Origin of the sequence: Amycolatopsis sp. NBC_01480 (genome assembly GCF_036227205.1) — a bacterium.
In the GTDB taxonomy this organism is placed as follows: domain Bacteria; phylum Actinomycetota; class Actinomycetes; order Mycobacteriales; family Pseudonocardiaceae; genus Amycolatopsis.
Genome location: NZ_CP109442.1, coordinates 1,023,912 through 1,135,476 on the forward strand (window position 1 = coordinate 1,023,912; position 111,565 = coordinate 1,135,476).

The 111,565-nt window shown below is 70.8% G+C and carries 107 protein-coding genes and 2 pseudogenes (2 of these 109 only partly in view); 51 read left to right on the forward strand and 58 right to left on the reverse strand.

The annotated features are described in order from the left end of the window. On the reverse strand, positions 1–485 hold the 5' portion of the coding sequence (locus OG371_RS04795; protein WP_329065926.1) for an NAD(P)-binding domain-containing protein. The gene continues 298 nt to the left of window position 1, outside the view; 485 of the gene's 783 nt are visible here — the first part of the coding sequence; its start codon is at positions 483–485; its stop codon lies off the left edge, out of view. 34 nt (positions 486–519) lie between these two features. Continuing rightward, positions 520–1,350 carry a hypothetical protein gene (locus OG371_RS04800; protein WP_329065928.1) on the reverse strand — a complete coding sequence of 277 codons (831 nt, stop codon included), beginning with the start codon at positions 1,348–1,350 and terminating at the stop codon, positions 520–522. 376 nt (positions 1,351–1,726) lie between these two features. Between OG371_RS04800 and dnaE the strand changes: the two genes are divergently transcribed. Beyond that, positions 1,727–5,257, forward strand: coding sequence for a DNA polymerase III subunit alpha (dnaE, locus tag OG371_RS04805; protein WP_442876145.1), 3,531 nt, complete (start codon positions 1,727–1,729; stop codon positions 5,255–5,257). A gap of 5 nt (positions 5,258–5,262) precedes the next feature. Here the strand turns inward: dnaE and OG371_RS04810 are convergent, their stop codons facing one another. Together OG371_RS04810 and OG371_RS04815 are read right to left on the reverse strand one after the other, a co-directional pair. Further along, a complete protein-coding gene (locus OG371_RS04810) occupies positions 5,263–5,766 on the reverse strand; it encodes a GNAT family N-acetyltransferase (protein ID WP_329065932.1) in 504 nt (167 codons plus the stop codon). 18 nt (positions 5,767–5,784) lie between these two features. Next, entirely contained in the window at positions 5,785–6,867 is a 1,083-nt protein-coding gene (locus tag OG371_RS04815; protein ID WP_329065933.1) for an aldo/keto reductase, read from the reverse strand. Between the two features lie 153 nt (positions 6,868–7,020). Between OG371_RS04815 and OG371_RS04820 the strand changes: the two genes are divergently transcribed. The 3 genes from OG371_RS04820 (at position 7,021) to OG371_RS04830 (ending at position 10,290) form a co-directional block, all read left to right on the forward strand. Next, positions 7,021–7,932 (forward strand): AraC family transcriptional regulator, encoded by a 912-nt coding sequence (locus OG371_RS04820; protein ID WP_329065935.1) that lies wholly within the window; start codon positions 7,021–7,023, stop codon positions 7,930–7,932. 77 nt (positions 7,933–8,009) lie between these two features. Then, positions 8,010–9,476 (forward strand): carboxylesterase/lipase family protein, encoded by a 1,467-nt coding sequence (locus OG371_RS04825; protein ID WP_329065937.1) that lies wholly within the window; start codon positions 8,010–8,012, stop codon positions 9,474–9,476. Positions 9,477–9,627: 151 nt separating this feature from the next. Then, entirely contained in the window at positions 9,628–10,290 is a 663-nt protein-coding gene (locus OG371_RS04830; protein ID WP_329065939.1) for a hypothetical protein, read from the forward strand. A 49-nt stretch (positions 10,291–10,339) separates the two neighbouring features. On the opposite strand, the gene OG371_RS04835 is transcribed toward OG371_RS04830, so the two are convergent. Next, positions 10,340–11,089 carry an alpha/beta fold hydrolase gene (locus tag OG371_RS04835; protein WP_329065941.1) on the reverse strand — a complete coding sequence of 250 codons (750 nt, stop codon included), beginning with the start codon at positions 11,087–11,089 and terminating at the stop codon, positions 10,340–10,342. A 316-nt stretch (positions 11,090–11,405) separates the two neighbouring features. On the opposite strand from OG371_RS04835, the gene OG371_RS04840 reads away from it, so the two are divergent. Further along, positions 11,406–12,488 (forward strand): sensor histidine kinase, encoded by a 1,083-nt coding sequence (locus tag OG371_RS04840; RefSeq protein WP_329065943.1) that lies wholly within the window; start codon positions 11,406–11,408, stop codon positions 12,486–12,488. A gap of 7 nt (positions 12,489–12,495) precedes the next feature. Here OG371_RS04840 and OG371_RS04845 read toward each other — a convergent pair whose 3' ends face one another. Then, complete coding sequence (locus OG371_RS04845) at positions 12,496–12,945, reverse strand: MarR family winged helix-turn-helix transcriptional regulator (protein ID WP_329065945.1); 450 nt, start codon at positions 12,943–12,945, stop codon at positions 12,496–12,498. Positions 12,946–13,017: 72 nt separating this feature from the next. Between OG371_RS04845 and OG371_RS04850 the strand changes: the two genes are divergently transcribed. Both OG371_RS04850 and OG371_RS04855 read left to right on the forward strand, forming a co-directional pair. Continuing rightward, a complete protein-coding gene (locus tag OG371_RS04850; protein ID WP_329065948.1) occupies positions 13,018–13,914 on the forward strand; it encodes an alpha/beta hydrolase in 897 nt (298 codons plus the stop codon). Positions 13,915–14,052: 138 nt separating this feature from the next. Beyond that, positions 14,053–14,691 (forward strand): hypothetical protein, encoded by a 639-nt coding sequence (locus OG371_RS04855; protein WP_329065949.1) that lies wholly within the window; start codon positions 14,053–14,055, stop codon positions 14,689–14,691. Here OG371_RS04855 and OG371_RS04860 read toward each other — a convergent pair whose 3' ends face one another. The 4 genes from OG371_RS04860 to OG371_RS04875 all read right to left on the reverse strand — a co-directional run bounded on the left by OG371_RS04860 (position 14,692) and on the right by OG371_RS04875 (position 18,570). Further along, entirely contained in the window at positions 14,692–15,876 is a 1,185-nt protein-coding gene (locus OG371_RS04860) for a cation:proton antiporter domain-containing protein (RefSeq protein WP_329065951.1), read from the reverse strand. Positions 15,877–16,002: 126 nt separating this feature from the next. Next, positions 16,003–16,689 (reverse strand): hypothetical protein, encoded by a 687-nt coding sequence (locus OG371_RS04865; RefSeq protein WP_329065953.1) that lies wholly within the window; start codon positions 16,687–16,689, stop codon positions 16,003–16,005. Positions 16,690–16,813: 124 nt separating this feature from the next. Beyond that, positions 16,814–17,917 (reverse strand): sensor histidine kinase, encoded by a 1,104-nt coding sequence (locus OG371_RS04870; RefSeq protein ID WP_329065956.1) that lies wholly within the window; start codon positions 17,915–17,917, stop codon positions 16,814–16,816. Next, positions 17,914–18,570 carry a response regulator transcription factor gene (locus tag OG371_RS04875; RefSeq protein WP_329065958.1) on the reverse strand — a complete coding sequence of 219 codons (657 nt, stop codon included), beginning with the start codon at positions 18,568–18,570 and terminating at the stop codon, positions 17,914–17,916. Before OG371_RS04875 ends, OG371_RS04870 begins: the two co-directional genes overlap by 4 nt. Before the next feature lie 247 nt (positions 18,571–18,817). Between OG371_RS04875 and OG371_RS04880 the strand changes: the two genes are divergently transcribed. Both OG371_RS04880 and lysX read left to right on the forward strand, forming a co-directional pair. Beyond that, positions 18,818–19,999 carry a hypothetical protein gene (locus OG371_RS04880; RefSeq protein WP_329065960.1) on the forward strand — a complete coding sequence of 394 codons (1,182 nt, stop codon included), beginning with the start codon at positions 18,818–18,820 and terminating at the stop codon, positions 19,997–19,999. Between the two features lie 17 nt (positions 20,000–20,016). Continuing rightward, a complete protein-coding gene (gene lysX, locus OG371_RS04885; protein WP_329065963.1) occupies positions 20,017–23,301 on the forward strand; it encodes a bifunctional lysylphosphatidylglycerol synthetase/lysine--tRNA ligase LysX in 3,285 nt (1,094 codons plus the stop codon). Between the two features lie 6 nt (positions 23,302–23,307). Here lysX and OG371_RS04890 read toward each other — a convergent pair whose 3' ends face one another. The 9 genes and pseudogenes from OG371_RS04890 to OG371_RS04930 form a co-directional block, all read right to left on the reverse strand. Next, positions 23,308–23,601 carry a hypothetical protein gene (locus OG371_RS04890; protein ID WP_329065965.1) on the reverse strand — a complete coding sequence of 98 codons (294 nt, stop codon included), beginning with the start codon at positions 23,599–23,601 and terminating at the stop codon, positions 23,308–23,310. Between the two features lie 350 nt (positions 23,602–23,951). Further along, positions 23,952–24,377 carry a pyridoxamine 5'-phosphate oxidase family protein gene (locus OG371_RS04895; protein ID WP_329065967.1) on the reverse strand — a complete coding sequence of 142 codons (426 nt, stop codon included), beginning with the start codon at positions 24,375–24,377 and terminating at the stop codon, positions 23,952–23,954. A 291-nt stretch (positions 24,378–24,668) separates the two neighbouring features. After that, positions 24,669–25,418: an isocitrate lyase/PEP mutase family protein gene (locus OG371_RS04900; protein WP_329065969.1), complete on the reverse strand. Its 750-nt coding sequence runs from the start codon at positions 25,416–25,418 to the stop codon at positions 24,669–24,671. A 27-nt stretch (positions 25,419–25,445) separates the two neighbouring features. Beyond that, a complete protein-coding gene (locus OG371_RS04905; RefSeq protein WP_329065971.1) occupies positions 25,446–26,225 on the reverse strand; it encodes an SDR family NAD(P)-dependent oxidoreductase in 780 nt (259 codons plus the stop codon). Between the two features lie 3 nt (positions 26,226–26,228). After that, entirely contained in the window at positions 26,229–26,954 is a 726-nt protein-coding gene (locus OG371_RS04910) for an SDR family NAD(P)-dependent oxidoreductase (protein WP_329065972.1), read from the reverse strand. Positions 26,955–27,024: 70 nt separating this feature from the next. Further along, entirely contained in the window at positions 27,025–27,531 is a 507-nt protein-coding gene (locus OG371_RS04915; RefSeq protein WP_329065974.1) for a TIGR03086 family metal-binding protein, read from the reverse strand. A gap of 7 nt (positions 27,532–27,538) precedes the next feature. Then, positions 27,539–28,528: a sigma-70 family RNA polymerase sigma factor gene (locus OG371_RS04920; RefSeq protein WP_442876079.1), complete on the reverse strand. Its 990-nt coding sequence runs from the start codon at positions 28,526–28,528 to the stop codon at positions 27,539–27,541. A gap of 295 nt (positions 28,529–28,823) precedes the next feature. Further along, positions 28,824–29,279 (reverse strand): annotated as a pseudogene (locus OG371_RS04925) (SDR family NAD(P)-dependent oxidoreductase); the annotation flags it as partial. Continuing rightward, entirely contained in the window at positions 29,180–30,430 is a 1,251-nt protein-coding gene (locus OG371_RS04930; protein ID WP_329065977.1) for a hypothetical protein, read from the reverse strand. The pseudogene OG371_RS04925 and the gene OG371_RS04930, both read right to left, overlap by 100 nt. A gap of 186 nt (positions 30,431–30,616) precedes the next feature. Between OG371_RS04930 and OG371_RS04935 the strand changes: the two genes are divergently transcribed. After that, on the forward strand, positions 30,617–31,441 hold the full coding sequence (locus OG371_RS04935) for a helix-turn-helix domain-containing protein (RefSeq protein WP_329065979.1): 825 nt from the start codon (positions 30,617–30,619) through the stop codon (positions 31,439–31,441). A 38-nt stretch (positions 31,442–31,479) separates the two neighbouring features. Then, on the forward strand, positions 31,480–32,244 hold the full coding sequence (locus OG371_RS04940) for an alpha/beta fold hydrolase (protein WP_329065981.1): 765 nt from the start codon (positions 31,480–31,482) through the stop codon (positions 32,242–32,244). A 24-nt stretch (positions 32,245–32,268) separates the two neighbouring features. Here the strand turns inward: OG371_RS04940 and OG371_RS04945 are convergent, their stop codons facing one another. Together OG371_RS04945 and OG371_RS04950 are read right to left on the reverse strand one after the other, a co-directional pair. Further along, entirely contained in the window at positions 32,269–32,466 is a 198-nt protein-coding gene (locus OG371_RS04945; protein ID WP_329065983.1) for a hypothetical protein, read from the reverse strand. Between the two features lie 82 nt (positions 32,467–32,548). Beyond that, positions 32,549–35,545: an AfsR/SARP family transcriptional regulator gene (locus tag OG371_RS04950; RefSeq protein ID WP_329065985.1), complete on the reverse strand. Its 2,997-nt coding sequence runs from the start codon at positions 35,543–35,545 to the stop codon at positions 32,549–32,551. A 250-nt stretch (positions 35,546–35,795) separates the two neighbouring features. Here OG371_RS04950 and OG371_RS04955 point away from each other — a divergent pair, with 250 nt between their 5' ends. After that, positions 35,796–36,362: a GNAT family N-acetyltransferase gene (locus OG371_RS04955; protein ID WP_329065987.1), complete on the forward strand. Its 567-nt coding sequence runs from the start codon at positions 35,796–35,798 to the stop codon at positions 36,360–36,362. A 46-nt stretch (positions 36,363–36,408) separates the two neighbouring features. Here OG371_RS04955 and OG371_RS04960 read toward each other — a convergent pair whose 3' ends face one another. Next, complete coding sequence (locus OG371_RS04960) at positions 36,409–37,008, reverse strand: response regulator transcription factor (protein ID WP_329065989.1); 600 nt, start codon at positions 37,006–37,008, stop codon at positions 36,409–36,411. A 793-nt stretch (positions 37,009–37,801) separates the two neighbouring features. On the opposite strand from OG371_RS04960, the gene OG371_RS04965 reads away from it, so the two are divergent. Genes OG371_RS04965 through OG371_RS04975 form a run of 3 tightly spaced genes read left to right on the forward strand, consistent with a single transcriptional unit; the run spans position 37,802 to position 40,046 of the window. Beyond that, complete coding sequence (locus OG371_RS04965) at positions 37,802–38,467, forward strand: YbaB/EbfC family nucleoid-associated protein (RefSeq protein ID WP_329065990.1); 666 nt, start codon at positions 37,802–37,804, stop codon at positions 38,465–38,467. Next, a complete protein-coding gene (locus OG371_RS04970; RefSeq protein WP_329065992.1) occupies positions 38,461–38,799 on the forward strand; it encodes a type VII secretion target in 339 nt (112 codons plus the stop codon). The genes OG371_RS04965 and OG371_RS04970 overlap by 7 nt, the downstream gene beginning before the upstream one ends. Next, the gene (locus OG371_RS04975; protein ID WP_329065994.1) at positions 38,796–40,046 is read left to right on the forward strand and encodes a methyl-accepting chemotaxis protein; all 1,251 of its coding nucleotides are present in this window, start codon (positions 38,796–38,798) and stop codon (positions 40,044–40,046) included. Before OG371_RS04970 ends, OG371_RS04975 begins: the two co-directional genes overlap by 4 nt. A gap of 123 nt (positions 40,047–40,169) precedes the next feature. Here the strand turns inward: OG371_RS04975 and OG371_RS04980 are convergent, their stop codons facing one another. Then, the gene (locus tag OG371_RS04980) at positions 40,170–41,075 is read right to left on the reverse strand and encodes an alpha/beta fold hydrolase (protein ID WP_329065996.1); all 906 of its coding nucleotides are present in this window, start codon (positions 41,073–41,075) and stop codon (positions 40,170–40,172) included. 121 nt (positions 41,076–41,196) lie between these two features. Next, on the reverse strand, positions 41,197–41,604 hold the full coding sequence (locus OG371_RS04985) for a RidA family protein (RefSeq protein WP_329065998.1): 408 nt from the start codon (positions 41,602–41,604) through the stop codon (positions 41,197–41,199). A 66-nt stretch (positions 41,605–41,670) separates the two neighbouring features. On the opposite strand from OG371_RS04985, the gene OG371_RS04990 reads away from it, so the two are divergent. The 3 genes from OG371_RS04990 to OG371_RS05000 all read left to right on the forward strand — a co-directional run bounded on the left by OG371_RS04990 (position 41,671) and on the right by OG371_RS05000 (position 43,818). Beyond that, positions 41,671–42,303 carry a TetR/AcrR family transcriptional regulator gene (locus tag OG371_RS04990; protein WP_329066000.1) on the forward strand — a complete coding sequence of 211 codons (633 nt, stop codon included), beginning with the start codon at positions 41,671–41,673 and terminating at the stop codon, positions 42,301–42,303. A gap of 190 nt (positions 42,304–42,493) precedes the next feature. Beyond that, the gene (locus OG371_RS04995) at positions 42,494–43,228 is read left to right on the forward strand and encodes a helix-turn-helix domain-containing protein (protein WP_329066002.1); all 735 of its coding nucleotides are present in this window, start codon (positions 42,494–42,496) and stop codon (positions 43,226–43,228) included. A gap of 110 nt (positions 43,229–43,338) precedes the next feature. After that, complete coding sequence (locus OG371_RS05000) at positions 43,339–43,818, forward strand: hypothetical protein (protein ID WP_329066004.1); 480 nt, start codon at positions 43,339–43,341, stop codon at positions 43,816–43,818. Between the two features lie 9 nt (positions 43,819–43,827). On the opposite strand, the gene OG371_RS05005 is transcribed toward OG371_RS05000, so the two are convergent. Both OG371_RS05005 and OG371_RS05010 read right to left on the reverse strand, forming a co-directional pair. Next, positions 43,828–44,433 (reverse strand): methylated-DNA--[protein]-cysteine S-methyltransferase, encoded by a 606-nt coding sequence (locus tag OG371_RS05005; protein WP_329066006.1) that lies wholly within the window; start codon positions 44,431–44,433, stop codon positions 43,828–43,830. Next, positions 44,430–44,891, reverse strand: coding sequence for a very short patch repair endonuclease (locus OG371_RS05010; RefSeq protein WP_329066009.1), 462 nt, complete (start codon positions 44,889–44,891; stop codon positions 44,430–44,432). Before OG371_RS05010 ends, OG371_RS05005 begins: the two co-directional genes overlap by 4 nt. A 107-nt stretch (positions 44,892–44,998) precedes the next feature. On the opposite strand from OG371_RS05010, the gene OG371_RS05015 reads away from it, so the two are divergent. The 3 genes from OG371_RS05015 (at position 44,999) to OG371_RS05025 (ending at position 47,392) form a co-directional block, all read left to right on the forward strand. Further along, positions 44,999–46,051 carry an isocitrate lyase/phosphoenolpyruvate mutase family protein gene (locus OG371_RS05015; protein ID WP_329066012.1) on the forward strand — a complete coding sequence of 351 codons (1,053 nt, stop codon included), beginning with the start codon at positions 44,999–45,001 and terminating at the stop codon, positions 46,049–46,051. Between the two features lie 63 nt (positions 46,052–46,114). Then, the gene (locus OG371_RS05020) at positions 46,115–46,846 is read left to right on the forward strand and encodes a 2OG-Fe(II) oxygenase (RefSeq protein ID WP_329066015.1); all 732 of its coding nucleotides are present in this window, start codon (positions 46,115–46,117) and stop codon (positions 46,844–46,846) included. Between the two features lie 15 nt (positions 46,847–46,861). Then, a complete protein-coding gene (locus tag OG371_RS05025; protein ID WP_329066017.1) occupies positions 46,862–47,392 on the forward strand; it encodes a hypothetical protein in 531 nt (176 codons plus the stop codon). Positions 47,393–47,400: 8 nt separating this feature from the next. On the opposite strand, the gene OG371_RS05030 is transcribed toward OG371_RS05025, so the two are convergent. Beyond that, positions 47,401–47,781: an ArsR/SmtB family transcription factor gene (locus OG371_RS05030; protein ID WP_329066019.1), complete on the reverse strand. Its 381-nt coding sequence runs from the start codon at positions 47,779–47,781 to the stop codon at positions 47,401–47,403. 281 nt (positions 47,782–48,062) lie between these two features. Between OG371_RS05030 and mgtA the strand changes: the two genes are divergently transcribed. From mgtA to OG371_RS05060, 6 genes are all read left to right on the forward strand, one after another. Next, positions 48,063–50,675, forward strand: coding sequence for a magnesium-translocating P-type ATPase (mgtA, locus tag OG371_RS05035; RefSeq protein ID WP_329066021.1), 2,613 nt, complete (start codon positions 48,063–48,065; stop codon positions 50,673–50,675). A gap of 65 nt (positions 50,676–50,740) precedes the next feature. After that, a complete protein-coding gene (locus OG371_RS05040) occupies positions 50,741–51,463 on the forward strand; it encodes an MgtC/SapB family protein (RefSeq protein ID WP_329066023.1) in 723 nt (240 codons plus the stop codon). 5 nt (positions 51,464–51,468) lie between these two features. Continuing rightward, positions 51,469–53,208: an ABC transporter permease gene (locus OG371_RS05045; protein ID WP_329066025.1), complete on the forward strand. Its 1,740-nt coding sequence runs from the start codon at positions 51,469–51,471 to the stop codon at positions 53,206–53,208. 17 nt (positions 53,209–53,225) lie between these two features. Further along, on the forward strand, positions 53,226–54,560 hold the full coding sequence (locus tag OG371_RS05050) for an ABC transporter ATP-binding protein (RefSeq protein WP_329066027.1): 1,335 nt from the start codon (positions 53,226–53,228) through the stop codon (positions 54,558–54,560). 47 nt (positions 54,561–54,607) lie between these two features. Beyond that, positions 54,608–55,420, forward strand: coding sequence for an Fpg/Nei family DNA glycosylase (locus OG371_RS05055; protein ID WP_329066028.1), 813 nt, complete (start codon positions 54,608–54,610; stop codon positions 55,418–55,420). 45 nt (positions 55,421–55,465) lie between these two features. After that, positions 55,466–55,978, forward strand: coding sequence for an HtaA domain-containing protein (locus tag OG371_RS05060; RefSeq protein WP_329066030.1), 513 nt, complete (start codon positions 55,466–55,468; stop codon positions 55,976–55,978). 19 nt (positions 55,979–55,997) lie between these two features. Here OG371_RS05060 and OG371_RS05065 read toward each other — a convergent pair whose 3' ends face one another. Beyond that, positions 55,998–56,927 (reverse strand): LysR family transcriptional regulator, encoded by a 930-nt coding sequence (locus tag OG371_RS05065; protein ID WP_442876080.1) that lies wholly within the window; start codon positions 56,925–56,927, stop codon positions 55,998–56,000. 109 nt (positions 56,928–57,036) lie between these two features. Here OG371_RS05065 and OG371_RS05070 point away from each other — a divergent pair, with 109 nt between their 5' ends. After that, the gene (locus OG371_RS05070) at positions 57,037–58,086 is read left to right on the forward strand and encodes a YncE family protein (protein ID WP_329066034.1); all 1,050 of its coding nucleotides are present in this window, start codon (positions 57,037–57,039) and stop codon (positions 58,084–58,086) included. A gap of 30 nt (positions 58,087–58,116) precedes the next feature. Here OG371_RS05070 and OG371_RS05075 read toward each other — a convergent pair whose 3' ends face one another. Continuing rightward, a complete protein-coding gene (locus OG371_RS05075) occupies positions 58,117–58,620 on the reverse strand; it encodes a hypothetical protein (RefSeq protein ID WP_329066036.1) in 504 nt (167 codons plus the stop codon). Positions 58,621–58,698: 78 nt separating this feature from the next. Beyond that, positions 58,699–59,397, reverse strand: a pseudogene (locus OG371_RS05080) (TioE family transcriptional regulator); the annotation flags it as partial. A gap of 88 nt (positions 59,398–59,485) precedes the next feature. Here OG371_RS05080 and OG371_RS05085 point away from each other — a divergent pair. Then, positions 59,486–60,622 carry an erythromycin esterase family protein gene (locus OG371_RS05085; RefSeq protein ID WP_329066038.1) on the forward strand — a complete coding sequence of 379 codons (1,137 nt, stop codon included), beginning with the start codon at positions 59,486–59,488 and terminating at the stop codon, positions 60,620–60,622. Between the two features lie 53 nt (positions 60,623–60,675). Here the strand turns inward: OG371_RS05085 and OG371_RS05090 are convergent, their stop codons facing one another. Genes OG371_RS05090 through OG371_RS05100 form a run of 3 tightly spaced genes read right to left on the reverse strand, consistent with a single transcriptional unit; the run spans position 60,676 to position 63,148 of the window. Then, positions 60,676–61,392 (reverse strand): SDR family oxidoreductase, encoded by a 717-nt coding sequence (locus OG371_RS05090; RefSeq protein ID WP_329066040.1) that lies wholly within the window; start codon positions 61,390–61,392, stop codon positions 60,676–60,678. 12 nt (positions 61,393–61,404) lie between these two features. Next, positions 61,405–62,220, reverse strand: coding sequence for a DUF427 domain-containing protein (locus OG371_RS05095; RefSeq protein ID WP_329066042.1), 816 nt, complete (start codon positions 62,218–62,220; stop codon positions 61,405–61,407). A 55-nt stretch (positions 62,221–62,275) separates the two neighbouring features. Continuing rightward, positions 62,276–63,148, reverse strand: a complete 873-nt coding sequence (locus tag OG371_RS05100) for an alpha/beta fold hydrolase (RefSeq protein ID WP_329066044.1) — start codon at positions 63,146–63,148, stop codon at positions 62,276–62,278. A gap of 84 nt (positions 63,149–63,232) precedes the next feature. Here OG371_RS05100 and OG371_RS05105 point away from each other — a divergent pair, with 84 nt between their 5' ends. Next, positions 63,233–63,376, forward strand: a complete 144-nt coding sequence (locus OG371_RS05105; protein ID WP_329066046.1) for a hypothetical protein — start codon at positions 63,233–63,235, stop codon at positions 63,374–63,376. Positions 63,377–63,504: 128 nt separating this feature from the next. Here OG371_RS05105 and OG371_RS05110 read toward each other — a convergent pair whose 3' ends face one another. Next, on the reverse strand, positions 63,505–64,395 hold the full coding sequence (locus OG371_RS05110; protein WP_329066048.1) for a TIGR03560 family F420-dependent LLM class oxidoreductase: 891 nt from the start codon (positions 64,393–64,395) through the stop codon (positions 63,505–63,507). A gap of 344 nt (positions 64,396–64,739) precedes the next feature. Between OG371_RS05110 and abc-f the strand changes: the two genes are divergently transcribed. Then, complete coding sequence (abc-f, locus tag OG371_RS05115; protein WP_329066050.1) at positions 64,740–66,371, forward strand: ribosomal protection-like ABC-F family protein; 1,632 nt, start codon at positions 64,740–64,742, stop codon at positions 66,369–66,371. 24 nt (positions 66,372–66,395) lie between these two features. Here the strand turns inward: abc-f and OG371_RS05120 are convergent, their stop codons facing one another. Continuing rightward, positions 66,396–67,346, reverse strand: a complete 951-nt coding sequence (locus OG371_RS05120) for a quinone oxidoreductase family protein (protein WP_329066052.1) — start codon at positions 67,344–67,346, stop codon at positions 66,396–66,398. 90 nt (positions 67,347–67,436) lie between these two features. On the opposite strand from OG371_RS05120, the gene OG371_RS05125 reads away from it, so the two are divergent. Further along, on the forward strand, positions 67,437–67,874 hold the full coding sequence (locus OG371_RS05125; protein ID WP_329066054.1) for a MarR family winged helix-turn-helix transcriptional regulator: 438 nt from the start codon (positions 67,437–67,439) through the stop codon (positions 67,872–67,874). A 171-nt stretch (positions 67,875–68,045) separates the two neighbouring features. Further along, positions 68,046–68,441: a histone-like nucleoid-structuring protein Lsr2 gene (locus OG371_RS05130; RefSeq protein WP_091610753.1), complete on the forward strand. Its 396-nt coding sequence runs from the start codon at positions 68,046–68,048 to the stop codon at positions 68,439–68,441. 269 nt (positions 68,442–68,710) lie between these two features. Here the strand turns inward: OG371_RS05130 and OG371_RS05135 are convergent, their stop codons facing one another. Next, positions 68,711–69,100 carry a DUF5997 family protein gene (locus OG371_RS05135; protein WP_329066056.1) on the reverse strand — a complete coding sequence of 130 codons (390 nt, stop codon included), beginning with the start codon at positions 69,098–69,100 and terminating at the stop codon, positions 68,711–68,713. Positions 69,101–69,158: 58 nt separating this feature from the next. On the opposite strand from OG371_RS05135, the gene OG371_RS05140 reads away from it, so the two are divergent. Then, a complete protein-coding gene (locus OG371_RS05140; protein WP_329066058.1) occupies positions 69,159–69,905 on the forward strand; it encodes a LysR family transcriptional regulator substrate-binding protein in 747 nt (248 codons plus the stop codon). A gap of 304 nt (positions 69,906–70,209) precedes the next feature. Here the strand turns inward: OG371_RS05140 and OG371_RS05145 are convergent, their stop codons facing one another. After that, positions 70,210–70,380 (reverse strand): hypothetical protein, encoded by a 171-nt coding sequence (locus tag OG371_RS05145; RefSeq protein ID WP_329066059.1) that lies wholly within the window; start codon positions 70,378–70,380, stop codon positions 70,210–70,212. A 249-nt stretch (positions 70,381–70,629) separates the two neighbouring features. On the opposite strand from OG371_RS05145, the gene OG371_RS05150 reads away from it, so the two are divergent. The 3 genes from OG371_RS05150 to OG371_RS05160 are packed head-to-tail and all read left to right on the forward strand — an operon-like array spanning position 70,630 to position 73,127. Next, positions 70,630–71,493 carry a helix-turn-helix transcriptional regulator gene (locus tag OG371_RS05150; RefSeq protein ID WP_329066061.1) on the forward strand — a complete coding sequence of 288 codons (864 nt, stop codon included), beginning with the start codon at positions 70,630–70,632 and terminating at the stop codon, positions 71,491–71,493. 45 nt (positions 71,494–71,538) lie between these two features. Continuing rightward, positions 71,539–72,393: an oxidoreductase gene (locus OG371_RS05155; protein ID WP_329066063.1), complete on the forward strand. Its 855-nt coding sequence runs from the start codon at positions 71,539–71,541 to the stop codon at positions 72,391–72,393. Next, the gene (locus tag OG371_RS05160; protein WP_329066065.1) at positions 72,390–73,127 is read left to right on the forward strand and encodes an SDR family oxidoreductase; all 738 of its coding nucleotides are present in this window, start codon (positions 72,390–72,392) and stop codon (positions 73,125–73,127) included. The genes OG371_RS05155 and OG371_RS05160 overlap by 4 nt, the downstream gene beginning before the upstream one ends. A 227-nt stretch (positions 73,128–73,354) precedes the next feature. Here OG371_RS05160 and OG371_RS47340 read toward each other — a convergent pair whose 3' ends face one another. Beyond that, the gene (locus OG371_RS47340; RefSeq protein ID WP_442876081.1) at positions 73,355–73,771 is read right to left on the reverse strand and encodes a hypothetical protein; all 417 of its coding nucleotides are present in this window, start codon (positions 73,769–73,771) and stop codon (positions 73,355–73,357) included. Positions 73,772–74,028: 257 nt separating this feature from the next. Here OG371_RS47340 and OG371_RS05165 point away from each other — a divergent pair, with 257 nt between their 5' ends. Together OG371_RS05165 and OG371_RS05170 are read left to right on the forward strand one after the other, a co-directional pair. Continuing rightward, positions 74,029–74,322 carry a hypothetical protein gene (locus OG371_RS05165; protein ID WP_091610771.1) on the forward strand — a complete coding sequence of 98 codons (294 nt, stop codon included), beginning with the start codon at positions 74,029–74,031 and terminating at the stop codon, positions 74,320–74,322. Between the two features lie 1,183 nt (positions 74,323–75,505). After that, positions 75,506–75,910: an ATP-binding protein gene (locus OG371_RS05170; protein WP_329066067.1), complete on the forward strand. Its 405-nt coding sequence runs from the start codon at positions 75,506–75,508 to the stop codon at positions 75,908–75,910. 486 nt (positions 75,911–76,396) lie between these two features. Here OG371_RS05170 and OG371_RS05175 read toward each other — a convergent pair whose 3' ends face one another. After that, positions 76,397–77,245: an NAD(P)-dependent oxidoreductase gene (locus OG371_RS05175; protein WP_329066070.1), complete on the reverse strand. Its 849-nt coding sequence runs from the start codon at positions 77,243–77,245 to the stop codon at positions 76,397–76,399. A 263-nt stretch (positions 77,246–77,508) separates the two neighbouring features. Between OG371_RS05175 and OG371_RS05180 the strand changes: the two genes are divergently transcribed. After that, positions 77,509–78,564 (forward strand): integrase core domain-containing protein, encoded by a 1,056-nt coding sequence (locus tag OG371_RS05180; protein ID WP_329059058.1) that lies wholly within the window; start codon positions 77,509–77,511, stop codon positions 78,562–78,564. 67 nt (positions 78,565–78,631) lie between these two features. Here OG371_RS05180 and OG371_RS05185 read toward each other — a convergent pair whose 3' ends face one another. From OG371_RS05185 to OG371_RS05195, 3 genes are all read right to left on the reverse strand, one after another. Beyond that, on the reverse strand, positions 78,632–79,951 hold the full coding sequence (locus tag OG371_RS05185) for a M14 family zinc carboxypeptidase (protein ID WP_329066072.1): 1,320 nt from the start codon (positions 79,949–79,951) through the stop codon (positions 78,632–78,634). Between the two features lie 142 nt (positions 79,952–80,093). Further along, positions 80,094–81,221 carry a mandelate racemase/muconate lactonizing enzyme family protein gene (locus OG371_RS05190; RefSeq protein WP_329066074.1) on the reverse strand — a complete coding sequence of 376 codons (1,128 nt, stop codon included), beginning with the start codon at positions 81,219–81,221 and terminating at the stop codon, positions 80,094–80,096. Continuing rightward, a complete protein-coding gene (locus tag OG371_RS05195) occupies positions 81,218–81,916 on the reverse strand; it encodes a creatininase family protein (RefSeq protein WP_329072914.1) in 699 nt (232 codons plus the stop codon). Before OG371_RS05195 ends, OG371_RS05190 begins: the two co-directional genes overlap by 4 nt. Before the next feature lie 380 nt (positions 81,917–82,296). Here OG371_RS05195 and OG371_RS05200 point away from each other — a divergent pair, with 380 nt between their 5' ends. Continuing rightward, positions 82,297–83,229 (forward strand): ROK family protein, encoded by a 933-nt coding sequence (locus OG371_RS05200; RefSeq protein ID WP_329066076.1) that lies wholly within the window; start codon positions 82,297–82,299, stop codon positions 83,227–83,229. 65 nt (positions 83,230–83,294) lie between these two features. On the opposite strand, the gene OG371_RS05205 is transcribed toward OG371_RS05200, so the two are convergent. Genes OG371_RS05205 through OG371_RS05225 form a run of 5 tightly spaced genes read right to left on the reverse strand, consistent with a single transcriptional unit; the run spans position 83,295 to position 88,291 of the window. Next, positions 83,295–84,098 (reverse strand): ATP-binding cassette domain-containing protein, encoded by an 804-nt coding sequence (locus OG371_RS05205; RefSeq protein ID WP_329066078.1) that lies wholly within the window; start codon positions 84,096–84,098, stop codon positions 83,295–83,297. Next, on the reverse strand, positions 84,095–84,892 hold the full coding sequence (locus OG371_RS05210; protein WP_329066080.1) for an ABC transporter ATP-binding protein: 798 nt from the start codon (positions 84,890–84,892) through the stop codon (positions 84,095–84,097). Before OG371_RS05210 ends, OG371_RS05205 begins: the two co-directional genes overlap by 4 nt. Beyond that, positions 84,889–85,728, reverse strand: a complete 840-nt coding sequence (locus tag OG371_RS05215; protein WP_329066082.1) for an ABC transporter permease — start codon at positions 85,726–85,728, stop codon at positions 84,889–84,891. Before OG371_RS05215 ends, OG371_RS05210 begins: the two co-directional genes overlap by 4 nt. A 47-nt stretch (positions 85,729–85,775) precedes the next feature. Continuing rightward, on the reverse strand, positions 85,776–86,747 hold the full coding sequence (locus tag OG371_RS05220) for an ABC transporter permease (protein ID WP_329066084.1): 972 nt from the start codon (positions 86,745–86,747) through the stop codon (positions 85,776–85,778). After that, positions 86,744–88,291, reverse strand: a complete 1,548-nt coding sequence (locus tag OG371_RS05225; RefSeq protein ID WP_329066086.1) for an ABC transporter substrate-binding protein — start codon at positions 88,289–88,291, stop codon at positions 86,744–86,746. Before OG371_RS05225 ends, OG371_RS05220 begins: the two co-directional genes overlap by 4 nt. Before the next feature lie 76 nt (positions 88,292–88,367). On the opposite strand from OG371_RS05225, the gene OG371_RS05230 reads away from it, so the two are divergent. The 8 genes from OG371_RS05230 (at position 88,368) to OG371_RS05265 (ending at position 97,088) form a co-directional block, all read left to right on the forward strand. After that, complete coding sequence (locus tag OG371_RS05230; protein WP_329066088.1) at positions 88,368–89,180, forward strand: IclR family transcriptional regulator; 813 nt, start codon at positions 88,368–88,370, stop codon at positions 89,178–89,180. Further along, entirely contained in the window at positions 89,170–90,186 is a 1,017-nt protein-coding gene (locus OG371_RS05235; RefSeq protein ID WP_329066090.1) for a serine hydrolase domain-containing protein, read from the forward strand. Before OG371_RS05230 ends, OG371_RS05235 begins: the two co-directional genes overlap by 11 nt. A 120-nt stretch (positions 90,187–90,306) precedes the next feature. Continuing rightward, positions 90,307–92,973 (forward strand): FtsX-like permease family protein, encoded by a 2,667-nt coding sequence (locus OG371_RS05240; RefSeq protein ID WP_329066092.1) that lies wholly within the window; start codon positions 90,307–90,309, stop codon positions 92,971–92,973. Further along, on the forward strand, positions 92,960–93,631 hold the full coding sequence (locus OG371_RS05245; RefSeq protein ID WP_329066094.1) for an ABC transporter ATP-binding protein: 672 nt from the start codon (positions 92,960–92,962) through the stop codon (positions 93,629–93,631). The genes OG371_RS05240 and OG371_RS05245 overlap by 14 nt, the downstream gene beginning before the upstream one ends. Further along, positions 93,628–94,245, forward strand: a complete 618-nt coding sequence (locus OG371_RS05250; RefSeq protein WP_329066096.1) for an ABC transporter ATP-binding protein — start codon at positions 93,628–93,630, stop codon at positions 94,243–94,245. The genes OG371_RS05245 and OG371_RS05250 overlap by 4 nt, the downstream gene beginning before the upstream one ends. 324 nt (positions 94,246–94,569) lie before the next feature. Then, entirely contained in the window at positions 94,570–95,436 is an 867-nt protein-coding gene (locus tag OG371_RS05255) for an alpha/beta fold hydrolase (protein WP_329066098.1), read from the forward strand. Between the two features lie 4 nt (positions 95,437–95,440). Continuing rightward, positions 95,441–96,037, forward strand: a complete 597-nt coding sequence (locus tag OG371_RS05260) for a TetR/AcrR family transcriptional regulator (protein ID WP_329066100.1) — start codon at positions 95,441–95,443, stop codon at positions 96,035–96,037. A gap of 10 nt (positions 96,038–96,047) precedes the next feature. Further along, on the forward strand, positions 96,048–97,088 hold the full coding sequence (locus OG371_RS05265) for a zinc-binding dehydrogenase (protein ID WP_329066102.1): 1,041 nt from the start codon (positions 96,048–96,050) through the stop codon (positions 97,086–97,088). Here OG371_RS05265 and OG371_RS05270 read toward each other — a convergent pair. After that, positions 97,085–97,681, reverse strand: a complete 597-nt coding sequence (locus OG371_RS05270; protein ID WP_329066105.1) for a TetR/AcrR family transcriptional regulator — start codon at positions 97,679–97,681, stop codon at positions 97,085–97,087. The two genes, OG371_RS05265 and OG371_RS05270, sit on opposite strands and share 4 nt — an antisense overlap. 82 nt (positions 97,682–97,763) lie before the next feature. On the opposite strand from OG371_RS05270, the gene OG371_RS05275 reads away from it, so the two are divergent. Beyond that, on the forward strand, positions 97,764–98,435 hold the full coding sequence (locus tag OG371_RS05275; RefSeq protein ID WP_329066107.1) for an SDR family NAD(P)-dependent oxidoreductase: 672 nt from the start codon (positions 97,764–97,766) through the stop codon (positions 98,433–98,435). A 6-nt stretch (positions 98,436–98,441) separates the two neighbouring features. On the opposite strand, the gene OG371_RS05280 is transcribed toward OG371_RS05275, so the two are convergent. Then, the gene (locus tag OG371_RS05280; protein ID WP_329066109.1) at positions 98,442–99,803 is read right to left on the reverse strand and encodes an NAD-dependent succinate-semialdehyde dehydrogenase; all 1,362 of its coding nucleotides are present in this window, start codon (positions 99,801–99,803) and stop codon (positions 98,442–98,444) included. Between the two features lie 268 nt (positions 99,804–100,071). Here OG371_RS05280 and OG371_RS05285 point away from each other — a divergent pair, with 268 nt between their 5' ends. Continuing rightward, a complete protein-coding gene (locus OG371_RS05285; protein ID WP_329066111.1) occupies positions 100,072–100,590 on the forward strand; it encodes a lytic polysaccharide monooxygenase auxiliary activity family 9 protein in 519 nt (172 codons plus the stop codon). Between the two features lie 38 nt (positions 100,591–100,628). On the opposite strand, the gene OG371_RS05290 is transcribed toward OG371_RS05285, so the two are convergent. The 9 genes from OG371_RS05290 to OG371_RS05330 all read right to left on the reverse strand — a co-directional run. Then, positions 100,629–100,874: a PLD nuclease N-terminal domain-containing protein gene (locus tag OG371_RS05290; protein ID WP_329066113.1), complete on the reverse strand. Its 246-nt coding sequence runs from the start codon at positions 100,872–100,874 to the stop codon at positions 100,629–100,631. 113 nt (positions 100,875–100,987) lie between these two features. Next, complete coding sequence (locus OG371_RS05295; RefSeq protein ID WP_329066115.1) at positions 100,988–102,184, reverse strand: MFS transporter; 1,197 nt, start codon at positions 102,182–102,184, stop codon at positions 100,988–100,990. Positions 102,185–102,270: 86 nt separating this feature from the next. Continuing rightward, positions 102,271–103,395 carry an FAD-dependent oxidoreductase gene (locus tag OG371_RS05300; RefSeq protein WP_329066116.1) on the reverse strand — a complete coding sequence of 375 codons (1,125 nt, stop codon included), beginning with the start codon at positions 103,393–103,395 and terminating at the stop codon, positions 102,271–102,273. After that, a complete protein-coding gene (locus OG371_RS05305) occupies positions 103,392–104,054 on the reverse strand; it encodes a TetR/AcrR family transcriptional regulator (protein ID WP_329066118.1) in 663 nt (220 codons plus the stop codon). Before OG371_RS05305 ends, OG371_RS05300 begins: the two co-directional genes overlap by 4 nt. A gap of 316 nt (positions 104,055–104,370) precedes the next feature. Then, positions 104,371–104,946, reverse strand: coding sequence for an isochorismatase family protein (locus OG371_RS05310; RefSeq protein WP_329066120.1), 576 nt, complete (start codon positions 104,944–104,946; stop codon positions 104,371–104,373). 11 nt (positions 104,947–104,957) lie between these two features. Continuing rightward, positions 104,958–106,322, reverse strand: coding sequence for an MFS transporter (locus OG371_RS05315; protein ID WP_329066122.1), 1,365 nt, complete (start codon positions 106,320–106,322; stop codon positions 104,958–104,960). Positions 106,323–106,357: 35 nt separating this feature from the next. Further along, complete coding sequence (locus tag OG371_RS05320; protein ID WP_329066124.1) at positions 106,358–106,801, reverse strand: MarR family winged helix-turn-helix transcriptional regulator; 444 nt, start codon at positions 106,799–106,801, stop codon at positions 106,358–106,360. 972 nt (positions 106,802–107,773) lie between these two features. Then, positions 107,774–111,139, reverse strand: a complete 3,366-nt coding sequence (locus OG371_RS05325; RefSeq protein ID WP_329072916.1) for a TM0106 family RecB-like putative nuclease — start codon at positions 111,137–111,139, stop codon at positions 107,774–107,776. Between the two features lie 118 nt (positions 111,140–111,257). Beyond that, on the reverse strand, positions 111,258–111,565 hold the 3' portion of the coding sequence (locus tag OG371_RS05330) for a ribonuclease Z (protein WP_329066126.1). 601 nt of this gene lie beyond the right edge of the window; only the last 308 of its 909 coding nucleotides appear in the window; the start codon falls outside the window, past its right edge; the stop codon is at positions 111,258–111,260.

Here is a 111,565-nt window from a genome sequence, read left to right on the forward strand (position 1 = left end):
GCAGAAAACGCGTCGAGGATCTCCGGGCGCGGAGCCACCACGGTGCCGCCGAGCCGGTTGAACAGCTCCTCGACCACGGGGTGCCCGGGATACAGCGCAGTGATGCCCCGTCGTTGCCGCACGGCCGGCAGCGGAATCGCGCGGACGACCGTCACCTCGTTGTCCAGCAAGGCATTCAGCTCCTCGACGGACCAGGCCGCGACGGCGCTGACCAGGACCCGGTCACCGGGTACGTCGAGCGGCTCGAGCACGTCGCGGACCACGTCGGGGCGGACGGCCAGCAGCACCAGCTCCGCCTGGTCGACCACCGACTGGTTGTCCTCGCAGACCTGCACCGCGCGGTGCCGGGCCGCCAGCTCGTCCGCGGTTTTCGCGTTGCGCGGGGAAAGGAAGATCGCCGGGGTGTCCACGGCGACGTCGCGGAGCCCGTCCACCATGGCGGCGGCGATCTCCCCGGCCCCGATGATTCCGATGGATTCGACCATGCTCCGGACGTTACGGGCCGATCAGCCGCGCGGGCTACTTGCGGCTCGCCGTGTAGTTCCGGAACAGCAGGTAGGTGTCGACGATGTCGGACGCCGCGCTCTGCACCGACCGGTAGATCCCCCACTTCGGCCGCACGTAGTCGCCCTGGTCGGGAATGTTCACCTTGGTCAAACTGCCCTGCGCGGCGATCGGCGCGCCCGAGCCGGCGCCGTTGCGAATCAGGAACGCGGCGGTCCCCTTGGCGCCGATGGTCAGCGTCCACTGCACGCTGACCCACTTGTCCCGCAACGGCGCCAGCTCGGTCGACGCGATGCTGGGCGAACCGGCGTTGGCGTACGCCCGTGCCGAGATGAACTCCTTGCCACCACTGCGGGTCAGGTCCAGAGTCACCCAAGGCCCCGCGTTGGTCGAGGGGGTCTTGGTCTGGAAGATGTGCGTGAACTTGCTGGTGCCGTGCAGGGTCGACGGCATGTACATGTCGTACGCGATGGTCCAGGTCTCGCCGTCGTGCATCTTGAGCGCGGCGCCGTTCTGCACCATGCCCTTGACCTCGGTGCGCTGGCGGTCGCCGCCGCCGGTGGTGTCCCGGTCGTCGCGCCAGATGTTGAACCGGTAGTGGTCGCCGCCCTCGGCGTAGACGTACTTGCGGGCCGGGTGGAGGTGCCCCCGGTCGGCCTCGACGCCCTCGAAGGCGTTCAGGCCGTCGGTGGACGGCACGGGATGCCACAGCGGAGCCGCTTTCGGCGACCAGGGCGCGGCGTTGGCCGGAGACCCGAGTGCGACCGGCACGGCGACCGCGGCGACGGCCATCGTGCGGAGCGCGGTCCGGCGGGGGAACGCGCGGGAGAACGGGGAATCAGACATTTCGGTGTGTCCTTCCTGGCTGCGGTGCTCAGGGGGTACACATCGGCCGGCGGGTGGCACCGGCCTCGAACGGCCGGAACATCCGATGTCTTGCGCTACGACGGTAGGGGCGAGCGGCGGACCGTGTCAACGCGCCGGCCCGCTGACCGAGACCCGGCCGCGGGCCGGAAAGCGCGCCAGGAAGCCATTCTGAACAAGACGCCGGAGCGCTACCCAGGGCAGCGCCGGGTAACTTTGGGTGACAACCAGCGTGGTGTGAAGACAGCCGTCCGCGAGTCACTAACGTAGGGGTCCGCAGTGCCGGCGCCGCGAGTTCAGGGAGTAGTCAACCGTGTCCGATTCGTTCGTCCACCTGCATGTGCACACCGAATACTCCATGCTGGACGGCGCGGCCAAGGTCAAGCCCCTGCTCGCCGAGGCCGAGCGGCTGGAGATGCCGGCGATCGCGATGACCGACCACGGCACGATGTCCGCGGCGGCCGAGTTCTACCGGGTCGCGAAGAAGAGCCCGGTCAAGCCGATCATCGGGGTCGAGGCCTACCTGGCGCCGGAGAGCCGGTTCCACAAGAAGCCGGTGTTCTGGGGCCAGCGCAACCAGCGCGGGTCGGACGAGTTCGGTGAGGGCGGCGACGTCTCCGGTGCCGGCTCGTACACGCACATGACGATGTGGGCGCGCAATTCCCAGGGCTTGCGGAACCTGCTCCGGATGTCCTCGCTGGCGTCGTTCGAGGGCTACTACCGCAAGCCCCGGATGGACCGTGACCTGCTGGTCGAGCACCACGAGGGCATCATGGCCACCACCGGCTGCCCGTCCGGCGAGGTGCAGACGCGGCTGCGGCTGGGCCAGCGCGAGCAGGCGATCCAGGCCGCCTCGGACTACAAGGACCTGTTCGGCGCCGACAACTTCTTCCTCGAGCTGATGGACCACGGCCTGCCGATCGAGCGGTCGGTGCGCGACGGCCTGCTCGAGATCGGCCGGCTGCTGGATCTGAAGCCGGTGGCGACCAACGACTCGCACTACGTCACCCAGGACCAGGCCGAGGCGCACTCGGCGCTGCTGTGCGTGCAGGCGGGCAAGACCCTCAACGACCCCACCCGGTTCAAGTTCGACGGCGACGGCTACTACCTCAAGTCGGCCGAGGCGATGCGGGAGTACTGGGACAAGGAGGTCCCGGGCGCGGCGCAGAACACGCTGATGATCGCCGAGCGGGTCGAGTCCTACGCCGAGGTGTTCGACTTCAAAGATCGGATGCCCCGCTTCCCGGTGCCCGAGGGCAAGACCGAGGACGACCTGCTGCGCGACGAGGTGGAGAAGTTCGTCCCGAGCCGGTTCCCGGGCGGCCTGACCCAGGAGTACCAGGACCGGATCGACCGCGAGCTGGGCATCATGGCGAAGATGGGCTTCTCGGCCTACTTCCTCGTGGTCGGCGACCTGGTGCGGTGGGCGAAGAACGAGAAGATCCGGGTCGGCCCCGGCCGTGGCTCGGCCACCGGCTCGCTGGTCGCGTTCATCCTGCACATCACCGACCTGGACCCGATCGAGCACAGCCTGCTGTTCGAACGGTTCCTCAACCCCGAGCGCGTCAGCCCGCCCGACATCGACCTCGACTTCGACGACCGCCGCCGCGGCGAGGTCCTGCAGTACACGATCGAAAAGTGGGGCGCGGAGAACGTCGCCCAGGTGATCACCTTCGGCACGATCAAGACCAAGGCCGCGATCAAGGACTCGGCGCGGGTGCACTTCGGGCAGCCCGGCTTCTCCATCGCCGACCGGATCACCAAGGCCCTGCCCCCGCCCATCGCGGCGCAGGACATCCCGCTCTCGGGCATCTTCGACCCGCAGCACGAGCGGTACAAGGAAGCCACCGAAGTCCGCACGCTGACCGACACCGACCCCGAGGTCTCCCAGATCATGGGCACCGCGCGGGGCCTGGAAGGGCTGATCCGCAACGCCGGCGTGCACGCCTGCGCGGTCATCCTCTCGTCCGAGCCGCTGCTCGACGTGATCCCGCTGTGGCGGCGCGACGACGGCTCCACCATCACCGGCTTCGACTACCCCTCGTGTGAAGACATGGGGCTGCTGAAGATGGACTTCCTGGGCCTGTCGACCCTGACCATCATCGAGGACACCGTCCGCGCGGTGAAGGAGAACCACGGCCGGGACATCGACCTGGCCACCCTCGAGCTCGACGACAAGAAGACCTACGAGCTGCTGGCCCGCGGCGACACCCTCGGGGTGTTCCAGCTGGACGGCGCGGCCATGCGAAGCCTGCTGCGCGCGATGGCGCCCACGCACTTCGGTGACATCGCCGCGGTCCTCGCGCTGTACCGGCCAGGCCCGATGGCCGCGAACGCGCACACCGACTACGCCGAGCGCTCGAACGGACGGCAGCGGATCACCCCGATCCACCCCGAGCTGAAGGACGCGCTCGAGCCGATCCTCGGCGAGACCTACCACCTGCTGGTCTACCAAGAGCAGGTGATGGCGATCGCGCAGCAGCTCGCCGGCTACAGCCTCGGCGGCGCCGACCTGCTGCGCCGCGCGATGGGCAAGAAGAAGAAAGAGATCATCGAGAAGGAGTTCGAGCAGTTCCGCGCCGGCATGCTCGGCAAGGGCTTCTCCGAGCAGGCCTGCCAGACGCTCTGGGACGTCATGCTCCCGTTCGCCGGGTACGCGTTCAACAAGTCCCACACCGCCGGCTACGGGTTGGTGTCGTACTGGACCGCGTACCTCAAGGCCAACTACCCGGCCGAGTTCATGGCGGCCCAGCTGACCTCCAACGGTGACAACAAGGACAAGTCCGCGATCTACCTCGCGGAGTGCCGCCGGATGGGCATCAAGGTGCTCCCGCCGTGCGTCAACCAGTCGAACCTGCAGTTCCGCGCGATCGGCTCGGACATCCGCTTCGGCCTCGGCGCGGTCCGCAACGTCGGCGCGAACGTGGTCGACTCCATCGTCAAGACCCGCAAGGCCAAGGGCGAGTACACCTCGTTCAGCGACTTCCTGGACAAGTCGGAACTGGTGGCCTGCAACAAGCGGGTGCTGGAATCGCTGATCAAGGCCGGCGGCTTCGACTCCTTCGACACCACCCGGCTCTCGATGGTCAAGGTGCACGAGGACGCGGTCGAAGCGGTGGTGCCGCTCAAGCGCCAGGAAGCCATGGGGCAGTTCGACTTGTTCGGCTTCGGCGGCGAGGACGAGGGCGACGCGGAAGTCGCCGCCTCGTCGTCGCCGCTGGCCCACCTGAAGTTCGAGGACGAGGAGTACCCGCGCAAGCAGCTGCTCGCCTACGAGCGGGACATGCTCGGCCTGTACGTCTCGGCCCACCCGCTGGACGGCGCCGAGCGGATCCTGCGCCAGCACGCGCCGAAGCCGATCGCGCAGCTGATCGACGACGCGCCCAAGGAAGGCGAGGTCGTGCTGTCCGGCATGATCTCGGTGGTCGACCGCCGGGTGAACAAGAAGGGCGAGCCCTGGGCGATCGTCGCGGTCGAAGACCTCGACGCGTCCATGGAGGTGCTGTTCTTCGCCAAGTCCTACTCGATGTGGCAGGCCGAGCTGGTCCAGGACTCCGCCGTCGCGATCAAGGGCCGGGTGAACTGGCGCGACGACAAGATGTCGGTCTTCGGCGGCAACGTCATCACCCTGGACATCAGCGACGCCGAGCTGAACCCGTCCGACGGCCCGCCCCCGTTTGTCATCCGCGCGGACGCGGTCAAGCTCGACCGCGACGTCGTCGCCGAGCTGCGCGGCACCCTCACCGCCCACCGCGGTGACACGCCCGTCCACCTTGTCCTGGCGGGCAGCCGGGAAACCGTCTTCGTGCTGGACAACTACTCGGTGAACGCGACGGCCTCGCTGGCCGGCGAGCTGAAGGGGATCCGCGGCATCTCGATCGGCGCTTGAGCCGGTTACGAAGGGCTCCCCAGCCGTTTGACCAAGCGGAAACCGGCGTCGGCGAAGCCGGCGCGGGCGTAAAAACGCACCGCGCCGGCGTTGCGGTGATGGATGCCGGCGGCCAGGTACCGGATGCCCTGGCCGGTGGCCCATTGCTGCGCCGCGGCCAGTAGCGCCGCGCCCGCTCCGCCGCCGCGGGCGTCGCCCAGGACGACCGTGTGGATCTCCGCGGACGGCAACGGGCGCAGGATCTGGTGCTCCGGCGGGCTCGGGTGGCGCAGTACCTCGACCATGCCGAGGACCCGGCCGTCGGGGGTCTCGGCGACGAAAATGGCGTCCTGATTCGGGTTTTCGGCCAGGACCGCCGCGAAGTGCCGCGTCACCGCGTCCCGCGACGGCACGCGGTAGGTGTCCGGGTCGAGGGCCACGTGGGCCTCGGCGTTGGCGATGCGCAACTCCACCAGGGCAGCGACATCCGCCGCGTTCGCTTGCCGGACCGTCAGCTCTGTCGTCTCCACACCCCGATCTTAGGGGTGTCAGTAGCGGACGTCGCCGGCCAGCAGCGGCGGGTACACAGTGGATGACTCTCCGTCCACTGTGGATCCGGCGAACTGGAGCATCGCCTGTCCGGCGCCGTGCATCGAGGCCGGGTAGTTCAGGACCGGTGCGGAAACCTCGTCCAAAGCGCGGAGGTGGCCGGGGGTGAGGGTCGCCTCGAGACCGGCGAGGTTGCTCTCGAGGTGCTCGACGCGCCGGGCGCCGACGATGGGCACGACGGTCCCGGCCCGGGCACGCAGCCAGGCCAGCGATACCGCGGCCGAGGTGGTGCCGAGTTCGTCGGCGATGGCGGCGACGGCGTCGATGACGGTGAACTCGGCTTCGTCGGGGCCGCCGACGTAGGCGGCCCGGGCCGAGTCGGTGACCTCGATGCCCCGCCGGTATTTTCCGGACAGGAAGCCGTTTTTGAGCGGGCTCCACGGCACCAGTGCCATCCCCTGGTCCAGCGCGAGCGGGGCGATCTCGCCCTCGACGGTGCGGGCCAGCAGGGAGTACTCGACCTGCAGCGCGATCAGCGGGGTCCAGCCCTTGAGCAACGCGGTGGTCTGGGCCTGGGCGGTGACCCAGGCCGGGGTGTTGGAGAAGCCGATGTAGCGGATCTTGCCGGCGCGAACCAGGTCGTCGAGCGTGCGCAAGGTTTCCTCGATCGGGGTATGCCGGTCCCAATTGTGCAACCAGTACAGATCCAGGTGGTCGGTCCGCAGCCGGCGCAGGGACTCGTCGAGCTGGGCGATGATCGACCCCCGGCCCGCGCCGCCGCCGTTCGGGTCGCCGGGGAACAGGTTGAAGCAGAACTTCGACGCCAGCACCACGTGCTCACGCTGGCCGGGGCGGGCGGCGAAGTAGTCGCCGAGGATCTTCTCGGAGTGGCCGTTGGTGTAGAGGTTCGCGGTGTCGACGAAGTTCCCGCCGCGGTCGAGGTAGGTCGAGAGGATCTTTTCCGACTCCTCGACACTGCACCCGGCCCCGCCGGGCTCCTCGCCGAAGGTCATCGCGCCGAGGGCGAACGGGCTGACCCGCAGGCCGGACCGGCCGAGGGTGACGTAGTGGTCGAGCGACATGAGGAGCACTCCCAAGCTGGGCGAATCGGTCCTCTTCATCGAAGCGCGCGGGGCCCGGCCGCGGTAGGTCGATCCGCTTCGATCGTTGCCTGATCCGATCGCCTTCGCCCTGATCGGGCTTGTCAAGAACGCTTCAGGATGCTTCCGTGGGGCATGCCCGCCACCCACATCGAGGAGATCCGCGACCTCATCGCGGCCCATACCCGACCGGACGGCCGGACGCCGATCCCCGGGCTCCGGCTGTCCAGTGTGGACAACGAGGAGCCGCACCACTCGCTGACCGAGCCGCTGCTGGTGGTCATGGCCCAGGGCGGCAAACGGCTGCTGCTCGGCGAGCAGGTCTACGAGTACCGGGCCGGGCAGTGCCTGGTGGTCACCACCGATCTCCCGGTCTCCGGCCACTTCCTCGACGCCCGCCCGGAACACCCGTCGCTCGCGATGGGCCTGGAGCTGCGCCCGGCCACCATCGCGCCGTTGCTACTGCAGGCTCCCGCTGCACGATCCTCGCGCGCGGCGGCCGAACTGCCGGCGATGGCGACCGGCGACGCGAGCCCGGCCTTGCTCGATGCGGTCGCCCGGCTGCTGCGGCTGCTCGACCATCCCGAGGACGCGCCCGTGCTCGCCCCGCTGGTGGAGCGGGAGATCATCTGGCGGCTGCTCACCGGCCCGTACGGCGGCCTGGTCCGCCAGGCCGGACTGGCCGACAGCTACCTGTCGCACGTCGGCCGGGCCATCCAGTGGGTGCGCGAGAACTACGCCGAGCCGATCCGGATCGAGGATCTGGCCCGGCTGGCCGGGATGAGCGCTTCGGCGTTCCACCGGCACTTCCGCGCCGTCACCGCGATGAGCCCGCTGCAGTTCCAGAAGCGCATCCGGCTCCAGGAAGCCCGCTCGCTGCTGGTTTCCCACGCGGGTGACATCGCCGGCGTCGGGCACCTGGTCGGGTACGACAGCCCTTCGCAGTTCAACCGCGAATACCGCCGCCAGTTCGGCGCCCCGCCCGGCCAGGACGCCGCGCGGCTGCGCACCGAGAGCACCCCGCGCGAGGTCCGGCACCTGCCCTGACGCGGCCGCCTGGCGCAGTCCTTAAGCGGCCCCGGATACTGGTCCGCGACGTAGCCGAGCGACCTCACGGAGGACCGTTGACCACCGTCACCACCAAGCAGGGCGACGTTCGCGGGTACACCTCCGACGAGGGAATCCTGGTCTTCCAAGGCATTCCGTACGCCGCGCCGCCGGTCGGCCCGAACCGGTTCCGGCCGCCGCAGCCGCCCGAGCCGTGGACCACGCCGCGCGACGCCACCCGGTACGGCCCCACCGCGCCCCAGGAGGACAGCAGTGAGGAGGGAATGCTGCCCCGGCTGGTCATCCCGGGCGAGGACTACCTCAACCTCAACGTCTGGACCCCGGACACCACCGGCCGGCTCCCGGTGATGGTGTTCATCCACGGCGGCTCGTTCACCAGCGGCTCCGGCTCGCTTTCGGTGTACGACGGCGCCCGCTTCGCCCGTGACGGCGTGGTGCTGGTGACGATCAACTACCGGCTGGGCGTGGACGGTTTCCTCTGGTTCGGCGAGGGCGCGCCCAACCTCGGCCTGCTCGACCAGATCGCCGCGCTGGCCTGGGTCCGCGACAACATCGGCGGCTTCGGCGGCGACCCGGGCAACGTCACCATCTTCGGCGAGTCCGCCGGCGCGATGAGCGTGTGCACGCTGCTCGCCATGCCGGCCGCGGACGGGCTGTTCCACCGGGCCATCGCCGAATCCGGCGCCGGCCACAGCACCATCACCCCGGCCACGGCCCGGCTGATCGGCACCCGGCTGGCCGCCATCCTCGACGTCGAGCCGACCCGCGAAGCGATCGCGGAAGTCCCGATGGAACGGCTGCTCGCGGCGCAGGCGCAGGTCGGCCAGGAGGTCATCGCCAACCCCAGCACCAAACGGTGGGGTGAGGTCGCGCGCAACGTGATGCCCTTCGAACCGGTGGTGGACGGTGACCAGCTGCCGGGCACGCCGATCGAGTGCATCGCGGCGGGCGCGGGCAAGGACGTCGACGTGCTCATCGGCACCAACAGCGAGGAGGCGCGGCTCTTCCTGATTCCCACCGGCGCCGCCGCGAAGATCAGAGCTCCGGTCGTCCACGGGGCCGCGTTGCGCTTTAAGCTGCCGGCCTTCCGCGCGGTCCGCAGCTACCGCGCCAACCGCCCGGGCGCCACCCCGGCCGACCTGCTGGCCGCGATCGTGACCGACTGGTACTACCGGATTCCGGCGCTGCGCCTGGCGGAAGCGCACGAAGGCACCTATGTGTACGAATGCGCCTGGCGCTCGCCCGCGTTCGACAACACACTCGGTGCCTGCCACGTCGTCGAACTCCCCTTCGTCTTCGACAATCTGGACAATCCCGGATTCGCCGAGTTGCTCGGAGACCAGCCGCCGCAGCAGCTCGCCGACGCGATGCACAAGGCCTGGGTGGCCTTCGCCACCACCGGCGACCCCGGCTGGCCCGCCTACCGCCCGGATCACCGCGTCGCCATGCGTTTCGACACCGAATCGGCCACGACTGTCGATGACCACGGCGACGAACGCGTGCTCTGGGATGGTCGGCGCTGAGCGGTTCACAGCCTGCTCGCAGCCTCCGCACACCACCGGCTCAGGAGCCGGGCCGAGAGTCGTAAGGGTCAGCCCGGCTTTCACCACCGGTTCCGGAGCCGGGCCGACAGTTGTACGAGTCAGCCCGGCTTTCGGTCCTAGGAGGCTTCCGATGGGTTTGTTCTCCCTCCTCGTTGTTGTCGCGATCGTCGGCGGCCTGATCGCGGCTTTCCGCCGACGGCCCGCTGCCGGATCCCCCGCGGCCCCGGATGCCGCGGCTCAGGCCCGCCGCTGGGTCGACCGGCTCGGTGCCGGGATCACGAACCTCAGCGGCACCGGCAACACGGCCGCGACGCAGGCGCTGGCGGACGCGGCCGAACGGCACACCGCGGCGAGTGCGGAGCTGTCGCAGGCCCGTTCGTCCACCCAGTTCGCGCTCGCCGGCCAGACCGCGATCGAAGGCCTGCACTACATCCGCGCGGCCCGCATCGCGCTCGGCCTCGACCCGGGCCCGGAAGTCCCGTCCCTGGACCAAACCCAGGGCATCGCCGGACGGCAACGGGTCGTCGTCGGCAACCAGGAGCACTACGCCTCGTCGCAACCCGGCGACGCGACGCCGTACTACTACCCCGGCGGCCGGGTCGGCGGCCGATCGGTGCCGTCCGGCTGGTACAGCACACCGTGGTGGAAAACGGCCCTGGTCGCGGGCGCGGCGGGGCTCGGCGGCGCTTTACTCTTCGACACCTTGCTCGACGGCTTCGGCGGCCACCACGACATGTTCGGCCCGGGACCGGGCGGGCCGGGTGGGTTCGATGGTTTCGGCGGGCCGTTCTGAGCCCACCAGCTGCGACCGCCCAGGCAGGCAGGAACCTCCGGCCGCCCGGTCAGTCCTCCAAGCTGGCGTGGAAGTCCTGCAGGACCGCCGCACCCCGCTTCGGGTCCTGCATCATCCACCAGTGGCCGAGGCCGTCCAGCCGGGCTTCCTGCGCGCCGAAACGGACGGCCGAGCGGTGGGCGAGTTCGGGGCCGCCGACGTAGTGGTCCTCCGTGGCGGCGATGACCAGCCCCGGACGGCGTTCGGCCTGTTCGAGTTCGAGGCCCCAGTTCACCGGGGCCGGCGGCACGGCCGAGCGGTACAGCGGCAGGATGCAGGCGCCCATCTCCGGACCGTTGGCCCGGGCCGAAGCCTCGGCCGCCTCGGTGGTCATGCCCAGCCCGACGTACCCCGCGACCTGCTTGTCGAACGGAACGGCCGCGGTCTCCGCGACGACGGCCTCGCCGACTCCGGGCGTCTGCCAGCGTTGCGCGAGGTCGTGCCAGACGTAGTCCGGGTCGAAGCCACCGGCGACGTCACTGCACCAGGACCGGATCAGGTCGGGCCGGCGCGCCGCGAGGATCAGCACGTGGATGCCGCCCCAGTCGTGGCCGACCAGGTCGATCGGACCGTCGATGCGCTCCAGCTCGGCGACCAGCCAGCGGTGGTAGTCCTCCGCCGTCGCGCCGAATCCCTCCGGCACGGGAGCCCCGAACCCGGGCGGTGACAACGTGACGACGTCTTCGCGGCCGAGTTCGCGGAGCAGGGGCTGCCAGATCGCCGCGGTCTCGGGAACACCGTGGACGAAGACAAGAGACATCAGGAACCTCCCAGGATGACAGCCCTCGGCCGTCGCCCCGCCGAGCCTAGCGCCGCGCGACGCACCGTTGGGCAGGCAGTTCAGCTCGTGAGTGTTCATGACGGTTAGAACCGTCATGAACACTCACGAGCCCGTTTAAGTCCACTGTGGACCCAAGGGCCGGGCGAGCCCCCGCCGATCGGCGGGCATCCGACCCCGCCGGGTGGCTGGACTACCGTCGGCAGCCGACGCGAGGGAAGCGAGGCGGCCGGATGACCACTGTCGACACCGTGCCTCAGCCCACGGACTCCGGCGCGACAGGATGATCCACCGCCGGATGCTGCCGTCCTGGGTCTTCGACCTAGCGCCGGTCGGGCTCGCCGCGCTCGACACGTGGCTCAACGCCAAGCACGCCACCCCGGCCGAGCTGGGCGCCGCGGCGGTGGCGACGGTGGCGCTCCTGCTGCGCCGCTACTTTCCGCTCACGGTGCTGGCGATCGCGCTCCCGTCGCTGGTTGTCTCGGAGTCCGTCCTGCCCGCACTGATCGCGCTGTACACGGTCGGCGGGCGGTACCGGAACCGGTGGCTGCTCGCGGGCCTCACCGCGGTCGTCGCCCTCGGTTACGCCACGCCGTGGCCGTCCCTGCTGGCCGTCTCCCACAACGACACGCTGCTGGGCCTGATCTACGCCACCATGACCGCCGCGGCACCGGTGTTCCTCGGCCTGCTCACCCGGACCAGGCGCGAGCTTTCCCTGCGGCTGGAAGAAATCGAGCACGCCCGCGAACAGGAACGGGTCCTGATCGAGCAGACCACGCTGGCCCGCGAGCGGACGCAGCTGGCGCGGGAGATACACGACGTCGTCTCGCACCAGGTCAGCCTGATCGCGGTCAGCGCGGGCGCGTTGCAAGTCGGCGCGCCCGATCCGGGAACAAAAGAAGCCGCGTCGACGATCCGTGCCTTGAGCGTCGCGACCCTCGACGAGTTACGCCACATGGTGACGCTGCTGCGGGCCTCGGGCAGCCAGCCGACCGAGCTGACGCCCCAGCCCACCCTCGCCCAGCTGGAACCGCTCATCGCCACCAGCGGCGTCCCGGTGGACCTGCACGGCGAACTACCCGCCGACGTCGGCGCCGCCCAGCAGCGCGCCGTCTACCGCACGATTCAGGAGGCGCTGACCAACGTGCGCAAGCACGCACCGGGCGCGCGCGTCACCGTCCACATCGAACACACCTCCGCAGAAGTCAGTGTCACCATCGCGAACGGGCCACCGGCCTGCCCCGCGCTGAACCTGCCCAGCGCGCGTCACGGCCTCGTCGGCCTCCGCGAACGCGCCGAACTCCTCGACGGCTCCTTCGACTCAGGCCCAACACCAGGCGGCTACCGCGTCCACCTCCGGCTCCCCCGCACCGAAACCTGACCAGCGCTCACCCAGCCGGAAGCCCCAGCCGACGTTCCTCGAGATCCGAACGCAACCCAGCCAGAATCCGCGCCAACGCCTTCAGCCGATCAGCACTGACCGCGCCACCGAGGACCTCCTCGATCGCCGCCTGCCAGACGGGCTCGGCCTCGGCCACGACCGACTCGCCCGCGGGCGTCAGCGCGAGCAGGGACGAGCGACGGTTCGCCGGGTTCGCGCGGCGTTCCAGCCAGCCCTCCTTTTCCATCCGGTCGACGATCTTGCTGGTCGTCCCGACGCCGATCGCGAAGGCGGCGGCAATGTCCCCGACGCGGGCGTCCGGCTGATCGAGGACGTGGCGCAGCAGCTCGAAATGCCCGGCACCGAGACCGGTCTCGGCCTTCAACCGCTCGGCGACCGCGTTGTACAGCCGGGTCTCCACGCGGACCAGGTCGGTGAAGACTGTGTCGAAGGCCATGGAAACTTCCTTCGCATTATCTGCCATGGCATATACTGTAGTCGCAGGAACCGGGGAACGGAAGGGGAAACCATGTCCAACGTCCAGCGCGCGAAGCTCGACGAGCAGCTGCGCGGCACCGGGGTCGGACCGGAGCTGTCCGTCGAAGAGGCCCGCGAGGGCTTCGCGAAGATGATGTACACGATGCCAGTGCCGGAAGGCATCCACACCGAGGAGACGACCCTCGGCGGACGCCCCGCGCTGCGGGTCAACCCGGAAGCCGCAAAAGCAGCCGGAACCCTGCTCTACTTCCACGGCGGCTCCCACGTGGTCGGCTCACCCCGCACGGCGCTCGGCCTCACCGCCGGTCTGGTCGTCCGGACCGGCATTCCCGGAATCTCCCTCGACTACCGCCTGGCACCAGAGCACCCGTTCCCGGCGGACGTCGAGGACGTGGTCGCCGCCTACCGTGAGCTGCTCGACCAGGGGCACGCGCCCGAGTCGATCGCCTTTGCCGGGGACTCCGCCGGCGGCGGCCTGACGATCGCCGGTGCGCTCGCCGCCCGCGACGCCGGGCTTCCCCTGCCGGCCGCGCTCGTCGCGTTCTCACCGGGCGTCGACGCGACACGGGCCGGCGAAAGCATGAAGACCAAGGCGGACGCGGATCCCCTGCTCGACCGGGCGAGCATCGACCGCATGAGCAGCCTGTACGTCGTCGACCAGGACCGCCGCGATCCGCTGCTCAGCCCGGCCGTGACCGCCGACCTGACCGGACTGCCGCCCGTGCTGATCCAGGTCGGCACCAACGAGATGCTGCTCGACGACGCCCGCCGGCTCGCCCTGCGCGCGTCCGACGCGGAGGTCGACGTCATCCTCGACATCACCGCGAACGTGCCGCACGTGTTCCAGTCCTTCACCGACGCCCTCGACGAAGCCGGCGAAGCGCTGGACCGGGCCGCGCTCTTCCTGCGCCAGCGCGTCCGCGGCTGACCGGCGGAGCGGGTCCCCACCGACCGGCGGACCCGCTCCGGACAGTCAACGGATGGTGCCGGTCCGATACCTTCGCGAGGCTGACCGGGACGGCCGGGACGGCGACCGCTGCCCGGCCACCCGACCCGGGAGGCACCGATGGGTTTCACCCTCGCCCTGATCGTGCTCATGGCGATCACGGCCGTCGCGATCTTCGTCTCCCGCGCCAAGGCCGCGGACCGCCAGCGCCGGTTCGAGGACGCGCAAACCGAGGCGCGCCACTGGGTCGACCGGCTCGGCGGCCAGATCGTCCAGATCCTCGGCCGCAACGACGCTTCGAAGCAGGCGCTCGCCGAGGCCGCCGAGCGTTACGACACCGCCGGGCGCCGGTTCCACGAGGCCGATTCGCCGGAACAAGCCGAACTGGCAAGGGAAATAGCGCTCGAGGGACTGGCCTACGTCCGGGCCGCGCGGGTCGCGCTGGACCTGGACCGCGGCCTCACCCTGCCCGGCGGCGAGCCGCGCGCCGGGCACGTCACCGCGTACCGCAAGGTCGACGTCAACGGCCAGACCTACGAGATTTCCCCGCAGCCCGGCGAAAACACGCCGTACTACCACCCCGGCGGCGAGGTCGCGGGACGTCCGGTGCCGCAGGGCTGGTACAGCATTCCGTGGTGGAAGCCCGCGGTGATCCGCGGGACCTGGGCGCCTGGTTCGGCGGCCGTGTTCGCCGGGCTCTTCGACGGGATGGACGGCGTCCCGGAAACCGGGTCCTGGCCGGCGCCGAAAACCGGGTGACTACGGGCGTTTCCGGCTGGTCAGCAGCGACGTGCTGACACCGTGCACGAGCACACTGCCCAGCACCGTGAGCACCATGATCGCCAGCGCGAGGTCCGCGGCCTCGTTGTCCAGCGAGTTGAACGCCAGCAGACCGAACACAATGGACGCCGCGCCGCGCGGGGCGAGGAAGCTGATGGTCATCCGGTCCCGCCACCGCAGGTCCGAGCCGAGCAGCACGGCGAGGACCGGCCCGGCCCTGGCGACGGTGAGCGCGACCAGAGCGACCACGATCGCGCCCCAGGTCACGCTGAAGTCGAACAGCAGCAGCGCGGCGAGGCCGAAGACGAACCACATGGCCAGCCCGCACAACGCGCTGACGTCGTCGACCAGCACGAACTCGGCTTCACTGGCGTCCTTGCGCGCGGCCTTGTAGGCGATTCCACAAAGGAACGCCGCGACGAAGCCGTTTCCGCCCACCGCGATCGCGACGCCGTAGGTCAGCAGCGGGATGGCGACGGTCGCGACCCGCGTGGAGTGCTCCGTGGCCCAGTGGCGCGCGGTCGCCTTGTTCATCGCCAGCGCCGACAGCCCGCCGACCAGCACGCCGACGACCACGGCCAGCACGGCCGCCGGAACCGCCGTCTGCAGCGCTTCGACGGGGGTGTTCGCCTGCGTGTGGCTGCCGGCCAGAGTGAGCGCGAAGATGAACACCGGGGCGACGATGCCGTCGTTGTACCCGCTTTCGACGTTCAGGACGTGGCGGATGCGTTCCGGGATGCGGGCGTCGCGCACGACCGAGGTCGCGGGGGCGAAGTCGGTCGGCATGATGATGCAGGCGATCAGCAGCGTCGCCGCCCACCCCAGCCCCGGCAGCACCAGCAGGCCCACGCCCATGGTGATCAGGATCGACAGCGGCAGCGCGACGAGCAGCAGCCGCAGGACGGTCCGGCCGTCGTGCCCGAGGTAGCCGCCCTTCACCGCCGTGGCGTCGACGAACAGCAGCAGCGCGAGGATGAGTTCGGCGATGTGCTGGGCGATCTCGGTGTTCAGGCCGCTGCCGAGCACGTTGCGAGTGGTGAAGCCGATGGCCAGCCCGGCGGCCACCATCGCCATCGGCGCGCTGACCCGCCACTTCTCCAGCCGTCCGGCGGTCAGCGACCACAGCAGCACGACCACCGTCGCGGCGATCACGCTGGGGATCACCGGCACCCTCTTCCGTCACGCCTGCGCGGGAGTCCGCACGGGGAAGCGTAATGAAGGGTTCCGGCGGGCGCCGGGAAACGGCCGCGCGACCGCTGGATCGGGTGACCGGAGGGTCTGCGGCCGGGATCAGAAGATGGCGTCGTCGTCATCGAAGCCGACGTCGTGCTGCCCCGCTTCGTAGCCGTCCTGCCAGGTGCTCGCATCGGCGACGCCGGGCATGCCGGTGAACATGGCGCCGAACAGGACCGCCGCGCCGAGGCCCCACGCGCCGCCGATCAGCGCGGGCTTCCACCACGGTTCGCTGTACCAGCCCTGCGGCACGGGCCGTCCCGCGACTTCGCCGCCGGGGTAGTAGTGCGGAGTTCCCTGTCCCGGCTCGGGGGACGCCGCGTACGTCTGACCGTCCACATCGACCTCACGATGCTCGGTGACCTTGCCCGCCCGCTCCCGCTCGGCCTCGTCCGGCAGCGCGGGACCGGGGTCCATGTCCATGGCGACGCGCGCGGCGCGGATGTAGTAGAGGCCTTCCAGCGCGGTCTCGGTCGCCAGCCGGGCCTGCTCCGCGCTCTCGGCTTGCTCCACTTGGGACGCGGCCGCGTTGTACCGCTCGGCGGCGTCGGCCAGGGCCTGCTGCGAAGCGGTGTCCGTGCCGGTGAGGGTCAGGACTTGGCCGCCGAGCCGTTCGATCCACCGCCGCGCGTCGGCGGCCGCGTCGTCGAGCCGGCGTTGCTGGGCGGCTTGCCAGCGCAGCACGGCCGCGCGGACCACCAGGATCACGGCGGCGAGCACGACCAGGACGATCACGAGGGTCATCGGTTACTCCAGGATCAGCACGGCGGGCAAGGGAGAAGCTGTGCTCCAGCATCTCCGCGCGCCGCCCGCGCGACCATCCGTTGACGGTCGGGACCGCACCCGCCGGTCGACCGGAACCGCTCCGTCAGCCGGCGTCGGCGGGCACCCGCAGGCGTACCGCGAAGCCGCCTTCGGGGGCGGGCCCGGCGGTCAGCGTGCCGCCGAGCAGCTCCGCGCGCTCGCGCAGCCCGACCAGCCCGTGCTGCGCGCTCGGCAGCGGCACCGGGGTGTGGGTCGGCGGCCCGTTGGTGATCCCGACGGCCAGCTCGGCCCCGGTCTGTCCGATGTGGATGGTCACGGCCGCCCCGGGCGCGTGCTTGCGGACGTTCGTCAGCGATTCCTGGACGGTGCGGTAGATCGCGCGCTGCAAGGGCGCGCTGATGTCCTCGGGGAGGCCGCCCTGCAGCTCGGCGCCGACCCCGCTGGTGGCGATCAGCCGTTCCAGCTCGGCCAGGGTCGGCTGGGGCGTCAGCTCCGTCGGCTGGCTGCCGGACGCCCGCAGCAGCGTCACCATGTGCCGTAACTCGTCGAGCGTGGTGACGCTCAGCGAACGAATAGTCGACGCGGCTTCTTTTGTCCCCGGGTCCGACGCGCCGACCTGCAACGCGCCCGCGCTGACCGCGATCAGGCTCACCTGGTGCGAGACGACGTCGTGCATCTCCCGCGCCAGCTGCGTCCGCTCGCGGGCCAGCGTCGTCTGCTCGATCAGCACGCGCTCCTGCTCACGGGCCTGCTCGATCTCCACCAGCCGCTCGCGCAGCTCACGGTGCGTCCGGGTCAGGATCCCCAGCAACGCCGGCGCGGCGGCGGCCATCGTCGCGTAGAGCACGTCGAGCAGGACCGTGGCCCGGGTCTCGTCGCCGACGCCGGACGGCGGCCAGGGGAACGCGCAGCCGACGGCCACGAGCACCGCCAACCCGATCGCCACCCGGCGGTCCCGGGTGTGCACGGCGACCGTGTACAGGGCGATGAGCGCCGCGATGACCGTCGGCCCCAGGAACAGCGCGGGCATGGTCAGCGCGAACACCACGTACGGGAAGCGCCGGCGCAGGACCAGGACCACGGCCGCCACCAGGCCGCAGACCAGCTCGAGGTCGCCGGTGTAGTCGAGGTTGAGCCAGACGTCGAGCAGGGCCAGCGCGACGAGTGCGCCATCGGCCGCGAGCGCGGCCGGCAGGCGCCTGGTCATCGGTCGTCGCGCGGCGCCAGCAGCCCGGCCTGCTGGGCGAGCAGCGCGGCCTGCACCCGCGTGGACACCTTGAGCTTGGTGAAGATCGCGCTGACGTGGTCCTTGACCGTGCCGACGCTCAGGTGGACCCCGGCCGCGATGTCGTTGTTGGACAGTCCCTCGGCGAGCTGGATCAGGATCTCCCGCTCGCGGTTGCTGAGCTTGTCGATCCGCGCCGACGTCGGCGAGCCGGCGCCGCTGTCCAGGAACCGGTCCACCACCGATCGGGTGACCTTGGGCGAGAGGACCACACCGCCGCCGGCCAGCGTCCGCACCAGGTGGGCGAGCTGCTCGGGATCGGTGTCCTTGAGCAGGAATCCCGCGGCGCCCGAGCGCAACGCGGCCGCGATGTACTCGTCGGAGTCGAAGGTGGTCAGCATCGCCACGACCGGCGGATTCGGCTGCGCGCGGACCTCACGCAGGATGGTCAGCCCGTCCACGTCCGGCATCCGCACGTCCAGCAGCACGACGTCCGGCTTCTGCAGGCTGATCTCGCGCACCGCCTGCGCGCCGGTCGCGGTGGCCACCACCTCGATGTCGGCCGCGGCGTCGAGGATCAGCCGGAAGCCGGAACGGACCAGCGCCTCGTCATCGACCACGACTACCCTGATCACTTCGGTTCCCTCCCCCGCGCACCACAGTGGCCTGTCCCCGGCCGAGGCTAGGCCAGCCGGTCGGCGGGGTGTGCTCCCGCCGATCGGCGGGGGCCCGGACGCCGGTCAACGGATGGTAACCGCCGAGGTCCCCGATGACGCTATCGGAGGAACGGCGCCGCGCGGCGGCCCGCGATGAACGCTGTCCGCGGGGCCCGGCGCCCACTATGACCACACCCGGTGGGCCCGACCCCGCGATGGAGGACGAGTGAACGACGAGCTGGACGAGCACGCCGCCGAGCAGTGGTTCCGGCGCCGCGGGCTGCCGGCGGTGGTCCGGGGCCGGCCGGAACAGCTCCTCGTGCGCATCGTGCCCGCGCTGGTCCTGGTCGGGCTCGCGCAGCTGATCACCGCCGTGCTGGGCGGCATCGACGGCGGGACCGACGCCGACTTCGACCGGCGCATGGAGAACACCGGTTTCCTGTGGGCGTACAACAGCCTCCTGGTCGGCTGGGTGGTGATCCCGGCGCTGGCCGGCTGGCTGGCCGCGCGCTGGGTCCGGCGCCGGATCGTCGACCGCCGCGGCATCACCCTCGCGGCGATCGCCATCGCGCTGTTCGTGGTGGCCGTGCCCACCGCCGCGCGCCTGCTCGCGCCGGATGACTGGAGTCCCGCGGACCTGGTGGTCCAGGCCGTGCTCGTGGTCGCGCTGCTGGGCATGGCGTTCGTGGGCGGCGGCTCGATCCTGGGCTGGGCGCTGCGAGCGGCGTTCCGGCAGGCGCGGGCGCTGGGGGCGCTGGCGAGCCGGGCGCTGCCGCTACTGCTGCTGTTCACCATCTTCGGGTTCTTCACCACCGAGATCTGGCAGGTCTGCGCGTCGCTGCCGCGCTCGCAGATGTGGCTGGTGGTGGGCTTTTTCGTCGTGGTGGCCGTGGTGTTCCTGTCCTCGATGCTGTCCGACGAAGTCCGCACGCTGACCAAGTCCCACAGCGTGCCGTTCGCCGCGGATGCCTTGCGCGGCACGCCGTTCGGGCCGATCGCCGCGAGCCCGGGCGCCACCGACCTGCCGCGGGTCCCGCTGCGGAAGCTGGAGCGGGCGAACATGGTGCTGGTCCTGATGCTCACCCAGGTCCTGCAGACGGTGGTGTTCGCCACGCTGATGTTCGTGTTCTTCGTCGTCTTCGGCGCCGTGTCCATCCGCAGCGACGTGATCAAGGCGTGGATCGCGCGCCCGCCGAGCGGCGGCGTGCTGTTCGGGATCCAGATGCCGGTGCCCAACGAGCTGCTGCAGGTGTCGTTGTTCATCGCCGCGTTCTCCGGGCTCTACTTCGCGGCTTCGACGGTGACCGACGCCAAGTACCGCGAGTCGTTCTTCGACCCGCTGGCCGACCACATGGCGGCCAGCCTGTCCGCCCGCGACATCTACCTCACCCGGCTGGGACGCTCGTGAACCCCGGCTCGGCGCCCGTGGCCCGCTGGAAGGACCGGGCCGGCGGCGTGGTCGCGACGGTCGTGCAGATCGGCGCGCTCGCTTCGCTGTTCTTGCTGCTGACCAACGGAGGCGGCGATTTCGGCGACTTGCTGGTGACGCTGTTCGCGGTGCTCGGCCTGCCGGTCGAGAGCGCGCTGGTGATCGTGCTGGTGCTCGTCGCGCTGGGGGCGGCGCTGCGGGCCCGCAAACGCGCCGCGCTGCTCACGCTCGTCTGGTTCCAGGTCAGCTCCGCGCTGTTTTCGCTGCTGTGGATCACCGTGCTGCTGGCCGATCCCGGGGAAATCCTCGACCCGGACGACTATCCGGACGTGACCGGCCAGGTGATCTGGAACGCCGGCGCCACGGTGATCTCGGCCGTGCTGATCGCCCTCCTGCTGGCGCTGCGCCCGGCGTTCCCGGCCCGCCTCGCCCGCGGCGCCTGGTGGCGCGGCCTTTCCGCGCTGGCCGGCGGGCTGGCCGCGGTGATCGTCGTCGGCTTCCTGGTGACCGAGGTGGTCCCCGGAACCCTGCGCAGCACCGGCGACCAGCTCGCCTGGGTGGCCAACCACACCACCGGCGGGCTCTTCCAGCTGCGCTGGATCGGCGCCGGGCCGGGCTGGCTCGACGGGACGCTCGACGCGCTGGCGGCGTTCGCCGGGGTGGCCGCGCTGGTCGTCTTCTTCCGCGGCGTGCGCTCCAGTCGCATGAGGACGGACGCCGAGGAGCTGCACGTGCGCGAGTTGCTCGCCGAACACGGCGAAGACGACTCGCTCGGCTACTTCGCCACCCGCCGCGACAAGAGCGTGGTTTTCGCGCCGTCCGGCCGGGCCGCGGTGACCTACCGCGTGCTCGCGGGCACCACCGTCGCCAGCGCGGATCCCGTCGGCGACCCCGAAGCGTGGCCGGACGCCGTGCGCGCGTGGCTTGACGAAGCGCGGGTCTACGGCTGGACCCCGGGTGTGCTGGGGGCGAGCGAACGTGGCGCGAAGGTGTACGCCGCGGCCGAATTGAAGGCGTTGGAGATCGGCGACGAGGCGGTGCTCGACGTCCGCGACTTCAGCCTCGCCGGGCCGGACCGGCGATCCGTGCGCCAGGCCGTCAAACGGATCCAGCGCGCCGGCTACACCGCGCAGGTCCGCCGGCACAGCGAGATCCCCGCCGACGAGATGGCCGTGCTGCGGGCCCAGGCCCAGCGTTGGCGCGGCGACGAAACCGAGCGCGGCTTTTCGATGGCGCTGGGCCGGCTCGGCGATCCCAGCGACGGCCGTAGCGTCATGGTCGAGGCGTACGACACGCGGGGCGAGCTGCGCGGCCTCCTGTCGTTCGTGCCGTGGGGACGGCGTGGGCTTTCGCTCGACCTGATGCGCCGCGACCGTGATGCCGAAAACGGGCTCAACGAGTACCTGATCGCGGAGGTCGTCGCGGCCGGTCCTCAGCTTGGCGCGCAACGGATTTCGCTCAACTTCGCGATGTTCCGCGCGGTGTTCGCCGCGGGCGAGCGGATCGGCGCCGGGCCCGTGCTGAGGTTGTGGCGCGCGATCCTGAGCCGGGCTTCGCGGTTCTTCCAGCTGGAATCGCTGTACCGGTCGAACGCGAAGTACGGGCCGGACTGGGAGCCCCGGTTCCTCTGTTATTCCTCCGCGCGGAAACTGCCGCGGGTCAGCATCGTGGCCGGGGCGCTTGAAGGGTTCCTGCCCACCGGGACCTCTCGTCGCGCACTGCGGCTGGACACGGTGTCCGACGAGTTCGTCGCCCAGGCCAAGGAAATCGACGAATCAGCCGCCCGGCTCGTGCCGAAAGCAGCCCGTCGGCCGGAGCAGGTGCGAGTGCGGATCGCGAAGCTGGACAAGCTGCGGGCGGCCGGGATCGACCCGTACCCGGTCGGTTTCGAGCGAGCGGACGTGCTCGGCGACGTGGTGAAGAAGTTCGGCAGCCTGGCGCCGGATTCCCGTACCGGCCATCGCGTCCGGATCGCGGGCCGGGTGATCGCCCTGCGCAACCTCGGCGGGCTGTGTTTCGCCAGGGTGCGCGATTTCTCGGGTGAGCTGCAGCTGATGCTCGACGCACAGGTGCTCGACCTGTCCGGCTGGCGCAGCGGTGTCGACCTCGGTGATCACGTAGGCGTGAGCGGTCAGGTGGTGACGTCACGGCGGGGTGAGTTGTCGGTGTTGGTGGATGAGTGGACGGTGACGGCGAAGTGCCTGCATCCGTTGCCGGACAAGCGAAAGGGCTTGACGGATCCGGAGACGCGGGTGCGTCAGCGGTATCTGGATCTTGCGGTGAATCCGGAGTCGGCGCAGATGCTGCGGTTGCGGTCCACTGTGGTGCGGGCGGTGCGGGAGCGGTTGCACCAGGGTGATTATCTCGAGGTCGAGACGCCGATGTTGCAGACTGTCCACGGTGGAGCGAACGCGCGGCCGTTTGTCACGCACATCAACGCGTATGACATGCGGATGTATTTGCGGATCGCGCCGGAGCTGTATCTCAAGCGGCTGTGTGTGGCCGGGGTGGAGCGGGTTTTCGAGCTGAACCGGAACTTCCGCAACGAGGGCGTGGACGCCACCCACAACCCCGAGTTCACGATGCTCGAGGCGTATCAGGCGTACGCGGACTACAACTCGATGCGCGTGCTGACCCGCGAGCTGATCCAGCATGCCGCTGAAGCCGCGTACGGCGCGCAGGTGGTGCGAAGGCCTGGCGCGGACGGTCGTGTGGTCGAGATCGATATCTCGGGCGACTGGCCGGTGATCCCGGTGCATGAGGCCGTTTCCGCGGCACTGGGCGAAAAAGTCGACTCCTCGACGTCGGCGGAGGTGCTCCGGCGGCTGTGCGCCAGGGCGGGAATCGACGCCTCGGAGGAGGCCACCGCCGGCGACTTGGTCCTCAAAGCCCACGAGCACTTCGTCGAGCCGAGCACGGTCATGCCGACGTTCTACACCGACTACCCGACCGACGTGTCGCCGCTGACCCGCCAGCACCGCGTCGACCCGCGGCTGGCCGAGCGCTGGGACCTGATCGCGTTCGGCTCGGAGGTCGGCACCGCGTACACCGAGCTGACCGACCCGATCGAGCAGCGCCGCCGGCTCGAGGCGCAGTCGCTGCTGGCCGCGAGCGGCGACGTCGAGGCCATGGAACTGGACGAGGACTTCCTGCAGGCGCTGGAACACGGCATGCCGCCCACCGGCGGGCTCGGGATCGGCATCGACCGGCTGCTGATGATGCTCACCGGCACCTCGGTCCGGCAGACAGTGCTGTTCCCGTTCGTCCGCCCGCAGGCCTGAGCCCGGTCAGTCGGTGCTGAGCACGCTGGACTCGACGCCGTTGATCGTGGCCCCGGCCTGCTGGTAGTGCGGCGCGACGTCGCGAACCAGGTCGGCCGGGAAGTCGAGCTGCGGCCGGCTGACCTGGTCCAGTTCCGCGAGCTGCGCGTCCGGGATGGTCACCTCCAGCGAGGCGAGGTTCGCGTCGAGCTGCGCGACGGTGCGGGCGTCGTCCCGGGCGCGGACCAGCAGCACCGTGACGGCGGCGAGCACCGAGACCGCGGACAGGCCCAGAGCCCGCCGGTGGTCCGCTCTGGCCACACTGCTGCCGGTGATCGAGAAAATCGCCGGACGGCATGGTGAGCCAAGCTCGGACCGGCCCCGGTAGGGCATGGCCTGGTGCGGCTCGGTCTGGTGCTGCCTGGTCTGGCATTGTCCGGTCTGGCATTGTCCGGTCTGGCATTGTCCGGTCTGGCATTGTCCGGTCTGGCATTGTCCGGTCTGGCATTGTCCGGTCTGGCGTTGTCCGGTCTGGCGTTGTCCGGTCTGGCATTGTCCGGTCTGGCGTTGTCCGGTCTGGTGCGGCTCGGTCTGGTGCGGCTCGGTCTGGTGCGGCCTGAGCTGCGGACAACCTCCTTGCTGACGCAGCCAACTACCCTGGCGCAGTCAGCTCAACCCGAGCCTAAGTCCGCGGACAGCCAGTGTTCTGGGTGCAGGTGGAGGGCGATGTGTTCGCCGAGGTGGGTTCGTTCGTAGTCCACGAAAGCGGCGACCTTGTCCGGGGGGAGGTAGCGGGCGGCCATCTCCCAGGCCAGTTCGGGGCTGTCCGGCGACGTTCTGACCAACGGGCCTTCCACTGACACATAACGGACTGTCGGCGTGGTTCGCTGGACCATCAGGGTGAAACGACCGGATGTGGTGATCGCGCGGGCCTTTCGGGAGGCGGGAGGTGTGCGTACCCACAGGTCTCCTCCTGGGTTGTACTGGTACCAAATGGGAATCGCCAGCGGGGCGCGGTCGGGTCGCTCCAGGACTGACAGCGCGCCGATGTGGGGTTCAGCCAGGAATGCTTCGCGTTCTTCTTCGGAAAGTGCCATAGGTCGGAAGCTACCCGAGGGGTACGACAAAAACCGGGGACCGGCGCCCTGACCAGGGAATCAGGCGGGAATCGGAGACCGGTGCGGGGCCTGGGAAGCAGGGCGCGCAGGCAAGCGGCGACAGGCGCGCTGCGAAGGGGCGAACGGCAAGCGATGACCGAGTGTGGCCGCGCCCGGAGCAGGCAGGCCAAGCAGTCGGCAGCTGAAGCAGGCGGCACACCCGGAGCTGACAGTCCGGTGTGGACATTCAGCGCCGGGTGTGCCGCCACAGGACAAAGCAAAACAACAGAGTCAGGACCGCAGCTTCTCCACCGCAACCTTCAGCTCAGCCATAGCCGCACGGTAGAAACTCGGGCCGTACGAAACCCGGGCCACGCCCAAGTCCCGCAGCGTCCCCAGGTCCAAAGCGCCACCACTGTTCCCATTGACCGGACCAGGCAGTTCACTGACCAAGCTAGCGAGAACCTCCTTGTCCCGCACACCGATCGGGTACAGGCAATCGGCACCGGCAGCTCGGTAGAGGCGGCCGCGGCGGATTGCTTCCGACAGGCGGTCCGGTTCCGGGATTCCGTTGGCAGGCAAGAAAACGTCGATGCGGGCGTTGATCACGATCGGGACTCCGGCGTCGTCCGCGGCGGAGCGGACCGAGGACAGCCAGTCGGACTGGGCGGTGGCGTCGGACAGGCCGCCGGAGCGGTGGTCGGTGTCCTCCAGGTTGCAGCCGACCGCGCCGAGTTCCAGCAGGCGGTCCACCAGTTCACGCGGCCGCAAACCGTACCCCGCCTCGGCGTCCACCGTGACCGGGAGCTGGACCGCGCGGGCGATCCGGCCGGCGGCGGCGAACATTTCCCGCCAGGGCGCGCCTTCGCCGTCGGGATAGCCGAGCATGGCCGAGACGGCGGCGCTGGCGGTGGCGATCACGGGGAAACCGGCTTCGGCCACGACCGAGGCGCTGGCCGCGTCCCAGACATTGGGCAGTACCAGCATTTCTTCAGTGTGCAGCGCGCGGAGCCGGTCCGCGTGCGCCTTCAAATCAACCATCAAATCCTCCACATCATAGCCAAACACTCAGTCGACGATCACGCCGCCGGTCAGGTTCGCGACCGCGCCCGTCATCGCGGCTGCCCGGTCGGACGCGACAAAGGCGGCCGTTTCGGCGAATTCCGTCAGGGTGGTCGCGCGTTTGCGGTGGGTCGTTTCGGCGACGGTGGTGGTGAACTGCTCCCTCGTGACGCCCAGCGCGTCGGCGTGCAGGCCGAAGACGACATCGATCGTCGAGGTCTCGACCATTCCGGTGGTACGCAGGCAGACCGACCGCACGCCGTCACGCGCGTATTCCACCGAGAGCTCCCGGTTCAACGCCTCCATCGCCGCCCAGGCCGGCCCCATTCCGCCGAGCATCGGGACGCCCACCCGAGCCGGTTCCGCCGTGTGCATCAGGATCACCCCGGAACGCTGGACGCTCATCCGGCGCGCGGCGGCCCTGGCCGTCACGAAATGCGCCTGGGCATAAGTCGTGACCGGACGCAGGAAACTCGCCACCGGCAGGTCGGCGAGCGGGATTCCTTGCAGGCCCTGCTGCGGGATTCCGATGGCGTTGAACGAGATGTCGATCCGTCCCGCCGCGTCAAGGTGGGTTTCGACGGCTTCTTCGTCCAGCGCGTCGACCACCGCCGTCTCGGCCGTGCCACCAGCAGCAGAGATCTCCTTGGCCAGAGCATCGAGCGCGCCGAGGTCTCGGCCGGTCAGGAATACCCGCGCACCTTCACGGGCGAACGCGCGGGCCACCGCACTGCCAGCCGCGCCCGCAGCGCCGTAAATGACCGCGTTCTTGTTCTCCAGCAACATTTCCTACTCCCCTGAAGCCGAAGCAGCGACCTTCGCGTATTGACGCTCCAATTCCTTCGCCGCCCCCGCCCGCCAGCTTTCGGCCTGCGACTCAGCCATGGCGTCCGGGAAGATGTCCTCCTCGCCGCTCTCCACTCCGTCGAAGATGTTGCGCGCAACCGACTCCGGAGAAGCCTTCGGCAGGTCGACGCCCCGTGACATGTCGGTGTCCACGATGCCGGTCAACACCGCGTGCACGCTGATCCCATCGCCGGCGACGAGCGTGCGCAGCGATTGCGTCATCGAGAACGCAGCCGCCTTGGAGATCGAATAGGCCGGAATGAGCGGCAACGGCGCGAAAGCGTTGACCGACAGGTTGTTCACCACCGCTCCCCCGGAACGCCTCAGCGCGGGCAGGAAGGCCTGCGTCACGCTGAGCATCCCGAAAAGGTTGACCGCCAGATGCTGCTCAAGAACCGAACGATCACTGAGATCGTCGTACGACGCGATGCCCGCGTTGTTGACGAGGACGTCGAGGCTCTCGATCTCGGCCGCGGCCTGCTGGATCTGCGCCGCGTCGGTGATGTCCAGGGCCAGCGGCGTGACCCGCCCGTCCGCGTGGGGCAGGGGCCGCCGCATGCCGGCGTACACCCGTTTCGCGCCTCTCCTCAACGCTTCCTCGACCAGCGCCCGCCCGATGCCACGACTGCTTCCGGTGATCAGTACGGTGTGGTCCTTGATGCTTGTCATGCTGATGCTCTCCTCAGGTCCGGACGGCGGATCGGGCCGCCCGAATAGAGACAACCGGGCCCGCCGGAACTCATCGCGGCTGACGGCCGAAAAGCGCGAGCAGCCGTTCTCCCGGCGCCGCCGTGGCCGGAACATCCAGTGGGGCGGCGAAAAAACGGTCGACGGCCAGCAGCGGCGACACCTCGAGCAGACGCGTGGCCAACGCGGCGGGGACGGGGTGGTCCGCCCCGCAGGCGCGCGAGATGTCCCACGCATGCAGGACCATTTCCGCGGCAGCGGTGTACCCGACGATTTCCGGCGAGATCCACCGATCCTCAACCTCGCACCTCCGGCCGGGCGTGACGGCCCACGCGACCAGCAGGCCGACGATGCTCGCCCGGACCGCCGCCGCGGGATCCGGGCCGGGAGCCGGGCCCGGCTCCCCGGTCAGCACCTCGGTAAGATCGTCCAAAGAGGACCGGACGTGGCCGAGCAGGTGCCCGAGGTCCCAGCCCGGGCACGGGGTGGGCGCCGACAGGTCGGCGTCGCCCACCAGCCGGACGCTCCGCCCCAGATGCCGGGCGGCAGCGCTGAGCACGGCCCGCTCACCGCCGGACCGCGCTCGGGGCCGCGTATACCTCGGGCAGGCCGAACGCGGTGACCAGACCGGGGTCGAGGAACGCGTTGATCCGCGCGATCTGCCCGCCGATCAACGAGAAGACCTGCACCCCGTACGCCCGGAAAAGCCCGTCGCCGGCGCGCTGGTACACCGCGACCGCGGGCGCGCCGTTGGCTCGTGTCGGCGTCATGCGCCAGTGGTCCGGGGCCGGCAGCACGACCCGGTCGAGGAACGCGCACACCACGTCGCGGCCGGTGAACCAGGTCGGAATCGGCGGCATCTCCAGCTCGACGTCGGCGCGCAGCAGGGTGGCCAGCGCGGCGACGTCCGAGTGCTCGAAGGCCGACGCGTAACGGTCGAGCAGGCTCCGCAGCTCGGGTTCGGCGGGCTCGGCGAGGTCGTCGGAAACCGGGCCGGCCTGCGCCAGCTGCCCGCGGGCGCGTTGCAGCGCGCTGTTCACCGCGGCGACGGAGGTGTCGAGCATTTCGGCGACCTCCTTCGCGTGCCAGCCCAGGACGTCGCGCAGGATCAGCACCGCGCGCTGCCGGGCGGAAAGCTGCTGGAGGGCGGCGATGAAGGCCAGCCGCACCCCGCTGCGGCCGGACACGATCGCCGCGGGGTCGGCGGTGGAGGCGTGCAGCAGGCTGTCGGGCGCCGGTTGCAGCCAGGGGATGTCCGATTCCGGGGCGGCGAGCGTCGCGCCCGGATCGTCCGACGGCGCGCCGAGCCCGGACGGCAACGGTCGCCGCGCGCGGGTCTTCAGCGCGGTCAGGCAGGTGGTGGTCGCGATCTTGTACAGCCACAGCCGCACCGAGGAACGGCCCTCGAACCGGTCGTAGTACCGCCAGGCCCGCAGGTAGGTCTCCTGCACGAGGTCCTCCGACTCGTGCAGCGAGCCGAGCATGCGGTAGCAGTGCGCGAGCAGCTCCGGGCGATAGCGGTCCGCGAGCTCCGCGAATTCCGCGGCGGCCGTCATCGCCGGGCCGCCCTGGCGCTGGTGCCGTGGTCCATCTGGTTCTCCATCCCGCCGGTTGATGCGCATAGAGACAACCGGGCGCCCGGAAACTCATCGCGGAACCGGGCGTCGGCACCAGCAAACCACGGATCACCAGGTCAGCGGCTCGCGATCGCGGAAGAAGCCGCCGTTCGGGCCGTCCTCGGGCAGGGTCGCGAGCCAGATCGGGGTGTCCGCGCCCTCGGCCGGAGGACGGGTGGCGCGGGCTCATGCCCGTCCGGACCCAGCCGGGTGAGGCGGCGTTGACCAGGATGCCGGCGCCTTCCAGTTCCGCCGCGAGAACCCTGGTCAATGCGTTCAGCCCGGCCTTCGAGACGCGGTAACCGGGCTCGGACGGCCGGTCCATCAGCGCGAGCGACGCCGGCGTGCTGCTGACGTTGACGATCCGCCCGTACCCGGCCTCGAGCATCGCGGGCGTCACGGCCTGGACGCACCGCCACGCGCCGAGCAGGTTGGCCTCCCACACCCGGGTCACCAAATCGAGGTCGGCGCCGGAGGACCGCTGACCTCCGTCCGTCACGCCCGCGTTGTTGACCAGGATGTCCAGCCGCCCGTCCTCTGCGAGCACCCGCGGCACCGCGGCGGTGACGCTCGACGGGTCGTGAAACCCCGTCAGGCCGCCAGCGAGGACAACGGCACCGCGAACACCGCCCGGCCGCAGGTCTGGCCCTGGGCCGAGCAGTCGGCCGTCGACCACTCCGACTGCGACCACACGAGCCCGGTCGCCCAGTCGTAGGTGAGCGCCTCCGGGTGGACCGCCCAGCAGGCCGTGGTCGACGGCGAGCCGCAGGTTGCGGAGTTGCTTTCGGCCGTCGTCTGGGTCCAGAGCTGGCCGTTGAGCGTGGCCGAACTGTGCGCGACGTACCACTTGCCGCCGTGGGACAGCACGCCCTGCATATTGCCCACGGAGCTGCGGAACGCCTCGGTCGCCGGCGCCGTGCCGGACGACGTCGCGAGCAGGTAGTCCGAGCCAATCGCGTACCGGTACAGCCGGCCGTGGAGGCTCTGGTCGGCGAAGTACTCGGTGGTCACCACGGTGGCCGGGGAGGTACTGCGGTCCAGTGACATCGAGGAAAAGCAGGGCACGCCGGTATCGGACGCCATGCTGCACGTGCCGCCCGCGTACGTGTAATAGCCGACCTGCATCATCGCGTATTTGTAGGTGTACGCGGCATATCCGCCCGAGGTCTTGCCGATCGAGTTCGACGTCGTGTCGGTCATCTGCAGGATGTGCTGGGTGCTGAACACCCGGATCGCGGTCGAGGTGTTGCCGACGGCCGTCACGTAGATCTTGTCGCCGTACCAGGCCATCCCGCCCATGTGCGCCTTCGTCGCGGTGAAGCTGGAGCCGGTGCTGGTGGGCACGGCGAGGTAGAGCATGCGGTTGGCCGGCGCGGCCGGCTTGTCGTAGTTCACCGCCATGATGCGCGCGTCGTCGTTGCGGCCGAGCTCGTCCGTGCCGTGCCAGCCGGACAGGATGATCTTGTCCGCGCCCCACATCCCGTCGTCGTCGGCGTCGCCGGAGGTGGTGATGCCCTGGGGCGACCACGTTGTGGTGGCCGCGCGGTCGGTGTTCCAGCAGAACGACGTGGTGGCCGTGGGCGCCTTCGGCAGCGCCGCCTTCTCCGCGCTCGTACAGCCGGTGGTCGGGTAGCTCGGGTCGTTGACCACGGTGTTGAGGCTGACGTTCGGCAACGCGTTGTCCAGCGCGGTCAACGCGGCGGCGGGCGTGGCGTGCCAGACCAGGCTCTGCTTGGTCGTGGTCGTCAGCGGGTCGCTGTACGCGGCGCTGGCCGTGCCAGGCACCACCAGGGCACCGGCGACCACGGCCAGCACCAGGGGAATCACTCGGGAGATTCGCATGGCCTCATTTCCGCACGCTTCTTCCGGAACTGTCAAACAGCTGGTGAACAGCCATTTGTACAATTCTTGTACGGCACCGCGGTAAAACTATAATCGGCCCGAGAATTGTCTCAATAATCGATTGTCCCGCTGGGTGGGTGCGTCACACCCCTCCCCGCCGGCCGGACGTCGTTTAGCGTGGTCGCTGTGGAACGAGGCAACGAACTGGGCGACTACCTGCGGGCGCGCCGGGACGCGGTCACCCCGGCGGCGGCGGGGCTGCCCGACGACGGCGCGCGCCGGGTGCCCGGCCTGCGCCGGGACGAGGTCGCGCTGCTGGCCGGGGTGAGCACCGACTACTACGTGCGCTTGGAGCAGGGCCGCGAGCGGCATCCGTCCGACCAGGTCCTGCACGCGATCGCGCGGGCGCTGCACCTGGACGAAGCCGCCGCCGCGCACCTGTTCCGGCTCGGCCTGCCCACGCCGCCGTCGGAGCCGGGACCGGTGGCCCAGGCCCGCCCGGAGCTGGTGCGCCTGCTGGACCGGCTGCACGACGTGCCCGCTCTCGTAGTCGGGTCCGCGCAGGACGTGCTGGCCGCCAACGCCCTGGCCGAGCAGCTCTACGAGGGTTTCGCGCAGTTCGACAACCTGCTCCGGATGATCTTCCTGGACCCGTGCGCGCGTGAGTTCTACGCCGCCTGGGACACCGTGGCCGGCACCGCGGTGAACAACCTGCGCGCCTCGGCCGCGCGATTCCCGGGTGACGCGCGGATCGAGGCCGTTGTGGGTCAATTGAGCGTCCGCAGCCCGGCATTCGCGACGCTGTGGGCGCGGTACGAGGTCCGCCCGCGCACCCACGAGGACAAGCATTTCCGCCATCCACGGGTCGGCGACCTGCATCTGCACTACGAGGCGCTGGCCGTGACCAGCGCGCCGGGGCAGCACGTCTCCGTGTACAGCGCCGAGCCGGGCAGCCCCAGCGAAGACGGGCTGATCCTGTTGCGGCGCCTGGCCGAAGCCCGACCGTCCTAATCAGACACAACCGTCACAGCCGAACAAAGGGAAGACCCATGCTGCTCCCCCATGACGAAGCCGGCACGGGCCCGGCACTGGTGCTGCTCCACGCCCGGCCCGCCGACCGCTCCATGTGGCGCGACCACCTGCCGCTGCTGGCTGCCGCCGGGTACCGCGCGATCGCGCTCGACCTGCCCGGGTACGGCGAGGCGGCGGTCCCGGACGGCTACGACTCCACGCCGGGCCAGGACGTGCTGAGCACCCTCGACCGGCTCGGGGTGAGCGGCTTCAGCCTGGCCGGCAACTCACTCGGCGCGCTGATCGCGCTGCAGATCGCGGCCGCGGCGCCGGAACGGGTGGAGGGACTGGTGCTCATCGGCTACCGCGCCCACGACCAGCCCGCGACGGAAAGCCTCGAACGCGCGTGGCACGGCGAACGGACCGCGCTCGCGGCCGGTGATCTCGAAGGTGCGGTCCTCACGGGCGTCGAAACCTGGCTCGCGCCCGAGGCCTCGCCGGAGATCCGCGCGCACGCCGCCCGGATGCTGCGCGGCAACCTGCTCCGGTGGTCGGCTGACGGGCAGCCGCCGCGGGCCGCCGACGCGGATCCCGCCGAGCTACGGCCGCTGGCGTCCCGGACCCTGGTCGCGGTCGGTGAGCACGACTTGCCGGACTTCTTCACCGGCGGTCACGCCTTGGCCGAAGCCATCGGCACCGGCGGAGTGGTCATTGCCCCCGGCTCCGCCCACCTGGTCCCGTTGGAACAACCGAAGTGGCTTTGCGGCCTGCTGCAAGGATTTCTCGCCCATTCCGCTAAATAGCGGTAACCGGTCCGAATCCCACCGTCAGGACTTCTGGGGACCGGTGTCGGAGCCGACGTACGTGTCGTGCTTGTCCCCCGGCTTCCCGTCCGCACTCTGCTGCTGATGCGTTTCCTGGCCGATGGCGGCGTACGCGGTCCCACCGGCCACGCCCATCAGGGCGAGCGCCGCCGCCCCGGCCAAGATCCGGTACCGCCAGGCTCTGCTTTCGGCGTCCGCCATCGTTCGCACCCTTTTCCGCAATCCCCGTGAATATCCGGTTCGCGCCCCCGATAATGCCTGCAAAAGCCCGCCGGCTCCACCATTACGGGACAAAGAGGCAGCCATCCTCGTTCAGCAGGGCCAGCACGTCTTCGGCGTCGGGCAGGCCCAGGCGGACGAAAAGCGTGTGGGCGCGGCGCAGGTGGGCCAGCGCGGTGTCGGTGTCACCACGCTGGCGGAGTGTTCGCCCGAGCACGGTCAGTGCGTGCGCGAGATCCCGTTCGATGCCGAGTTCTTCGCAGCTGGCAACGGCTTCGGCGGCGTACTTCTCCGCCTCGTCGTACCGTCCCATCGCCCGCAGGGTTTCCGCGAGCCGGTACAGCGACTGCGAAGCGCGGTCCGGCAGTCCGGAAGCCCGGCAGGTGACCAAGCACGCAGTGAAATGCGAGACGGCCTCTTCGTACCGCCCGAGTTCGTGCAGGGCCAGGCCCAGGACGTAGTGACCGGAGGCCTTGCCCGGACGGTCGCCGAGGCTGTCGGTCAGCGCCAGCGCGGCTTCGCACGAGGGCACCGCTTCGGCGGCACGCCCGCTGCGGACCCGGGCCAGTCCGGCGTTCAGCATGGTCGCCGCCTCGGCCGAACGGTGGCCGAGCGCGCGGGCCAGCGCGACGGATTCGTCGTAACAGGCCAGGGCTTCCTCGAACCGGCGCAGGTACTGGCAGGCGACGCCGAGGTCGTTGAGCGCCTGCCGCAGGATGTCGCGTTCGCCGGTGCGGCGCGAGATGTCGACGGCCGCGCGGGCGTGCCGGGCGGCCTCGGCCGGACGGGACGCGCGCAGCGCCCCGATGGCGAGGATCAGCAGCGCCCGGGCTTCACTGGGCTCGTCTCCGCTGCGTTGCGCGGCTTCTCGCACGAAAGCCGCGGTGTCGGCGAGGCGGGGATAACGCGTGTCGTGGCTGAGCGGGCTGGTGCACAGCAGGAGGTCCGCGGCGACGCGCAGCCGTCCGGGATCCCGGGCGCCCGGCGCCGCCGCGGCCCGGCGCGCGACCGCCGTGACGATGTCGAACTCCTCGTTCGCCCAGGTCCGGGCGCCGTGGATGTCGGAGAACGTCAGCCCCGGCGAGGGCAGGGGCCCGACCAGGTTCGCGACCGGATCGCCCGGGACGACGTGGGCCAGCGCCGCACACGAGGTGGCGAGCAGGTGCTCCAGCAGCGCGCGCAACGCCACATCGGTCTCTTCCTCCGGCCGCTCCGCCGCGCGCTGTGCGGCGTAGACCCGCACCAGGGAGTGGTAGTGGTAACGGCCGGGCTCCGGTGACTCCAGCAGCGCCGCGTCCACCAGTGATTCCAGCAGGAGTTCCGCGGTGGCCTCCGGCGCGCCCAGCAGGGCCGCGGCCGAGTCGAGCGAGACGGTCGCGGCGCCCGGGACGGAAAGCAGCCGGAACGCCAGCGCCTGGGCGAAAGTCAGCTGCTGGTAGCTCAGCTCGAAGACCGCCCCGATGGCCAGGTCGCCCACCCGCAGCTCGCTGAGCCGGCGGCGCTCGTTGTCCACCCGGTCCGCCAGCGCCCCGATCGTCCAGCCGGGGCGGGCCGACAAGCGGTTCGCGACGATGCGCACGGCCAGTGGCAGCAGCCCGCACGTCTCGACCAGGCGCCGGGCCTGGTCCGGTTCGGCCGCGACCCGATCGGCGCCGATCACCGCGCTCAGCAGGCCGAGCGCCTCGTCGGGGGTGAACGCGTCCAGCGCGAGATGGGCGGTGAGCGGCAGCCCGGCCGGGACGGACCGGGTCGTCAGGATGACCCCGCACCCCGCCGAGCTGGGAATCATGTCGCGGACCTGCGCCGCGTCGCGGACGTTGTCCAGGACCAGCAGCACGCGACGGCCGTCCAGCAGGGAACGCAGCAGCGCGCGCCGATCCTCCAGCCGCTCGGGCACCGCCTCGGGCGCGATGCCCAGCGAGGTCAGGAAACCGGCCAGCACCGTGCTCGGCCCGGCCGGGTTCTCCCCCTCCCCGCCCAGGTCGGCGTGCAGCTGCCCGTCCGGATAGGACGAACGGACCCGGTGCGCCGCGCGCAGGGCGAGCGAGGTCTTGCCGATGCCGCCCATCCCGGCCACCGCGACGACGGCCGGGGTGCTGCGTCCGGGTTCGGTCAGCAGCGCGAGCAGCCGGTCGAGGCCCGCCGTGCGGCCGACGAAGTCCGGCAGGGTGGGCGGCAGCTGACGGGGCACGGGCAGCGGCGTGACGACCGGCTTCGCGGCCGGACTCTCACTCGCACCAACGGTTTCACCCGGTTCGAGGCCGGTCACCCCGGCCAGGACGGCGGCGTGCACCGCGGCCAGCTCCGGGCCCGGCTCCACACCCAGCTCGTCGACGATCCGGCGGCGGAAGCGGGTGTACACCGCGAGCGCGTCGGCCTGGCGGCCGGCCAGTTGCAGCGCGCGCATCAGCAGCCCGTGCGGACGTTCCCGCAACGGGTGCGCGGCGGTCAGCTCGGTCAGGGCCGAGGTCGCGAACATCTCCCCGTCGAGACGGAGCCGCAGGTCGAGCTGCTCTTCCAGCGCCACCAGGCGCAGCTCGCCGAGCCGGTCCCGCTGCCGCTGCGCGAACGGCCCCGGCACGCCGGCCAGCGGCTCCCCCCGCCACCGGCTGAGGGCCTCGGTGAGCAATTCGCAGGCCTGCCGCAGGTTTCCCTGGCCACGAGCCGTCGCGGCGCGGCTGATCAGGGACTCGGCCTGCGGCACGTCCAGCGCGTCCGGCGGGACGAGGAAGCGGTAGCCGTCCCCGTGGGAAACCAGCACTTGGGGCTGGGACGGATCGGGTTCGAGCAGGCGCCGCAGCCGCCAGGCGTACGTGCGGAGGGTGCGGATGCCGCCGCCGGCCGGCGGGAACTCCCAGACGGCGTCGACGATCTGCCGGGCCGACACGGTGCGGCCGGAATGCAGGAGCAGGTACGCGAGCATGGCCTGTTGCTGTGGCGGCCCCGCGCTGACCTCTTGGCCGTCCCGGTGGACGAGCATCGCGCCCAGCACGGCGAACCTCAACGGCTCGGAGCGGCCACCGGTCTCGTGCTCCGGTCCGCCGGCTTCCGCCTCTCCCACTTGCACCCCCCGCGGCAGCGTTCCGGGACGCCCCCACGGCCCTGCGATCAGTCCGGGCGCCTGGTCAACGACGGTGTTGATCGAACGCTGACCCCGCGTGGAACGCGGCTCGGCAGACTGGAAAAACGTCAATCGAAAGCACCATACAGGACATCCGCCGGGCCTCGGCCGGGAGCGACGGAGAGTAATGGCGACCGCCCCATCCGTCGCCGCCGGGCCTCGGCCGGCTCCGCCACGGATTGGAACCACCATGGACTTTCCCGCCGCTTACGACGCTGCCGCGGCCGGGTTGCTGCTGCGCCCGTACCGCGTGGCGGACGTGCCCAGCCTGGTCACCAACAGTAACGACGCGGAGACGCGCCCGTTCATGGCGGGCACGCCGGCCGAGCTGACCACCAAGGGCCTGCTGGAGTGGGTGCGGGAGATCGGCTCCCAGCGCTCGCCCGACCCGGACCGGCTCAGTTACGCGGTGGCCGACCCGGCCACCGACGAGCTGCTGGCCGGCGTCGTCATCCACGTGACGCGACGCCGCGACGTCGCCGAGCTGGTTTTCTGGGTTTGCGCGGACGTGCGCGATCGGGGCGTCGGCACCCGCGTGGCCCGCGCGTCGAGCGAACTCTGCTTCACCCGGGGAATCCACCGGGTCGAGCTGGTCATCCGGCCGGACGACATCCGCAGCCGGCACTTGGCCAAAGCCGTCGGCTTCCAGCGCGAGGCCCACCTTCGCGAGGTCCTGCCCGGCAGCGGCGTCAGCTTCGGCTCGAACACGGAGCGTCAGGACGGCGAGCTCTGGGCGCACCTGCGCACCGACGCCTGAACGCTTTCCCCGCCCGCTCCGGACGGGGAAAGCGTTTCCGTTCACCTCAGATGATCCCGGCACGCAGCGCGTACGCGACCGCGTGCGACCGGTTGCGCAGACCCAGCCGGTGGGTGAGCGAGTAGATGATGTTCTTCACGGTGTGGTCCGCGTAGCGCATACGGCGGGCGATTTCGTTGGTGTCACAGCCTTCCGCCATCAGCCGGACCACCGCGACCTCCCGCTGGGACAGCACGTGCTTGCGTCTCGCGCCCGAGGCGCCCTGCCGGGTTTTCCGTTCCTGCGCCAGCAATCGGAGCCCGGCCGTGTCCACCGCGGCCGCGCGGACGCACCGCGGCAGCCGCTCGTCGACGACAGCGGCGCGAGGCAGCACCGCGACCACCGACGGTTCCAGCGTCGAGGGCAGCTCCACCTCTTCGGCCGGATCCATCAGCAGGACAACGGGTTTGGCCGCGGCGCCGAGCGCGGCCTCCAGCTCGGCGACCGCCGCCGGGTCCAGCTCGTCGAAGGCGGCGACGATGACGTCGGCCCGCTTCCGGGTCTCCCCCCGGCCGACGACCATGCCCTGACGTCCGCTCAGGCAGGCGACCAGCCCGGCCCCGGTAAGGGGATCGAGGGCATGCACCGCCACCAGAACGTCCTCCACGGGATCCTCCTCAGAACTCTCCGCCGGACCACGGTCGCGTCCGGACATGGCCCACCGCTTTTCGGTGCGCAGAACGAAGCCAAGCTGCTGGTAAGCCTCCGGCCGCCCCTGGAGAGAAGACGCCTGTACCGGCCGGCGGTTGCCGCCGTTCCCGGTTTCCGGTGCCGTCGTGGTACTTCTCTCCCGGGCTGGTTCAGACCAGGAAACCTTCGCCACCAGTGAACACCCTGCCGCTACGGCACACTCAAGTCCGGATCTCGTAACAAAGCCCGGGAGCGGCATGGTTGCCCCGCCGAGCCCCATCCGTTGCCCGGCAACGCCTTGGTGCCGGAACGGATGCAGCAGATACCCCCGTCTGCGCGTCGTTTCCTGCCCGCGCCAACGAATTCGGCCGTCCGCGCCCACTGATCCGGCCTTACGCGCCCCATTCCGGGGCCCATTCGCAGGCGACGTCCTGAAGTACGGCTCGCCGGACCGGTCGCGCCGCCAAACGATCACCGTCAGTAAGCGCCAGGACTGATGCCGATGACAGAAGCGGCCATGACTGCCGCCGTCCAGCGGGCCCACGCGGTCGGGTGACCAAGCGTCACTTGGAGTGGCCGGTCGGGCGATGATCCACTAAATTTATGACGCACATCACTGGCGTCAGGGGTTGAGTATGCCGCTACGGCACGGTGTTCCATAGCCCCTTTAGGTAAAGGCGAGGTGAATGGCGCCCAGCCGTTTCACCACGTCCACCCATCCTTCTGGCAACCCTAGTGGTGACCCTGTACGGACCTACGCGAGGCGGCGCATGCAACCCAACCTTCAACCCGGCGAGGACTTCGCCCTGCTACTGGAGCGAGAAGCCCGGAAGCTCCAGGAAAAGGGCGAGGCCCTGGCCGCGGCGTTCGCCGCGTCCGGCTCCACCGTGCGGTCCTCGGACGGCTCGGTGACCGTGAAAGTGGAAGCCAACGGCTCGCTCAGCTCCATCGAGTTCGGCAACCGCGCCTGCGCGATGGGCCCGGCCAATCTGTCCAGCCTGGTCATGAAGACCGTGCGCGAGGCCCAGCTCAAGACCGCCGGCAAGGTCGCCGAGTCCTACACCGAGATCAACGGCGACGACCAGGCCGCGGAGCTGGTCCGCACCTTCCTGCCGAAGGTCGAGGACACCGGGGAAAGCGCTTCCGGGAACCCCGAGCAGGACAAGTGGGCCCCGGAGGCGCACGAGGAGGAGCCGCCGCCGGCCGCGCGCCGGATGCCGCCGCCGCAGGGCCGCCCGATGCCGCCGCAGCCCGGGCGTCCCGTGCCACCGCCGCCGGGTGGCGCCCTGCCACCGCGGCCGGGCCGCCCGATGCCGCCCCCGCAAAGTGGCCCGCCGCCGCAGCCGGGCCGCCCCGTCCGGCCGCCGAACCCCGCGGCACCCCCGCCCCGGCGGCCGCACGCCGACCCGGACGACGATGAAATGAGCCCATGGTGAGCGACGGAATCAAAACCCAATACGAGGCGCTTCGCGCTTTCGCCACCAATCTCGACAAGATCGAAGAGCAGTTGCAGAAGAGCGGCGACATGGTGGGCAGCTGCGTCGGCGACCCCGGCATCTTCGGCATCACCGGCGGCCAGCTCTACGGGGCCGGCGCCAGCATGCACTGCGCGAAGGCGCGGGACCACCTGCACGACTACTCGGCGAAGGTCAAGGACTTCTCCGACAAGGTGCGCGATTCCGCGAAGCTGTACGAGGAGGGCGACAAGAACGCCGAGGACTCGGTCATGAACGCGGCCAAGGGCCTCGAAGAGGTGAAGGTCAAGTGAGCGACGAGTACCACCGCGGCGATGTCGGGAACAACGCCGGGATCAGCGCCGGCGATTTCAAGGACCCGGAGAACCCGGGCGGCGGCGACAGTGCCGGCGCGGGCTTCTTCGACACGGCGTTCGGGCTGAAGAAGGCGGTTGCCTCCGGTGACAGCCTCAGCATCGGGATGGCCTCGGTCGGCATGGCGGTCGACATCCTCGGCATGGTCCTCGACCCGCTCGGCTCGCTGCTCACCGCCGGGATCGGCTGGCTGATCGAGCACCTGGTCATCTTCCGCTGGCCGCTGGACGTCCTGATGGGCGACCCGAAGGGCATCGAGGCGGCCAAGAACGCGATCTGGGACGAGGGCAAGAAGGTCAAGGAACTCTCCGAGCAGCACAAGACGGCCACCGGCGAGGTGATGAAGAGCTGGACCGGCCAGGCCGCCGACCAGTTCCGCACCGACATGGAGGGCGTCGGCGCCCAGATCGACGCGCTGTCCGACTACGTCAACTTCGCCGGCAAGCAGATGGCGATCGCGGGCGGCCTGATCGGCACCGTGCGCGGCATCGTCCGCGACATCATCGCGATGACGCTGGCCGGCATCCTCAAGGCCGCGATCATCGCGGTGGCGCTGGCGCCGGTGACGTTCGGCGGCTCGATCGTCGCGGCGATCACCAGCACGATCATCGAAGTCGGCGTCGCGATCGGCAAGATCGGCACGAAGATCGCCGACCTGGCCAAGAAGCTCGCCGAGATGATCAAGCTGCTGGCCAAGACGCGCGGCGCGGCCGACGAGGTCGTGAAGGCCACGGTCGGCGGCAACCTCGGCAAGATCAAGGTGCCGAATTCCGGGCCGCACACCCCCAAGCCGCCGCCCGACAAGCCGATGATCAAGGAGAACGGCGAGGGCCCCGAGCCCAAGCCGGGCGACAAGGACCCCGCCAAGCCGGACCCGAAGAAGCCGGAGAAGCTCGGCGACATGGTCACCCGCGTGGTCCGCGACAAGCTGGAAAAGGAACTGCGAAGCGAGGTGAAAACGCAGAAAGACCAGGTGGAAATGGACGACGCCCTCAAGAATTTCGACAAGTGGTGCGGCGCGCCGATCACCCTCACCAGCGGCAATTCCAAGAAGGCCCTGGAGGGGATCGAGAAGATCGTGAAGATCATGAGCGACCCCACGTACGGCGCCCAGGGCATGGGCGGCAAAATCATTGTCGACATGATGAAGGCCATTCCGCCTGCCGCGGAAGAGGAGCCGAAGTAAGACGCGAAATAACCGGCGCCGGTCTCCGTTGACTGCGCTGGGCCACCGAAAAGCCTCGCCGCCGGCCCGCTCGATCTCGGGCCGCGGCGAGGCTTTTCTTACGCCCCAGCGCCGGCCTGCCGGCTACCGGTTGCCGCCGAGGAAGTCCTCCAGGATCTCGGTGAACCGCGCCGGCTGCTCCTCGGCCACGTAATGGCCGCACTCGTCGACGACCACCTCGGTCACGTCGCCGGCCGCGAGCCGCATCGTCTCGGCGGCCGCCGCGCCGCTGTACCGCGCGCCGCCGACGGCGAGCACCGGCAGCGTCAGCCGGGTCTTGCGGCGCCGCTCGTTCTGCGCGATCGTCTCGTCCAGCGCCCGGTAGTACCCGAAGCTCCCCTGCAGCCCGCGAGGATCCGCGACGATCGCATCGACGTAGACATCAACGGCGTACGCGGGGATCGCGTCCGGCGTGGCTGCCTTCTTGGCGAATTGGTAGCCGAAGAAGAGCCGCTCCCGGCCGCGGACCAGTTCCTCGTTGAGGTCGGTGAGCCGGTTGAAGCCGAAGTGCCAGAACCGCTGGCTGGCCGCGGCCGGGCTGAAAACCGCCGGGGTCGGCGTGAGGCCGGGGATGATGGCGTCGACGACGGCGAGCCGGCCCACCCGCTCGGGATGATCGGCCGCGAGCGCGTATCCGGTCCACATACCGATGTCGTGGCCGACCACGTCGAACCGGTCGTGCCCGAGCTCGGCCATCAGCGCGACCAGGTCGGCGGCCAGCGTGCCGGCGTCGTAACCGTCTTCGGGCTTGTCGGAAAGCCCGGACCCCCGCGAGTCGACGGCGACGACGGTGTGCGCGCGGGCGAGCGCCGGCATCACCTCCCGCCAGGCGTACCAGGTCTGCGGCCACCCGCCGACCAGCAGCAGCGGCGGGCCTTCCCCGCCGGTGACCGCGTGCAGCCGCAGTCCGTCCAGCTCCACGAACCGGCTGGTGAAGACGTCGGTGAACCCGTCGGGCAGCTGCAGCGAACCCAAGTCGGCCGCGCTCATCTTGGAACGATCAGTGCAACTTGTCATGCCGGTGACCGTACCTCATCTTGGACCGATCGGTGCAAGATGAGGTACGGTCACCGGCCTTCGACGCGATGGGCCCGGCGCGGCACCTGCCCGGTCAGTCGAGGACCGCGGTGGCCTCGACCTCGACCAGGACGTCAGGCTCGGCCAGCGCGGCGACCCCGATCCCGGTCAGCGGCGGCATCGGGGTGACACCCAGTTTCGCCGACGCCCGCGCGACCCCCTCGGCGAACAGCGGCATCTTGTCCGGGGTCCAGTCGACCAGGTAGACGGTCAGCTTCACCACGTTGCCGAACGAGGCGCCGACTTCGGCCAGCGCGGTGCCGATGTTGAGGTAGCACTGCTCGACCTGGGCGGCGAAATCACCCTCGCCCACCTTGGCGCCGTCGGCGTCGCGGGCGATCTGGCCGGCGATGAAAACCAGCTTCGACCCGGTCGCGACCGCGACCTGCCGGTAAATACCGACCTCCGGCAGCCCCGCCGGGTTGACCAGGGTGATGGGCATGCTGACTCCTTGTCCGCGCGGGCTCCGTCCCCCAAACAATAACATTGCGATGTTATGGTTTGGCCCATGGTGAGGATGAAGGACCCCGCGGTCCGCACCCGGCTCCTCGAGCGCGCCGCGCACCTGCTGCGTACCCGCGAACCCCTCACCCTGCGCTCGCTGGTGGCTGGGACCGGGGTGTCGACGATGGCCGTGTACACCTACTTCGGCGACCTGGAAGGCGTCTGGAAAGCCTTGCGCCAGGAGGGTTTCACCCGCCTGGCGGCCAGGTTCGCGGAGGTGGCCGTGTCCGGGGACCCGGTCGAGGACCTGACCACCCTGGTCGCCGCCTACCTCGGCAACGCCCTCGACCACCCCGACCTGTACCGCGTCATGTTCGACGCGAACTTCGCCCTCGAAGACCTCAAGGCGGCGGACGCGACGCTGGAGCACCTGGTCCAAGCCGCCGGCCGGGCCCGGGCCGCCGGCCGCTTCCGCGCCGGGACCGTCCCGCTGGAGCTGGCGACCCAGAGCTGGACCATCGCCCACGGGCTGGCCTCACTGGTGGCGAACGGCCCGTTGCCCCGCGAAACGCTCGGCAACGGCGTCCCGCTGCTCACCGCGTTGTTCATCCACCGGGGCGACGATCCCCGCAAGTGCCGTCGCTCGGTCAAGAACGGCTGGAAGAACCTGCGTCTGCCGGACGAATCGCCGCGGTGACCCATCCCGGCCGGACCGGCCGACAGATGCCGCTGCCACACTTGATCAACCCCCGGCATCGGTGTGAGCTGCGCCACTCCCGGACGCGGGGCCCCGGCTGGGCTTGACCGTGCCGCACCGTCACGGTTTTGACTGGAATCCGCCGGCGTGCTCGCGCCGGCGGACCGCAGCGTGAAAGAGGTGGGTAGTCGTGGCCTGGAGCACCCGTGAGATCGCCGAACTCGCCGGCACGACTTTGCGGGCGGTCCGGCACTATCACACGATCGGCCTGCTCGACGAGCCCGAGCGGCGCGCCAACGGCTACAAGCAGTACGGCGTCGCGCACCTCGTGCGGATCCTGCGGATCAAGCGGCTGATCGACCTCGGCTTTTCGCTGGCCCAGATCTCCGCCATGGGCGACGCCGACGAGCATCCCGAAGAAGCGCTGCGCACGCTGGACTCGGATCTCGCCACGACGATCGAGCGGCTGCAGCGGATCCGGGTCGAGCTGGCCCTGATCCTGCGCGATGCCGCGCCGACCGACCTGCCGCTGGACTTCGGCCCGATCTCCACCGAGGCCGGGCTTTCGGCCAGCGACCGCTCGTTCATCGTCGTGCTGACCCGGGTGCTCGGCCCGCGCGGACTCCAGGCCTACGCCGAGATGCTCCAGACGTACCAGGCGAAACCCGAGGTGGCCGCCTTCGACCACCTGCCCGCCGACGCCGACGAGCAGACCCGCGCCGAACTGGCCCAGCAGCTGTACCCGCACGTCCACGGCCTGATCGCCGAACACCCCGAGCTGGACACCCTCAACAACGACGCACCGGGCGGGCCGCGGTTCGCCGCGCAGACCGTCGTCCAGGCCATTCAGGATCTTTACAACCCGGCTCAGATCGACGTGATGCGCCGCATCGCGCTGCTGGACCAGGCACCCGAAAAGAACTGACCACCCACTGACCCGAAGCTCGAAGCGCCGCTTTTCGCGCCCTTTTCATGCTCCTCGCGCGCCCTTTCACGCCCAAAAACAGGTACCTCAACCCTCAAGAAAGGTTCATCATGGAATCCGTCATCTCTTCGCTCTCCGGTGTTGTCGGCGGACTGAACCCGGTGGTGCAATTCCTCGCCGTGTTTGTCATCGGCATCGTGCCGTTCCTGGAATCGCACGTCGGCGCGCTCGTCGGCACGCTCACCGGGGTCCCGGTTGTGCTCGCCGCCATCGCCGCCATCGGGGGCAACCTGCTCGCCCTCGCCATCGCCACCCGGGCCGGCGGCGCCGTCGCCCGGCGCGTCGCGGCCCGGCGTACGTCCGGCCCGAGCCCGCGGGCTGAGAAGGTCCTCGCCAAGGTCGACCGTTTCGGTGTGCCGGTCGCCTGCCTGCTCGGCCCGTTCGTGCTGGCCACCGCGTTGTCCACGTTCATCATGCTCAGCGCCGGGCTCGACCGCCGCAAGGTGCTCACCTGGCAGATCACCGCGGTGGTCGCGTGGGGCATCGCGTTCGCCTCGATCGCCTTCGGGACGGTCAACGCGCTGAGCTGACCGGGCCCGTCATCGCGCGCCTTCCATGGCCAGCAACGTCAACTTCGCCGCTTCACCGCCCCGATAGCGCCCAGCGGCCCCGTCCGATCGGACGACCCGGTGACAGGGGACGACCAGCGGCACTGGGTTGGTCGCGCACGCGGTGCCTGCGGCCCGGACGGCGCGCGGACTGCCCGCGGCCGCCGCCATCTGCGCGTAACTTCGGGTGTGGCCAAAGGGAATGTCGTTCAGCCGGTCGAGGACCGAACGCCGGAAGCCCTTCGCCAGCCGGAGGTCGACCGGGACCCCGAACCGGCGCCGGTCGGCCGCGAAGTACTCGTCGAGTTCCCGGGCGACCGGGTCGAGCCGGCCCCGGGCCGCGAGCACCCGCGGGCTGACCGCGGTGGCGAGCGACTCGAGCACGGCGTTGTGGTCCTCGCTCTCGAACGCCACCCGCACGAGCCCCTTGGGGGTCGCCGCCAGCAGCAGCCGTCCGACCGGGGAGTCGACGGTGCGGTAGGCGACGTCGAGGACCCCCTCGGCCTGCGCCTGCCCGGTCAGCTTGGTGTGCAGGGAATCCAGCACTTCATCGTCCACATCGGACAAGTCCGCGGACTCCCGGTCGATCAGCGTCATGTCAGGCCTTCCTTCGGTTGGGGTTCGACGGTTCGCACGGCGGCGACCACGCGGGCCGCGGCGGCGTCCGGGGCTTCGTGCTCCCAGACGCGCAGGACCGCCCAGCCCGCTGCCCGCAACCGTTCGGTCGTGTCTTCGTCACGGGCGCGGTTCGCCCCGATCTTTTCGGCCCAGTACGGCCGATGGGTGGCCGGTTCGGTGTAGTGCTCCTCGCAGCCGTGCCAGAAGCAACCGTCGACGAACACCGCGACCTTCGCCCGGGTGAACACCAGGTCCGCCCGGCGCCGGAGCGCGGCCACGGGCCGTGCGTCGACGCGGTACCGCAGCCCGGCCGCGTGCACCAGCCGCCGGACCGCGAGTTCGGGACTCGTGTCGCGCGAGCGGTTTCCTTGCATGGACCGCCGTACCGCGGGCGTCGAAGCCCACGACTCGGTGTCCCCAGTGGCCTTTCCGGTCATATCCGGTAGACGCCGGTGCCCGCCGGGATGTGAGATCGAAGTGCCGGGCACTTGATGGCACACTCGTCCTCAACGCGGCCTTCCCCGGCCGGAAACCAAGGAGTCACATGACTTTCGCCGAACTGCACCAGGGCCCCGAGCCGCTCGTGCTGCCCAACGCCTGGGACGTGCCGTCGGCACTGGCCCTGGTCGCGGAGGGATTCCCCGCCATCGGCACGACGAGCTTCGGCGTCGCTTCGAGCCAGGGGAACCCGGACGGCGGCCGCGCGAGCCGGGACGCGAACCTGGCGCTGGCGCGAGCCCTGCGCGCCCTGCCGGTGTACGTGAGCGTCGACATCGAGGACGGTTACTCCGACGACCCGGCCGAGGTGGCCGCGTACGTCGAGCAGCTCGCCGTCGCCGGGATCAACATCGAGGACAGCACCGCGGAACGGCTGGTCACGCCGGAACTATTGGCCGCCAAGGTCGCCGAGATCAAGCGGCGGAGCCCGGGGCTGTTCGTCAACGCGCGGGTCGACACCTACTGGCTGCGTCAGGACGCGGAGCCGGCGCCGACCCTCGAACGCGCAGCGGCGTACGTCCGGGCCGGTGCGGACGGGGTTTTCGTCCCCGGCGCGACCGACCCCGCCCTGCTGCGCGAACTCGCGGAAACCCTGCCCGTACCGGTGAACACCCTGCCGGTGCCCGGGCTCAGCGTGAACGCGCTGGGGCGGCTCGGCGTCCGCCGGGTGAGCACCGGGTCCCTGCCCTACCGGGCCGCGCTGAACGCCGCGGTCGAGGCGGCCCGCGCGGTACGGGACGGGCTCCAGGTGCCGCACGCCCTCGATTACCAGCGGATGCAGGAGCAGCTGACCGGATACCGCGATTCGGCGCCCGTGCCCGAGCTTCAGGTGATCGCCCGTTACCAGGTGCTCCCCGGCAACGAAGAGCAGGTCGACGAGCTGCTCGCCCAGCTGACCACGGCAACCCGGTCCGAGCCCGGCAACCTCGCCTTCGCTGCCTACCACGGGGCGGGCGAGATCGTCCTGCTGGAGCGTTACGCCTCGCGTGAAGCCTTTGCGCAGCACCGGGAAACGGGCCACTTCACGGAGCTGGTGCTCGGGCGGATCGTCCCCCTGCTGGAGAGCCGGACCGTCGAGGTCTACGACGTGACCTCCTGATTCTCACGTTTCGGCGGCGGCCGTCGTCTACCTGGTGAGACCCCGACGAAGGAGCTTCACCGGATGACTACGACAACAACGCGGAACCACTACGCCGACCGCGTCGGCACGGCCGATTGGGACGCGGTCAAAACCGGGCTGGACGACGTCGGCTGCGCCCTGCTCCCCCAGCTGCTGACGCCCGCGGAGTGCCGGCAGGTCATCGCCCTCTGGGACGAGCCGGACCGCTTCCGCGCGACGATCAACCTGCGCCGCCACCGGTTCGGCGATCACGGTGATTACAAGTACTTCCGTGAGCCGTTCCCCGAGCCCGTGCGGGCGCTGCGTGAGGCGCTGTACCCGCGACTGCTGCCGATCGCCCGGGACTGGTCGGAAAAACTCCGGTGGGAGGCCGAATGGCCGGAGACGCTCCAGGAGTGGCTCGAGGAGTGCCACCGCGCGGGCCAGGCCAAGCCGACCCCGATCCTCCTGCGGTACGAACCGGGCGGCTGGAACGCGCTGCACCGCGACCTGTACGGGGACAAGGTTTTCCCGCTGCAGGTGGTGCTGAACCTGAACGACCCCGGCACCGACCACACCGGCGGCGAGTTCCTGCTGACCGAGCAACGCCCGCGAGCCCAGTCCCGCGGCACCGCGACGCTCATCCCGCAGGGACACGGCCTGGCCTTCACCACCCGCGAAAAGCCGGTGCGCTCGGTTCGGGGCTGGTCGAGGGGACCGGTGCGGCACGGCGTTTCCGTGGTGCGCAGCGGAATGCGGCACACCCTGGGCTTGGTATTCCACGATGCAGCTTGACGCGGTGTTGTCCTGATGGCGCAGCACTTCGGCGTCGTACCGAGTGGGTTTTCCCCGCTCCCGCAACGCCCCGCCACACCTACTCTCCCGGCGCACCCGTGCGGCCCGGACGAGCTGGCAGCGCTCATCGGCGCCGCCCGCGCCGTCCGGCCCGCGCCGGTCAGCGCGGTCGTGGGCACCGCGTCGGACGTAATTTCCCGGGCGAACGGAGAGCTACTCGCTGCGGCCTGGGCGGATGGCGGTGGCACCGTGCTGGCCACCGTCCACTGGCCGGAGGCCGCTGCCTCGTGGCTCCGGCCGTCACGCCGGTTCGCCGCGCCGGAACCTGACGTGTGGCTGGTCGCCGCGACGGTGCCCGGCTGGGCGGCGATGGGCCGCAGGCTCGTGACGTCCACCGAGTGGTCGCCCGCGCGCACGTTCGTCACCGCGCCGCTGGCCGACCCCGAGCTGATCGCCCTGGGCGGGATCGGCACGTTCGACGGTCTGCGCGGCGCTTACCCGGACGGTCGCTTGTGGACGATCCAGCGAACCCTCCTCGAACCCTAACGGCGCGATCACGCGCCCCGGCGCCGCCGCGGGGCTTCTCGCGCTTCGGTGTGGTGGCGGATGGCGAGCTGGACGATGTCCGCGACCAGCGGGTCCTCGGCCAGGTAGATCTGGCGCTTGCCGGCGCGCCGGGAGCTGACCAGGCCGGCCAGCTTCAGCTTGGCCAGGTGGTGGCTGACCGTGGCGACGCTCTGGCCGGTGTCCTCGGCGAGCGTGCCGACGTCGCGTTCCCCGGCGGCCAGCAGCCACAGGATGTGCAGCCGGACCGTGGCCGAGAGCAGGGCGAACGTGCCGGCGGCGTCCTGGAGCAAGTCGGGTGTCAGCTGCTCAGGCAACGGCTCCGGCGGCAGTGGCTCGGAATGCGGGCCGGGTGTGGTGGGGGTGGGCACGGGTCCATCCTCTCGGGTCTCCCCCGTAGCGTGACGTACGACCAATACTTGTACAAGTGTTTGACTGTTACGCGCCGGGTGCGCTCTACTGGAGCCCGGCGGTCCCGGAGGGGACCGGCGAGTCGTCGTGTGAAGGGAGGTGAGCCGGGTGACCGGCGAAGGAAGTAGTAGTCGCGATCGCGCGGAGCACCAGCCTTCCCGGCTCGCACTGGGGTAGGCCGGGTCCGCGTGGTCGGTGCCGCTGTCGTCACAGCTTCGGCCTCCACGGACAGGACCCCCTGATGACCCGTTTCTCCACGCTCCCGGCACCCGCCCCCGGCGACGTGTCGCTGGCCGCGCTCGCCGACGCCCCGGTGCTCACCGTTTTCCAGCGGCTCGAAAGCACGCCCAAGGGGCTGACCGAGCCCGAGGCGGCCGACCGGTTGCGGCGTTACGGCGACAACCAGGTCGAAGGCCCGGCCCGGCTCGGCCGGGCCGGCCAGGTCTGGGCCGCGGTGCGGAGCCCGTTCGTCGCGCTGCTGACCGGGCTCGGCGTGGTGTTCGCCGCGGTCGGGGACCTGCGGGGCGCGATCACCGTGAGCGCGATGGTGGTGCTGAGCGTGGGGCTGCGCTTCTGGCAGCACAGCCGTTCCGAGCGCGCGGTGCGGGCGCTGCGAGCCCAGGTGAGCACCACCGTGACGGTGCGGCGCCGGGCCGGCGACGGGTTTCCCGCGCTGGAGCGGGAAGTGCCGACCGCCGACCTGGTGCCCGGGGACGTCGTCCTGCTCGGGCCCGGCGACGTGATGCCCGCCGACGTGCGCATGGTCGCGGCCGGCGACCTGGTCGTGGACCAATCGGCGTTGTCCGGCGAGGCGCTTCCGGTCGCGAAGCGGCTGCCGCCGCTCGAACGACGCCAGCGTGACGCGCGGCCGGAGTTGGTTGACTCGCCGGCGCTGGGATTCGCCGGAACGGCGGTGGTCGGCGGCGCCGCGACCGCGGTGGTGATCGCGACGGGCGCCGGCACCTACTTCGGCTCGCTGGCCGCGCAAACCGCCGCGCCACGCGGGGAATCGAGCTTCGACCTCGGCGTGCGACGGGTCGGCTGGACGCTGATCCGGTTCATGCTGGTGATGGTCCCGATCGTGCTGGCCGTCAACGGCTTGGTCACCGGAAACTGGGCACAGGCGGGCATGTTCGCCGCGGCCGTCGCGGTCGGGCTGACGCCGGAAATGCTGCCGGTGATCGTCACGACGAACCTGGCGCGCGGCGCGGCGCGGCTCTCACGGCGGCGGGTGATTGTCAAGCGGCTCAACGCAATCCAGGACCTCGCCGCGATGGACGTGCTGTGTGTGGACAAGACCGGCACGCTCACCGAGGACCGGGTCGCGTACGCGCACAGCATCGGCCTGTCCGGCCGTCCGGACGGCGAAGCGGCCGAGTACGCCTACCTGGCCGTGCACTTCCAGGCCGACCGGCACGACCGGCTCGACGAGGCGATCGCCGCCCAGCTCGCCGACGAGGACGAGGACCTGGTCACCGAGGCGATGTTCAGCAAGGCCGGCGAGATCGCCTTCGACCACGACCGGCGCCGCGCCACCGTGATCGTCAGCCGCCCGGTCGACCAGGAAATCCTGATCTGCAAAGGGGATCCGGACGAGATCCTGCCGCGCTGCTCGCACGCCCGCCGCGACGGCGAGGTCGTCGAGCTGACCGCGGACACCCGCGAGGCCGCGGCCGACCTCGTGCGCGCCTACGCCCAGCACGGCATGCGCATCCTCGCCGTGGCGGCGCGCGAATTCCGCACCCGCCTCGACGGCTACGACGCCCGCGACGAAAACGAGCTGGTGCTGGTGGGCTTCGTCGGATTCGTCGACCCGGTCCGCGACGGCGCGGCCACCGCGGTGCGCGCGCTGAACGAGCACGGGGTGACGGTGAAGATCCTCACCGGCGACAACCCGCACGTGGCCACGCAGGTCGCGGCCCAGGTCGGCGTGCCCGTCGGCGAGGTCGTGCTCGGCCGGCAGGTCGACCACACGGACGAGGCCGATCTGCGCGTGCTCGTCGAGCGCACCACGGTCTTCGCGAAGCTCACCCCGGCGCACAAAGCGCGTCTCGTCGCGACATTGCGCGCGAACGGCCGCGCGGTCGGGTTCGTCGGCGACGGCGTCAACGACGTCACCGCGTTGCGCACCGCCGACGTCGGCATCGCCCCGGACACCGCGACCGACGTGGCCAAGGACGCGGCCGACCTGGTGCTGCTGGACCGCGACCTCGGCGTGCTCGCGGGCGGGGTGGTCGAAGGCCGCCGGACGCTGGGCAACACGCAGAAGTACGTCAACATCACCGCCAGCTCGAACTTCGGCAACGTGCTGACCGTGCTCGCGGCGAGCGCGTTCCTGCCCTTCCTGCCGATCCTGCCGATTCAGCTGATGGTGGCGAACCTGCTTTACGACGCCGCCCAGATCGCGTTGGCCTGGGACCGCGTCGACGAGAGCTACCTACGAAGGCCGCGGCGCTGGGACGCGCGGGGGCTGACCCGGTTCATGCTCGTGTTCGGGCCGCTCAGCTCGATTTTCGACCTCTCCACCTTCGCGGTGCTGTGGTGGGTGTTCGACGTGGGCTCGGAACCGCTGCTGTTCCAGACCGGCTGGTTCGTCGAGGGCCTGCTCTCGCAGCTGGTCGTCGTGCTGGTCCTGCGCGGGCGCGGGCGGCCGTCACGCCCGCTGGTGCTCGCCGCCGCCGCGGCCGGGCTGGCGGGCTTGCTGCTGCCGCTTTCCCCGCTGGCCGAAGGCTTGCGGATGCACCCGTTGCCCGGCGGCTACCTGCTGTGGCTGGTGCTCGTGCTGGCCGGTTACGGGCTGGCGGCGCTTTTGGCGAAACGGTGGTACTCCCGCCGCGCCCCCGCCTTGTGGTGACCGGCGCTGTGGTGACCCAGCACCGTCCGAAATAGACAAACCTCCGAAGAGAAGTGAGAGCGCAGATGACGACTGCGGAGATGCTGCTGCGCCTGGGAAGCGGCGTAGGGCTCGGCACGGTGATCGGATTCGAGCGGCAGTACCGGGCCCGGATGGCCGGACTGCGGACCAACGCGCTGGTGGCCGCCGGCGCCACCCTGTTCGTGCTGCTTTCGGCGCACGGCTTCACCGGCGCCGCCGCCGATCCGACCCGGGTGGCCGCGCAGATCGTGTCCGGGATCGGGTTCCTCGGCGCCGGCGTGATCCTGCGCGAGGGCCTGACCGTGCGCGGCCTGAACACCGCCGCGACGCTGTGGTGCTCGGCCGCGGTGGGCTCGCTGTGCGGGGCCGGGCTGTACTGGATCGCGGTGGCGGGCACGGTGGTCGTGGTCGCCGTGAACGTCGCACTGCGCCCGCTCGGCCGCGTGGTGGACCGCCGCCCGGACACCGGCACGGAAACCCCTGCGTCGTACACCTTCCTGGCCGTGACCACCGACGAAGCCGAGGCGCACGTGCGCAGCCTGCTGGTCCAGGCGCTGACCCGCACCGACTTCGCGCTGCGCTCGGTGACCAGCGTCAACGCCGGTGGCGCGGGCAGCGGCCGGGTCGAGGTCCGCGCCGAACTGTCGGCCGACCAGCGTGACGACAAGCAGATGGAGTCGGCGGTCAGCCGGCTGTCCATGGAGCCGTCGGTGACCAGTGTGCGCTGGGAGACCGAGACCTTCACCGGCCACGACGACGAGAGCTGAGCCCGATGTCCCTGCTTCGCACCTTCCCCACCCGCGGGGCGCTGGCCCGGCCCGGGCGCGGGGCCGCCGACGTGCTGGTGTTCCTCGGCGCGGCCGCGCTGCTGTGGCTGGTCGTGCGGCTCGCGCACGGCACGGCGGTCCCGTGGAACGAGGCCACCGCACCGTCCAAAGTGTCCACCGATCCGGCCGAACTCCCTTACTACGCCGGGCGTTCGCTGTTGCGGATGTTCGCCGCGCTGGCGCTCTCGGTGCTGTTCACCTTCGTCTACGCCACCGCCGCGGCCCGGCTTCGGCGCGCGGAGAAGGTGCTGATCCCGCTGCTGGACATCCTGCAGTCGGTGCCGATCCTCGGTTTCCTGTCCGTGACGATCACCGGTTTCATCGCGCTGTTCCCGGGTTCGCAGCTGGGCCTGGAGGGCGCGTCGATCTTCGCGATCTTCACCTCGCAGGCCTGGAACATGACGTTCGCGTTCTACCACTCGCTGGTTTCGCAGCCACGCGATCTCGACGAGGCGTCCCGGCTGCTGCGGCTTTCGCGGTGGCAGCGGTTCTGGCGGGTCGACGTGCCCGGCGGGATGATCGGGCTGGTCTGGAACGGGACGATGAGCTTCGGCGGCGGCTGGTTCTTCCTCACCGCGTCCGAGGCGCTCAGCGTGGACAACCACAATTACGCGCTGCCCGGCATCGGCGCCTACGTCGCGACCGCCACCGACGAGGGTGACCTCGGCAAGGTGCTGCTGGCGATTGTGGTGATGATCGTGATGGTGGTCGGGGTGAACGTGCTGTTCTGGCGCCCGCTCACGGCGTGGGCCGAGCGCTTCCGCGTCGAAGATTCCGAGGCCGCCGAAGCACCCCGAAGCGTCACGCTCATGCTGCTGCGCCGTTCCCGCATCCCGGCGTTCCTCGGCACGGTCTTCGGCCGGCTGGTGTTCCCGCTCGACCGGGCCATGGCCTGGTTCGGGCTGGCCGAGCACCCGCTGCGGACCTCACCGGTCCGACGCCGCGCCGGGGACGTGGTGTTCGCCGCCGCCGTGCTCGCGCTGATCACCTACGGGCTGGTCCGGATGGTCACGTTCATCGCGGGCACGGCCGGGTTCGGCGAGGTCGGGCACGCGCTGTGGCTCGGGCTGATCACGTTCGCGCGGGTGCTCACCCTGGTCGCGGTCGCGACGCTGGTCTGGGTGCCGGCCGGGGTCTGGATCGGGCTGAACCCCCGCGTTTCCCGGCTGGCGCAGCCGGTGGTGCAGGTGCTGGCCAGCTTCCCGGCGAACTTCCTGTTCCCGCTGGTCACCGGGGTGCTGCTGGCCACCGGGATCAGCCTGGACTGGGGCGGCATCCTGCTGATGGCGCTCGGCGCGCAGTGGTACATCCTGTTCAACGTCATCGCGGGCGCCAGCGCCATCCCGAACGACCTGCGCGAGGCCGCGTCGAGCCTGCGGCTGCCGCGGAAACTGTGGTGGCGCAAGCTGATCCTGCCGGCGATCTTCCCCAGCTACGTCACCGGCGGCATCACCGCGGCGGGCGGCGCGTGGAACGCGTCCATCGTCGCCGAAGTCGTTTCGTACCACGGCACCGCGCTCACCGCGACCGGCCTCGGCGCGTACATCAAGAACGCCACCGGCTCCGGCAACGCCGCGCAGATCCTGATCGGCGTCGCGGTGATGAGCCTCTACGTCGTCGGCCTGAACCGGCTGTTCTGGCGCCGGCTCTACGCACTGGCCGAGCGCCGCTTCTCCCTCACCTGATCCCCGGAGGAATCCTGATGCCCACCACCACGAACACCGGCGACGTCCTCGTCAGCGTCGAGAAGGTGTCCAAGAGCTTCCCCGGCACGGCCGGGGACGAACTGCGCGTCCTCGACGCCATCTCGCTCGATCTGCGCGCCGGCGAGGTCGTCGCGCTGCTCGGCCGGTCCGGCTCCGGCAAGTCGACGCTGCTGCGCACCATCGCCGGCCTGATCGGGCCCACCAGCGGCACCGTCCGCTACCGCGGGACCGAGCTGAACGGCGCCAACCCCGGCACCGCCATGGTGTTCCAGTCCTTCGCGCTGATGCCGTGGCTGACCGTGCAGGACAACGTCGAACTCGGCCTCGCCGCGCAAGGCGTCCCCCCGGCCCAGCGGCGTGAACGCGCGCTCAAGGCCATCGACATGATCGGCCTGGACGGCTTCGAATCCGCCTACCCCAAGGAACTCTCCGGCGGCATGCGCCAGCGCGTCGGCTTCGCGCGGGCGCTGGTGCTGGAACCCGACCTGCTGCTGATGGACGAGCCGTTCTCCGCGCTCGACGTGCTCACCGCGGAGAACCTGCGGTCGGAGCTGATGCGCCTGTGGGACGGGGAACGCTTCCCCACCAAGGGAATCTGCATCGTCACGCACAACATCGAAGAGGCCGTGCTGCTCGCCGACCGGGTGATCGTGCTCGGCGCCAACCCCGGGCACATCAGCGCCGAGGTCCCGGTCGAGCTGGCCCGTCCACGCGACCGGCGCGCCCCGGCGTTCGCGGCGCTGGTCGACCGGCTCTACGACCTGCTCACCGGCCGCGAGCCCGACCACGTCGTGCCCGAGCCGACCGAGGCCACGCCGACCGCGCGGCCGCTGCCGATCGCTTCCGTCGGCGGGCTGGCCGGGCTGGTCGAGATCGTCTACGCCCAGGGCGGGCGCGTCGACCTGCCCGACATCGCGGCCGAGCTGAGCTTCGAGATCGACGACCTGCTGCCCCTGGTCGACGCGGCCGCCATGCTCGACTTCCTGTTCGTCGCCGGCGCCGACCTCAACCTGACCCCGATGGGCACCGCGTTCACCACCGCCGACATCCAGGACAGCAAGAAGATCTTCGCCGAACAGGCCCGTCACCGCGCGCCGCTGGTCCGCACCATCTACAAGGCACTGGCCGCCAGCGCCGACGGCAGCCTGCGCGCCGCGTTTTTCCTCGACCTGCTCCGCCGCGGCTTCTCCGCCGACGACGCCCGCCAGCAGCTCGACACCGCCATCGACTGGGGCCGCTACGGCGAACTCTTCGACTACGACACCGACGCCGGCCAGATCACCCTCGACCCGGCCCACCGAACTGCGGCCGCCCAGCGAAGGTCTGCCTGAAGGTGCTGTGACCGCAGGTAAAGCCCGGCCGTCCTAAACTCGAGATCATGCCCGAACTGCCAGAAGTCGAGTCGGCCCGAGCGGTGATCGAGCGGGCCGCGCTCGGGCGGCTGATCGTCGAGGTGGACGATTCCGACACCTACGTCTGCCGGCCGCACCGCCCCGGCGAGATCCGGAGCGCGTTGCTCGGCCGACGGCTGACGGCGGCGCATCGCCGGGGCAAGACGCTCTGGTGCGACACCGGGGACGGGCCGGTGCTCGGCCTGCACCTCGGCATGTCCGGCAAGATCGTGATCGCCGGCGCCGACGGCTCGGAGATCGACGGCGGCGACTACTGGGAGGGCCGCCGGGTCCAGGGCGACTACCGGTGGTCACGGTTCGCCCTCACCTTCGAAGACGGCGGCCGGCTGATGCTCGTCGACCCGCGCCGGCTCGGGCGCATCGGGCTGGACCCGGAGCTCACCCGGCTCGGCCCGGACGCCGCGACGATCACCGCGCCCGAGTTCCGGACGGCGGTGACCACCGGGACCGTGGCGGTCAAGGCGCGGCTGCTCGACCAGCACGCCATCGCCGGAATCGGGAACCTGCTGGCCGACGAAATCCTCTGGCGCGCCCGGATCAACCCGGCCCGCCCGGTCGACGAACTCACCGCCCCCGAGGTCGAACGGCTCCTGCGCGCGACCCGCAAGGCCATCACCGCGGCGCTGGAACACGGCGGCGTGCACACCCTCACCGTGATCCCGTTCCGCCGGCCCGGCGCCCGCTGTCCCCGCGATCACGCGCCCATGTCGCGTGGCAAAGTCGGTGGTCGCACCACCTGGTGGTGCAGTGCCGAGCAACCCGTCCCGGCGACTAAGTGATCATCTCTACTGGACAGCACACCGTTGCTGCAGAAGGATTCCCTTATGACCGACGCACCCGGTGACGAGCCCCAAGAAGTCGTTCCCCCGACGTTTTGCCTGCGCTGGGGGGTCAAGAGCAGCTTCCTCGGCTACGTCGCGCGCATGCCGGACGGCCGCGCCTACCTCGGCAGCGGCGCCGCCGTGAACGACCGCAACGAACTGCTCTTCCCGCTGGACGCCGACGCGGCCGCGGAAGACGGTCTGAAGTTCGCGTTCGGCGGAGATGTCCGGTTCAGCGGGCACTACGGGCTGCTGTTCGTGCAGATCGCGCAGCCGCGGGTGTACGTGCGCGAAGGCGAGGCCGAGCTGACCATCGTCGACTCGGAATCGAAGGAGCCCAAGCGGGTCCGGCTGGCCACCTTCACCCTCACCGGCCCGGAGACCGAGGACGGCGTGGACCGCTGGAACGCCACGGACGTGCGGCTGGCCCCCGAGTGCGTCGAGCTGTTCGGCGGCAGCTACCAGCCGGGCGAGCCGATGGAAGAGCTGACCATCACCGTTCCCCACCAGGACTGACCGCACCCTTCGGCGCGATTCAGCCCGGCCCCGGCGACATCGCGCGACGGACTGCCGAGCGCAGCCAGCCGTGACCGCCGTCGGCGGCCTGGCGCGGATGCCAGGCCATGCCGATGGCCAGTGGCGGCAACGGAAACGGGACGTCCAGCAGCTGCAGGCCCAGCGCCCGTGCCACCTCGGTCATCGGGTTCGGCGCGGTGCCGGGATCGGTCGCCGGGACCAGGCAGACGACGTCGGTCCGGACGGCCAGCGTCATCGCGGCCAGGTGGCTGGGCAGCACGGCCACCACCCGCCGTTTGAGGTCGAGTTCGGCCAGCGCGGTGTCGGCCGGGCCGGTGAACCGGCCGCGGCGGCTCACCACCACGTGCTCGGCCGCGGCGAACCGGGCGGCAGTCAGCCGTCCCTCGGTCAGCGGGTGTCCGTCACGCACCCCGGCCACCATCCGCAGGGCGAGCAGCTGCTCACTGCGGATCTCCGGGTCGACGTGGTCGAGCGCGCCGATCTCCAGGTCGATCTGCCCTTCCCGCAACGCCGGCCCGCCCTCGAACTCCTCGGCGCGGAACCGCAGCGCCACCCCGGGCGCCTCCTCGGCCGCGATCGCCAGCAGCCGGGGCGCCACGGCGGCGGCGACCAGGTCGGCGGCCTGCAGGGTGAACGTCCGGCTGAGCGTGCCCGGGTCGACGTCGGCGCTGGGCGCGAGCAGCGCCCCGCACCGGCGCACGACCGCCGCCACCTCCTCGCGCATCGCCTCCGCGCGCGGCGTCGGCACCATCGCCTGCCCGGCGCGGACCAGCAGCGGGTCGCCCAGCAGCCGCCGCAGCCGGCCGAGGGTGCGGCTCATCGCCGCCGGGGAGGTGTGCAGCCGTTCCGCGGCCCGGGTCACGCTGTGCTCGGCCAGCAACGCGTCCAGCGCGACGACCAGGTTCGCGTCGATGATCTGCCTGTTCACCAGCATTCTTCCGTTCCGGACAACTATCCCGTGCCGACATTCCCATTGTGGCAACACCGAATCCCGGGCGACGGTGGGGGCAAGACCGAATCCCCCAGGAGGCACTCCGATGTCCCATTCTCGCCTCGGCGACCGGCTGGCCGTGGTCAGCCAGAGCGGGCCGACCGTCACCCTGTTCGACGCCGTCGGCCACCGCGCCGAAACCGTGCTGACGCTGCCGGCCGAGCCGCACGAGCTGTGTTTCGACGCCGAGCACCGCCTGCTCTACTGCACCAGCAGCTACGTCAGCGGCTACTACGGCGACAACACCGGCCGCAACCACCTGCTCACCGTCATCGACCCGGACGCCGGCCGGATCGTCGAGGTGATCGACCTGTCCCCCGAGCACGGCCCGCACGGGATGGCCCTCGACCCGGCCCGGCACCTGCTCTACGTCAGCGTCGAGGCCGGTCCCGCGGGCCCCGGCGGCGTTGTCGTGCTGGACACCACCACTCGCAAAGTCTTGCGCCGCATCAACACTCTCGCGCCGGGCCCGCACTGGTTCGCGATCGACCCGGACGGGCTGCTCGGTTACGCGGCCAACAAGGAGGCGCCGTTCGTGACCGTGGTCGAGCTGGCCACCGGCGAGCTGGCCGGCAAGATCTCCGTGTCCGGGAGCGAAGGCATCGCGGTCAGCCCGGACGGTTCGACGGTGGCGGTGGCCGCGCAGAAGGCCGACTTCACGCGCCGGCCGGTCGACCCCTCCATCTTGCTGATCGACACCCGCAGCGGCGCGATCGTCCGGACCCTGCCGGCCGAGGACACCGTCATCCCCGTGCACTGGACGGCCGCCGGCGTCCTGCTCGCCGGTGAAGTGCGGATCCCGGCCGAGACCGGGAGCGTCTTCGGGTCCCACGTGCCGAACGGGCGGCTGGTGGTGTGGGCGGGCCCGTCGGCGGCCGAGGTGGAGCGCGTGGGAACCGCGGAAGTCGGCGCGATGCCGCTGACGCTGACCTCGCCCCCCGACGGCGGACGGGCGTACGTCGCCGCCGTCGGGGCGTCCACCGTCAGCGTGGTCGACCTGGCCGATCTGACGCGCCCGACCGTGGTCGACACCCTGGAAGTCGCGCGGGCCGGAGAGCCGGGTGCGCACGGACTGGCCTACATCACCGGCGCCTGACCGGGCCGTTGATGTCCACAGTGGAGTGTTTCAGGCGACCTTGCGCAGGGTGACGTCCATCGACGGGGCCCAGGTCACGCCGTCGGCGCTGGCTTCGTGGTGAACGACCTGGGTCCGCCCGCCGTCGGTCAGGGTCACGGTGGAGCGGGTCCGCTCGCCGGTCCAGCGGAGCACGTCGCCGTCGATCTCCAGGCGGGAGTGGTGGACGTTGCCGAAGCTGTCGTAGAACGTCGAGCGGTAGGCGTCGTCGTGCACGCCGATCATCTCGACGCCGCCGACGGCCGTTTCGCCGATCTTCCCGAACGCCGAGTGCAGGATGAAAAACCCGCCGGGCGCCCATTCGTAGACGTCGCTGGTCAGGATCGCCACGGACGGAACCCCGGCGGCGCCGATCGTGCGGCCCTCGTTGATCCACTTGCCGATCAGGACTTCGAGGGCCTGGTGGCGCTCATCGCGGACGGGCACGGCCCGGTCGGTCTGCTCGACTCCGGCGGCGACGGCGACAACGCGGGCGGACTCGGTGGTTTCCGGCATCGGAACTCCTCGGGTTCAGGGGTTGGTCTCACCGGTGGGTCGGAGCCGATCCGGGTGTCCGGACACAGCGGTGAGATTTCAACCGTGGTCGAGCAAACCCAGATAGGCGCCGAGCCGGGTCGCCGCGTCGAGCATGGCGCGGCCCTGCGCGGTGAGCTTGCGCTGCCAGTCGTCCAGGGCGCGGGACAGGCTGCCGGTCCCGCCGGCCGTGCGGACCTGCCGGACCACGGTGGCGATGTGCTCCAGCGGGTAGCCGCCGCGCCGCAGGAGGTGCGCGAGTTCGGCGTCGCGGACGTCGGCGGCGCGGTAGACGCGGTAGCCGGTGGCCGGGTCCCGCGCGGGCACGAGAATGCCGGCGTCTTCCCAGTTCCGCACGGTCGCCGGGGTGACCCGGAGCCGGCGCGCGAGTTCGCCGATCGTCCGGGCCGACCGTTCCTGAGCAGCGCTGGGCTCCGCGGTCAGGTGCTCCACCGCCTGGCGCACCGAGCCGAGGGTTTCCCGGTCGCGGAGCAGCTGGTGGTGGCCGCGGTCGACGGCCGTCAAGGCGCCGTCGAGATCACCGGCGGTGAGCGCGGCCATGATCCGGCCCGCGGTCGCGTGCCCGTACGCCGGGATGAGCGCAAGGTAGGCGCGCAACGCGGCCGCGTGCACCTCGGTGTAGATCCGGTAGCCGCTGGCGGTGCGCTCGGCGACGGGGAGGAAGCCGTCACGCTCGTAGTTGCGGACGGCCTGGGCCGAGATGCCGTGCTCTCGCGCGAGGGCGGCGGGTTTGAAGGTTTCTCACCGGTTTGAGACTTTACTGTATGAGTGCGAGGCCAGAGCGGGGAAAGTCTCAACCGAGCTTTCAAAGATACGCTTGAATCTCATGAGTCAAGACATTCGCGCCTTCGTGCCCGCGTCCTGTGACCTGCTGGCTCTCGGCGAGCCGGCCCACCCGGAACCGGCGTTCGGCTGGGTCCGCAACGAGCTGTTCGAGCGGCTGGCCGCTGACGGCTTCCGCTCGATCGCGCTGGAGACCGACCGGGCGGCCGCGCTCGCCGTGAACGACTTCGTCCAGGACGGCGTCGGCACCCTCGACACCGTGCTGAACGAGGGTTTCTCCCACGACTTCGGCCGCCTCGAAACCAATCGGGCGCTGGTCTCCTGGATGCGTGAGTACAACAAAAACCGCCCCGCGGAAGGGAAACTGGCGTTCCATGGCTTCGACGCGTCGACCGAGACGATGAGCGCCCCGAGCCCACGGCCCTACCTCGAACACGCCCGCGACTACCTGGGCCTCGACCTCGACATCGCGGGCCTGACCGGCGAAGACGAGCGGTGGAGCCGCACGGAGGCGGTGCTGGACCCGGCGATGTCACCCGGCGACACCCCCGAAGCCGAGCGGCTGCGCACGATCGCCGACGACCTGCTGACCAGGCTTTACGCGCGTGCGCCGGAACTGGTCGCGGCGACCTCACGCGCCGAATGGCTCCGGGCCCGGACACATCTGTCCGCCGGGCTCGGCCTGCTGCGCTACCACAAGCAGTCGGCGGAACGGCTGGAGCTGAACGAGCGGATCTCCCTGCTGTCCGCGGTGCGGGACGCGCTGATGGCCCAGAACCTGCTCGAAATCCGCGAGATCGAGGCGCGGCGCGGCCCGACCCTGGTCTTCGCCCACAACCTCCACCTGCAACGGAGCCCGAGCTATTGGGGCTTGACGGACCTGAAGCTCAACTGGTTCGGCGCCGGCGCCATCTTGGCGTCCCTTGTGGACGATCAGTACGCCTTCATCGCGGGCAGCCTCGGCCGTAGCGAGGTTCTCGACCTCGAGCCGCCCGCCGCGGACACTTACGAGGGCTCTCTGCAAACCAGCGCTACCTGGTCCCTCACGAAGGCCACCGCGGTCGCCGATGCCCGCACCCGCGTCACCGAGGACCATCGCTACTTTCCCCTCACCGAGGCAACCCTGAACGGCGCCGACGCGGTGCTGCACATCAGCGACGCCTCCTTGATCCGGCCGTGACGGCTGGGTCTCCTCGTGACCGGACTCGGTCTCGGGGAGACCCTTCGGCCTTGTCACACCAGCGGCTCGCCGCCGTCGACGCTCAGCGCCACGCCGGTCAGGAACAGGCTGGTCAGGGCGAACACCACGGCGCCGGCGATGTCGTCGGGCGTGCCGATGCGGCGGGCGGGGCTGGTGGCGGACCGTTGAGCGAAGAGCGCGGCCTTGTTCTCCGCGCCGAGGGCGTCGTACGCGCCGGTGTCGATCGTGCCCGGCGAGACGGCGTTGACCCGGATCGGCGCCAGCTCCACGGCGAGTGAGCGGGTGAGGACGTCGACCGCGCCGTTGGTCGCCGCGACCGCGAGCATGCCGATCGAGGGTTTCTGGGCCGAGGAGCCGGAGAAGAGCACAAACGAGCCGTCCTGGGGCATCCACGGGGCCAGGTGTTTCGCCAGCAGCAGCGGGCCGACAACCTTGGTGCTGAAGGAAAGCAGGACCGTCTCCGGCGCGAGGTCCCCGATCCGGCCGCGAGCGCGCGCGGACGCCGTGGACACGACGTGGTCGATCCGCCCCAGCCGTTCGCCGAGTGCCGCCACGCTGGCTTCGTCGGTCAGGTCGACGGTCTCGGCGGAGATGCCGGGATCGTCGTAGGCCGCCGCGAGCTTTTCGACGTCGCGCCCGGCGACGATCACCTCGGCACCGGCGGCGCGGACCGCGAGCACGGTCGCCCTGGCGATGCCACTGGCCCGTCCGACGATCAGGACTTTGGTTCCGGCAAGGGATGTGGACATGGTTTTGTCTCCTTAGGACAGAACCTCGTCGGCAGCCAGACCGCGATCGATGCCGTGGGGAACCACCGTCTGCCCGGGCTCCGGCACCAGCCGCTTGCCATCGAGGAAGACGTCGACCTTGTCGGCCTCGAACGAAACCAGCCCGGACACCCGCGCCACCTCGGTCCACGCCTCGAGGTAGGACCAGGCGGCCCGCCCGCGTGAGCCGATGTCGTAGTAGCTGGCGAGGCCCTTGTACGGGCAGAAGGTCTGCCCGTCGACCGGGGTCAGTGCCGTCTCGTCCACGTCCTCGCGCGGCACGTACCAGCGCGGCGCGAACCCGGACTCGTACAGCACCACCGGCTGCCTGCTGTCGGCGACGACCCGGTCCCCGTCCCGCACCACAAGGTGCCGGGAGGTGCCGCGAATGTCGTTGCGGTGGTAGGGATCCGCGGCGTGCCCGACGATCTGCTCGTCCTCCTCGAAGAACGCGTCCATCGCCCGCCACGCGAACGCGACCCGGCCCCGCAGTTCTTCGGCGTACCCGGGAAGCCCGGTGTACTGCCACGCCGCGCGCCCCGCCCGCTTCCCTCCGCCTGCGACGGTGAACCACGCGGTCTCGCCGAGTTCGCGGTGCGGGGTGACCCGGCTGGTCGCTTCGAGGACCCCGTCGCGCACGTTCTCCCGCCGGAAGAACGCGACCGGGTAGCGCCCCGGCTCGTGCAGCAGCACCACGTCCTCGCTGTCGGCGATCCATTCGCCGCCGAACCGGACTCGCATCCGCCGGCGCAGCGGCTCCGCGAAAAGCAGCCGTTCCGGGAGTGGTTCCGGGGTGAGGAACCGTCCCACGGATCGTGTCGACAGCGGTCCCTGTTGCCAAGCCAGTCCCATAGTCGTGGCCCCTTCAGCGTTCCGCCGACACGCGGTCGAGGAAGCCGAGGATCAGCCCGGCGACCTCGTCACCTGCGCTCTCCAGCAGGAAGTGCCCGCCGTCGAGCAGGTGGATCTCGGCGTCCGGAACGTCGTCGGCGAACGCGCGGGCGCCGTCGGGCCCGAAGATCGGGTCGCCCTGTCCCCAGACGGCCAGCACCGGCGGGCGGGTGGTCCGCAGGTACTCGTGCAACGCCGGGTACAGCGGCGGGTTGGTGGCGTAGTCGCGGAAGAGCGCGAGCTGGATGGCGTCGTTGCCGGGCCGCGAAAGCAGCGCGAAGTCGTGGTGCCAGGTGTCGGGACTGACCAGGCTCTCGTCCGGCTCGCCGGCCAGGTACTGCCAGCGGGTGCTCTCGAGGGTCAGCGCGCTGCGGATGTTCGCCTCGGTCTCGGGATTCTGCTCGCGCTGGTAGTCCCAGACGGTCTTCCAGAACCCCTCGACGAACCCGGCGTCGTACCCGTTCCCGTTCTGCGTGACGATCGCCGTGACCGCCGCCGGGTCCGCCAACGCCAGCCGCCACCCGATCGGGGCGCCGTAGTCCTGGACGTAAATGGCGTACCGCGTCACGCCCAGCTGCTGGAGCAGCCCGGCGGTCAGCTCGGTCAGCGCGTCGAAGCTATAGCCGAACTCCCCAGCCGACGGCGCCGCCGACAACCCGAACCCCAAGTGATCCGGCGCGAGGACGCGATACCGCCCGGCCAGCTCCGGAATCAGCTCCCGGAACATGAACGAACTGGTCGGAAACCCATGCAACAGCACAATCACCGGCGCATCGGCGGGCCCGGCCTCCCGGTAGAACAGCTCCTGCCCCTGGACGGTCGCGTAACGGTGATGAACGGCAGCCATTTCTAACCCCTTCGACACAGGTTGATGGTTAGAGTTCAGCAGGCGTGCCTCTAACTTGTCAACCCGTTCTGAGAGGTTAGCTTCTTGTCGAGCGTGACCGACCCGGACGAAAGCCCCATCCCGGCCGCCGACGCGGCGGCTTATCCCGCACCCGCAGACGCCACCGCGCAGGATGTCTCGCCGCACCCAGCCCGGCCACCACCCGCCACTGCGCTCACCGCGCCGTGATCACCACCTCCGCACTCACCGCCAACCCGTACTCACCACCTCCACGCTCCCTGCCAACCAGCCCTCACCGCCCCCGTCCAAGGCCGTCAACCCCAGCCCCCTCACCAGGCCCGGCACTCACCCCAACGTCACCTAACCTGAGGCAGAACCTCCTTCTGCAGCAACGAATACGTCTCCCGAGCCTCGGCCGGCGACCCGAACGTCGGGATGATCAGCTCGTCCAGGCCGGCCTCGCGCCAGCGGCCGATGGTGTCCACGATCTGCGCCACGGAGCCGCCGAACACGAAGCGCCCCGCCTGGGCGTCGACCTCGCCGAAGGTCAGCACCGCCTGTGTGGTGCGGCGGATGGACCGCGGGTCGCGGCCGAGGCGTTCGCAGTGCTGGTCGAGGATGGCGGACTTCTGGGCGAAGACCTCGGGGTCGGACCAGCAGTTCCACTCGTCGGCGTGCTCGGCGACCAGGCCCAGCATGCGGCGCTCGCCGGAGGCGCCGATCAGGATCGGGAGGCGGGGCCGGACGACGGGCGTGCGCGGCGCGTCGGTGACCGTGTAGTACTCGCCCTCGACCGTGGTCCGCGGCTCGGTCAGCAGGCCGCGAATCACCTTCAGGCCTTCCTCGAACCGGTCGATGCGCTCGCGGACCGTGCCGAGCTGGATGCCGTACGCGGCGTGCTCGTTGAGCTGCCAGCCCGCGCCCACCCCGAGCACCAGGCGGCCGCCGCTGACGTTGTCGATGGTCGCCGCCATGTTCGCCAGCACGGCCGGGGGCCGGTAGGTCATGCCGGCGACCAGGCTGCCCAGCCGCACCCTCGGCACCGCCGCCGCCAGCGCGGCCAGCACGCTGAAGCACTCGTTCAACGCCGGCTCCGCGACCGCTTCGGTCCCGGAGTTCATCATGAAGTGGTCCGCCGCCCAGACGCTGTCGTACCCCGCCTGCTCGACCTCGCCCGCCACCGCGAGCACGTCCTCGGTCGACCACCCGGGGCTCAGCCACGCCCCGACCGCCAGCTGCTCCGCCACCGGAGTCCTCCTCTCTTCGGCACGCCGTCCTGCGCGCCTGGTCCCCAGCCTGCCACGCACCACCGACAAGATCACCGACCGAGCGCTGATTCCGTTTAGCCGCAGCCATTCCCCGACCGGGCGGACGGCCCGTAACTCAGCTGAACCGGCGCACACTCTCTGCTACCGTTGAAGTGAAGAGCCGTGCAGAGGAGATCCGACGTGGCAGGTGAAGACGACATCTCCGGGTGAGTCCCGGAGGTAACAAGGCCACCGGCGGGCAGCCGCCGTGGCCATGCCGTCGTCCACTCCTTTCGCTGCGGGGCCGAGGTTCCGCAGCGCGCCACGAACCCGAGGTCTCTTTCATGTCCGAAGCCTGCATCGTCGTGTCCGGCCTGTCCTTTTCCTGGCCCGACGACACCCCGGTTTTCGACCGGCTGTCCGGCACGATCCCCGGCGGCCGCACCGGGCTCGTCGCCCCGAACGGCGCCGGGAAGTCCACCCTGCTCAAGCTCATCGCGGACGAGCTGCGGCCGTCCGAAGGCAGTGTCACCACCGAAGGCCTGCTCGGCTACCTCCCGCAGAGCCTGCCGCTGACCGGTGAGCTGACCGTCGCCGAGGTCATGGGAGCCGCCCCGATCCTGCGGGCGCTGGCGGCGGTCGAATCCGGCGACGTCGCCGAAGAGCACTTCACCGCCATCGGCACCGACTGGGACATCGAGGAGCGCACCCACGCCCAGCTGGACCGGCTGGGTCTCGGCGCGGTCGCGCTCGACCGCCGCCTGAGCACACTCAGCGGCGGCCAGATCGTCTCCCTGGGACTCGCCGCCCAGCTCCTCAGGAACCCGGACGTCCTGCTGCTCGACGAGCCCACCAACAACCTGGATCTCGAGGCGCGCCACCGGCTTTACGGCGCGCTCGAAGACTGGCACGGCTGCCTGCTCCTGGTCAGCCACGACCGGGCGCTGCTCGACCGGATGGACCGCATCGCCGAGCTGAACGGCGGCGAAATCCGGTTCCACGGCGGGAATTTCACCCAGTACGAGCAGGCGGTCGAGGCCGCGCGCGAAGTCGCGGAAAAGAACGTCCGCAACGCCGAGCAGGACGTCAAACGCGAGAAACGCGAGATGCAGCAGGCGCGTGAGCGCGCGGCCCGCCGGGCGAGCAACGCTCAGCGCAACGTCGCGAACGCCGGTCTGCCCAAGATCTTCGCCGGCACTATGAAACGCAACGCCCAGGAGTCGGCGGCCAAGGCGGACCGGACGCGCTCGGCCAGGGTCAGCGCGGCCAAGGCCCGGCTCGACCAAGCCGAGCGAACGCTGCGAGACGACCAGAAAATCGCGCTGGAACTGCCGCAGACCGCCGTCCCGGCCGGCCGCACGCTGTTCCTCGGCGAGCGTCTGCGAGTGAACTACGGCGACCGCGAGCTGTTCACCGGCGACGGCGCGGACCTGGCCGTCCGCGGCCCCGAGCGAATCGCGCTGACCGGCCCCAACGGCGCCGGGAAGTCCACCCTGTTACGTCTGGTCCACGGCGACCTGGCCCCGGACAGCGGGGACCTGAAACGGGCGGAGGGGCGGATTGCCTACCTGTCCCAGCGCCTCGACCTGCTGGACGAAACCCGCACCATCGCGGAGAACCTGGCCGCCGCCGCGCCCGCGATGCCGCCCGCCGACCGGATGAACCTGTTGGCGCGCTTCCTGTTCCGCGGCTCCCGCGCGCACCTGCCGGTCGGCGTCCTCTCCGGCGGCGAGCGCCTGCGGGCTACGCTGGCCTGCATCCTGTTCGCCGAGCCGGCGCCGCAACTCCTGCTACTGGACGAGCCGACCAACAACCTCGACCTGGTCAGCGCCGGCCAGCTGGAGAGCGCGCTGAACGCCTACCAGGGCGCGTTCATCGTGATCAGCCACGACGAGCGTTTCCTGGCCGAAATCGGCGTCGCCCGGTGGCTCCGGCTCGACGGCGGGCAGCTGCGGGAGACGGCCGCGCCCGAGTGAGCCGTCCACAGTGCACAGACGCGGTCAGGGAGTCAGCACGATGCGCTGTCCCGGTGCGGTCGGGGTGGACCACGCCTGCTCGACCTGCTCCAGCGGCATCGGCACGGCGTCCACGGCGAAGGTGCCGGCCGTGATCTCCGCGGCCAGCGACGGCAGTTCGGCGACGATGCCGGCTGCCGTCACCGAGCCCTGGCCGCTGCCGAGGACGGTCAGGTTCCCGGCGCGCAGCAGGGCCGAGGGCAGCGTGATGTCCCGGCCGGCCATGGCACCGATCTGCACCCAGGACAGCGCCTTCGCCCGGTCGGAGCGCGCCGTCATCAGCTCGGTCATGGCCTCCTCGGCGGGCTGTCCCCACAGGTAGTCGATGACCACGTCGACGTCCGCGGCCGCGCGGGCGAGCGCGTCCGGCTCGTCGGTGCCGAGGCGCACCACCTCGTCGGCGCCGAGGGACTTCAGCACGTCCAGGCGATCCGGATCACGACCCGCGCCGACCACGCGAGCGGCCCCGAGGTGCTTCGCGATCTGCACCGCGAGCTGCCCCGCGTTGCCAGTGGCGCCCAGTACCAGCACGGATCCGCCCGGCTGGAACGCGACGCGGCGGCGCAGCGCGACCCACGACGACATGCCGGGGTTCATCGCCGCCGCCACCGCGGCCGGGTCCGTGCCGGGCGGCAGCGTGACGGCCCGGCGCCGGTCGACGACCGCCTGCTCGGCCATGGTGCCCGGCACACCGTCGTCGGCGACGAAATACAGCAGCTCCCCGGACGGCGCGCGGCCGACCGCGTCCACGCCCGGGACCATCGGCAGGGTGCCGTCTGAGGTGTAGTGACTGCCGTTCGCGGCGGAGCGGACCCGCGGGTGCAGGCCGGCGGCCAGGACGTCCACCAGCACCTCCCGCTCGTCCGAGGCGACCGGCGCCGGGAAGGTGTCGTAACGGGGCGGCGCGCTGAAGGAGCGGACTACTGCGGCGTGCATGTGGTTCTCCAGTCCGGAACTTAGTTTGTGGCACGTACTACTTGACCAAGGTAGTTTGCGCCACGTACTAAGTCAACTAGGATCAACCCCATGCGCACCGAGCCGGCCCAGCCCCTGAACACGGTGGACGCCCTCGTCCAGTTGTCCTTCCTGATCCAGGGGGTGCTGTCCGAGGCCGGAGCCGAACACGACCTGTCGATCGTCCAGATCCGGCTGCTCGGCGTCCTGCGCGACCGCCGGCCCGGCATGCTCGAGCTGGGCAGTCACCTCGGCCTGGACAAGTCGTCCATGACCGGGCTGGTCGGCCGCGCGGAGAAACGCGGTCTGGTCCAGCGTTCGCCCTCACCCCATGACGGCCGCGCCGTGCTGGTCTCGCTGACCCCGCTCGGCCGCCAGCTCATGCAGCGGTGCGCCGCCGTGGTCGACCGCCGGATCACCGAACTGACCGAACCGCTCACCGCCACCCAGCGCGCTCAGCTCACCCAACTCGCGGGCGCGCTCGTCGGCACACCGCTCCTGGACGCCTGACCGTATTACCGCCACGTTTCTTCACGGCCGGCCGAATCCGGCGGTTTCCCGCATATCGGCTTTCCGGGCGGACACCGCCGGCCCGGCCCTCCACAGTGGATTTCTGTTATTGTTCGCGCAAGTCGCGCGGATCCGCGCTGCTGGAGATCCACCGAGGAGGAAAAACCCGGTATGGCTCAGAAGGTCCTCGTCCAGATGGTGGACGACATCGACGGCGGCGTGGCTCACCAGACCGTGCCGTTCGGTCTCGACGGCATTCAGTACGAGATCGATCTCTCGGACGAGAACGCGGTATCCCTGCGTGACGAGTTCGCCCGCTACATCGCCGCTTCCCGGCGCACCGGCGGCCGGAAGGTCCGCGTGGCGGCCGGGATCTCGCCGACCGTGACGCCGGCCGACCGCGAGCGCTCGCGCCAGATCCGCGCCTGGGCGATCGAAAACGGCTGGTCGGTCTCCGAGCGGGGGCGCATTCCCAGCGAGGTCATCGCCGCCTTTGAAGAGAGCGAACGCGAAGCGGCCGCCCCGCGCAAGCGAGGCCGCGCGAAGAAAGCCGGCGCGAAATCCTGAAGCCCGGCGTGCGCGCCCGGGATTTCTTCCCGCCCCGGTGAGCTGAGCCGGGAAATCGGACGGTTCAGCTCACCGGGCGCGGTACCGGAATTGGAAAAAATTTCCAATCTCCTGGTCAGCGAAGTGTGATCATGATCAACCGCGGGCCAGTCCTGCGGTGCCGTACCCCGGCGGCCGGGTTTTCATCGCCGAAACCGGGCCGTCATACAGCCGGAAACCGGGGTCGCGGCCGAAGCCGATTCCGCCGGGAAATCGTATTCCGGACCCGCTCAGGAACGAGGACGGCGCGGGCCGCCCTGCTCCTTGACGCGCACGGCTTCCTTGCGGACCTCGGCCTGCGTGTCGCGTTCGCGCTGCAGCCAGTCCGGGCCCGCCGACTTGATCTCGTCGATCTGCTCGGTGGTCAGGGCCTCGGTGATCCCGCCGCGGGCGAGGCCGCCGATGGAGATGCCCAGCTTGGCCGCGATGACCGAGCGCGGGTGCGGGCCGTTGCGCCGCAGCTCACGGAGCCATTCGGGCGGGTCGGTCTGCAGGGCGTTCAGCTCGTCGCGCGAAACGACACCCTCCTGGAACTGGGCGGGGGTGGCTTCGAGGTACACGCCCAGCTTCTTCGCCGCGGTCGCGGGCTTCATCGTCTGGGGGGACTTGGGCGACGTCATGGCGTCCAGGGTAACGAGCGCGTGCGCCGCCCCTGATCACGCCCGGTAATCTGGCCTCGTGACAGGCTCGGAGGACCCCCCGTCGTTCAGGCTCGGCTACGTCCCCGGGGTGACGCCGGCGAAGTGGGTGCGGACCTGGCAGGAGCGCTCGCCCGGGGTTCCGCTGGTCCTGGTCGCGACGCCCGCCGCTGAGGCTGCGGCCCTGGTGCGCGAAGGCGACGCCGATGCGGTCCTGCTGCGTCTGCCGGTCGACCGGACCGGGCTGCACGCGATCCCGCTGTACACCGAGACGACGGTGGTCGTGGCCCCGAAGGATCACCTCCTGGCCGCGGCCGATGAGGTGTCCGCCGAGGATCTGGCCGACGACGTCGTGCTGCATCCCCTCGACGACACGCTCGATTGGGAGCAGCCGCCCGGCCTCCCGGCGCTGGAACGTCCGGCCACCACGGCGGACGCCATCGAGCTGGTGGCCGCGGGCGTGGGGCTGCTCGTCGTGCCGCAGTCGCTGGCGCGGCTGCACCACCGCAAAGACCTGACCTACCGGACGCTCGTCGACGCGCCGGAATCACGCGTCGCGCTGTCGTGGCCGGACGAGGAAACCAGCGACCTGATGGAGTTGTTCATCGGGATCGTCCGCGGGCGGACCGTGAACAGTACCCGTGGACGGCAGGCGGCTCCGGCTCCGGCTGCTCGGAAACGTAGTGAGGGCAACGGAAAGAAGCCTGCGGGCGGTAAGCCGGGCGGACGTGGCGGGCCGCGCGGGGCGGGCGCGGCCAAGCGCGGGAAACCCCGGCGCCGGTCGTAGCCGCCGGTTTTTGTCGGTGGGTGCTGTCATGATCTTCCGCATGGGAAAACGACAGCACTCAGCCCTCCCGGTCACGGCCCGGATCGGAGGCGCGGCAACACAAACGGGCCAGAGGTCGCCGGGTTTCGGTGGTCGTCGTGGTCTGGTCGCGCGACTGAAATCGTTGGTGCGAAACGGTTTTCTGAAAATCCGCGACGTCGTCTCCGAGGGCCGACCACGCCTTTCCGGCGTTGAGTACCGGCTGCCCGGGCGGATGACGAACGCTGTTGACGAAGCGCGGCACACTCACGAGCGGCGAAGACCGTCAGCCGCGAATGCCCACGACCTCGGCCACCGGCCAGGCGTCCAGGTGGGCCAGCAGCCAGGCGAGTTCAGCGGCGTCGATCACCCCGGCGTCGGCCGCGCGGATCCAGGCGCTCGCCGCCCGTTCGGTGAATTCACGATCGACCAGTGGTCGCGTGTCGTGTCTCTTCATGGTCGCTCCCCGACCGCAGATCGTCTTCTGCCTGCCCCGAGGTCTTGGAGGTCTGCACCCCAGCATAATCGCCTTGGCCATTTCGGCAGCGCTCGTCCGCTGTCCTCGGGGACTGTTCCGGCCGTTCCGACTGTTCCGGCGACCGGCACCATTCGCGCCGACCGGCCGCTGGGCACCGGCGGGAGGGTAGGAGTGCGGCGGCCACCTTGAGCGCCCCAAGGCCCGTCCCACCGTTTTAGGCTGGGCTTCATGGACAGCGAGAACCCCATCGGGCAGTTCCTCCGGGCCCGCCGTGAACTCGTGGACCCCGCCGAACTGGGCCTGGAGGTCGGGCCGCGGCGGCGGGTCTCGGGGTTGCGGCGTGAGGAGGTCGCGCTGCTGGCCGGGGTCAGCACCGACTACTACGTGCGGTTGGAGCAGGGGCGCGAGCGGAACCCGTCGGCCCAGGTGGTCGAGGCGCTGGCGCGGGCCCTCCAGCTGGACGAAGAGGCGGTCGCGCACCTGCACAAGCTCGCCAGCCCCGGGCCGGCCCGGCGAAGGCGCACCCCTCAGGGGGAGCGCGTCAGCCGTCAGCTGGTTCAGCTGATGGACGCCTGGCCGCGGACTCCGGCGCTGGTACTGGGGCGCTGCCTGGGCGTGCTGGCCGGCAACGCTCTGGGCAAGGCGCTGTTCGGCGGCCACGAGCACAGCGACGACCTCATCCGGCTGGTATTCCTCGATCCGGACGCTCGCGAGTTCTACCCGGACTGGGAGCGGGTCGCGGTCAACACGGTCGGCGGCCTGCGCGCGACGGCCGGCCTCGATCCCGACGACCCGCTCCTGATCGAGACCGTGGGCGAGTTGTCGGTGAAGAGCCCGGAGTTCCGCCGGCTTTGGGCGCGCCACGACATCCGCCAGAAAACCAAGGAGACAAAACGGTTCCACCACCGCCTGGTCGGCGGCCTGACCCTGCACTACGAATCCCTGACCGTGAACAGTGCGCCGGGCCAGCAACTGGTGGTGTACCAGGCCGATCCGGGCAGTCCGTCCGAAGAGGCGCTGGCGCTGCTCGGCAGCCTGACCGCCGCGGAAAGCCCGCGCGAAACCGGGAAGCGCATTCCCAACGAGAACTGATTTCCGTTTAGTACCAGCAATTCCTATTCCTACCGGGGAAGAACCATGTCTGAAACTGCCTCTCCCGTGTGGCTCATCACGGGCTGTTCCACCGGTCTCGGCCGGGCACTGGCCGCCGCCGTACTCGACCGGGGACGGCGCGCCGTCGTCACCGCCCGCGATCCGCGGCAGGTGGCCGATCTCGTCGAAGCGCACGGCGACCGGGCGCTCGCGGTAGCGCTCGACGTCACTGATCCGGCCCGCATCACCGAAGTCGTCAAGCTGGCCGAAGCGACCTTCGGCCGGGTCGACGTCCTGGTCAACAACGCCGGCTACGGCTACCTCGCCGCCGTCGAGGAGGGCGAGGACGCCGAGATCCGCGCCCTGTTCGAAACGAACGTCTTCGGCCTGATGGCGCTCACCCGTGCCGTGCTGCCGGGCATGCGCGAGCGGCGCAGCGGGCACGTCGTCAACGTCTCGTCGCTCGGCGGGCTCGCCGCGTTCGGCGCCACCGGTTACTACCACGCGACGAAGTTCGCGGTGGAGGGCATTTCCGAGTCACTCGCGGCCGAGGTCGCGCCGCTGGGGATCAAGGTGACGATCGTGGAGCCAGCCGCGTTCCGCACCAACTGGTCCGGCCCGTCCATGAGGCAGTCCGCGATCAGCATCGACGACTACGCCGAGACCGCGGGGAAACGCCGCGCCGCCACCACGGCGACCTACGGCCACCAGCCGGGGGACCCGGACCGGGCGGCCGCGGCGGTCATCGGCGCGATCGAGGCCGACGAGCCACCGCTGCGGCTGCTGCTGGGCCAGGCCGCCTACGACATCGCGTCGGCCCGGCTCGACGCGCTCAAGTCCACTTTCGACACCTGGCGCGAACTCACCCTGAGCGCCGATTATCCGAACGAGCAGGCATGAACACCGTTACGCGCAAGGTAATCCTGGTGACCGGGGCCAGCAGCGGCATCGGGGAGGCGACCGCGCTGCGCCTCGCGGCCGACGGCCACCACCACGTCGTCGCCGGCGCGCGACGCGAAGACCGTCTGGCCGAGCTGGCAGCGAAGATCCGCGCGGACGGCGGCAGCATCGACGTCCGCCGCCTCGACGTCACCGACCGCGCAGACGTCGCCGAGTTCGCCGGCCGCGCCCAGCGTGAGCACGGCCGGGTGGACGTGTTCGTCAACAACGCGGGCGTGATGCCCTTGTCCCGCCTGGACTCCCTGCTCGTCGACGAGTGGGACCGGATGATCGACGTCAACATCCGCGGTCTGCTGAACGGCATCGCTGCCACGCTCCCGATCTTCCGGCAGCAGGGCAGCGGGCACTTCGTGACCATCGCGTCCACCGGCGCACACGAAGTCGTGCCGACGGCCGCGGTCTACTGCGGCACGAAGTACGCGGCGCGGGCGATCACCGAGGGCCTGCGCCTGGAAGCGGACCCGAGCATCCGCGTCACCACGGTCTCCCCCGGCGTCGTCGAATCCGAGCTGGCCTCGACGATCACCGAACCGGGCGCGAAGGAGGCCATGCGCGCCTACCGCGCCGAAGCGATCCCGCCAAGCGCAATCGCCGACGCCATCGCGTTCGCCCTCGACCAGCCACCAGAGGTCGACGTGAACGAGCTGATCGTCCGCCCGGCTAGGCAACGCTGACGCCCAGCCGCCGGTCGCCTCGCCGAGCCCCATGCGCAAACGCCGTGCTCTACGACCACGCCTGATCCCGACGTCTGAGCAGCCCCGCGATCAGCACCTCAAGTGTTTCGCGCAGCCCGGAGGTGAAGTCCATCCGCCACTGGGCCAGCACGGTTCGCTTTCGTAAACGGTGCACCCGGCGGCGCCCGCATACGAGTGGGTCCACACCGCGCCCGCCACCATGATCGTCAAGGCGGCGGGGCCGGTGTCCGCGGGCTCGGACAGCTCCGGCAAACGCTTGCGCAAAAGCCCGCCCAGCTCAGACACCTGCGCGCGGCATGTTTGTACCGCGCAGCCGCTTCTGGCGAGACGTTGTGCTCCAGGACCGCCGCTCGGGCGCTGCTCAGGTCACACCACCGGCCCCGCGAGCGACTTCGCGAGGGCATCAGCCACCCCGTCCCCCGCTCCACCTCAGCACCAGCAGCCCGGTCCCGACGCTCCGTCAACTCCCACCTCGGCACCAGTGGCCCGGCCCCCACGCCAACCACGGCGTCAGCGGCCCGGTCCCCCTGCTCCGTCCAACTCCACCTCAGCACCAGTGGCCCGGCCCCGCGCCCAGCCACGCAGCGGCCAACCACGTCGGCCCAGTGCCGCGGCCACGCCATGGACTGCAGCAGGCAAACCGCACCGACCGAGGCCGGGGCCGCATCGTGAACGGCAGCAGGCAAACCGTATAGACGGCGGGCGGCGCCTGGTTCGAGGCGGAGGCGCTCGGTATGCTCCAGGGCATCGGCGTCACGACGGTGCCCGCGGCCTGATTCGGACCTCCGTCCCCGTCCCCACGGCGGGCGGTGCCGGATCGGCCGGTGGCCTTCGCGTCGCCAGGACCTGCCGCCGCGGCCCGGTTACCGAGGAGGTCACCATGCCCGACCCGACGCCCGATGCGGACCGAACAGCGGTCTGGCGTGCCTACGACGCACTTGGCGAGCTGACTGGCCGCATGCGCGCGGTCCTGGACGAAGCCCTGGCCGGCCGCCGCTCGGTCGCCGTCACCGGCTGGCGTGAACTGGAACAGGCCGGCGAAGGCGCCCGAGCCCTCGCCGAGGCCCGCCGCTGGAGCGAAGAAATCGCCCGCCTCGCGACGGCCGCCGCCGAGGCCATCGGCCGCGCCCAGCACTGCGCCCAGCGCCCGGCCCAAGGCCCAGCACCGAGCTGAAGCCTGGGCACACCTGGCTGACACCTACCTACCCCCGGGCCCGGTCCTCGAGCCGAAGCCCGGCATCCGACCGCGGCCTGACGTCTCGCCCCGCCCTGACGTCCGCGCTCCAACCCAGCATCCGGCAAAGGCGCCCGGAACCCGAGCCACGGCCCACCATCGGACCTCGGCCTGACGCCCACCGGAGCAAGGCACCGAGCTGCGACCCGGCAACCGACCACGGCCCGGCACCCAACCCAGGGCCCGGCCCCCGGGGCGCGACTGGCGTCCCGACCGAAGCCCGGTGCCTAGCGCCCAAGCTGCAATCCGGCATCCGACCAAGGCCGAGCGCCTCCCGCAGCTCTAGGCACCCGAGCCACAGCGCCCTCCGGCCGGGGCGTGACAACCGACCGGAGCCTGACGCCTCCTGGGGCGCTAGGCCCCGGAGCCGCAACGACGCTCCGGCCGAGGCGAGACAACCGCCCAGAGCCAGGCGCCCAAAAGCTGCAACCGCCAACCCACCGAGGCCTGACGCCTCCTGGGGCGCTAGGCCCCCGAGCCGCAGCGACGCTCCGGCCGAGGCGAGACAACCGCCCAGAGCCAGGCAGCCAGGAGCTGCAACCGGCGACCGGCCGGAGCCTGACGCCGGCCCAGGGACAAGCACCCGAGCCGCAGTCCGGCATTCGGCTGGGGCAAAGCCAGCTCGGGGCCCGGCAGCGAGCCGAGGGCCCGGCCCGGGTGGGCGGCAAGCGGTTCGGGGTCGCCTCAGACAGGGCGACCCGGGGTGCGATCCACCTGGTGATGGACCGCTCGTGGTGGTGACCAGTGGTCAACTTTGCCGTGGCGATTCAAAGCCGCTCGCCGGCGGCATCGAGCAGTCCTCGGCGCGCCCGGGCTGCCGCCGGGGTGACTCAGTCTGGAGTGCTCAGCGGCGGCAACGCTGCGTCGCCGTCGGCATCGTCGATGGAACAGGTCGGCTGGACCGTCGAGGAAGCGAGGATCAGGGGCTGCCGCAAACGTGGCCGGCGATCACACCAGGCGGGGAGTTGCCGTCCCGGCATGGGAATCCGCTCGTGCACCGAGCTGCCTCGATCGGGTGCCGATCCCAGTCGTCGAGGCGGGGTGTGAATGGCGTGGTCGTGGGGTATCAACCTGGCAAGCCCACGCTCTGGAACCCGGCTGGGAGACCCCGCTGAGGAGAACAATGGGCATCACCAGTGCTCCACATATTTACGATTTCGCCGGGACTCACGAGCTGTCGTCGCTGGCGCCGCTGCGGAAGTGGGTTCGTGCGCGGCTCGCGGGGCTGCCTCGGGGGACCGTGCAGGACACCGAGTTGCTGGCCACTGAGCTGGTCACCAATGCTTTTGAGCATGCCGGCGGGCCGATGGCGTTGCGGCTCGAGCTGCCGGACGAGCGCGCGGTCGTCCGGCTGGAGGTCGAGGACTGCGCCCCGGACCTCCTGCCGACAGCGGCCGCCGCCTCGCCGGACTCTTACCGGGGGCGAGGGCTACTGCTGGTCGACGCCCTCAGCGCCGAGTGGGGAGTGGCCGGCAGAGGTAGCCGGAAAACGGTGTGGGCGGAGGTGCCGGTGGCGAACGACTTGTGAATGTCCGAACCGGACCGACACCGCCACGCCCGGCGTGACCACCGACGCAACCTTGTCCGAGCCACACCGCCACTGCCATCTCCGATGAGTCCCGCACAACCGCGCACGAACGGCGCAGCCACGCCCAGGTGACCACTGCCTCAGCCCTGCCTGAGCCGCACCCGCGCAGTCATGTCCGGTGAGTCCCACCCAAGCGCGCACGAACGACGCAGCCACACCCAGGTGAGCACTCCCGCGGCCCTGTCTGAACCGCACCGGCGCAGGCCGGGTGAGTCCCAGCTCAACCGCGCACGAACGGCGCAGCCACGCCCAGGCAACCACTGCCGCAGCCCGGTCGGACCCGAACCGGCGCAGGCCGGGTGAGTCCCAGCGCAACCGCGACCGAGCCGGACCAGAGCGGCGAGTATCGGTCCAACCACGTCCGCACCGGACCGGCATGGCCGTGACCGGCAAGCACCGCGACCGGATCCAAACCGGACCTACTGCTCACGAGTCCTTCAGCGAGGCCAGCAGTTGTTCGACAGTGATGTCAGGGTCGTCGCGGTATTGCTGCCAGTGGGCGAACAGCGATTCGGCCGCCGTGAGCAGGGCGGGGGGCAAGGAGCTGTCGGCGCAGGCGGCGGCGATTTCCGCCATCTCGCCTTCCCAGCGCCAGGCTCGCTGGCCCGCGGAGACGATCCCGCCGGGCTGGCCGAGTGGAGTGTCCGGGAGTTTCGCGGACGCCAGTTCTCGCAGGTGGTCGGCGACGCCGTGTTGGGAGGCCAGCGCGTAGGACTGGGCGGCGAGCGCGAAGGTGAGCTTGTTGTACGAGGCGAACGCCAGCTTCAGCGCGGAGGCCTGCCCGACCGGGCCGTCGAGCACTAGCGGCTGCAGGGAGGTGTCCGCGAACAGCGATTCCAGCCGCGGGGCTTCGGCGCCCGACAGGTACAGGCGGGTCGTGTCGTTGCGGCGGGGTGGTGGGCCGACGATGCCGCCGTCGACGACCGTTACGCCGCCTCGATGCACGAACAGGTCCTCGATCTGCTGGGTGTGGCGTGGGCTGATCGCGTTCGCGTCCAGGTAGACGCCCTGGAACGGGGTCTCCGCGACGGCTGCGGCAACCTCGGCGGCGAAGACGGGCGGGCAGATGCTGAGGATCACCCCGCACTCGGCCAGGTCCGCCAGGCGCGGGACTTCGGTCAGGCCCGCCTCCTGGGCACGACGCCGGGTTGCGGCGCCGCGGCCCTCGGACACCCACAGCGTCCGCACGCCCCGCGCGGCGAGCAGGGCGCCGACCGCCGCGCCCATGTCGCCGGGGTGCAGCAGGCCGACGGTCATACTGGCCGGAGTTGTCATACCCACTTCATACTCGTGAGTGGCTACGACGGTTAGAACCGGCTGTTGCAGTTCAGGACTTCGTGGACAGTTGATGTTTCAGGACATCGTGGACACTGACCGGCCTGTCGGCGTGGTGACCAGGGCGTGTGTGGTGATCATGCGGCGATGGGCAGAGCAGGGTTTTCGATGGATCCTGAGTTCGTTGCCGCGGTCGCGCAGGTCGCGGCGGGCGAGAAGGTCAACATTGCGCGGTTCTGCCGCGAGCACGGCGTGTCCCGGGGGTGTTCCACAAGTACCTGGCCCGGTTCCGGGCCGAGGGCGTGGACGGGTTCACCCGCCGCAGCACCGCCCCGCACCACCATCCGAGGGCTCTGGGCGCCGGGGTGGCCGAGGCGGTGCTGCGAGCGCGCAAAGAACTAGCCGGTGAGGGCCTGGACAACGGGCCGATCTCCATCCGCTGGCGGCTCGAGGACACCGGGGTCACCCCGCTGCCGTCGCAGTCCGCGGTCTACCGAATCCTGTGCGAGCACGGCCAGATCGTCCCGGAACCCCGCAAGAAGCCCCGGACCCGGCGCCGGTTCGAATACGCCGACCCCAACGGCTGCTGGCAGATCGACGGCATGGAGCACTACCTCGCCGATGGCACCAAGGTCTGCATCATCCAGATCCTCGACGACCACTCCCGCCTCGACGTCGGCTCCTACGCCGCGGCCAGCGAGAACGGCGCCGACACCTGGACCGCGCTGCAACACGCCTTCGCCGGCTACGGCCTGCCCGTGAAAGTGCTGTCCGACAACGGACTGGCCTTCTCCGGCAAACACCGCGGGAGGACGGCCGAGCTGGAACGCCACCTCGCCGAACGAGGCGTGGCCGCCATCGCCTCCTCGGTCTATCACCCGCAGACCTGCGGCAAGAACGAACGCTCCCACCAAACCCTGCAAAAATGGCTCCGCGCCCGGCCCACGCCCACCACGGTGCCCGAGCTGCAACAACTTCTCGACGAGTACCGGACGATCTACAACCACCGCCGCCACCAAAGCCTGGACGGCGAAACCCCGCAGCAACGCTACGACGCCACCCCCAAAACCGCCCCCAGCACCGCCGCCCACCGGCCCAGCGGCGTCACCACCCGCCCCGTCTCCACCACCGGCGTGATCGCCTTCTCCGGCTGCTCCATCGTCCTGGGCCGCGCCTGGGCCGGCCACACCGCGACCGTTTACTGGCAAGGCGACCGCGTCACCGTCATGATCAACAACACCGTCGCCCGCCACCTCACCCTCGACCGATCAGTACGCTACCAACCACTGACCAGCCACAAACCGTCCACGAAGTCCTGAAACACATCTGTTCACGAAGTCCTGAAACATGACAGACGGTTAGAACCGGCATAGCCACTCACGAGTATTACTGCTGATACGGCGCCGCAGCTGCCTTCGCCGCGGCGATGAACGAGTCCTTGTTCTTCGGCCAGAAGGTGCTGTCGACGCAGGTGTACTTCGGCAGGAAGCCGCCGCAGGTGCCGCTCGACGAGCCGACCTCGAAGGTCACGCTGGCGACGCCCAGTGCGCCGTAGGTGAAGTCGTCGGTGGTGCCGCTGGTGTCGTAGCCGACGGTTTCCGCGTTGGTGCCGACCAGGTAGCCGTTCGACGCCGCGTACTTCGCGCCCAGCTTCCGGTACTGCGCGTCGTTCGGCGCCTTCGACTGGGTGAAACCCCACGGGATGATGATGTCGTTGCCGTAGCTGTGCAGGGTGATCATCGTGCCGCGCGCGGTGGTGGGCGCGGGGTCGTTGTCGCCGGTGCCGCGCTGCACCGGGTAGATCTTGCGGAACAGGCCCTCGAGCGCCTTCGCCTCGGGCTCGGAACCCGCGCTCGCGCCCTGGTAGGTCTCGTCGCACGGCGAGTTGGAGTCGCCGCCCCAGCGGAAGGTGGAGTTGCGGTTCACGTCGATGCCGATGTCCGTGCCGGAGCAGCCACCGCGTGAGTTGTCGGCGTTCTTGCGCTGGAGCTTCGGCGAGTTGCCGCCCGAGGCGACGATGTCCACGCCGTCCGGGTTGGCCATCGGGATCACCCACACCTCGGTGGTATCCAAAATGGACTTGGCGGTGGCGTCGGTGGCGTAACCGTCGGCGAGGTAGTCGATCCAGCGCCAGGCCAGCTCGCCGGTGGACAGCTCACGGGCGTGGATCTGAGCCATCAGCACGAACTTCGGCTTCGGCGACGTGGTGCTCAGCGTGCAGTCGCCGGCCTGCTTCTTGGTCAGGCAGATCGCCTGCATGTCGTGCCCGCCCTGGCCTTTGGTCTTCTTCCACGACTGGCCGATGGTGTATTCCGTGGCGAGGTCCGGGTGCGCGGCGGCGACCTGCGCGAGGTGCGCCTCGTGCGCGGCGACCGTGCGGTAGCCGCCGTAGAAGGTGTCCGCGGCAACCGAGTTCGCCGACGCGGCAGGCAGGTCCTTGTAAACCGTGTCGAAGAACTCCGGCTGGTAGCCGAGCGCCCGCAGCTGACCGGCGACGCCCTCGTCACCGATCACATAGGCGGCACCGGAATCGGACTCGCCGACGTCGAAGCCCGCCTTGGCCAGCTCCGCCACCTGCGCGCCGTTCGCAGGCACTCGCCAGTACACCGGAGTGGTGCCCGGCTGTGCGGACGCGGTGCCGGCGAGCACTCCGCTCAACAGCAGACCGGCGGCGAGCGCGATCCGGAACAAGGGCCTGGACTTCATCGGTACTCCTCGTGGCCGCGGAGCGAAGAGCAGCACGGACCGCGTTCACGCAGTGACGCACTGCCGCGCACAGTGTGGCCGTCCGGGACAAACCGGCCATACCCCCGAAAGTCGGTTGTCCGCACCCAAAGCCCGCGAAGGCCTAGCCGGTGAGGTCACCGTCCCGCTCGTTCGCGGCCGCGTAGAAGGCGAGCTTCTCCTCGTCCACCTGCACGCCGAGCCCAGGCCCGGTCGGCACGCGCAGGCGGCCGCCTTCGAGGGTCAGCGGTTGCACGATGTCGTCGGCGTGCAGGTAGTACATGCTGTCGATGGCGCGGGACAGCACCGGCGTGCTGGCGACGACGGCGAGGTGCGCCGCCGTCGCGATGCCGAGTTCGCCGCCGCTGTGCAGGTTCATGCCGAGGCCGAACGTTTCGCAGTGCGCGGCCAGTGCCTTGGTCGCCGAGATGCCGCCCCATTTGTAGACGTCGCCGTGGATCACGTCCACCGCGCCGAGCCGCACGGCCGGCGCGAACTCCTCGAATCGGACCACGCACATGTTGGTGCACAAGGGAATCCGGATCTTCGTGCGGACCTGGCTCATGCCCTCGATGCCGGTGCACGGGTCTTCCAGGTACTCCAGGTCCAGCTCCTCCAGCGCCAGCCCGGCGCGGATCGAGTCCGGCACCGACCAGGCGGCGTTCGGGTCCACGCGCAGTTCGACGTCCGGCAGCGCGCGCCGCAGCTCGCGCATGATCTCGACGTCCCCGCGCACATCGTTGGTGCCCTTGAGCTTCACCGCGGAGAACCCGCCCTCGCCGACGACCTTCGCGGCGTACTCGGCCAGGCCCTGCGCCAGCTCACGGCCCCGCGCGCCGGGCGCGTCGGCCCGCGTGATCAGGGCCGTGATCGGGACCTCGTCCCGCACCGGGCCGCCCAGCAGATCGGTGACGGACTGGCCGGTGGCCTTGCCCATGACGTCCCAGCAGGCGACGTCGAGCGCCGCGAGCGCCGCGTAACCGAGGTAGCCGTGGAAAAACGGCACCATGTGGTGACGCCGGTGGAAGGCCTCCAGCGCGAACGGGCTGGTGCCGACCAGCTCCTTGGCCAGCTTGCGCGCCAGCTCCGCGACCGGGCGGCCCCACATCGTCTCGCCCCAGCCCTCGATGCCGGTGTCGGTGCGCAGCCGCACCACCGTGCGGGTCTCGCCCGTCTTGGTCTCGAACGAGCTGGTGAACGGATTGGTCAACGGCAGGTTCACCACCTGCACGTCGACGTCGGTGATCTTCATGGCTCCCCGTGGGTTCGGTGTCCGTGGCTTTCCCGGGTGGCGGCGTCGAACGCGCGCACGGCTTCGGCGAGTGCCGTCACGCGTGCCGCCAGCAGGTCTTGTCCGCGCTCGGCGGTGGCCGCCGTCGCGTCGTCGGTCGAGCCGCCGACGCGGGCCCACTCGCCGTGCCGCTCGACGGTCAGCCCCGGATACGGCGGCTGGTCGAACAGCGGCGGCGGCGTGACGGCCGGGCGCGGCACGCGCTCGCGCACCAGCTCGGGCCGGGCCGCGAGCATCAGCGACGTTTCGAAGGCGCCGGCGTGCCCGGGCGAACCGGCCTCACCGAGCGACCAGTACGAGCACGCGGCCACCGCGACGTCGGCGCGCAACGCGTGCTGCTTCACCGCGAGCCGCATGATCTCGTCGTTGCCGCCGTGGCCGTTCACCACCAGCACCCGGCGGAAACCGCTCACCACCAGCGAATCGAGCACGTCGGCGAGCACCGCCGACAGCGTGGCCGTGGAAAGGGAGACCGCGGCGGCGAACAGGTGGTGCGGGCTGTGCCCGAACGGCAGGCTCGGCAGCCGCACCACGGCGGGCTCACCGCCGAGCCGCGCCAAAGCACCATCGACGACGGCCTCGGCCAGCATCGTGTCGGTACCCATGGGCAGGTGGGCGGCATGCTGTTCTTGGGAGCCGATCGGGAGCAGGGCGATGGCGCCGGGTGACGGGTGGGTGGCGGGATGTTTGACGGAACCGGCAACCGCCCAACCACTGCCGGTCGGCGGGTCAGCGGCGGGTTGCCCCGGCGAAACAACAGCCGCCGGACCACTTCCGGTCGAGAGGTCAGCTGCGGGTTGCCGTGCAGGACCGGCAGCCGTCGGGCTGGTGGCACCGGTCGGCGGGTCAGCGGCGAGCAGCTCCCGCGGACCGACAGTCGCCGAACCGCTGCTGGTCGACAGGTCAGCGGCGGGCGGCTGGCCAGGACCGGCACCTGCCGAACCATCAGCCGCGGCGCGGACCTCGCGCCAGGTCATCCGCGTCAGTTCGGGCATGCAGGCTCCCCTCGAAGCTTCGGGCGTGGCATCGTGGCCCCATGAGCACCGGCGAACGTCCGGCCTTGCGGCTGGTTCCGGCGCCGGCCGTCGAGCCGGGCGCGCCGGTGCTGGGGGCGGTCGAGTTGCTGCCCGGGCGGGTGCGGGCCGCGTTGGTGGACCTGTCCGGCGAGCTGCTGTGGCGCGCCGAGGCCGCCTATCCGCGAGGGACGGCCGACCTGGCCGAAATTGACGCTGCGCTGGCCGAGGTCGTCCGCTTCCCGGTTCAGCCGATGGGGGTCGGCGTCGCGGCCGCGGGGCTGGTCGACGCTGCGGCCGGCGTGATCATCGAGGTCAACGAGGTGCCCGCGCTGCACGGGTACCCGATCGCCGCGGTGCTGGCGGGGCTGGCCGGCGCGCCGGTGCACGTCGAGCATCGCGCGCGGCTCCAAGTTCTCGGTGACCGCTGGTTCGGGCCCGGGCGGGGGCGCAGCACGTTCGCGTCCGTCTCGACCGGGGAGGTGCTGGGCGTCGGCATCCTCTACGACGGCGAGGTGCTCGCCCCGCCCGGCGGCCGCAGCGGCGCGCACATGACGGTGGCCGCCAGCGGACGGCCGTGCACCTGCGGCGCGCGTGGCTGCTGGAAGACGGTCGCGACCACGCCGTGGCTGCGCGCCGAGGCCGAGCGGCGCGGTCTCGGCGCACGGACGGTGCACGAACTGGCCGAAGCCGGCGACCCGTTGCTGGACGAGTACGCCGGAAATATCGCGCTGGGCCTGGTGAACATCCAGCAGTTGTTCGCCCCGGGGCTGTTCGTGCTGCACGGCGAGGCGGCCGAAGGCGGCGAACGCTTCCGCGCGGCCATCGAACGGCGGCTGCGCGAGGACTCCTCCTGGGCCACCGACGCGGAACCGCCGCAGGTGCTGGTCAACACCGGCGCGGCCGACGACATCGCGTTGCTCGGCGGCGCCGGGCTGGTGCTCTCCCACAACTGAGCGTGCAGCGGATGACGCGTCCGCCTCGCTCAGCGCAGGGAAAGCGTCATCCGCTGCATCGAGGCTCATGACGCCGCCCGCCGACGCCGCGCCAGCCGCGGATCCGGATTGGGCACCGCGTCCAGCAAACTACGCGTGTATTCGTGGCCCGGCGCGGAAAACAGTGTCGCGGCGTCGGCCAGTTCCACGATCTGCCCGGCGCGCATCACCGCCACCCGGTCGGCGATCTGCTGCACCACCGCGAGGTTGTGCGAGACGAACACGTACGTCAGCCCCAGCCGGGACTGGAGTTCGGTCAGCAGGTCGAGCACCTGGGCCTGGACCGAGACGTCGAGCGCGCTGGTCGGCTCGTCCAGCACCACCAGCCGCGGGCGGAGGGCGAGTGCCCGCGCGATCGAGACGCGCTGGCGCTGGCCGCCGGAGAACTCGTGCGGGTAGCGGTCCTGGACGTCCGGCGACAAGCCCACCGCGTCGAGCAGTTCGCCGACCCGGGCGCGCACCTTCGCGCGTCCGCCACGGCCGCGAAAAGAACGATCGTGCGTCACCAGCGGTTCGGCGACGATGTCCGTCACGCGCATCCGCGGGTTCATGCTGGAGTACGGGTCCTGCAGCACCACCTGCATCTCGCGGCGCACCTTCCGCAGCCGCGCGGCGGGCAGCGCGAACAGGTCCGCGCCGTCGAAGCGCACGGTGCCCGCGGTGGGCTCGGCCAGCCGCAGCAGCAGCCGGGTGAGCGTGGTCTTGCCGGAGCCGGACTCGCCGACTACGGCGAGGGTCTCCCCCGCCGTCACGTCCAGGTCCACGCCGTCGACCGCGGCCAGCGAGCCGTAGTCCTTGCGCAGCCCGCGGATCTCGACCAGGTTTGTCATGCCCGCTCCAGTTTCGGCGTCGCCCGCAGCAGCTCGCGGGTGTAATCCTCGTGCGGCGCCTCGAAAACCGCCGTGACGTCACCGGTCTCGACCACCCGGCCGCGGCGCATCACCACCACCCGGTCGGCGACCTCGGCCACCACGCCGAGGTCGTGTGTGATGAGCACGATCGCCATCCCGTGCCGTCGTTGCAGGTCGACCAGCAGCTCGAGGATCTGGGCCTGCACCGTCACGTCCAGCGCGGTGGTCGGCTCGTCGGCGATCAGCACCCGCGGCCGGCCGACCAGCGCCATCGCGATCATCACGCGCTGGCGCAGGCCGCCGGAAAGCTGATGCGGGTACTGGTCCGCGCGCCGCTCCGGGTCCGGGATCCCGGCCTCGCGCAACGCGGCCACCGCGCCTTCACGTGCCTGTCCACGAGACGCGTTCTGGTGCCGTCGCAGGACTTCCGCGACCTGCGCGCCGACGCGTTTGAGCGGGTTCAGGCTGGTCATCGGGTCCTGGAAGACCATCGCGACGTCGTTGCCGCGGATCTTCCGAAGGTCCTTTTCGGACAGTCTTAACAGGTCGCGCCCGTCCAGCAGCACCTCGCCGGCGCGATAGACGCACGGCGGCTCCGGGTTGAGCCGCAGCACCGACAGCGCGGTGGCGGTCTTGCCGCTGCCCGACTCGCCGACCACCGCCAGCGTCTCACCGGCGTCGACGGCGAAGCCCACCCCCTCGACCGCGTGCACGGTCCCGGTGCCCAGCCGGAACTCGACGTGCAGGTCCCTGATTTCCAGCAACGACGTCATGAGCGGTACGCCTTCGGGTCCGCGACGTCGCGGAGCACGTCGCCGGTGATGTTGACGGCCAGCGCGGTGATCATCAGCGCCAGCCCGGGGAACACCGCCACCCACCACGAGGTGCCGAGGTACAGCTGGCCGTCGCTGAGCATGCCGCCCCAGGTGACGGTCTGCTTCGGCACGCCGAGCCCGAGGTAGCTCAGCGAGGCCTCGGCGACGATCGCCGCGGCGACGTGGAGGGTGCCGATGGTGGCCAGCGGCGCCATCACGTTGGGCAGCAGGTGGCGGCGCATGATCGTCAGGTCCCGGACGCCGATGGCGCGCGCCTCGGTGACGTAATCCCTGGTGCGCAAGGAAAGCACCTCGGACCGGATCACCCGGGCGTACGAGACCCAGCCGGTGAAGCCGAGCACCAGCACCACGTACCAGAGCCCGGAGCCGAGGAAGCCGACGATCGCGAGCGCCAGCAGGATCGACGGGAACGCGAGCTGGATGTCGGCCAGCCGCATCAGGATCCGGTCGAACCAGCCGCCGAGGAACCCGGCGACCAGGCCGATCACCGAGCCGACGACCCCGGCCAGCAGGGCCGCGCAGGCCCCGACCAGCAGGGAGATCCGGGCGCCGTAGAACAGCCTCGACAGGATGTCGCGGCCGAGCTGGTCCGTGCCGAGCAGGTGGCTGGAGTCGCCGGCCGCCGTCCACGCCGGCGGGCGGAGCCGGACCAGCAGGTCTTGCGCGCCCGGGTCGTACGGCGCGATCAGCGGCGCGAACACCGCGATCAGCACCATCAGCACCAGCACGACCACGGCGACGAGGCCGAGCCGGTTACGCAGCACCGCCTTCACCGCGCCACCTCGGGCTCGGGCGGTGGGAACGGTTGTGGCAATGGCAGTCATGAGGTCACCCGCACCCTCGGGTCGAGCACTGTGTAGGACAGGTCCACCAGCAGGTTGACCACCACGAACGTGGCGGCGAAGAACAGCACCGAGGCCTGCACGAGCGGGAAGTCGCGGTTCTGGATGGCCTCGACGGTCAGCCGCCCGATGCCCGGCCAGGAGAACACCCGCTCGGTCAGGATCGCGCCGCCGAGCAGGGTGCCGACCTCCAGGCCGATCACCGTGACCACGGGCAGGGCGGCGTTGCGCATCCCGTGGGACACCACGATTCCGCCGGTACTCAGCCCCTTCGCGCGGGCCGTGCGGATGTAGTCCGAGCCGAGCACGTCGATCATCGACGAGCGCAGCAGCCTCGCGATCACCGCGACCGAGTACACGGCGAGCGTCACCGCGGGCAGGATCAGGTGCGTGAAACCGCCGTAACCGGACGCGGGCAGCACTTGCAGCTGCACGGCGAAGATCAGGATCAGCACGATGCCGACCCAGAACGCCGGGGTGGACTGTCCGATCAGGACACCCGCCATCACGCCGGAGTCACCGGCCCGGCCGCGGCGCAGTGCCGCGAAGGCACCCGCGGGAATCGCCAGCAGGAGCGCGATGACCAACGCCGCGGCGGCCAGCTCCAGCGTCGCGGGCACCCGCGCGAGCAGCACCTCCGACACCGGCTGGTCGTAGACGAGCGAGTTGCCGAAGTGCAGCCGCGGCAGCCCGCCGAGGTAGTCGAGGTACTGCGTGAGCAGCGGCCGGTCCAGGCCGAGGCCGGCGCGCAGCGTCGCCTCCTGCGCCGCGCTCGCGTCCGGCGCCAGGATCAGCTTCACCGGGTCGCCGGACAGGCGGACCAGGAAAAACGCCGCGGTGGCCACGAAAAACAGCACGACGATCGCGGTCAGCACCTTGGTGACGACCACCCGCAGCACCCCGGTGCCGGCCGCGGGCGGCTTCGCCACCGAGACCGTCGGGGCCGTCACGAGGTCACCTGCGCCTGGGCCATGCCGAGCACGCCGACGACGCCGGGCTGCCAGCGCGGCCGGGTGTTGACCGCGTAGATGTTGTCGATCTGGTAGAGGAACACGAACGGCGCCTCCTGCTTGAGAAGGGACTGGAGCGCGGTGAAGGCCCGCTGCCGCCCGGCCGGGTCGACGGTCAGCTCCTCGGCGTCGATCAGCCGATCGGCCGCCGGGCTGGACCACCGGCTCTGCCGCCGGTCGTGGCGGACGTTGGACTGCACCAGGCTTTCCGCGTCGAGCGTCCAGCCGGTGCTCGCGGCCAGGTAGATCGGGCCGAGCGCGCTGCGGTTGTTCGACGTCAGCCGGCTGGTGTACGTGCCGGTGTCGACCAGGTCGACCCGCGCGCGGACCCCGGCCTTGGCCAGCAGCCCGGAGATCACCTCGGCGATGTTGGAATCACCGGTCTGCGCGGTCAGGGAGGTGTCGAAGCCGTTCGGGAACCCGGCGTCGGCGAGCAGCCGCTTGGCCAGCCCGACATCGCGCGAGTACGGCGTGATCGAGGGGTCGAAGCCGAACGACTCGCGCGGGAACATCGTCGGCACCTCGCGCGCCTTGCCGTCGAGCACCGCCTTGATCAGCAACGGCACGTCGACCGCGTGGTTGAGCGCCTGGCGCACGCGCACGTCGCGCAGCGGCCCGGCCGTGGTGTCCAGCGACAGGTACGAGGTGCGGATGCCCGGGTAGTTGCGGATCGAGACGCCGGTGTAGCCCTGGATCTGCAGCGCCGCGTCGGGGGTCAGGCTCGCGACGATGTCGACCTCGTTGCTCTGCAGCGAGGCCAGCGCCGAGGACGGGTCCGGCATCGGCAGGAACACCAGCTCGTCGAACGACGGCCGGCCGCCCCAGTAGCCCGGGTTGGCGCGCATCCGCATCTGGTGATCACGCTGGAATTCGACGAAGGTGAACGGCCCGGTGCCGACCGGGTGCTTGGCGAACCCGGCCGAGCCGACCTGCTTGAGGTAGCCGGGCGGGACCGCGACCCCGCCGAACAGCGAGACCTTCGCCGGGATGATCGGGTCCGGCTGGCTGCACCGCAGGTCCACGGTCAGCTCGTCGACGATCACGGCCTGCTTCACGTAGCGCAGCTCGACGATCGGCGACTTGGTGGCCGGGTCGAGCAGCCGGTTGATGCTGAAGGCGACCGCCTTGGCGTCACACGGCTCGCCGTTGTGGAACCGCACGCCGGGCCGGAGCTTGAACCGCCAGGTCAGCGGGTCCGGCGAGGTCCAGGACAGGGCGAGGCCGGGCGCGAGCTGGTTGTCCGGGCCGCGGGTGGTGAGGGTGTCGAACAGGTTGATCAGGACGTTCATCGAGGTCAGATCGCCCTGTTTCTGCGGATCCAGCGTCTTCGGATCCGAGGTCTGGGCGACACGCAGCACGCTGCCGACGCTGCCGCTCGCGCTGTCGCAGCCGGCCAGCAGTCCGGGCAAGGCCAGTGCAGGCAGGGCGAGGCCGCCGAGCCGGAGCGCGTCACGGCGGGTCAGACGGGAACGCGGAGGAGCCACGGGTCGCCTTTCGCCAGTTCCATAAGATGACATCTCGTTCCGTCATATGGAACGCGATTGCGCTAAGGTAGGCCGCATGGAGAGGGCTGTCAACGACAAGTCCGGGGCGCGCAATGAGCCCCGAGGCGCGGTGGGGAAGGCGCTGGAGGTGCTCACGGCGCTGGCGCGACCCGGCGGCCCGCACCGGCTCGCCGACCTGGCCAAGACCTGTGACCTGCCGAAACCCACCGCGCACCGGATGCTGCAGACGTTCGCCGAAGCCGGGTTCGCGGCCGGCACCGGCGGCGGCCAGTACGACGTCGGGCCGCGGCTGCTGGGTCTCTCGGCCGCCGTGCTCGCGGGGAGCCGGGCCACGCGCTTCACCCGGCCCGTGCTGACCGAGCTGCGCCGCCGGACCGGGCACACCGTGCACTACGCGGTGCATCACGCCGACCGTGCCGTGTACGTCGAGAAGGTGGAGCCGGATCAGGCGTACCGGATGAATTCGCAGGTCGGCGGCGAGGTGCCGCTGTACTGCACGGGCGTGGGCCGCGCGATCCTGTCGCGGCTGCCCGAGGCCGAGGTGGCCGCGGTGCTCGACGCGGCGCCGCTCGAGGCGCGCACCCCGAAGACCCTGACCGACCCGGCCGCGATCCGCCGCGAACTGGCCACTGTGGACACTCTGGGCTACGTGGTGGACGACGAGCAGAACGAGCCGCACGTCCGGTGTGTCGCCGCGCCGGTGGTGGACGGGCTGGGCCACGTGGTCGGCGCGATCAGCGTTTCCGGCCTGACGTTCACCCTGCCGCCGGACAGCCTGCCCACGCTCGGCCCGCTGGTCGCCGAGGCGGCGAACCGGCTTTCGGCCACGCTCGGCCAGGGAATGCGGCTGGTGTCCGATGAGGACTGAACTCGAGCAGATCCTCGATACGGGCCGGGAAAACCGGGTGTGCTCCGCCGCCGCCTGGTCGGTGGGCACCGCGGACGGTGTGCTCGACCGCGGAGTGCTCGGCACGCGCTGGCACGGCGGACCGGACGCGGCCGAGGACAGCCTGTGGGACCTCGCGTCGGTGACCAAACCGGTGGTGGGACTGGTGATCGCCGCGCTGACCGAGCGTGGCTTGCTCAGCGTCGAAGACCCGATCGCCCAGCACCTGCCGGCGTACGCGGACGGCGAGAAGGCCGGGATCACCGTGCGGCAGCTGCTCACGCACACGTCCGGGCTGCCCGGCGGCACGCCGCTCTACCGCGAGCACCCGACGCGCGAGGCGCTGCTCGAAGCCATCCGCACCGGACCGCTGCGCGCGGCGCCGGGCCACCAGGTCGAGTACTCGTCGCAGGGGTTCATCCTGCTGGGCCTGATCGCCGAGGCCGCCGGCGGCCGTCCGCTGGACGAGCTGGTCGAGCAGTTCGTCAGCACTCCGGCCGGGCTGATCGGCACCCGGTTCGGCCCGGTGGACGCGGCGCGCGCGGTCGCCACCGAGGACTGCCCGTGGCGCGGGCACGTGGTGCGCGGCCAGGTGCACGACGAGAACGCCGTGGTACTGGGCGAAATCTGCGGTCACGCCGGCCTGTTCGCCCCGCTACCGGACGTCGAACGCCTCGGCCGGGTATTGGCCGGCGGCGCCGCTCCGCTGCTGAAACCCGCCACCCACGCCGAAATGATCAGGTGCCAGACCGAAGGCCTTCGCCGTGGCTTGGCGTGGCAGTGTTTGGACGTGCCCGGCTCGCCGGTCGGCACGGAGCTTTCGCCGCGGGCGTACGGGCACACCGGGTTCACCGGCACCAGCCTGTGGGTGGAGCCGGACCGCGGCCGTTACTACGTGCTGCTCACCAACCGGGTCCACCCGTCTCGCGCCATCCCGGGCATCGAGGCGCTGCGCCACGATTTCCACGCGGCCGCGGTCCGGCTCTGAAACCCTTGTGGCGCACCCGATGCGGTCGTTTCCGCACCGTCCGTCACTTTCGGGAAATCGTTATCTCGAAACGATCTCTTTCCCCACGGTTCATCCGCTGGATGTGTGAAACTCCGCAGCATGCCGAAGAGGGGGCTGCCCGCACCGTGGGCGCGTGCGCCGAGGATGATCTGGCGCCAGCCGACAGTGGTACTGGCCGTGCTGGCCGCCGCGGTGCTGGTGGCGCTGCCGGCCGCGGCGATCTCCCTTTTCCTTTCCTCCGCGGGCACCGCGACGCTGCAGAAACAGGCCGGCGTCGCGTGTGAATGGGCCGTCGGCGCGCAGTGGCAGGGACAGCTGCCGGTAATGCCGAGAAACCCGCAGGTACCCGAAAAAGTGGGCAAACCGCTGCTGGACGCGCGGCTCACGGCGGCCCGGCAGACCGAAGCGGGCATCCCGGATCTTTCGCCGCCCGTGAGCACGCTGGTCAGCCGCGCGAACGTGGCGGTCGCGACCGGGACCCCGGTGCACCCCGAGCAGCGGCTGATGAACCTGGTGGCCCGCGACGGCTTCGCCGGCCACGTCCAGGTGCTGTCCGGCGGCACCGGCCCGGGCATCTGGCTGCCGGACCAGTTCGCGGACACCCAGCAGCTGAAGGTGGGCGACCAGGTGTCGCTGACCAGCGGCCCCCTCCCCGGTCTGGCGGCGGCCGGCACCACCACGCCGCTGGCCACGATGCGCGTCGCGGCCGTTTACCGTGACCTGCGCTCGCTGCCGGACGGGCAGTATTGGTGCAGCCTCAAGAACCTCTACCGCGGCAGCCCGCTGAGCAACGCCGGCACGTATCCGATGGCCCTGCTCTCCAGCGATGACCTGCTCAAGGCCACCGACCCGGCTGATTCCGGCCTGGGCTCCAGCGTCGAAAGCTCGGTCGACACCACGGGAATGACCACGGCGAGCGCCGCCCCGGTGATCGACGGCCTGGACCGGCTCCGGGCGCGCACGGCCGATCCGCAAGACCCGCTGGGCGCCGCGTTCGACCACACGCAGTACACGTCTTCGCTGCGCGGCATGTCCGACCGGGCCGATCAGGTGACCTCGGCGCTGGTGGCCACCGTCGTGCCGATGGGCGCGGTGGGCGCGCTGGCCGGGCTGGTGATCGCCGCCGCTGCCGGGTCGTTCTGGGTGGACCGGCGACGGGCCGAGCTGGCGGTGCTGTCGGCCCGCGGCGTCGGGCCGTGGGCGCTGGTGGGCAAGGCGGTGCTGGAAACCGGCGCGGTGGTGGCCCTCGGCTCCGTCGCGGGCTGGTTCGCGGCGCGGTACCTGGTCGCCGCCGTGGGTCCGAGCCCGTTGGTGACGCCGGGCGCGCTGACCGGTTCGGTGCTGGCCGGGGCCGCCGCGCTGCTGGTGACGCTGGGCGCCATCGCGCTGGCGAGCGGGCGCCGGATCACCGCGCATTTCGACGCCCGTGCGAAGCCGGCCCGGCTGTGGCCGTGGGAGCTGATTCCCCTTGTCGCGGCGGTGGTCTGCTACTTCGTGCTCGACGACGGCACCGTCGCGGGCGTCGGGACGGCGGGTTCGGTGGCGGGGATCCCGCCGCGGCTGGTTGTCGTGCCGCTGCTGCTGGTGATCGGGCTGGCGCTGTTCGCCGCGCGGATCGTGCGCTGGTCGGTGGTGCGCGCCAACCCGGTGAAGCTGACCAGGCCGGTCTCTTTCCTTTCCTGGCAACGGATCGCGTCCGGCCCGGCCGCCGCCGCGGTGCTGATCGGGGCGACCGCGATCCCAGTGGCGCTGTCGATGTACGCGACCACGGTGACCGAATCGGTGGACCGCACGCTGCACGCGGAATCGCAGCTGATCGTCGGCTCCGACCTGGTCCTCGGCCTGACCGGGCCCGCGCACGTGCCGCCGGGCCTGGCCGGCCGGACCAGTCTCGTGGACCGGTACGACTCCGGTTACGTCGGCAGCACCACCGTCAACGTGCTCGGCGTCGACCCGGAAACCTTTGCCACCACGGCGTTCTGGGACAACGCCCTGCCGGGCCCGACACTCGCCGAGCTGATGGCCAAGCTCGCCGCACCCGGCGCCCCGGCCGGAATCCTGGCCGGGCTGCCCGCCACCCCCGCGACCGCCGAGGTGCGGATCAACGGGCAGGCCACGAAGCTGTCCATCACCACCGTCGCCCAGCTGCCCGGCAAGAACTCCGGCTTCCCGCAGCTGCTCGTGCGCAAGGACCTGCTCGACCGGCTGGCCGGCGAGAGCGCGCACCCCCAGCTGTGGCTGCGCGGCGACCCGGCGCAGTCCCTTGCGGCGTTGAGCGGCACGGGCACGCAGATCGGCACGGTCAGCCAGGCCCAGGACGTCACTGCCAACGGCGTTTACGCGGCCATCAGCTACACCTTCGTGTTCCTGACCGCGGTTTCAGTGCTCGCGGGCGCGATCGTGCTGGTGGGCTTGCTGTTGTACCTGAACGCGCGGTCCCGGGCGCGGCGCAGCGCGTACGTGTTGTTGCGGCGGATGGGGATCGGGCCGCGGGCGCATTGGCGGGCCCTGCTGTACGAGGTCGGCGGGCTGCTGATCGCCGGGTTCGCCTTCGGCCTGGTGTTCGCCGCGGTCGCCGTCGCGGTGACCAGCCCCGGTTACGACCTCGATCCCGGCATCGCGCCGGGCACCCTGCTCTCGACGCCGTGGTCGCTGGCCCTGCGGCTGGCTGCCGCGACCCTGCTCGCGGCGGTGCTGGCCACCCTCGCCGCCCAGCGCGCGGTCTCCCGCGCCCGGCCCGCGGAGGTGCTGCGTGACACCGAATAGTCCACCGGCACTGCGCTGCTCGGGGCTCACCCACCATTACCCGGCCTCGGACCACGACGTCCCCGCGCTGCACGACGTCAGGCTGTCGGCCGCCCGTGGCCGCGTCACCGCGCTCGTCGGCCCGTCGGGTTCCGGAAAGTCGACCCTGCTGCGGATTTTGGCCTGTCTCGACCGGCCCACCCACGGCACCGTCGAGGTCGACGGCGTGGACGCCACCGCGTTGTCCGCCCGTCGCCGCCGGGAGCTGCGGCGTCACCAGCTCGGTTACGTGTTCCAGAACCCGATCGACAATCTGCTGGGCTACCTCACCGTCGAGGAGCACCTCAACCTCGCCACCCGCCTGCGCGGCACCGCGCCCGCCGACGGTGAACTCCTCGACGCGCTCGGCCTTTCCGGCCGCCGCACTCATTACCCCCGGCAGCTTTCCGGCGGCGAACAGCAACGCGTCGCCCTCGCCTTTGCCGCCGCCGGCGATCCGGCCGCGCTGCTCGCCGACGAGCCCACCGCGCAGCTCGACCGGGCGTCGGCCCATCTCGTCGGCGAGGCGCTGCATCGTCTCGCGGCGCTCGGGCACGCCGTGGTCGTCGCCACCCACGATCCCGAACTCACCGCCGTCGCCGATGACGTGCACGAACTCGTGGACGGGAGGATCGCGTGAGCCTGGTGACGCTGACCGACGTCAGCAAGAGCTACCGGCGCACTCTCGCCCTCCGCCCGGTGAGCCTGGAACTCCAGCCCGGCGAACTCGTCGCGCTGGCCGGCCCGTCCGGCTCCGGCAAGAGCACCCTGCTGATGATCACCGGTGGCTGGGAGACCCCTGATACCGGCACGGTGACGCCGCACCCGCCGCTGCCGGATCGGCCGATGGCGCAGATGCAGTGGGAGCACGTCGGGTTCGTCCCGCAGTCGATCGGCCTGTTCGATGAACTGTCCATTACGGACAATCTCGCCTTCCCCGCCCGCAACCGGGAAGACACCGCCGACCGGGCGAAGCTGCTGGAAACCTTGGACCTGGCGAAGTTCGCGAACCGCCGCCCGGCGCAGATCTCCCGCGGCGAGCAGCAGCGCGCCGCCGTTGCCCGCGCGCTCGTCACCAATCCCACATTGGTGCTCGCGGACGAGCCCACCTCACACCAGGACCGCGCCCACGCCGAGCTGGTCCTCATCCGGCTGCGGGCGGCGGCCGACGCCGGCACGACGGTCCTGGTCGCCAGCCACGACCCGCTGCTCACCCAGCACGCCGACCGCACGATCACCCTGGCCGGCGCGTAAAAGCTCGTGAGTGTTCATGACGGTTAGAACCGTCCTAGCCACTCACGAGCCTGGCTGCTGCTCACCGGCCACGCGGAGCTGTTGCGCGAAGACGGCCTGATCGTGGCCGACGTCCGCGCCGAGGTGGAGCGACCGTTCGCGTACTTCAGACGGACGATCCGGCGCTGGCCCTGGTCCCCGGCCCGGAGGTCGCCGACGCCTCCTGGCCGGCCGACGACATCCACCCGTCCGCGGCCGGTTACCGCCGGATGGCCCCGCTCTTCGGCAGCCTCATTACCCCCGGGGTAATTTACATACAGACTGTATGTATGTACTTTGGCGGTCATGACACGAGGCGAAGAACTGGGACAGGAGCACGGCGTCCGGCTGCCGCAGGGCGAACTGCGCTACTTCGAACGCGGCGAGGGCCGGCCGGTGGTGTTCCTGCACGGGGTGCTGACGAACGCGCTGCTGTGGCGGAAGGTCGTGCCCACCGTCGCTTCGGCCGGGTTCCGCTGCCTGGCGCCGGACCTGCCGCTGGGCGGGCACACCGTGCCGCTGCGGGCGGACGCCGACCTGAGCGTGCCCGGCGTCGCCACGCTGATCGGCGACTTTCTCGAGGCGCTGGACCTGCATGACGTCACGCTGGTCGCGAACGACACCGGCGGCGCGCTCACGCAGGTGCTGCTCGCGCGGTACCCCGAGCGCGTCGGCCGGGTCGTGCTGACGCCGTCGGACAGCTTCGAGTACTTCTTCCCGCCGATCTTCCGGCCACTGCCGGCGATCGCGCGGATCCCGGGTTCGATGGCGGTGCTCGGGCAGCTGCTGCGGATCCGCGCGCTGTACGGGCTGCCCCTGCTGTTCGGCTGGGTGACCAAGCACCCGCTGGCGCCGGAGATCGCCGCCGACTACCTCACCCGGCTGCACAAGTCGTCCGGCCTCCGCCGGGACCTGCGCAAGCTGCTGCGCACCGTCCATTCGCGACACACGCTGGCCGCGGCGGAGAAGCTGCGGCAGTTCGAGCGGCCGGTGCTGCTGGTGTGGGCGAGCGAGGACAAGCTGTTCCCGATCCGCTTCGCGCACCGGCTGGCCGAGCTGCTGCCGGACGCGAAACTGGTGGAGGTGGCCGACTCCTACTCGTTCGTCTCCGAGGACCAGCCGGCGGAGCTGGCCCGCCACGTCGTCGAGTTCGCGGGCGCCATGGCAGATTAGGCGGGTGCGACGTACCCAGCAGGACCGCTCCGCCGGCACCAGGACCGCCCTGACCACGGCCGCGCGGGAGCTGTTCACCACCCGCGGCTACCAGGCCGTGCCCGCCGAGGAGATCACCCGCACCGCGGGCGTCACCCGGGGCGCGCTCTACCACCACTTCGGTGACAAGCAGGGCCTGTTCCGCGCGGTCGTCGAAGAGGTGGAGCGCGAGATCACCGCCGAGGTCGAGGCCGCGCTGGAGCAGGCGCCGGACACGCTCACCGGCATGGCGGCCGCGCTCAGCGTGTTCCTGGACATCTGCCTGCGCGACGACGTCCGGCGTATCTCGCTGACCGACGCGCCCGCCGTGCTGGGCTGGGAAGCGTGGCGGGAGCTGGAGGCCGAGTACGGGCTGAAGCTGCTGGTCGACGCGCTGGCCGGCGCCCACGCTGAAGGCCTGCTCGTCGACCTGCCGCTGCGGACGCTGGCGCAGCTCGTGCTGAGCGCGGTGATGGAGGCCGCGCGCATGATCGCCGCGGCCGACGACCCGGCCCGCGTCCGCGCCGAGGCCGAGCAGGTGTTCGCCGGCTGGCTGGGGAGCCTGCTGCGTCCCGCGGGCTGAACTGCCGATCATGCTGTGGCACGGTGGGGTGATGGACGAGGTGATGACCGCCGTGGTCCTGCCGCGGCACGGAGGTATCGAAGCGCTCGAACTCCACCGGGACTGGCCGGTGCCGCGGCCCGGGCCCGGCGAGGTGCTCGTGCGGGTGACCGCCGCGGCGTTGAACAACACCGATGTGTGGACGCGCGAGGGCGCGTACGGCACTGCCTCGGACCCGGACGCGCTCAGCGGCTGGCGCGGTCCGATCGACTTCCCGCGGATCCAGGGCGGCGACATCGCCGGCGTGGCCGTCGAGAGCGGCCGCCGTGTGCTGGTCGACCCGGCGATCTACCAGGACGGCAGCCGGGACGCGCCGCCGGTCGGCCTGCTGGGCAGCGAGGCGGACGGCGGATTCGCCGAGTACGTCGTGGTTCCCGCGGACCAGGTCCACGACGTCACCTCGTCGCCGCTGAGCGACGAGGAACTGGCTTGCCTGCCCGTCGCGTACGGCACAGCCATGGGCATGCTGGAACGGGCCGGTCTCGAGGCCGGCGAGAAGGTGCTGGTCACCGGCGCTTCCGGCGGCGTCGGCGCGGCGCTGGTGCAGCTCGCCGCCGCCCGCGGGGCTCGGGCGTTCGCCGTGACGAGCGCGGCTAAGGCCGATGCGGTTATGGAGCTGGGCGCTTCGGGCGTCATCTTGCGTGATGGCGCTGGGGATGTCGCCACCCAAGTGTCCGCGCTCGGCCCCCTGGACGCGGTCGCGGACGTCGCGGGCGGCCCCCTGCTGGCCGACCTGCTCCCGTTGCTCCGCGACGACGGCCGCTGGGTGATCGCCGGTGCCGTCGCGGGCGCGCTGGTGCAGCTGGACCTGCGCCGGCTGTACCTGCACAACATCCGGCTGATCGGCTCGTCGATGCACACCCGCCCGCACTTCGCCGAACTCGTGCGCACGGCGTTGGCCGGCACGGTCCGTCCGCCGGTCGCGGCCACGCACCCGCTGACGTCGCTTTCCGAGGCGCAGCAACAGTTCCTGCACCACAATCACGTGGGGAAGATCGTGGTACGGCCTTAAGCGCGGGGCCTGAGCAAGTCCTCGACCAGGGTGCTGACCAAACCGCGGGGCACGCTCGCGCCGGTCAGCGCGCAGTAGACGATCGGGCCGATCAGTGCGTCGAGCGTGGCGTCGGGGCCGAGCCGGGGCGAGATCTCGCCGGCGTCGATCGCGCGGGCGAGCATCTCGCGTTCCTGCTCGCGGCGTGGGCCGAGGTAACGCTGGTGGAAGCTTTCGGCCGTCGCGGGGTCGTGCTGAGCCTCGGCCATCAGCGCGAGCAGGACCTTGCCGGCCGGGTCGCGGGTGAGGAACCGCGCGAAGCCGCGCAGGTAGGTCTGGATGCTTTCCGCGGTGGGCTTGTCCATCGGGACGGCGGAGCGCTTGTCGCTGTCCTCGATGAGCGTGTCGAGGAGGACTTCGACCTTCGACGGCCACCACCGGTAGATCGTCTGCTTCCCGACCCCGGCCCGGCGTGCGATGGCCTCGACGGTCAGCGCGCCGAACCCGTGCTCGACCAGGAGATCGTCGGCGGCGTGCAGCACGGCCAGGCGCGCGGCCTCGTCGCGCCGGTTGCCGGACCGGGTCCGGCGGGGCTGAGAACTGGCAGCGGGCATGCCGGACAGCTTACCGGCGTGGCATTGTCGAGACGAAACGTCTCGTCTATGCTGAGTTTTCCTTCCCAGACAAGGAGCCACTGTGTCCGACCGGTCCCACGCCCTCATCATCGGCGCTTCCCGCGGGCTGGGCCTCGCCCTCGCGAACGAACTGACCCGCCGCGGCTGGCACGTCACCGCCACCACCCGCGGCAGCGGCGACCTGCGAGCCTCCGCGGACCTGACGATCGAATCGTTGGAGATGACCAGCCCCGACCAGCTGACCGCCCTGCGCGAACGCCTGTCCGGCCGGCGGTTCGACCTGCTTTTCGTCAACGCCGCGATCAACCGGGGCAACCAGCCCATCGGCGAGGTCCCGACCGACGTGTTCACCGAGGTGATGGTCACCAACGCCCTGAGCCCGCTACGAACCCTCGAAACCCTGCGCGACCTCGTCGTCCCCGACGGAACCGTGGCGATCATGTCGTCGGACCAGGGCAGCATCTCGCGCAACACCGAGCCCGGCTACGAGCTGTACAAGGCGAGCAAGGCCGCGCTCAATCAGCTGATGCGCAGCTACACCACCCGCCACACCGGCGACGGCCACACCAAGCTCCTGATCGATCCCGGCCACAACAAAACCGCCCTCGGTGGGCCGGATGCGCCGCTTACGGCCGAGGAGAGTATTCCTGCGGTTGTGGATGTTTTGGAGAAGCAGGCTGGTGCGACTGGGCTTCAGTTCTTGGACCTGCATGGCGAAGTTGTGCCGTGGTGAACCGGGTCAGAAGCGGATCGACTTCTTGTTCATGAACTCTTCAATCCCCAACGCTCCCAGCTCCCGCCCCATCCCTGACCGCTTGATCCCACCGAACGGCAGATCCGCCTCCGAGCCACCGGATTTGTTGAAATACACCATCCCCGCCTCGATCCGATCGGCGACGCGGCGAAGACGGGCCGGGTCCGTGCCGAAGACGCTCGCCCCCAGCCCGAACGGTGAGTCGTTCGCGATGGCGATCGCCTCTTCCTCTGTGCTGGCACGGAAAACCAGCACGACGGGACCGAAGATCTCTTCCCGGTAGGCGTCCATCTCCGGAGTGACGTCAGTCAGCACCGTGGCCTCCAGGTACGCGCCCGGGCCGTCGACGCGGTGGCCGCCGGCGCGGAGGGTGGCGCCCTGGCGGATGGCGGTCTCGACCTGGGCGGCGACCTCGTCCGCGGCGGCGATCGACGCGAGCGGCGGCAGTTTCGTCGCCGGGTCGGCCGGGTCGCCGGGCTGGTAGAAGTCCGCGACGCGCTTGGCCAGGCGGTCCACGAACTCGTCGTACAGCTCCGAGAGCACGATCATCCGCTTCGGCGCGTTGCACGACTGGCCGCAGTTGCGCATGCGCGCGGTGGCGACGGTGTTCACGGTCGTCTCGAGGTCGTCGGTGTCCAGCACGATCAGGGGGTCGGAGCCGCCCAGCTCCAGCACGCAGCGCTTGAGGTTCCGGCCCGCCTCCGCCGCGACGGAGATGCCTGCCTGCTCGCTGCCGGTCAGCGAAACGCCCTGGATACGCGGGTCCTCCAGCATCCACGGCACCTGGCGGCTGGACGCGAAGACGTTCACGTACGCGTCTTCCGGCACGCCCGCGTCGTACAGGATCCGCTCGATCGCGGCGGCCGAGCGCGGGCAGATCGACGCGTGCTTGAGCAGGATCGTGTTGCCCAGCACCAGGTTCGGGGCCACGAACCGGGCCACCTGGTAACACGGGAAGTTCCACGGCATCACCCCGAGCAGCGCGCCGATCGGCTCCTTGCGGATCACCGCGGAACCACTGCGGAGCACCAGCGGCTCGTCGGCCACCAGGTCCGGGCCGTGCTCGGCGTAGTAGGTGAAGATGTCCACGACGATGCCGACCTCGCCGCGGCCCTCGTTGATCCGCTTGCCCATCTCCAGCGTCATGATCTCGGCGAGCTCGTCGGACCGCTCCGCGAACAGCTCCGCCGCGCGCGCCACGATCGCCGCGCGTTCGGCGACCGGCCGGAGCCGCCACGAGCCGTAGCCGCGGTGGACGCGCTCGATCGCCGTGCGGACCTCCTCGTCGGTCGCGTTCCCGATTTCCTCGATCCGTTCACCCGTCGCCGGGTTGGTGACTGAGTACATGGCGGCGTGGGCCCTCCGTGGCTTCACGAACACGTGCGACTGGACCCGCTCAGTCTACTGCATACAATATGGGATCGACAACGGCGCATCGTCAGCGTCCATTCAGGCGACGTCTTGACCGAAAAGCCCGAATCTGCCGTATGGTCTAGACCACACTTTCCCTCCCCCTCCGCCCGCGCACCACTCGCCGCGGCCGGTCGATCGCGCCTGCCCGACAGCGGCGACCGGCCGTCACGGGAGCGGGCCTGCCTGTATGAAGGAGCCCGGCATGAAAACGAACCGCAAGCTCGTCGCCGCACTGGCCGGCGCGGCGATCGCCCCGGTGATCGTCCTGGTCGGCCCGGTCGGCACCGCGAGCGCGCACGGCTACGTCAACGCGCCCGCCAGCCGGCAGGCGCAATGCGCGCAGAACGTCGTCTCCTGCGGCGAAATCAAGTACGAGCCGCAGAGCGTCGAGGGCCCGAAAGGCCTGAGAAGCTGCAACGGCGGCGTCGCCCGCTTCGCCGAGCTGAACGACAACAACAAGGGCTGGCACGCCGCCCCGGTGGGCCGCACGGTGACGTTCAACTGGACGTTCACCGCCCGGCACAAGACCACCGACTATGTGTACTACATCGGCAACACCCAGATCGCCAGCTTCAGCGGCAACAACCAGCAGCCGCCCGCCACCGTCTCGCACTCGGTGAACCTGGGCAACCACACCGGACGGCAGACCGTGCTGGCCGTCTGGAACATCGCCGACACCGCCAACGCGTTCTACTCCTGCATCGACCTGCAGGTGAGCTGACCGGCGGCCGGTGCGCGGGCCGGTGCCCGCGCACCGGCTCACAGCCCGGCGATGCTGCTTTGCTTACGCCCCACCAGGAACCACAACAGCGGCCCGAGGAACGGGGCGCAGAAGGCGAACACCACCCAGACCAGCTTCATGCCCCCGGTGAGGCCGCTGCCGAGGATACTGACCAGCGCGGCGATGAAGAAGATCACCGGCAGCAGGAGCACGGCGGCCAGCACGATCCCGCCCGTGAGGTGCGCGAGGTCCGGGGCGGCGGAGAGCGCTGGCGGCGTGGTCATCGGAGTCTCCTGGTCACTCGGGTATACGGTCCACATCGGACACCGGGGTGCCGCGATGTGCCCAGTGTGGCGGCCCGTGCGCCAAAGCGGATCGGCTCGATGGCTCGTTCCCGCTAAGCCGAAAGTCGTAGGGCCAGGGCGGGGACGATCCGCTCCAGGCGGTGCACGGCCAGCGCGGCCAGCATGTTCAGCAGGCCCAGCACCAGCCACGGCAGCCAGTGGCGCACCTCGAACAGCGTGGTGAAGAACGCGGGCGCGATCAGGCCCGCCACGGTGAACGAGTACTGGAACGAAGCCAGGTAACGGCCGCGCGCGGCGGGCGGCGACAGTGCGGTGGCCAGCGCCATCGCGATCGGCGCGTGGGCCAGCTCCGCGGCGGTGAACAGCGCCGTCCCGGCCAGCAGCACCGGGATCACCCAGGCCAGCTGGCCTGAACCCAGTGCTGCGAAGACGAAGCACCACGCGGCCCAGAGTGCGGCGGCCCCGATCAGCACCCGGGTCCGCCGGTAGGGCGCGAGGCGCCGGACCACCGGGGCGGTCAGCAGCGTCAGCAGGACCGTGTTGCCGACCAGCACCACCGGCGCGAGCCACGACGGCCCGCCCAGCCCGTCCGCCACGAACACCGGCAGCCCCAGCGCCAGCATCATGCTCGTGCCGGCGAATACCGTGTTGAGGCCCGCGAACGAGAGGAACGGCCGGTCCCGCAGCATCGTGCGGTAGCCGACCTCCTCGCCGGGCTCGGGTGGCCTTCGGGGGGCGCGCACCCCGAAGGCGATCGCGACACCCGCCAGCAGGAGGCACGCAGCCGAGCCGTACGCGACGGCCCGGTAGCCGTCGCTCGTCACAGCCACCGCGGTGATCAAACCGCCGACCGCCAGACCCGCCGTACGGGTCATGGTCGCGAGGCCGAACCAGCTGTCCTTGCTCCGCGAGGACTCAGCGGCGTCGGCGAAATCCGCGACCGCGGTGAAGATGCACGACCAGAAGAACCGCACGCCGACCGCGATCAGCCCGGACGCCAGGAAGATCCCCACCGGGCCGCTGACCTGGCCGTACCACAGGAAGCCGAGACCCTGCGCCAGCTGCGCGCCGACCACCAGCGGCAGCGGGCCCACCCGGTCGGCGAGCCGCCCGGCCAGCAGCGGGACCGGCAGCGTGAGCACCCCGGCCAGGCTGACCAGCAGGCCGATCAGCGACAGCGGCACGTCGGTGATCCGGGTGAAGAAGAGCAGCGAGAGCGGCAGGAACATGCCGTTGCCCACCGAATCGACCACCAGTGCCGCGAGCAGGACCGATCCGCCCCGTGCCACGTCTCCCCCTCGCGTCCGCCGGAGCGCGCGAGCTTACCGGCGGGGCGAGGGCGAGTCGACCGGATTTCGACGGTCCACTTAGGACGTCACGGCCTGGGCGCGGTGAACATCTCCAGCAGGCGCTTCGGGGCGCTCTCCTCGAAGCACATGACCAGGCCGTCCGCCGAATCCTTGGCGGATGCCTCGCTGCGCGGGAACAGGGCCCGCTCGTACTCAGCGAGCGCGGCCTCGACGTCGCCGGGGTGCGCGGCCAGCGCCAGGCCCAGCTCGGCGCCGTCCAGCATCGCGAGGTTCGCGCCCTCGCCGGCGAACGGCGACATCACGTGCGCCGCGTCGCCGAGCAGCGTGACGCCGGGGACGCGCTCCCAGCGGTGGCCGACCGGCAGCGCGTGGATGGGCCGCGGGATCAGCTCGCTGTCGGCATTCGTGACGAGCGCGCGCAGGCTCTCGTCCCAGCCCTCGAAGTGGCTCAGCACCGCCTTCTTCGCGGCTTCCCGGTCGCTGAAGTCGATGCCGGCGCCCCAGTTCTCGGCCGTCACGATGGCGACGTAGACGTGCAGGCTGCCGTCCGTCTCGCGGTGCGCGAGGATGCCCCGGCCCCCGGCCAGCGCGAAGAACGAGCCCCCGCCGATGACGGCCGCCTCGGCCGGATGCCGGGCGTCGGCTTCGAACAGGTCCAGCTCGACGAACGACACGCCGGTGTAGGCCGGCTTGGCCGGAGAGAGCAGCGGGCGGACGCGGGACCACGCGCCGTCCGCGCCGACCAGCACGTCGGTGGTGAACACGGTGCCGTCGGCCAGCGTCACCTCGTGCCGGCCGTCGCCGAGCGGCCGCGCGCCGGTGACCTTGGCGCCCCAGCGGATCGTGCCTTCGGGCAGGCTGCCGAGCAGCAGGTCGCGCAGCTGCCCGCGCTCGACCTCGGGCCGGCCGCCGTCGCCATCGTCCTCTTCGGACAGAAGGACGACGCCATTGCGGTCGAGGACCCGCGTGGCCTCGCCGCCGGGATGGATCAGTTCGCGGAATTCGCCGTACAGCCCGGCGGCGCGCAGCGCGGTCTGGCCGGACTCTTCGTGGATGTCGAGCATGCCGCCCTGCGCGCGGGCGGACGGGGAGGCGTCGAGGTCGTAGACGGCGGCTTCGATGCCGTTCGCGTGCAGGACGCGGGCGAGGGTCAGGCCGCCGAGTCCGGCGCCGACGATGGTGATGCTCATGGCTGCTCCTTCAAAGGGGTGGCGGCGATACCGGACAGCAGGGCTCGCCATGACCATGCCATGCGCTCCCCCGGATCGCCCGAGATGAGATCCGCGCCGGACGTGGCCAGGTGCGGGTGGGTGCCGGGCGAGAGGGCCCGGACGGCGGTGACGAGCGCGGCCCAGTCCTCTTCGGACTGTTCGACGACGTGCTCGGCGGCGGTGGCCGTCGCGTGCTGGAGCAGGAGGTCGACGCCCCAGGCAGCTTGCTGCGCCGGTACTCCGCCCTCGGCCAAGAGCGCGAGCAGCGTCTCGACCAGCTCCAGGTAGTGCCGGCCGCTGGGCCGGGCCACGAGCGCGGACTGCGCCAGCCCCGGATGACGGAGCAGCACCTCGGTGTACGACTCGAGCACGGCTTCCAGCCGCTCTTCCCAGCTGCCCTCCGGCCTCAGGCCGACCTCGCCGAGCAGCTCGTCGAGTACCGCGGCGTGCAGCTCGGCGGTGTTGCGAACGTGGACGTACAACGACGAAGCGCCGGTATCCAGCTCCTGCGCGAGACGCCGCATGGTGACCCGCTGGAGCCCTTCGGCCCGCAGCACCCCGACCGCGACCGCGACGATGCCCGCCCTGCTCAGGGCGGGCTTGGCCGGGCGTTCCCGGCGACGGCTCGGTGTGGTCATGACAGCAGCTTAACGAACGCGTTCGTTAAGAACAAGTCCATAGCGAACGTGTTCGTCAAATCACGGCCGAATCCAGGCAGCGCGCTCAGCTGATCTGATTACGGATGGTCAGGTCGAAACGCGCCGGTTCACCTATTCGTGGACTGATCTTGGTTCGACTTCTACCGCTAGTGTTTGCCCCAACCCGCTCCGCCTCGTGACATTCCCCCGACCAGGCGGCGGGCCAGGCCCCCTGGTAGTCACCCCTTCCGCGCCCAGGGGGCCGCCTCAACCGCCACCGCGCCCCGGGCCCGAGAACCCGAGGCGCGGCGCCATCTCAAGACTTCAGCAGGGCCAGGATTTCCGCCGTGGTACCGGTTTCGCCGAGGCGCGGGAAGATCCGCTCGACGCTGTTGCGGTGCACGTCCGCGTCCATGTCGCCCATCGCGTCGGTGACCAGGGTGACGTGGTAGCCGTGGTCGTGCGCCGCGCGGGCGGTGGACTCCACGCCCATGCTGGTGGCGATGCCGCCGAGCACGATCTGCGTGATGCCGCGGCGGCGCAGCTGCAGGTCGAGGTCCGTGCCGTGGAAGGCGCCCACGTTGCGCTTGGTCACCACGAGGTCCTCGGGGTGACCGGACAGCTCGTCGACGATCTGGTCCCAGCCCTCGGGCCGGGTGCCGCCGCGCGGCGGGGCTTCGGTGCGCCCGGACGGCCAGTCGGAGCCGTCGGCGGCCATCGTCACGCGAACGTGGACGACCGCCTGCCCGGCGGCGCGGAAGGCGTCCGCCAGCTCGGCCCCGCGCGCGACGACCTCCGGCCCGGCGTGGGGCTGGGTCGGCGCCGCGGCGACGCCGTTCTGCAGGTCGATGAGCACCAGCGCGGCGCGCTCGTCGATGGTGGAGACGGGCATTCGTTTTCCTTTCACTTCGCCGCGGCGTGCCGCAGCTTCCGGTCGAACAGGGTGACCGCCAGGAACAGCACGCTGACGGCGAGCACGAACCAGGCGAGGTGGTGCAGGCCACCGGTGTCGGCGCGCGGGCCGAAGAAGCCGCCGGTGGCCGCCGACGCGACCATCGCGCCGACGTACATGAACGTGCGCAGCAGCCCGGCCGAAGCGCCGATCCGTTCGGGATCCGCTTGGTAGTACACGGAGTTCTGCAACGCGAGGCCGTTGAGCCCCTGCGGCACGCCGAGCACCAAGGCGACCGCCACGAGCAGCCAGATCGGGCTGGTCCCGCCGAGCGTGAGCAGCAGCGCGCACGCCGCGATCTGCCCGGCCGCGCCGACGAGCAGCTTGCCGCGCACCTCCTTGTACCGCCCGGTCAGCGCGGCGACGCCGATCCCGACCAGGAACACCGGCAGCAGCAGGAGCCCGGACCGCGAGGCGGACAGGCCGCGGCCCTCCTCGAGCCATTGCGTGTAGCCGTACAGGAAGGCGTACGAGACGACGTACGCGAGCAGGCTGCGGGCGTACGTGAGCAGCAGCGGCAAGTTCCCGCCGAGCACCCGCAGGTCGAGGAACGGCGCCGTGGTCCGGAGTTCCCGGACGGCGAAGCCGGCGCCCGCCGCGAAGGCGATGGCGAGCAGGTACCAGTGCGCGCCGTTCGGGTTCATCAGGAACAGCAGCAGCGACACGAGCGTCGCGGCGAACAGGCCGATGCCGGGGAAGTCCAAGCGCACCGGGCCGTCCGGGCGCTGGTGGTGGCGCGGCAGGTACAGGGCGCCGAGCACGAGACAGGCCAGCGCCAGCGGGATGTTGACCGCGATCGTCGCGCGCCAGCCGCCCAGGCCGATCAGCAAGCCGCCGAGCGTCGGGCCGATCACCGCGATCGTCTGCGTGGTGATGGCGAGCAGGGTGAGCACGCCCCCCGGCCGGTCGTGACCGGTGCGCTCGCCTTCGCTGCGGATCAAGGACATCGCGGCCGGATAACCGGCGCAGGTGCCGAAGCCGAGCAGGACCCGCGCGACGATCAGCACCGGCAGGTTCGGCGCGACCAGGCCGAGGACTCCGGCGGCACCGACCAGCACGCCGCCGACGAGGAACAGGGCCCGCGGCCCGTACAGGTCCACCAGCCGTCCGACGACCGGCTGGCCGATCGCCGTGGCGAGGTAGAGCGCGGAAACCAGCCAGGCCGTCTGCGCCGGCGGCGCCCCGAGCGCCACCCCGATCGGCACGAGCGAGACGGCGATGATCGAGGAGTTGACCGGGTTCAGGATCGAGCCCATGACCATCGGCGCGATCAGCCGGCGGTCGAATGCCTCGGGGTCATTTTGCCTGCGTCGCAAGCGGAATCTAGGGGTGGTGTCGGGAGGTGCGGCCTTCATGGGGCGTCGAGCCTTTCGATCAGGGCCATGGCGTCGATCACCGTCCGGCGTTCCCGCTCGGACAGTCGTTCGTCAAGGGCGCGCACGAGCCATTCCTCTCCGGCGCGGCGCTTGCCCTCGACGAACTCACGGCCGGTTTCGCTGAGGGAGATGAGCTGGCGGCGGCCGTCGTCCGGGTCGGGGCGGCGGTGGGTGAAGCCGCGCTCGTCGAGGGGGGCGAGGGTGGCCGCCATGGACTGGGGACGCACGCGCTCGGCCGCGGCCAGCGCGCTCATCGACGCCGGGCCTTCCTTGCTCAGGCGGCTCAGCACCGAAGTCTGCGACGGCGTCAGCTCCCGGTTGTCGGAAGCGTCCTTCAACCGCCGGCGAATGCGGCTGAAGACCACGCGTATCTCTCGCGCTGCGTACACGGCCGAATCCGACGCGGTGCTCTCGTCCATAACTTCAGGGTAAACTGTTCAGTCGAAACTGTCCAGTTTTACCTGAAGATCTCCCTCGGCCGCAGGTGGCGACGCACGTCACCCTCTCGGGGCGGAACATAACGGGGCTTGGCGCGTTGTAACGGGTGTCGGTACGGAGGGGTCCCCCGGGCTTCACCTTCTGCCTTCCCGGACACCGGGGTTCTCCCGGACCGGGTCGCGCCACTCGCCGAGAGGCGACCCCCGTACCGATGCCAGACCACCCGCCCCCGCCGCGGCACTCCCCCCAGCCGCGCGAGGACGGGCGCCAGTGCTCCTGCTCCCGACCGCCGGACCCCCAGCCGGCGGCCATGGGAGCGGGAGCACCTCCCGCTGTTGAGAGTCCACAAAGGACATCGTTGCGGTGGCGCGGGAACAAACCGGCCGCCGGTGCGTTGTAGCGAGTGTCGGTACGGCGGGCCCCCGGGCCTCACCCACTGCCCTCCCGGACCCCGGGTTCTCCCGGACCGGTCGCGCCACTCGCCGAGAGGCGACCCCCGTACCGGCACCAAAACCCATCGACCACCCGCCCCAGCGCGCCAACTCCCCCACGGCCGCGCGGGGCGGGTTCCCGCTCCTGCTCCCGACCGCCGGACCCACTGCCGCGGCGGGAGCGGGAGCCTCCGTCCACTGTGGATCTTGACCGGCTCGCGGCGACGGGCGTCACAGCTCGGCGCGGGAACACCTGTGGCCGGCCAACGTTGTAAAGAGTGTCGGTACGGCGGAGTCCCCGGGCCTCACCTACTGCCTTCCCGGACCACCGGCGTCACCGCCGGAGCCGGGTCGCGCCACCCGCCGAGAGGCGACCCCCGTACCGACACCAAAGCCCCCGCGTCCACCCGCTGGTCCCCCCACCGGCGTGGCGGGCGCGGGCCCGTGCTCCCGCACCCGGCCCGCGCGACCCCCCTCGCAGCGACGGGAGCGGGAGCACACTCATGCGCCCAGGGCGTCAGCTCAGCCGGGCCACGGAGTCGCGGTCTGGAGCAGGCCCAGCATGCCCGACACGAGGCGCATCTGGTCGACCGTGCGGATGTCCGCTTCGAGCAGGCGGGGGGAGCAGACCAGGACGGCGACCGACTGGGCGCGCGAGAGGGCCACGTTCAAGCGGTTGCGCGAGAGCAGGAAGTCCAGTCCCCGCGGGAGATCCACCGCCGACGAGGACGTCATGGTCGTGATCACCACCGGGGCCTCCTGGCCCTGGAACCGGTCGACCGTGCCCACGCGCACGTCGCCGTGGCCGGCGTCCGACAGATGCCGCGAGACGACTCGGGCTTGCAGGTTGTACGGGGCCACCACGAGGAAATCCGCGTCCGTCAACGGGCGGCCCTGCCAGGTCCGGCCGTGCAGCGAGGCCACGATCGCCACGACCTCCGCGGCTTCCTCCACCGAACGGGTGGTGTTGCCGTGGTGGTCGACCGACGCCAGGTACAAGCCCGACGCAAAACCCTCCACCGACCGCGAAGCCGACGGGTGCGCGTGTAGCAGCCCCGCGTACGAAAGCCTCGAGACCGGCTCGCACACGGCCGGGTGCATGCGCCGCGTCTGGTCGAGGAAATAGCCGAGGTGCGGCGGCATGATGTCCGCCTCGCCGATCAGGTGACCGAGCGCCGAGGCCTCCGCGCCGGCCGGATGCGTGCCCTGCACCACCTGGGGCAGCTGCTGCGGATCACCCAGCAGCACCACGTTTTTCGCGCACGTCGAAACCGCCAGCGCGTCCGCGAGCGCGAACTGGCCCGCCTCGTCGATCACCAGCACGTCGAACGGCTCTTCGCGCACCGCGGCGTTCGCGAACGTCCACGCCGTGCCGCCCACCAGGTGGCCGGCGTCGTGCTCTTCGCGCCACTTCACCAGCGCCGGGTTGGACTTCGGCTGCTCCCACGGCAGCTCCGGGTCCGGCGTGCGCTTCGCGCGTTTCGCGGCGGGCAGGTCGGCGTTGCCGAGCGCGGCCGCGAGCACGTTTTCCACCGCCTTGTGACTGGTCGACGTCACGCCCACGGTCCGGCCGGACCGCACCAGGTGCGCGATCAGCTTGCCCGCCAGGTACGTCTTGCCCGCGCCCGGTGGGCCCTGCACCGCGAGCACCGAGCCGTCGAGCGCGTCGACGGCCTTGATCACCGTCGCGACCAGGTCCTCACCCGGCTCGGGCAGCGGTGCGCCGCCGCGCAGCCGGGGCGAAGAGCGCCGCAGCAGGTCCACGCCCGGGTGCGCGGGCAGCACCGGCAACGCGTCCACGACGAGCTGCGCCAGCTCGGCCACCGCCTCGTCCTTCGGCGACGGCCGCACGGGACTGCCGGGCAGCACCGCCGCCGGCCGGTCCGGCGAAGTCGCGTCCGGCGCGCTGCTCTCCTCCAGCGTCAGCTCGACCGCCGACGAGCCGATCACCTTGGCATCACGGGAGTTCGCGCCGTACCGCAGCCGCACGTCGTCGCCCGGCGCGAACGGGTGCGGCCGATCCGGATCGCACGCGAGCACCAGCGTCCGCTTCGCCGTGCGCAGCCGGCCGGACGGCGGCACCCACTCCCCGACGCTCATCGAAACCGGCACCGCGCACGTCGTGTCCACCTCGAGGTCGCCCAGCGGCGCCGCGAGCTGGCGGAAGAACTCCCACCAGGCCGGGTTGGTCTCGCGCCGGTGATAGCCGACGGACGCGGCGAGCAGCGCGCGGGCGTGGTCGTCCGGCGTGAACTCCGCCGGGTCCTCGGGCAGCCCTTCGATCAGCGGGTCCACCAGCGCCGCCATCGCGGCCGCCCGCTCCGCGCGGCGCTGGGCGGCGACGTCCTCTTCGGACGTCCTCAGTAGAGCGTCCTCTTCGGACTCGACGACCGGCGGGACCGGCTCGATGCCCGCCTCTTCCCGGACCTGGTGCAGGAACTCCAGCAGCCGCAACGTCGAGACGCAGTCGTACTCGTTGTAGTCGCCGATGCTGTGCAGCACTTCTTCGGCGCGCTCGGTCTCGCCGGCGTGCGACAGCGTGAGGTACTCCTCGTACGCCTCGATGCTGGAGACTGCCGTCTTCACGTCGCCTTCGCGCGCGGCGGGCATGTACAGCGGCTCCAGGTACTTGATGGAGTACGACCGCTGCCCGACGCGCAAAGCCTTACGCACCACCGCGTACAGGTCCACCATCGCGCCACTGCGCAACAGCTCGTCCACTGCCTCTTCGCGCGTGCCGTGCACCGCGGCGAGCCGCTTCACGGCCGTCACCTCGTACGGCGCGTAGTGGTAGACGTGCGCGCCGGGGTACTCCGCCAGCCGCGCCGTCGCGAAGTCCACGAAGTCTTCGAACGCCCGCTTCTCCTGCGCGCGCGAGTGCGCCCAGAACGGCGTGAACCGCTGGCCGTCGGCGTCGGAGGTCACGGCGCCGAACAGGTACTCCAGGCCGGTTCCCGCCAACGCGTACGGGTCGCCCTCCATGTCGAAGAAGACGTCGCCCGGGCTCGGCGCCGGCAGCTCCGCGAGCGTGTCCGGGCCGATCACCTCGTACGCGAGTTCGCCGGTTTCGTCTTGGCGCACCTGGATCGCGGCCTGCGCGCGCAGCGTGGCGAACGTGGTGACGGACATGTCGCGCGGCCGGTCCGCCGGCTCGGCGACGGCGAGCGAGTCGATCGTGCCGAGCCCGGCCGTCGCCAGCTTGCGCCGTTGCTCACTGCGCATCCCGGCCACCAGCGACAGATCGCGATCGGCTTCGCGCGCCGAAGCGCAGTGCTGTGCATAACCGCAGGCGCCGCAAGCGGGACGCTCGTCGGCCCACAGCTTCAGTGGCAGCTGCGGGGGCCTGGAGCGCAGACGCGAGCGGAGGCGGTCGAGCAACGGGAGGAAGTCGTCGACGCGGAGGGTGCGCGTGGTGCCGTCGCCGAGCAGCAGGTGCATGTCCGGGCCGGAAGGCCAGCCGCCGCGCCGCAGGGCGTCGGCGTAGGCGGCCAGCTGGACGACGGCGGCGGGCTTGGCGTGACGGGCGAGCTTGGTGTCGTAGACCTCGTAGCGGCCTTCGTCGTCGCGCAGCAGGAAGTCGGCGCGGCCGGTGAACTCCTCGTCGTGGAACACCGCCTGGTAGACGACGGGCGCGCCGGCCCGCAACGCCTCCGCGGTGGCCTTCGCCGCCACCACGGGGTCGCGCTCCTCGATCTCGACGACCTGGGTCTTCTCGCTCCGCAGCCGCCCGAGCGTGGCCGCCTCGTGCGCGCGGCCGTGCTTGACGGCCAGCTGATCCGGCCCCGAGCCGGGCCGCGGCGCACCGGGCAGGCCCGCGGCCAGCGCCTGGGTGAGCACACTCCGGTGCTCGCATTCGAGCAGGTCGGCAAGATCGGACGGCGTGTACATCGCCGCGAAGTCTGACACGGCCGCCTGCACGCCCGGACCACCAGCATCCCGACACGCCGACGGCCCAGGACTCGTGAGTGTTTATGCCGGTTCTAACCGTCATAAACACTCACGAGTCTCAGCGGCGCGGCGGCAGCGGGACCACGTCGAGGTCGCGGGCCACGTGGATCTCGCCGTCGAAGACCTTGGCGGCCTCGTCGCGGAACTGGTCGGCCTCCTCGTAGGGGTAGCGCTGCGAGAAGTGCGTCAGCACCAGCGTGCGCGCGCCGGACTCGGCGGCGAGCCGGCCGGCGTCGCCGGCGGTGAGGTGGCCGTAGCGCTCGGCGAGGTCGGCGTCGGCTTGGCGGAAGGTGGACTCGGCGACGAGCAGGTCCGCGTCCCGCGCGCAGGCGAACGCGCCCGGGCACAGCCGGGTGTCCATCACGA

Bases quoted from the DNA above. Each gene is read 5' to 3' on its own strand.
- OG371_RS04800 (WP_329065928.1), bottom strand. From the start codon at position 1,350: ATGTCTGATTCCCCGTTCTCCCGCGCGTTCCCCCGCCGGACCGCGCTC.
- dnaE (WP_442876145.1), top strand. From the start codon at position 1,727: ATGCTGGACGGCGCGGCCAAGGTCAAGCCCCTGCTCGCCGAGGCCGAG.
- OG371_RS04815 (WP_329065933.1), bottom strand. From the start codon at position 6,867: ATGTCGCTCGACCACTACGTCACCCTCGGCCGGTCCGGCCTGCGGGTC.
- OG371_RS04820 (WP_329065935.1), top strand. From the start codon at position 7,021: ATGCCCGCCACCCACATCGAGGAGATCCGCGACCTCATCGCGGCCCAT.
- OG371_RS04830 (WP_329065939.1), top strand. From the start codon at position 9,628: ATGGGTTTGTTCTCCCTCCTCGTTGTTGTCGCGATCGTCGGCGGCCTG.
- OG371_RS04835 (WP_329065941.1), bottom strand. From the start codon at position 11,089: ATGTCTCTTGTCTTCGTCCACGGTGTTCCCGAGACCGCGGCGATCTGG.
- OG371_RS04840 (WP_329065943.1), top strand. From the start codon at position 11,406: ATGCTGCCGTCCTGGGTCTTCGACCTAGCGCCGGTCGGGCTCGCCGCG.
- OG371_RS04845 (WP_329065945.1), bottom strand. From the start codon at position 12,945: ATGGCCTTCGACACAGTCTTCACCGACCTGGTCCGCGTGGAGACCCGG.
- OG371_RS04850 (WP_329065948.1), top strand. From the start codon at position 13,018: ATGTCCAACGTCCAGCGCGCGAAGCTCGACGAGCAGCTGCGCGGCACC.
- OG371_RS04855 (WP_329065949.1), top strand. From the start codon at position 14,053: ATGGGTTTCACCCTCGCCCTGATCGTGCTCATGGCGATCACGGCCGTC.
- OG371_RS04865 (WP_329065953.1), bottom strand. From the start codon at position 16,689: ATGACCCTCGTGATCGTCCTGGTCGTGCTCGCCGCCGTGATCCTGGTG.
- OG371_RS04870 (WP_329065956.1), bottom strand. From the start codon at position 17,917: ATGACCAGGCGCCTGCCGGCCGCGCTCGCGGCCGATGGCGCACTCGTC.
- OG371_RS04895 (WP_329065967.1), bottom strand. From the start codon at position 24,377: ATGGCACTTTCCGAAGAAGAACGCGAAGCATTCCTGGCTGAACCCCAC.
- OG371_RS04900 (WP_329065969.1), bottom strand. From the start codon at position 25,418: ATGGTTGATTTGAAGGCGCACGCGGACCGGCTCCGCGCGCTGCACACT.
- OG371_RS04905 (WP_329065971.1), bottom strand. From the start codon at position 26,225: ATGTTGCTGGAGAACAAGAACGCGGTCATTTACGGCGCTGCGGGCGCG.
- OG371_RS04910 (WP_329065972.1), bottom strand. From the start codon at position 26,954: ATGACAAGCATCAAGGACCACACCGTACTGATCACCGGAAGCAGTCGT.
- OG371_RS04920 (WP_442876079.1), bottom strand. From the start codon at position 28,528: ATGACGGCCGCCGCGGAATTCGCGGAGCTCGCGGACCGCTATCGCCCG.
- OG371_RS04930 (WP_329065977.1), bottom strand. From the start codon at position 30,430: ATGCGAATCTCCCGAGTGATTCCCCTGGTGCTGGCCGTGGTCGCCGGT.
- OG371_RS04940 (WP_329065981.1), top strand. From the start codon at position 31,480: ATGCTGCTCCCCCATGACGAAGCCGGCACGGGCCCGGCACTGGTGCTG.
- OG371_RS04945 (WP_329065983.1), bottom strand. From the start codon at position 32,466: ATGGCGGACGCCGAAAGCAGAGCCTGGCGGTACCGGATCTTGGCCGGG.
- OG371_RS04955 (WP_329065987.1), top strand. From the start codon at position 35,796: ATGGACTTTCCCGCCGCTTACGACGCTGCCGCGGCCGGGTTGCTGCTG.
- OG371_RS04965 (WP_329065990.1), top strand. From the start codon at position 37,802: ATGCAACCCAACCTTCAACCCGGCGAGGACTTCGCCCTGCTACTGGAG.
- OG371_RS04970 (WP_329065992.1), top strand. From the start codon at position 38,461: ATGGTGAGCGACGGAATCAAAACCCAATACGAGGCGCTTCGCGCTTTC.
- OG371_RS04980 (WP_329065996.1), bottom strand. From the start codon at position 41,075: ATGAGCGCGGCCGACTTGGGTTCGCTGCAGCTGCCCGACGGGTTCACC.
- OG371_RS04985 (WP_329065998.1), bottom strand. From the start codon at position 41,604: ATGCCCATCACCCTGGTCAACCCGGCGGGGCTGCCGGAGGTCGGTATT.
- OG371_RS04990 (WP_329066000.1), top strand. From the start codon at position 41,671: ATGGTGAGGATGAAGGACCCCGCGGTCCGCACCCGGCTCCTCGAGCGC.
- OG371_RS05000 (WP_329066004.1), top strand. From the start codon at position 43,339: ATGGAATCCGTCATCTCTTCGCTCTCCGGTGTTGTCGGCGGACTGAAC.
- OG371_RS05005 (WP_329066006.1), bottom strand. From the start codon at position 44,433: ATGACGCTGATCGACCGGGAGTCCGCGGACTTGTCCGATGTGGACGAT.
- OG371_RS05010 (WP_329066009.1), bottom strand. From the start codon at position 44,891: ATGACCGGAAAGGCCACTGGGGACACCGAGTCGTGGGCTTCGACGCCC.
- OG371_RS05015 (WP_329066012.1), top strand. From the start codon at position 44,999: ATGACTTTCGCCGAACTGCACCAGGGCCCCGAGCCGCTCGTGCTGCCC.
- OG371_RS05020 (WP_329066015.1), top strand. From the start codon at position 46,115: ATGACTACGACAACAACGCGGAACCACTACGCCGACCGCGTCGGCACG.
- OG371_RS05025 (WP_329066017.1), top strand. From the start codon at position 46,862: ATGGCGCAGCACTTCGGCGTCGTACCGAGTGGGTTTTCCCCGCTCCCG.
- mgtA (WP_329066021.1), top strand. From the start codon at position 48,063: ATGACCCGTTTCTCCACGCTCCCGGCACCCGCCCCCGGCGACGTGTCG.
- OG371_RS05040 (WP_329066023.1), top strand. From the start codon at position 50,741: ATGACGACTGCGGAGATGCTGCTGCGCCTGGGAAGCGGCGTAGGGCTC.
- OG371_RS05045 (WP_329066025.1), top strand. From the start codon at position 51,469: ATGTCCCTGCTTCGCACCTTCCCCACCCGCGGGGCGCTGGCCCGGCCC.
- OG371_RS05050 (WP_329066027.1), top strand. From the start codon at position 53,226: ATGCCCACCACCACGAACACCGGCGACGTCCTCGTCAGCGTCGAGAAG.
- OG371_RS05055 (WP_329066028.1), top strand. From the start codon at position 54,608: ATGCCCGAACTGCCAGAAGTCGAGTCGGCCCGAGCGGTGATCGAGCGG.
- OG371_RS05060 (WP_329066030.1), top strand. From the start codon at position 55,466: ATGACCGACGCACCCGGTGACGAGCCCCAAGAAGTCGTTCCCCCGACG.
- OG371_RS05070 (WP_329066034.1), top strand. From the start codon at position 57,037: ATGTCCCATTCTCGCCTCGGCGACCGGCTGGCCGTGGTCAGCCAGAGC.
- OG371_RS05075 (WP_329066036.1), bottom strand. From the start codon at position 58,620: ATGCCGGAAACCACCGAGTCCGCCCGCGTTGTCGCCGTCGCCGCCGGA.
- OG371_RS05085 (WP_329066038.1), top strand. From the start codon at position 59,486: ATGAGTCAAGACATTCGCGCCTTCGTGCCCGCGTCCTGTGACCTGCTG.
- OG371_RS05090 (WP_329066040.1), bottom strand. From the start codon at position 61,392: ATGTCCACATCCCTTGCCGGAACCAAAGTCCTGATCGTCGGACGGGCC.
- OG371_RS05100 (WP_329066044.1), bottom strand. From the start codon at position 63,148: ATGGCTGCCGTTCATCACCGTTACGCGACCGTCCAGGGGCAGGAGCTG.
- abc-f (WP_329066050.1), top strand. From the start codon at position 64,740: ATGTCCGAAGCCTGCATCGTCGTGTCCGGCCTGTCCTTTTCCTGGCCC.
- OG371_RS05120 (WP_329066052.1), bottom strand. From the start codon at position 67,346: ATGCACGCCGCAGTAGTCCGCTCCTTCAGCGCGCCGCCCCGTTACGAC.
- OG371_RS05125 (WP_329066054.1), top strand. From the start codon at position 67,437: ATGCGCACCGAGCCGGCCCAGCCCCTGAACACGGTGGACGCCCTCGTC.
- OG371_RS05130 (WP_091610753.1), top strand. From the start codon at position 68,046: ATGGCTCAGAAGGTCCTCGTCCAGATGGTGGACGACATCGACGGCGGC.
- OG371_RS05135 (WP_329066056.1), bottom strand. From the start codon at position 69,100: ATGACGTCGCCCAAGTCCCCCCAGACGATGAAGCCCGCGACCGCGGCG.
- OG371_RS05145 (WP_329066059.1), bottom strand. From the start codon at position 70,380: ATGAAGAGACACGACACGCGACCACTGGTCGATCGTGAATTCACCGAA.
- OG371_RS05150 (WP_329066061.1), top strand. From the start codon at position 70,630: ATGGACAGCGAGAACCCCATCGGGCAGTTCCTCCGGGCCCGCCGTGAA.
- OG371_RS05155 (WP_329066063.1), top strand. From the start codon at position 71,539: ATGTCTGAAACTGCCTCTCCCGTGTGGCTCATCACGGGCTGTTCCACC.
- OG371_RS05160 (WP_329066065.1), top strand. From the start codon at position 72,390: ATGAACACCGTTACGCGCAAGGTAATCCTGGTGACCGGGGCCAGCAGC.
- OG371_RS47340 (WP_442876081.1), bottom strand. From the start codon at position 73,771: ATGGCGTGGCCGCGGCACTGGGCCGACGTGGTTGGCCGCTGCGTGGCT.
- OG371_RS05165 (WP_091610771.1), top strand. From the start codon at position 74,029: ATGCCCGACCCGACGCCCGATGCGGACCGAACAGCGGTCTGGCGTGCC.
- OG371_RS05170 (WP_329066067.1), top strand. From the start codon at position 75,506: ATGGGCATCACCAGTGCTCCACATATTTACGATTTCGCCGGGACTCAC.
- OG371_RS05175 (WP_329066070.1), bottom strand. From the start codon at position 77,245: ATGACAACTCCGGCCAGTATGACCGTCGGCCTGCTGCACCCCGGCGAC.
- OG371_RS05185 (WP_329066072.1), bottom strand. From the start codon at position 79,951: ATGAAGTCCAGGCCCTTGTTCCGGATCGCGCTCGCCGCCGGTCTGCTG.
- OG371_RS05190 (WP_329066074.1), bottom strand. From the start codon at position 81,221: ATGAAGATCACCGACGTCGACGTGCAGGTGGTGAACCTGCCGTTGACC.
- OG371_RS05200 (WP_329066076.1), top strand. From the start codon at position 82,297: ATGAGCACCGGCGAACGTCCGGCCTTGCGGCTGGTTCCGGCGCCGGCC.
- OG371_RS05205 (WP_329066078.1), bottom strand. From the start codon at position 84,098: ATGACAAACCTGGTCGAGATCCGCGGGCTGCGCAAGGACTACGGCTCG.
- OG371_RS05210 (WP_329066080.1), bottom strand. From the start codon at position 84,892: ATGACGTCGTTGCTGGAAATCAGGGACCTGCACGTCGAGTTCCGGCTG.
- OG371_RS05230 (WP_329066088.1), top strand. From the start codon at position 88,368: ATGGAGAGGGCTGTCAACGACAAGTCCGGGGCGCGCAATGAGCCCCGA.
- OG371_RS05235 (WP_329066090.1), top strand. From the start codon at position 89,170: ATGAGGACTGAACTCGAGCAGATCCTCGATACGGGCCGGGAAAACCGG.
- OG371_RS05240 (WP_329066092.1), top strand. From the start codon at position 90,307: ATGCCGAAGAGGGGGCTGCCCGCACCGTGGGCGCGTGCGCCGAGGATG.
- OG371_RS05255 (WP_329066098.1), top strand. From the start codon at position 94,570: ATGACACGAGGCGAAGAACTGGGACAGGAGCACGGCGTCCGGCTGCCG.
- OG371_RS05265 (WP_329066102.1), top strand. From the start codon at position 96,048: ATGCTGTGGCACGGTGGGGTGATGGACGAGGTGATGACCGCCGTGGTC.
- OG371_RS05270 (WP_329066105.1), bottom strand. From the start codon at position 97,681: ATGCCCGCTGCCAGTTCTCAGCCCCGCCGGACCCGGTCCGGCAACCGG.
- OG371_RS05280 (WP_329066109.1), bottom strand. From the start codon at position 99,803: ATGTACTCAGTCACCAACCCGGCGACGGGTGAACGGATCGAGGAAATC.
- OG371_RS05285 (WP_329066111.1), top strand. From the start codon at position 100,072: ATGAAAACGAACCGCAAGCTCGTCGCCGCACTGGCCGGCGCGGCGATC.
- OG371_RS05290 (WP_329066113.1), bottom strand. From the start codon at position 100,874: ATGACCACGCCGCCAGCGCTCTCCGCCGCCCCGGACCTCGCGCACCTC.
- OG371_RS05300 (WP_329066116.1), bottom strand. From the start codon at position 103,395: ATGAGCATCACCATCGTCGGCGCCGGACTCGGCGGCCTGACCCTCGCC.
- OG371_RS05305 (WP_329066118.1), bottom strand. From the start codon at position 104,054: ATGACCACACCGAGCCGTCGCCGGGAACGCCCGGCCAAGCCCGCCCTG.
- OG371_RS05310 (WP_329066120.1), bottom strand. From the start codon at position 104,946: ATGCCCGTCTCCACCATCGACGAGCGCGCCGCGCTGGTGCTCATCGAC.
- OG371_RS05320 (WP_329066124.1), bottom strand. From the start codon at position 106,801: ATGGACGAGAGCACCGCGTCGGATTCGGCCGTGTACGCAGCGCGAGAG.
- OG371_RS05325 (WP_329072916.1), bottom strand. From the start codon at position 111,139: ATGTACACGCCGTCCGATCTTGCCGACCTGCTCGAATGCGAGCACCGG.